We start from the raw sequence: 115,343 nt of genomic DNA on the forward strand, positions 1-115,343 counted from the left end.
CCGCAGACCTCCTGCGTGCAAGGCAGGCGCTCTCCCAGCTGAGCTATAGCCCCATTCATTGGTGGGTCTGGGTGGATTTGAACCACCGACCTCACCCTTATCAGGGGTGCGCTCTAACCAACTGAGCTACAGACCCAGGTCGTTCTCGTTTTTCTCAGTAATTCAGAGACAATTTATGTGAAAGCTAACTTAGGCTCGCGGCCGTCTTTGTCTTAAAGGAGGTGATCCAGCCCCAGCTTCCGCTAGGGCTACCTTGTTACGACTTCACCCCAGTCATGAATCACAAAGTGGTGAGCGCCCTCCCGAAGGTTAGACTACCCACTTCTTTTGCAACCCACTCCCATGGTGTGACGGGCGGTGTGTACAAGGCCCGGGAACGTATTCACCGTGACATTCTGATTCACGATTACTAGCGATTCCGACTTCACGGAGTCGAGTTGCAGACTCCGATCCGGACTACGAGAGGTTTTATGAGATTCGCGCACTGTCGCCAGCTAGCTGCTCTTTGTACCCCCCATTGTAGCACGTGTGTAGCCCATCCCATAAGGGCCATGATGACTTGACGTCGTCCCCGCCTTCCTCCGGTTTATCACCGGCAGTCTCTTTAGAGTTCTCAACTAAATGGTAGCAACTAAAGATAAGGGTTGCGCTCGTTGCGGGACTTAACCCAACATCTCACGACACGAGCTGACGACAGCCATGCAGCACCTGTCACTGCGTTCCCGAAGGCACCAATCTATCTCTAGAAAGTTCGCAGGATGTCAAGGGATGGTAAGGTTCTTCGCGTTGCATCGAATTAAACCACATGCTCCACCGCTTGTGCGGGCCCCCGTCAATTCCTTTGAGTTTTAATCTTGCGACCGTACTCCCCAGGCGGTCAACTTAGCGCGTTAGCTACGCTACTAACCTTTTTAATAAGGCCAACAGCTAGTTGACATCGTTTACGGCGTGGACTACCGGGGTATCTAATCCCGTTCGCTACCCACGCTTTCGCACCTCAGCGTCAGTTTTAGGCCAGGAAGTCGCCTTCGCCACTGATGTTCCTCCTGATATCTACGCATTTCACTGCTACACCAGGAATTCCACTTCCCTCTCCTAAACTCTAGATTGCCAGTATCGGATGCAATTCCTAGGTTGAGCCCAGGGCTTTCACAACCGACTTAACAGTCCGCCTACGCGCGCTTTACGCCCAGTAATTCCGAATAACGCTTGCACCCTCTGTATTACCGCGGCTGCTGGCACAGAGTTAGCCGGTGCTTCTTCTAAAGTTAACGTCACAGCTAGCCGATATTAGCGACTAACCTTTCCTCACAATTGAAAGTGCTTTACAACCCTCGGGCCTTCTTCACACACGCGGCATGGCTGCATCAAGGTTTCCCTCATTGTGCAATATTCCCCACTGCTGCCTCCCGTAGGAGTCTGGGCCGTGTCTCAGTCCCAGTGTGGCTGATCATCCTCTCAAACCAGCTATAGATCGTCGCCTTGGTAGGCCTTTACCCCACCAACTAGCTAATCTAACGCGGGCTCATCCTTTAGCGATAGCTTACAAGTAGAGGCCACCTTTACTCCGTAGAGCATATTCGGTATTAGCATACGTTTCCATATGTTGTCCCCAACTAAAGGGTAGATTCCCACGCGTTACTCACCCGTCCGCCACTCGACGCCCAAGATCGCCCTCCGAAGAGTTTGTTCTTGTCGTTTCCGTTCGACTTGCATGTGTTAGGCCTGCCGCCAGCGTTCATTCTGAGCCAGGATCAAACTCTTCAGTTTAATCTTTTTACTCGATTTTTTTGTGTGCTTGTCTGCACGAATTAAACACTCGAAATTAACAGGTACATGTTTCACATAAATGTGATTAACCATATACATAGTTGTCGAGATATTTATTTTTGGACAGCTACTTACCTAAGCAACTTCCACATAAATTATCTCTGAATTACCTGATTTTTAAAGAACTCTTGGTCTTGCTTTTCCTCAACTCAGTGCGCTGCACCCTGTCTCGGTAAGCCGCGTATTATAGGCGCTTGATTTTGTTTCCGTCAAGCTTTTTTTACGCTTTTTTTCTGCCCCGTTTCCGCTTTATTCAACTCCGTTTGCAGTGTTGTTTTTGGCGTCTCCGTGAAAGAGATGCGTATTCTATAGCCTCTCCAGTTTTTTGCAATAGCTTTTTGCAGTTTTTTGACATTTTTTTATCACTTTTTTTTAAAACTCGCACCAAATCCAGTGAATTTCAGGATTTTATCCAAAAAGTTATCCACAGGATGTCATTGTTTTGTGTAAAACGATACAATCCTGTCACATGACATTTAATCCATACTATAAAACGGTTATCAACACATGACACGCATCACAGCATTTTTGCTTTTCAGTCTCTCATTATTGTTATCCACGCACACTTTCGCCAAAGCCACACAAAGCTTGCATGAAGACTACAGCCTGACGACTTACCTCAACCCTTACACCCAAGAACCCGACCAAGTGGAATTATTCACCAAACAGGCCTCCAGCCAGGCTTTCTTCGGCATCACCTGCAGTGCAGGCAACTCGCTACCTTCTTTGAAAATCATTTTATTAAATAAGGCAATCATCAGCTCAACGCCCAAATTAATGACCGTCCAATATCAAATTCAACCATCCGACAAGCGTGCACCGATTCCATTACAAGGCATTTTAAAAATCCAATCTCAAAACAATCAAAAACAGAATCGAATTCGACTGGAAATTCCAACCCAGAAAATCGGCACTTTCCAGCAATTGCAACAAAGTTATCAACAATTACTCAATCAACTTAAAAACGGTCAAACCCTTCGCATTAAAGTCGCACACCATTCTTTAGGTGAATACGACTATACATTTTCACTGAAAGGGCTAAACTATTTACTTACCGCGAATGAATCTCTTTGCTTTTAAAGGAGTGGTTATGTCAGGAAGACGCGCATTCATAAAACAATTGGCCGCACTCGGTGCGCTGGGAGCAACGGCTTTTAGCCCTGTCAGTTATGGCAAACCGGCCAGGCCTGGCGATTATTCGGTCGGCGTAGTGCTTGACCCATTATTTCTGAAACACGACCTGCCCAAGCACCCGGAAACCGCTCAACGGCTGGTTGCCATTAACGAAGAGATGGAACGCCAGAAAATCTGGGAACAGCTCACGCCGGTCGATACCCGCATGGCAACATTGGAAGAATTGCGTTTCGCCCACCAGCAGAATTACATCGACGAAATCGAAATCCTGAGCAAAGGCGGTGGCGGTTTTTATGATGCTTATAATCAAGACACTTATTTAAACCACGCCACCTTCGATGCCGCAAAAATGGCCGCGGGCAGCAATATCAACCTGAACCTGGCCGTCCACGACCGCCAGGTCGACCGTGGCTTCGCTTTGTTACGTCCACCCGGACACCACGCTTTGACCAATAAAGCGATGGGGTTCTGCATTTTCAATTCCGACATCATCGCGGCCCGTGCGCTCCAAAAATACCGCGACGTTGAACGGGTCGCCATCATCGACTTCGACGTCCACCACGGCAACGGCACTCAAGACTTGGTCGCGGACGACCCGTCCATTATGGCCATTTCCATCCATCAACACCCTTACTGGCCGATGACCGGCGGCGCCAAATTCACTGGCAAAGACGGCGCAGAAGGCACAGTGGTTAACTGTCCCTTCCAAAAAAAGGCCGGCAACGCCACTTATCTATCGGTATACGACCAAGTTATCCAACCCAAACTGGAAGCCTTCAAGCCGGACCATATTATTGTATTCGCCGGTTACGACGCCCACTGGCAAGATCCCCTAGCCGAACACCAAGTCTCGGTAGTCGGTTTCAACCAACTGGTGGAAAAATGCCTGAACTCGGCCGACACCTTATGTAATGGCCGCATCAGTTTTTCACTGGGCGGCGGCTATAACCTCGAACCTCTGGCGCACTGCACCGTCGGCACCTTCCATACATTATTGAATAACCCGGAAAAACGCCTCAACCCATTGGGTGAGTCACCGACTCCGGAAGCCGATTACAGCCAAACCATTCAAAAATTGGCTCAGCACCATCTCAAAACCTAAACAACACGATGACCATGAAAGCTTTTTTGCGACACACCTTATTGATAACCAGCCTGGCTGCATTGATACCAACGAGCCAGGCCAATACCCTGCCGATTTTCGACAGCCATTCGCATTACTCCTTGGCCGACAGCCGCGTTCTCAGCCCGGCGCAAATCATTTCGCGCTATGACAAGTACAATGTCATCGGCGCCGTGATTTCCAGCACCCCGACATCAAAAGCCGAATTGCTGTATCAACACGCCCCCAAACGCATTATTCCGTTTTTGAGCTTATACAAAACCAAAGCCAACAAACCCAACTGGATGCTGGACCTCAATACCTTAAACGACATTGAAGCCCAACTTGATGCCTTCCCCTACCAAGGCATCGGCGAGTTCCACATCTTCAAGCAAGACACTTACAGCCCGGTTTTAAAACGCATCATTCAAATCGCTGGCGAGCGCAGCTTAATGCTGCAAATCCACGGCGATGCGGAAATCGTCGACCGCATATTCGAGATTTCACCCAACGTTCAAGTCATTTGGGCCCATCTCGGCACCAAACCGACACCGGACTTTCTGGCTTCGCTCCTGAAACGTCACCCCCAAAACCTATACATTGACACCTCGGTACGGGATGGCGAGTTTTTTGACGACCGAGGTCGTCTTAACCCCGAATGGGAAGGCTTTTTCATCCAACACCAAGATCGATTACTGGCTGCCGTCGACACCTTCAGCACACTACGCTGGCTGACCGTCGGCCATACCTTATCGAAAATGCGCCGCTGGCTGAGCCAATTGCCACCGGATGTAGCCCATAAAATTGCCTACCAAAATGCACTGAAGCTATTCGATCGCCCGGACTTAACGCCCTAGCCCCCAAACCTGCCCCAATGCATCACACAGGGGCACCAAAAGAATGCAGCGCCGCATTCAAAATATCACCAAAAATACATAACCCATTGAAAAACAAACAATAACCAGCTTGGTATAACGATTGCTTATTACGATTAAAGAAAAACGTAATAAATTTATCCTCCGAAGCAGAAGGCATAAATAAGCATTTCGAGAGAGAGCAAGCTATGGCATTATTTTCAAAATCCTGGACAACGCCTCGCGTTCCCTTAGATAAAACATCGCGAATCTGGCTGACCTTCGCCAGCTTCGCCATTCCGATTCTGCTTTGGTCATTGGTGAGCTACTCGCCTTACATCTGGCATCCGCAAATGAAAATCTCCGATCCCGGCGATGTTTCCTACTTCCGCAAAGACAGCCTGATCGATAAAGAAATCTATTATCGCGAAATGGACAAGTTGCTGACCAAACAGGCGGAAGAACAGGCTGAGATCAAGCTGCCGCAAGGCGTTCCGTCCAATCCGGTTTATCTGCCGGCGCCACACGAAGTGCTGACCGCGCTTTACACGGCCTTCACGACCCCGCCCAAACGCAGTAACGAACCTTGGTTTCACGAAAGCCTGGGGCATTCGATTCAAGTCATCGCTTGGGGATTTTTCTGGTCAATGGTCTTTGGCTTGCCGCTCGGCATTTTAGCCGGTACCTATGAATCGGCATCACGTGTTATCGAGCCGTTCACCGAATTTTTCCGTTACTTACCGGCCCCCGCTTTCGGTGCCTTGGCCGTCGCCATTTTAGGGATTTACGACGCCCCGAAAATCGCCATTATTTTCATCGGAACCTTTTTCCAAATGGTGTTGATTACCGCCAACACCACACGCAAACTGAACATGGCGCTCATCGAAGCCTCGCTGACGTTGGGCTGCAAAGGACTCTCCTTGATTCGCCGCGTGATCATTCCGGGCATTCTGCCGGATCTGTATCGCGACATGCGTATTCTGCTGGGCTGGGCTTGGACTTACTTGATCGTGGCCGAGCTCATCGGCACCAGCTCCGGGATTACCTGGTTCATCACCCAGCAAGCCCGTTACAAAAACTTCGACAATGTTTTCGCCGCGATTTTAATTATCGGGATTATCGGCCTGGTGACCGACCTGGTTCTGGCCCGCATCGGCAAACGCCTTTTCCCTTGGCACGGTTCACACTAAGGAGCACGGAATGACACAAGCACAACACCCCTTAGACTTATGGCAAACGCCGGAAATCCAGGACCGTAACCAACGCATACTCAAACGTCCCAAGGCGCTTGAAATCCAAAACCTGGAAATGTCTTTCGAACATAAAGGCAAAACCAACAAAGTCCTGGGCGGCATCGATTTCACCGCTTTCAAGCGTGAATTCGTCTGCGTGGTCGGACCATCCGGTTGCGGTAAATCCACTTTGGCTCGCCTCATCGCCGGTTTGGAAACCAAGGACAGCGGCGACATTTTGGTGGAAAACAAACAAGTGGTCGAGCCCGGCCCGGATCGCGGCATGGTTTTCCAAAGCTACTCGCTTTTCCCGTGGATGTCGGTAAAAGAAAACGTCATGTTCGGTCTCACCCAAGGCGGCATGTCGAAAAACACCGCCGAAACCGAAGCCTTGCAATGGATTGACCTGGTCGGGCTGGAGAAGTTCGCCGAAGCCTATCCGCACCAACTGTCGGGCGGCATGAAGCAGCGCGTCGCAATTATCCGCGCCCTAGCGAACCAGCCGAAAATCCTGCTGATGGACGAACCGTTCGCCGCGCTGGATCCGCAGAACCGATTAAAGATGCAACAGTATCTGCTGGAAATCTGGCAGAACATCGACATCACCATTTTCTTTATCACCCATGATTTGGACGAAGCCATTTATCTGGCCGACCGAATCCTGGTATTGGATGCCAACCCGGGCCGGGTGCGCGAAGTGGTCAATGTGCCATTGCCGCGTCCGAGAGCGGACGACACGCTGCTAAGCCCGGCGTTCATGGCCACCAAAGAATATTTGGAAAGCCTGGTGCATCCACCCGAGCCCGAGCTGGACTTTGAGGAAAAACTCAGCATGGTCCGCCTCGTTCCCGTTAACGCAGAAGTTCCGGATGTATTTTAAATGACTCAGAACAACAAAGGCCTTGTCCGCACCAGCGCTTCCCTACCCGCCAAAGTACTGGAAGACCTGGATCAGCTCGTAATCGACCGCGGTTTTAACAACCGCTCTGCCCTCTTGGCGGAAATGATTCAAAAGGAAGTCTCGGCGTATCGCCAAGACTACACCAATGAAGTCATGGCCGGCACCCTGACACTGGTGTACGACCACGCCGTGCCCGGCTTGCAGGTCAAGCTGAATCAGCTTAAGCATCAATACGTGGCGGAAATCATCTCCTCCACCCAAATTCAATTAATGGACCACCACACCTTGGAGGTCAATCTGATGCAAGGCGCGGCCGACCAGCTGAACCGCATCAGCCACGAAATGATTTCCAACCGGGGCGTGAAAACCGGCAACCTTTACTTGACCCATTCGGCCCTACCACCGATTCACACTTCGGTCACCGACTCGTCACAGGAGACTCAAAATGACTGACAACACTTCATCCAAAACCACCAGGCCTGGTGATTTCATCTGGCAAGAAAGCTTGCCGGGTGGCGGCCACTGGTCCGGCGTCATTCGCCGCGGCACCGTTTTGCGTTTAACCGATGTGGAAGGCGGCGCCAATGTCGCCATGCTCATCAACAACCTGGAAGTCAAAAGCGAACGTTACAACATGCCGGACACCTTGAAAGCGCAGAAAACCGCTTTCCTGACCCGTCCGAACATGTGTTTCAGCGATATGGGGCGCGTGATGTGCTCGATTATCGAAGACACCTGCGGCTGGCACGACACCATCGGCGGCTTGTCGCACGCGGCGTTGGTGCATAAAAAATACGGCGATAAGTCCTATCAGGAAGCCCACAACGACTACTACAAAAACGGCTACGACAGCCTGTTGAACGAGCTTGGCAAATGGGGCCTAAACGCCAGCGACATCATGCCGAACATCAACTGGTTCAGCAAAGTGCGCGTCGAAGACGACGGCCAAATGACTTTTGTCCCGAACAACTCCAAAGCGGGCGACTACGTTGATTTGCGCTTTGAAATGGACAGCATCGTCTCTTTGTCCACCGCACAACATCCGTTGGATCCGAACTCGGAATACGCTCCGAAACCGATTCAACTGACCGTGTTCAAAGCGCAACCGGTCGCGCAGGACGACGCCAGTCGCCTCCACCGTGCCGAAAACGAACGCGCTTACTACAACACCAAAATTTACTATGGAGAAAACCCAAATGACGACATCTAACGTTGATGAAAGCCGTATTGTCTATCGCGAAGTGGTCGAAGCGGGTAAACCATGGATGCACGAAGTCAAAGCCGGACAACATTTCCGCATTGTCGACCTGGAAGGTAACCAGGCGGTCGATACCCTGTTTTACAACGCCCACGACCACAGCGAGCGCTATTCGGCGGCGGACACCATCCGCGAACAAGGCAACATCTATTTGACCACCGGTTCGGTACTGCAATCCAACTTGGTCAACCCGATGCTGACCATCACCGACGACACCTGTGGCCGCCACGATACCATCGGCGGTGCCTGTTCGGCGGAGAGCAACACCGTGCGCTACGCCATTGAAAAACGCCACATGCACTCGTGCCGTGATTCCTTCCTGATGGCGTTGGGAGAATGTGAATGCAACCACGGTCAGCAAATGACCAAGGATGACCTCGCCAGCAACATCAATTTCTTTATGAACGTGCCCGTTTCACCGGACGGCCATCTCGATTTCGACGACGGCATTTCCGCACCGGGGCGCTATGTGGAAATGAAAGCCCATATGGATGTGTTGGTGTTGGTGTCCAATTGCCCGCAATTGAACAACCCTTGTAACGGCTACAACCCGACACCGGTTGAAATGATTATCTGGGAATAACGCAATACGCTTCCCAACACTCTTCAGAACGCGCTGAAAAGGAAAACACATGTTTAAGAAAGTTCTCATCGCCAACCGTGGCGCCATCGCCACCCGGATTATCCGTACACTTCGCACCATGGGCATCCAATCAGTGGTGCTGGCGTCCGACGCCGACCGTACATCGCTGCACGTGCTGGAAGCCGACGAAGTCATTTCCCTACCGGGCAATGTCGCCACCGAAACCTATCTGAACGTGCCGTTGATTTTAGAGCACGCTCAGGAATTGGGCGTCGAAGCAATCCACCCTGGCTACGGTTTTTTGAGTGAGAACGCCGGTTTCGCCGAAACCTGTGAAAGCATGGGCATCCGATTCATCGGCCCCACGCCCGAACACATCCGCGATTTCGGTTTAAAACACACCGCACGCGAACTGGCCATTAAAGCCGAAGTGCCCTTACTGCCCGGCTCCGATTTGCTCGAAACGCTCGAAACGGCGTTAGAAGAGGCCGAGCGCATCGGTTACCCGGTCATGCTGAAAAGCACGGCCGGCGGTGGCGGCATCGGCATGCAGCGTTGCGACGATGCCGAAGCGCTTTCCGAAGCGTTTGAGAAGGTTGCGCGTTTGAGCCAAAACGCCTTCGGCCAAAGCGGCATTTTTCTGGAAAAATTCGTCGTCAACGCCCGCCACATCGAAATCCAGATTTTCGGTGACGGCCTGGGCCAAGTCGTTTCCTTCGGCGAGCGTGACTGTTCCTTGCAGCGCCGTAACCAAAAGGTCGTTGAAGAAACCCCGGCCGTGGGCATCTCCCGCGAACAGGTCGCGGAAATGGAAGCCCACGCCGTGCGTCTCGGAGAGCTGGTCAGCTACCGCTCCGCCGGCACGGTGGAATACGTTTATGACGCGGACACCGAACAATACTATTTCCTCGAAGTGAACACCCGTTTACAGGTCGAACACGGCATCACCGAAGCGGTGCGCGACGTCGATTTGGTGGAGTGGATGATTCAAGTCGCCTTTGACCAAACCTTCCCAGGCCTGGTCAAACCGGCGCAAGGCCACGCCATTGAAGTCCGTGTTTACGCCGAAGACCCGTTCAAGAATTTCCAGCCAAGTTCCGGCCGTCTCACCGGCTGGAAAATGCCGAGCGACTGCCGAGTGGATACCTGGTGCAGCAGCGGTCAGGAAGTCAGCTCCTTCTACGACCCGATGCTGGCAAAAATCATCGTCAAAGGCCAAAACCGTGACGACGCCGTGGCCAAACTGCAAACGGCCATGGACGAAACCCGCATCGACGGCTTCGAGACCAATGCGACTTATTTGAAAACCCTCAGCCATGCCGAGGCGTTCATCAAAGCCGAAAACCTCTATACGCGCTTTTTGAACGGCTTTACCCATCAGCCCGACACGGTCGAAATCACCAACGCCGGCACCCACTCCATGCTCATCAGTTATCCGGGCCGAACCGGTTATTGGGACATCGGCGTGCCGCCGTCCGGGCCGATGGACGCCTTATCGCACCGTTTGGCCAACCGCTGTCTGGGCAATGCCGATGACGCTGCGACCATCGAAATGACCGTGTCCGGCGTCAGCATGACCTTCGACCGCGATGCCGTCATCTGCATCACCGGGGCTGATGTGCAACCGACGCTGGATAAACAGCCAATTCCGCAGTGGCAAGCCGTGGAAGTGAAAGCCGGTCAACAACTGAAATCCAAAGTCATCAAATCCTTGGGACAGCGGGCGTATCTCGCCATCCAAGGCGGCTTCAGCGTACCGGATTACATGGGCAGTAAAACCACCTTCTCACTGGGCGGTTTCGGCGGTCATGCCGGGCGATTGCTGCGCGCCGGCGACGTCCTGCACATTCCGGCGGACACCGCCGGCATCAGCGCCACCCAGCCGATTCCGGCCGAGCTGATTCCCAACTTGGAAAACGAGGTGGAAATCGCGGTGATTTACGGCCCGCAAGGCTCACCGGATTTTTTCACCGAAGGCGACATCGACACCTTCTTCTCCACCGCTTGGGAAGTCCACTATAACTCCAGCCGAACCGGCATCCGCCTGATTGGCCCGAAACCGACTTGGGCACGAACGGACGGCGGCGAAGCCGGTCTGCATCCGTCCAACATCCACGACAACGCTTACGCCATCGGTGCCATCGACTTCACCGGCGACATGCCGGTCATCTTGGCGCAGGATGGCCCGAGCCTGGGCGGCTTTGTCTGCCCGGCCACTATCATCGAAGCCGAGCAATGGAAAATGGGGCAATTGCGTCCCGGCGATACAGTGCGCTTCAAGCCGGTGTCCATCGACACCGCCGAAGTCGCACTCAAAGCGCAAGATGCCGCCATCAGCGCACTGGATGCCTCTGTCGTTTCCGACCTGACCTATCTGTCGGAACCGACCGAACAATCCTGCCTGGCGAAAGAACTGCCGGCCGGCGAACACGAGTTCGGCGTCAAATACCGCCGTTCCGGCGACAGCCATGTGCTCATCGAATACGGGGCTATGGAACTGGACTTGGCCTTGCGCTTCCGCATTCAAGTGCTGACCGACAAATTGAAAGAACTCAAAAACGACCAGGCCTGGGCATTTTTGAAGGATTTAACGCCGGGCATCCGCTCTTTGCAGGTGCACTACAATCCACGCCAAATTGCCCAAAACGACCTGATTCAAAAGCTGGTCGATCTGGAAGCGGAAATTTCATCCGCCAAAGACCTCACGGTGAAAAGCCGCATCGTCAAACTGCCATTGTCATGGGACGATCCGAGCACGCGTCTGGCCATCGAAAAATACATGAATTCGGTGCGCCCGGATGCGCCTTGGTGTCCGAGCAATATCGAGTTCATCCGCCGCATCAACGGTCTGGATTCGATTGAAGACGTCAAACGCATCGTTTTCGAAGCCAAATACCTGGTCATGGGACTGGGCGACGTTTACCTCGGCGCGCCGGTTTCCACGCCATTAGACCCGCGTCACCGTCTGGTCACCACCAAATACAACCCGGCCAGAACCTGGACGCCGGAAAATGCCGTGGGCATCGGCGGCGCTTATATGTGTGTTTACGGCATGGAAGGCCCAGGCGGTTATCAGTTTGTGGGGCGCACTATCCAAATGTGGAACGCCTATCGCAACACCCAATATTTCCCACCGGGCAAACCTTGGTTGCTGGATTTCTTCGACCAGATTCAGTTCTATCCGGTCAGTGAAGACGAGCTGAAACAAGCACGCCACGACTTCCCGTTGGGCCGTTTCGACATCGACATTGAAGAAACCACCTTGTCTCTGGCCGATTATCAGGCGTTCCTGGCCGAAGAAGCCGACAGCATCGCCGAATTCCAGACCAAGCAAAAAGCCGCTTTCGAAGCCGAACGCCAACGTTGGGAAGCCAACGGCCAAGCCAACTACGAAGACACGTCATCCCAAGAGGAAATTCAAAACGAACCGATGGCCGAAATCCCGGAAGGCTTTGAAGCCGCCCTGTCGCCGATTACCGGCAGCGTCTGGAAAATTCAGGTCAAACCCGGCGATGCGGTGGCCGAAGGCGATGTCATCGCCATTCTGGAAACCATGAAAATCGAAATTCCGATTGAAGCGGAATACGACGGCACCGTCACCGAAATTCTCATCAACGAAGGGGATTTGATTCAAAACGGCCAAGCCTTGCTGGTCATGGAGGTATCGGAATGATCGATTGTCGCATCGCGTCTTTACGCCAGGCCTATGGCGAAGGCCAACTCACGCCGCGTCAAGTGGTCGAGAGCCTGCATCAACAGACGGGCCATTACACGGATTACAACCTTTTCATCCATGTGTTGACGGATGAAGAACTGGCGCCTTATCTGAACCGCTTGGAAGAATCGGAGCCCAACAGCCTGCCGCTGTGGGGCATTCCGTTTATGATCAAAGACAACATCGATTTGGCGGGCATTCCCACCACGGCGGCCTGTGAAGAATTCGCCTACGTGCCGGAGCACTCCGCCACGGTGGTGCAACTGTTGATTGACGCCGGTGCCATTCCGCTTGCCAAAACCAATATGGACCAGTTCGCCACCGGCTTGGTCGGCACCCGTTCGCCTTACGGCGTGTGCCACAATGCGTTTGATTTCAACATGATTTCCGGCGGGTCCAGCTCCGGTTCGGCCGCCTCGCTGGCATTGAATTTATGCAGTTTCTCGCTGGGCACGGACACCGCCGGTTCCGGTCGAGTGCCCGCCGCGTTCAACAACCTGATTGGCCTGAAACCGTCCAAAGGCCTTTTGAGCACGTCCGGCGTGGTGCCTGCGGTTCGCTCGCAGGATGTGGTGAGCATTTTTGCCTTGAACGCCCAGGACGCTTACAAGGTGTTTGACGTCGCCGCCCAGCCGGATGACACCGACGAATTCAGCCGAGACGAAATGGCCCTGACACCTCCAGCCTGGGCAGCCAAACCCGTCATCGGCATTCCCGACGCCGCCGGTTTGATTTTTTATGACGACCACGAGGCGCAAGCCAACTTTGAGGCCACGGTCACACAACTGAAAAGCCAAGGTTTTGACATTAAGGAAATCGATTTCACCTTATGGCTGGAAACCGCCAAACTCTTATACGGTGGCGCTTGGGTGGCGGAGCGCTACGCCGCCATTGAAGCCTTTTTCGAAGCCCATGAAACCCAACTCGACCCGACGGTGGGCGGCATTATCGCCGGTGCCCGCAACTTGAGTGCGGCCGACGCTTACAAAGGCAGCTATGCCCTGCAGCAGGCGCAGCGCGATACCCGCGCCGTGTGGCAGGACATCAATTGTTTCATGACGCCGACCACGCCGACCATTTTCAGCACCGAGCAAATCGAACAAGACCCGGTGGGGCTGAATTCGGTGCTCGGCACCTACACCAATTTCATGAATTTATTGGATTACGCCGCCGTCGCCATGCCGACCGGCTTGCGAAACGATAGCTTACCGACCGGAGTGACCTTTTTCGCCCCCGCCGGCAGTGATCGCGCCTTGTTGAAACTGACCGACGCGTTACACAACCAGTTCAACAAAACGGCGGGCGCCAAAGCACTGCCGATTCCGGCGCCAAAAGCCGAATTGTTCGACACGCCACACACTATTTCATTGGCGGTGGTCGGCGCCCACTTGGTCGGATTTCCATTGAATGGACAATTAATCGAACGCGGTGCGACCTTGTTGCAAACCACGAAAACCGCGCCGAAATACCGTTTTTACCAACTGGCCGGCGGCCCGATTCTGAAGCCAGGCCTGGTGAAAACCAATACTGACGGTGCCAGCATTGAAGTGGAAGTCTGGTCCATGCCCAAGCAGCATCTCGGCACCTTTTTGGCGTTGATTCCTTCCCCACTGGGGCTGGGAAAAGTGGAATTGATTGACGGCTCACAAGTGGTCGGCTTTATCTGCGAACCTTACGGCATTGAAGGCGCCACCGACATCACCCATACCGGTGGGTGGCGCAATTGGATGAAACAAAATGCTTTATGAACATTGATGAAAACTATGTAAAACTGTTGAAGATTTATGCCGCCGTCGTGGAGTCCAACGGTATTGCCAATGCGCAAGCGCGCTTGAATAAAGATGCATCCACCATCAGCCGAGCCATCACCCAATTGGAAAAACGCTTGCAACTCACTTTATGTAATCGTGGCCGAAGTGGGTTTGAGGTGACGCCGGAAGGCAGTTTAGTCTATGAAGAGTCCTTAAAACTTTTTACAGGGTTCAGAGGGTTCGAAAAAAGAGTGGAATCCTTAAGCGGCAAAGGGTTACAAAGTTTAAGTATCGGCATTATCGACAATGTCATAACCGATCCAAATTGCCCGCTGCTTCTCGCCATTAAGCAATACTGCGCCGATAGTCATCCAGACGTAATGCTGAACATTGGGGTACAGACACCCCATGAATTGGAAAAGCAATTGCTCGACAAACGAATTGACATGGCTTTGGGCATCTTTGAAAGCAAACACGATGCGATTAGCTACACTCCGATTTACCAAGAAACCGATTATCTTTACTGCGCGGTCGACAGTGATTTGGGAAAGAAGATTCAAACCGAAAACACTGACGGCAACATATTTGATTGGTTAAACGGTCAAAACTTTGTGTCTCGCAATTTTCTCAAAGAAACCGATTTAATTGAACTGAATCTTGAAACCTACGGGCACGTAACTTATACCGAAAACCTTGAAGCGATGATGTTTTTGATTCTTTCAGGACAATATATCGGCTTTATTCCTCAACACTATGCCGATAGCTTTGAAAAACAGGGAATCCTCATTCCTGTTCTACCCAAACAGTTTTTTCATATCTCTGTTGTTGAAGCCGCACATCTCACAAGAGATGAGACGCTTCGAAACGTCATCGGACAATTTTTCAAGCAACTGAAGTAATCATGACGCAAGTCGCACGTATACTTGCAAACATCATCATTTAAGGCCGTCCTACTTTCCTCTAATCTAAACCAGAACACTTGTAATAGATTAACCAGAGGACAACCTGATGTTTCATTTTTATAAAAAGCTTTCAGCATTCCTGCTCATGACATTTTTGATGAGTGTAACGACGCTATCTTACGCTAAAGATAAATACACCATTGCATGGACAATATACGCCGGCTCCATGCCATTGGCTTATGCACAAGACAGCGGAATTTTGCAAAAGTGGGGTCAAAAATACGGTTTTGATCTAGAGGCAGTACAACTAAACGATTATATCGAAGCCCAAACTCAATTCACAGCTGGCACCTTCGATGCCGTCATTGCCATTTCATTGGATGCATTAACGATTCCGGCAGCTTCCGGGGTCGATACGTCGGCCGTCATGCCATTGAGTACATCGGCCGGAAGCGATGGGATCATCATTCGCGGCAAACAAAAAACGTTGAACGACTTGAAAGGTAAGAGTGTCAATCTAGTCGAGTTATCCGGATCCCACTATATGCTCATCAGAGCTTTGGAAAGTGTCGGTATGTCAGAAAAAGATGTCACCGTTATTAACACGTCTGATGCAGATATTGTCGCTATTTTCGAGGATCCCAACAGTCAAGTCATCGCCACTTGGAAACCCCAACTAAGCGAAATTCTAACACAATACCCAGACTCGACTTTAGTCTTCGACTCTTCCGATATTTATGGCGAAATTGTGGATATTATGGCGGTCAGAACAGAGGCATTAAAGAAGAACCCAAACCTGGGTAATGCCATCGCTAACGCTTGGTATGAAGCCCTGACAATCATGCAAACCCCCAATCACCCTAAACACCAGGAAATGATGAGCTATATGGCCAAAGCATTAAACACGGATGAAACAGGATTGAAGGACCAACTGAAAACCATTGATTTCTTTACGGCAGCCAAAGCGAAAGAGTTTGTAACGGATGCTAAATTTTCCAGCCAACTAAAAGAAATCACAAAATTTGCATTTAAAAATGGATTGCTAGGTGAACAGGCATCTTCAGCAGAATATATCGGCATTGAAACCGGAAACCACCAAGTTATCGGCAACCAAGAGAACGTCAATTTGCGCTTCCCAACTACTTGGCTGGAGTCTAAATAAATGAAGAAACCTCAATTCAACCTCTCCACGCCTTATAAGTGGCCTCTCAGCGGCCATTTCTCATTAACAACTACTGCGGTGATCGTGATTGATATGCAACGTGACTTCTTAGAAGATGGAGGCTATTTCGCGAGCATGGGGGAAGATATATCCCATGCTCAGAAAGCGATACAACCGGCAAAACACTTCCTTGAAACGGCGCGCAACTTGAACATGATGGTTATCCACACCCGAGAAAGTCATCGCACAAACCTTGACGACCTCAACGCCAATAAGTTCATTAAAAGTCAAAACCAAGGCGCCCCCATCGGCAGCAATGGCCCGATGGGACGCTTGCTGGTTAGAGGTGAATACGGTAGCGATATTATTGATGACTTGAAGCCTCTTAATAAAGAGACCGTCATTGATAAACCGGGAAATAGTGCTTTTTATGCCACAGATCTCGACATTATTTTAAAAACAAATCGGATAGAAAGCCTTGTTTTACTCGGTGTGACGACAGACGTCTGTATTTCTTCAACGATGCGGGATGCAAATGATCGCGGATTTGATTGCTTACTCTTAGAAGATTGCTGTGGTGCCGCAACGGAGTCCCTACACCATTCGGTTTTGAAAAGCATGGAAAGGGAGGGCGGTATTTTCGGGTGCTATGGCCAAAGCTTGGACTTTTGCCAATTTTTATCCAATGCAGTGGAGCAGACGTCCTAGCGGCAGCCCAGGGTAATTTATGAAAAGATTCATCAATCAAGCTCCCCGTCGAGTGCCGGGCATTATTTTAGGGATTCTTCCTTTTGTCTTGATCGGCATTATATATCTGATGACATCAGACGCCCGACTCGCGCTCAACCCAAACGATAAACTCCTGCCCGGGGTTGGTCAAATGTGGGACTCTTTTTCCCAAATGGCACTGCAACCCAGCAAACGGACCGGCGAGTATTTACTGTGGACAGATACCTATAACAGCTTAATTCGGCTGTTGACCGGTATCTTCATTGCCGCCAGTTTAGGATTAATCTTGGGTGTATTATTGGGAAGTCTACCTTATCTTTATGCTGGATTTTCTCCGTTACTCACGGCTGTTTCACTCATTCCGCCTCTAGCCATCTTACCCATATTATTGATTCTTTTCGGTGTCGGAGAAGTTTCCAAAATAATCTTAATTGCAATTGGAATTACACCTTTTATCGCCCGCGATATTCAACGCAGTAGTCAGGAAATCCCCAGAGAACAACTCATCAAAGCACAAACATTAGGCGCGAACAGTTTACAGATTCTAATAAGAGTCATTGTTCCACAAATAATGCCAAAACTTATTGATGCCGTCCGACTTTCGTTAGGTGCTGCTTGGTTGTTTTTAATCGCTGCTGAAGCCATCGCGTCAACCAATGGTCTGGGCTACCGAATCTTTCTGGTCAGGCGTTACATGGCAATGGACATCATTATCCCTTATGTAATTTGGATTACCTTACTGTCATTTTTAATAGATTGGCTACTCGCAACAATCAATCGGATGCTTTACCCCTGGTATTTTAAGGAGCAAATTCAACATGATTGAAGTCAGAAACGCCTTTAAACACTATGGCGAACAAGTCATTTTGGAAAAACTGAACATCACCATCCAATCCGGCGAATTTATTACCATGGTCGGGCCATCCGGCTGTGGTAAAAGCACCTTCCTGAAAATGATTCTCGGAACAGAAAAACCTTCCAAAGGAGAGGTGATCTTGAATGGAAACCCAATACCCAACGAACCCTCTTCGGATGTTGGCGTGGTTTTTCAACAATACTCCGTATTTTCACATTTAACCGTCCTGGACAATTTATTGATTGTCGGGCGTTTCAAGCGAAACAAAACGCTCGGTTTTTTTTCACGCCAATCCAAACGAGCATTTACGGAAAAAGCCAGCCTCTTATTACAAAAAGTGGGGTTGAAACAGGTCCTAAACAAATACCCTCATGAGCTTTCTGGTGGGATGCGCCAACGTTTAGCCATTGCCCAAGCACTCTTAGGAGAACCCAAAATTTTATTATTGGATGAGCCTTTCGGTGCCTTGGATCCAGGAACTCGAAACGATATGCACAAGCTGGTATTAGAGCTTTGGCGGGAACTCGGTATTACCGTCCTTATGGTAACCCACGACTTAAAAGAAGGATTTTATTTAGGCACGCGCCTTTGGGTTTTTGATAAGGCTAATCATCACAACATCGATAAACATCAAGGTTCGACCATCACTTATGACCTACCGATTGGCAACGCTTCGCCGGAGTTATACCAAGAGCTTGATGATAAAATACAACCAGTCGAAACACTCACTCGTCTAGAGAATGTGCGATAAAGTACAATTCGTTTGGATGGAAACGGCATCTATCGTCAAAGGAAACGCTTTAGAGTGAAGACTTTATCTATAAATTTAGAAACGTCATGATGAAATAGAATTAAAAAATCAAACCGCCCTAAAACAACGACTGGAGTATTCCAGAAACGTTTCGATCTTAGTAATGGCGATTGGTGTCAAGGTCACCAAACGAATGCGACGATCATAATCGCATTCGTGCTCCGCTAAAAACCCTTGTTCAATGGCTTTCTGCACATATTTCACCGCCGTACGGCGGCTAATGTTCGGCATCATCTTGTACAGTTCCGTTTTCGGCTTCGGAGCGTCATGGCGTTTGACCCACATCTGCGTCAGCAAATCACTGTAATGCAAATCCACCATATCCGTGCCGGCAAATGTCTCTGCCCAGAATGTATCGATATTAAAAATCGCCTCGGCTGCTTTAACGAAGTGAATTTCCGCGTTTATTTCTTCACTCATTCAGGGTTCCTTTAACCTGTCAAGACCATTCAACTTGGTGCAAATTTGCATAATTCTACCAAAAAGGTGCAAAAAAAGTGAGTTCCATCGCTTTCAACACGCAACCCTAATCATCATAAATCCCGCCAATTAGGTGCAAATTAGCATTTATTGCAAATTTGCATATTTATGGCATATGCTTTGCTCTTACCCTAATCACTATTATTTGTAAAAACAACCAAAAAGGCGAGTAAAGTGCAATTTGAATTATTCAAAACCTTCTGGGGTCATGAAGGAAGTTTCAAGCAAGGCATGGATATGGCGACAGCCGCCGGCTTCGACGGGATTGAAGCGCCTTGTCCTTCAGATCCACAACAAATCGACACCATCGGGAAATTATTGCAAATCAGCGGATTAGGTTATATCGCTGAAATTTGCACCGCTGGCAGCTACGTTCCCGACCGCCAAGCCTCTCCGGAAGATCACCTGAAATCACTGGAACAAAAGCTGGTGATGAGTTTGCCATTACAGCCAAAGTTTTTCAATGTCATGGCCGGTTGTGATGCCTGGCCTTTGGATGAACAAATTTGGTTCTTTAACCGCGCCTTGGAAATTGCCGATAAACACAATGTTATTTGCAGCTTCGAAACCCACCGCAGTCGCTCTTTCTTCAACCCTTGGGTAACACGAGATGTACTCAGAGCGGTACCGGACTTAAAAATCACCATGGACATCAGTCATTGGTCGGTGGTGTGTGAACGCCTCATGGATTCGGAATGGGACGTCATCGAAGAAATCGCTCCCAAGACACACCATATTCATGGTCGCATCGGTTACGACCAGGGGCCTCAAGTCCCTCACCCGGCTGCCCCGGAATACGCTCGAGCACGCCAAGTCCATGAAGACGCCTGGGAGCTGGTGTGGCAATCGCAACTCGAGCAAGGTTATGAAACCTCGACCCTCACCCCCGAATTTGGTCCCGACGGCTATTTACATACCTTACCGTTCACCAATGCCCCCGTAGCAGACCTATGGGAAATCAACCAGTGGGTGGGAAATCAACAACGTATTCACTTTGCCGACTGGCAAAACGCACTCTAACGAAGGAGACGTCTGATGAACCCCAGAGCTTTATTAATCGACCCCAAAGGCCTTTGGCCCAATATCTTCGCCCTCGCCTATATTACGTTCACCTACTTCGGCGGGTGGGCCGCCCTTGTGTATGGCACCTACTGGAGTTTACCACTCGGTGTTTTACTGGTGGCGCACGGCATGATTATCGCCGCCTACCTGATGCACGATTGCGCTCACAACGCGCTTTTCAAGAAAACCGCGCACAACACCCTGCTCGGCCGCTGGCTGAATATGATTACCGGTGCGAACTATGGTACCTATGAAGACATACGCTACAAGCACATGCGCCATCACGTCGACAATGGCGACCTAGTGACCTTTGACTATCGTACTTTTCTGAAAAAACACCCTTTGCTCCTGAAAACGTTCCGCGCCTTGGAGTGGATGTACATACCGGCAGTTGAACTGATGATGCACGCCATGTTGATTGTTGCACCGTTCATCTATGACTCCCATAAACCCCAAAGAGGTCGTGTCCTGCGCGTGCTGTTGGTGCGTGTCGGGCTCTTCAGCGCACTGATCTGGTTTGCCCCCTGGGCGGCACTTGGTTATGTGGTTGCCTACATCATTTTTCTGACCACACTGCGCTTTATGGACGCCTTCCAGCACGACTACGAACTGCTATACACCTTGATGGACAAAGACTTCGTCCCACCACACAAAGGTGACCGACAATACGAAGAAGAGCACACCTACAGCAATTTGTTGTCGACGAAATATCCTTGGGTAAACCTTTTAACCCTCAATTTCGCCTACCACAATGCTCACCACACCAAACCCAACCTGGCGTGGTATGCGTTGCCCAAGTATCACCGTGAACTCTACCCTGAAAGCTGCCCCCAACAAGTCGACATTTGGAATCAATTGAGATGCTTCCATAAAAACCGTGTTCCACGCGTATTATCAGAGGAATATGGCGAAGAAGACGTCAAGGCAACGTTAAAACAAGGCACAGCGGTTGGCGTTGATGGAGTTTCTTTTTTAACAGCATTTTAATGCCCTTAAAAGGATTTTAATTAACCATGTGGTTTGACTTTAAACAAACAATAGAATTCAAAGTAAAAGTCCTTTTGGGAATAATCGGAGTCCTTTCCTTTGTTGTTTTTTGGCATGTTTCTGCCCATTGGAACGGAGAAATCAGTCCAATATTTCCCGGTCCTAAGGAAGTGGTAACGGCTTTATATGAATTATTTTTTGAGCGTGAATTTATACACGATATAGGAAGCAGTGTACAACGAATCGCCCTCAGCTTCTTGTTGGCCGTGGCTGTGGCCGTTCCACTGGGTGTATTGATTGGCTCCTTCGCTACCGTTTCCGCTCTACTGAACCCATTGGTTTCTGCTTTCAGGTATCTCCCCGCACCGGCGTTCATCCCTTTGTTGCTGATGTGGTTCGGCACCGGAGACGAACAAAAAATCGCACTGCTGTTCCTCGGTGTCATCTGGTTTCTGGTCACACTCATTAGCGACGTCGTATCCAATGTACACAAAGACTATATCGAAACCTCCAAAACCCTAGGGGCTAACCGCAGGCTGATTCTATGGACAGTAGTGGTTCCAGCCTCACTACCCGGCATCGTTGATGTATGCCGACAAATGCTCGCGGTGAGCTGGACATATTTAGTAATCGCAGAGATTGTTGCTGCGACTGATGGCATCGGCGCCATGATGATGAGAGCACGACGTTTTGTGCACGTGGACGACATTATGGCAGGCATTATCGTCATAGGTCTTCTTGGATTGTTATTTGACCTTTTATTTAGAGGAATTTATTGGGCTGCCTTCCCTTATTTAAGAAAAACAACCTAATAAAGAACGCTAATAAAAAACCTAAAAATCTAGTAGGAGAAACTACATGAAATCAACCGTTAATACTGCCCATAAAGAGAAGTGGCTCAAACTTACTCTTGCCGCCGTTTTAACATTAAATAGCAGCTTTATCATGGCCGCTGAAAAAGTAAACTTATCCATGTTATCTTGGCCTGGATACGGCTTTTGGTTCATCGCAAAAGAAAAGAATCTGGCACCTGAACTGGATATCAACATCAGCATTATCGAAGACCCTTATGAAAGCTATTCATTAATGACAGCGGGCAAACTGGATGTCACATCCAGCTCTGTTGAGTATGGGCCCATTGCAGCAGATATTGGGGTGCCAATTAAGCTTGTCACTTACACAAACCCATCCTATGGAACCGATAAAATCATTTTAGCGCCCGGAGTCAAATCCGCAACAGACTTGATTGGTAAAAAAGTCGCTGTCATGGAGGGAGGATTACCTCAAATCTACGTTGGCATATGGCTCGACAAAAACGGCGTTAACTTTGATCAAGTCGAATATGTCAATGTCATTATGGATGAAGCCGTTGGTGCAATGATTGGTGGAAACGTAAGCGGTGGAGCCTTTTGGGAACCTTTTGGTGAAAATGTAATCAAAAACTTGCCAGGCTCCACAGTGGTTGCGGAATCCAGTCAACCGGAATGGATCAGTGAAGCCATCCTTGCAGATGGAATTTATATGAATGAAAACTTTATCGCTCAACGCCCGAAAGCCGCAAAATTGATGATAGAAGCCTATTTCAAAGCCGTTGACTGGTGGAAAAAACACCCTGAAGAAGGGAACAAAATCATTGCTAAAGGCATTCACTTCACCGTCAGTGACGTTGAAATGGTTTTGGGGAAAACCGGGAACGCTCATAAAGGAGGCCTAATGGTTTTCGACCAAACACAGGCCGCACAATTTATGGGTCTGCTTCCCGGGAACCCACCTTTAGGGATGAAAAATGGTCAAATCAAGACCAATTGGAACACCATGAGCGATTGGTGGAAAAAATTTGGTTTTGTTCAAAAAACTTATGACTGGCAAGCAGGCGTGGATACCGCACCTCTAAAAGCCGCGTTGGAGTCAAAATAACCATGCTTTCAACGACGTCCGCAAAGGGATTGCGCATTCAGAATATTCGCAAGGATTTTATGGTTCACCGTAAACCCATGACGGTGGTGGATGACGTCAGTTTCGACGTGGAACCCCACCAGGTGTGTATTCTTCTCGGGCCATCCGGTTGTGGAAAATCGACCGTTTTAAGAATGATTGCAGGTCTGGAATCGCCATCCGACGGTTATATTCAACTCAATGGCGAAACCGTTACCGGACCGCACAGGGACAGAGGCATGGTCTTCCAAGGCTATACCTCCTTCCCTTGGCTGACGGTGCGACAGAATGTCGCTTACGGACTGCGCATCAACGGAGATAGCGCAGCGCTCAATGAAGGAACGGTCGATTATTTTCTGGAACGAGTTGGCCTGTCCGACTTCGCCGACGTTTATCCGCACCAACTCTCCGGTGGTATGCGCCAGAGAGTGGCCATTGCCCGAGCTATGGCAAATACGCCAAAAGTTCTGTTAATGGATGAGCCCTTCGGTGCGTTGGATGCGGAAACCCGCTGGCAAATGCAGGAATTACTGCTCAAGGTGATTCGCAAGGAACGGATGACGGTCGTCATGGTCACGCACGACGTTGAAGAAGCCTTACTGCTCGGCGATAAAATCGTTTTTTTATCCCGCCATCCAGGCCGAGTCAAAACAACCCTTTATCCGCCATTCAAACAAGATGGCAGCATTTCCACTCGAGAAGAATTACGGGCCCACCCGCAATTCAACGAAATGGAAAGCGAAATATTAACCCTCATGAGAACAGAAGGACAAAAATGAAACAGTGGCAATGCATAGTATGTGGGCTCATCTACGACGAGGCCGAAGGTTGGCCGGAAGACGGTATCCCACCTGGAACGCCCTGGGAAGAGGTTCCCGAAGACTGGGAATGCCCGGATTGCGGCGTCGGAAAAGACGAATTTGAAATGATCGAAATTTAAGAAAGGAATTATTTTGACCGCCCCACCATTAATCATTATCGGCACCGGACTGGCCGGCTACACCCTGGCGAAAGAGTTCCGTAAATTGGATACCGAGCGCTCTCTGGTTCTGATTACCGAAGACAGCGGTGACTTTTACAGTAAACCCATGCTGTCCGAAAGTATTTCAAAACAGAAAACCGCCGACCAACTGATACGCTTCACCGCCGAACAAATGGCGCAGCAACTGAATGCACAGATACACACCTTTACCCGCGTCGAACACATCGATCCGGAACACAACCGCTTATCGTTCAGTGACACCTCCCTGAGTTACGGTGACTTGGTGTTAGCCTGTGGTGCTCGCCCCAGATTACACCCCCTCAAAAATGATTTGTCAGACCGCCTGCATCACCTAAACCATCTCGACGACTACCGACGCTTTCACGGCGCTCTGACAGAAAACACCCGCGTCCTGATTATCGGCTCCGGCCTGATTGGGACCGAAATCGCCAATGATTTGGCCAAGTCGAACATCGACATCACAATGGTTTCACCCTCCTCCAGCTTGATGGACGCCACTTTGCCGATTGAAATCGCCAAGGAGTTGCAAAGCGCCTTACAGGATGAAGGCGTGCGGTTTTATCTAAATCAAAGCGTCGAGTCGGTGACGGACACGGATGACGGTGTCCTCGTCACACTGGACGACGGCACCGAACGTCAAACCGATGTCGTACTATCCGCGATTGGACTGGAACCTGCAACCGACTTGGCGGAAAGCGCCGAACTGATTATCAGCAACGCCATTAACACCAACCGTTATCTTGAAACCAGTCAACCCAATATTTATGCTCTGGGCGATTGCGCCGAAGTCGATGGCGCACACCTGATGTATGTCATGCCGATTATGAACAGCGCCAGGGCGTTGGCCAAAACGCTCAGCGGCACACCAACCGAGGTTAATTATCCCATCATGCCCGTGTCGGTTAAAACGCCTTCATACCCCATCACTTTTGTTCTCCCGCCCAGCTCTAGCGAGCCACTGAAATGGCAGATCGAAGCGGATGAAAACGGCATCAAGGCTCTCCATTATGACAACGATGGTGAATTAAACGGTTACATTCTCACCCGTGATAAAACCGCCGATAAAAAGCAGTTCAACCCACAAATCAAACCCAAATACCATTCCTAAGGTTTCTTAAAAACCCTTGTTAAAACGGTATCTCCAAAACGAACCAGGCCTGGTCAAATAACGGATTGGGCTTGTTTTCTGCGCCGGGTTTTGTACAATCATTCTAAAGTTCTTTTAAAGTTTCGTTCATAACAGCATTCGGAAACACTTGATTTTCCGACACTTTCAACTCTTCTTTTGCGTCAAACAAATGCCGAAAACGGCAACGCATTTAACCGTTTCACTGAATTGCCATAACATCAAACTGCGCCCCTGACGGGCTTCTTTAACGTAACGTACGAAAAAACATTATGAACCCAACGACAGGTGGTCTTTACATCGCCTTAATCAGTGTCCACGGACTGATCCGTGGCAACAATCTGGAACTCGGCCGCGACGCGGATACCGGGGGGCAAACGCTTTATGTATTAGAACTGGCGCAAGCACTCGCCGAAAAACCCGGCGTGGCACGCGTCGAACTCTTCACTCGCTTGGTTCGGGACGAACACGTCTCACCCGAATACGCCGAACCGTTTGAAAAACTGTCCGATACCTTACAGATTGTCCGCATCGAAGCCGGACCGGACGAATACATCCACAAAGAACAACTTTGGGATCACCTCGATACCTTCGCCGACAATATGGCGGACTATTTCCGCCTGCAAGAACGCACCCCCGACATCGTCCACAGCCATTACGCGGATGCCGGTTACGTCGGTTCCCATCTGGCGCACCAGCTCTCGATTCCGCTGATCCACACCGGCCACTCATTAGGTCGGGTCAAACGTGCCCGCTTGATTGCCGGCGGCCTGAGCGCGGAAGAAATCGAACAACGTTACAACATGGCGCGACGCATTGACGCCGAGGAGCACACACTGGCCTCTGCGGAACGGGTCATCACCAGCACCCACCAGGAAATCGAAGAGCAATACGAGCTCTACGACTTCTATCAACCCGAACAAATGCGCGTGCTCCCGCCCGGCACCAACCTCAAACATTTCATGCCGCCGATGGGCAACGAACTCAACAGCGACCTTTATCAGATACTGGTCAAGCACCTCAAGGAACCGGACAAACCGATTATCCTGGCGCTGTCTCGGCCTGACCATCGCAAAAATATCGCTTCATTAATTGAAGCCTACGGCCAATCGAAAGACTTACAAGACCGCGCGAATCTCGTCATCATCGCCGGCAACCGCGACGACGTCGAAGACCTGGAGCCCGGTGCACAACAAGTGTTCCATGAACTCTGGGCGGCCATTGACCGCCATGACCTCTACGGCAAGGTCGCTCTACCCAAACACCATTGCCGAAACGACGTACCGATGATTTACCGCATCGCCGCCGCCTCCGGCGGCGTCTTCGTCAACCCGGCACTGACCGAACCCTTCGGCCTCACCTTGATAGAAGCGGCCGCGTCGGGCCTGCCGATTGTCGCCACCGAAGACGGTGGTCCGCGCGACATCATCGGCAACTGCCACAACGGTCTGCTCATCGACCCGCTGGAACCGAAAACCATTACCGATGCCCTGCTTACGATTCTCAAGTCGCCGAAAACACAACAGGAATTCATTCACAAAGGCCTGGTCGGCGTTCTGGAACATTATGCCTGGCAAGCCCACGCCGATCGTTATCTCGATTTGATTTGCCCAATTGTCAAAGAATCCGAACGCCTTGAGCGTCGCCATATTTCGCGCCGTGCCGGCCTGTACCGCGACCGGGCCTTTGTCAGTAGCCTTGATCAAAATCTCATGGGCGATCCGGATGCCTTGAAAGTCTTGCTGGCGGAAATGAAAGCGCATAAAAAGTCCACGCTGTTCATTGTCGCCACCGGCCGCCGCCTCGATTCGGCCTTACGCCTGATGAAACAGCACAATATTCCCGAACCGGACATTCTCATTTCCAGTAGCGGCACGGAAATCAGCTACGCACCGAAGCTGACCACCGACACCGCTTGGGAAGAGCACATCGATTACCACTGGGTGCCGCACAAAGTGCGCTCTTTGCTGGATAATTACCCCGGATTGGAACGCCAACCGAAATCGGAACAGAACCGTTTCAAAATCAGTTACTACATCGACCCGGAAATCGCCGATTTGGAAGAAATCAAACGCTATCTCCATCAGGAAGAACAATCCGTCAACGTACAACTCTCATTCGGCCAATACCTCGACATCCTGCCGATTCGGGCCTCGAAGGGCATGGCCTTACGTTACGTGGCCGACCGCTGGGAAATTCCGCTGGAACGCATTCTGGTGGCCGGCGGTTCCGGCGCGGATGAGGACATGATGCGCGGTAACGCCCTTGCGGCCGTGGTGGCGAACCGGCACGATGAAGAACTCTCACAATTGATTGACATCGACCGCATCTATTTCGCCAAAAAACCTTACGAAGAAGGCATTCTCGAAGCGCTTGAATACTATGACTTTTTCGACAGCTGCCGTCCGCCGGAGACAGAGCACACATCCGAAAAAGTGGTGGAAGACGCATGACCGCATCACAAAGCGCTTCGACCTTATTGCTCTGCACCGACATGGATCGCACCGTCATTCCCAATGGCGCGCAACCGGAACATCCACACGCACGCGCGGCCTTCAAAGCCTTTTGCCAACAGCCAGAAATCACCTTGGTGTACGTTACCGGGCGGCATCTCGCACTGATGGAAGAAGCCATTCATGCTTATGACTTGCCACAACCCGATTACGCCATCACCGATGTCGGCACCAAAATCCGTCACCGTGAAAACGGCCACTGGCAAGCCGTCGAGGAATGGGAAACCGAAATCGGCCAGGCCTGGGGAAATTGCCGACACGATGACATCGCCCAACCCTTAATGCAATTGGACGGTCTGACGCTGCAAGAAAAGGAAAAACAAAACACCCATAAGGTCAGCTTTTACGCCGACCTGTCCACGGCCAGCGAAGCCGATTATCTGGCACGGGCCGAAACCGCACTGGCCCCATTAAACATTCAGACGAGCTTGATTTGGAGCATCGACGAAGCGGCGGATGTCGGCTTATTGGACGTCTTGCCGCAAAACGCCACCAAACTGCACGCCATCGAATTTCTGCAACAGCAACTGGATTTCGCGTTACCCGACGTGATTTTCGCCGGTGACAGCGGCAACGACCTGCCGGTGCTCACCAGCCACATACAATCGGTGCTGGTGGCCAACGCCTCGGAAGACATCAAACACCAGGCCTGGCAAGCATGTGTGCAACGCCATACCGAATCGGCGTTCTATCAAGCCCAAAACCTTCAAGACCACAACGGCAACTATGCCGCCGGCGTGTTGCAAGGCGTTGGCTATTACGCGCCCCGTTTTCAACCCATTCTGAACGAACAGGTCCTGCCTTTATGAATGCGAACCCTTCTTCCATCACCGTTTTCGGCGAAGTCTTATTCGACTGTTTTCCCAATGGCAAACAGGTATTGGGCGGTGCGCCCTTCAATGTCGCCTGGCATTTACAGGCATTGGGCGACGACCCGACATTTATCTCCCGAATCGGCGACGACACCCTCGGCAAAACCATTTTAAAAAACGCCCAGGCCTGGGGCTTGCGAACCGACAACATTCAAATCGACCAAGCCCACCCCACCGGACGTGTCGACATCACCGTGCACGACGATGAACCCCATTACGACATCACGCCGGGCAGCGCCTACGATTTCATTTCCGCGCAATCGGTTCAACTGACCAAACGCAGCGGCCTGCTCTACCACGGCTCTCTGGCGCTGAGAAGCCCTTATGCCCAACAGCAATTCAAAACCTTGCGCGAATCCGGCGATTGGTCGGTGTTTTTGGACGTCAACCTCCGTGCGCCCTGGTGGGATCAAGCCAGCCTGTTCGACTGGATTCAGTCCGCGCGCTGGGTCAAACTCAATGTCGACGAACTGCGTGAACTCGGCTTTCAGGAACCTGTGTTGGAAGTGGCGATGCGTAATTTCCAAACCCAGTTCGAACTGGAGCAGGTCATTGTCACCCGCGGCTCGGAAGGCGCCTCCGTCCTCACCCCCGAAGGTTTCTTCAGCCAGACACCGGGCGAGATTCCCGAATTTGTCGATACCGTCGGCGCCGGAGACGCCTTTACGGCGGTTTTCATTCATGGTCTAATAGAATCTTGGCCTATTCAAGACACCTTGGTCGCAGCACAGGCGTTTGCGAGTCAAGTCATCGGTTTACGCGGCGCGACGCCCGACAACCGGGCCTTTTATAAAACGATTCTCGAAATGCACGCCTGAGTCTTCGCGACGACAGGCCCTCAAACTCGCACCGGGGAAGCTATGTACGAGCAAATCTCACATTCGCTGCTGAACGATATCCTCAATAAAATCAAACCGGATATCTACGAAGAAGACCTGCGGCATTTCTACACCCGACTGGGCGCAAACTTCTACGCCATTCATTCCTTATTCGAACGCTTGTACGGCCACCGGCCAGACTTCAACGACCAGGCGCTGCGTCTCGTGGAAACCATGGCACGCCAATACATCAAGCGTCCCGATTGTCTGAAAGACCTCGATATCGAACGTGAAAAGGACTACAACTGGTTCCTCAGCCAAAAATGGGTCGGCATGGCCATGTACGCGCACGGTTTCGCCGGCGACCTCAACGGCATGCAAACCCACCTGCCGTATTTTCAGGAGCTCGGCGTGAACATGGTGCACATCATGCCGATCATGCGCTGCCCGGAAGGCGAAAGCGACGGCGGCTATGCGGTCAGCGATTTCCGTGAAATCGACGAACGCGCCGGCACACTGGACGACCTCACCACTCTGTCCGGTGAAATGCGCGACCGCGACATGCTGCTGGCGTTGGACGTGGTCTTGAACCACACCTCCGACGAACACGAATGGGCCCAGAAAGCCCGTGCCGGTGACGCCAAATATCAGGACTACTACTACACCTTCGAGTCACGCAATATCCCGGATATGTTCGAGCAAAGCATGCCGGAAGTCTTTCCGGAAACCTCGCCCGGCAATTTCACTTGGGACGAGGAAATGCAACGCTGGGTGATGACGGTTTTCAACGACTATCAGTGGGATTTGAATTACAGTAACCCGGCCGTGTTCATCGAGATGCTCGATGTCATTCTGTTCTGGGCCAACCAGGGCGCGGACATTCTGCGTCTCGATGCCGTGGCTTTCCTTTGGAAGAAAATCGGCAGCACCTGCCAGAATGAACACGAAGCCCATTTGATTCTGCAACTGTTGAAAGACTGCTGCCAGGTCACGGCACCGGGCGTGTTGTTCATTGCCGAAGCCATCGTCGCGCCGGTGGAAGTCACCAAATACTTCGGTGAAGACGCCGTCATCGCCAAAGAGTGCGAAATCGCCTACAACGCCACCTTTATGGCGCTGATGTGGGATGCCGTCGCCACCAAAAACGCCAAACTGCTCAATCAAGGCATCAAGAGCCTGCCGGTCAAGCTGGAAAGAGCCACCTGGCTGAATTACGTGCGCTGCCACGATGACATCGGCCTCGGGTTTGACGACAAAGACATCATCCGCGCCGGATACGAACCGCATTCGCACCGCCGTTTCCTCATAGACTATCTGATCGGGAAATTCGACAACTCCCACGCCCGCGGCTTACCGTTTGCGGCCAATGCTAAAACCGGCGACGCCCGCATTTCCGGTTCACTCGCCTCCTTGGTCGGGCTGCAATACGCGCTGGAAACCGGCGATATCGAAGCCCTAGACAACGCCATCAAACTGATTATTCTGATGCACAGCATGATTTTCTCGTTCGGCGGGATGCCGCTGCTGTATTACGGCGATGAAATCGGCACCCTCAACGACGACTCCTATTTGTCCGACCCGAATAAAATGGATGATAACCGTTGGGTGCATCGTCCCTCCATCAACTGGGAAAAGGCCGAACGACGCAATACACCGGGTGCGGTCGAATACGAAATTTTCAGCGCCATCAAAAAATTGATTGCCGTGCGTAAAGACATCCACGTCTTTGCCGATTTCAACAACCGTGAATTGATTGACGTCGCAAATCCGAATCTGTTCGTCATCAACCGCTTCGACCCGCATAAATACACCGACCGGGTCTTGGTGGTGGCCAATTTCAACGGCAAACCGCAAAACCTGAAGATGGAGGAAGTCGCAGGTTGGGGCACCTATTCCGAAGGCCAGTTGATTGACCTGGTGACACGCCATAAACCGGAAATCTTCAACAACACCCTGGTCATTCCCGGTTTCAGTTTCTATTGGTTATACGAGATGTAATCAAACGACCAGGCCTGGCCGTTTTGAGTGAATCGTTTTTCGCGCGGGTGTTTATTCAATCAACGGCGTTTCTTCGGAATCGTCTTTCAAACCCACGCCGGACAACCGCTTTTGCAAAGCACCTTCCATCAACCGCACCAGCAAATCCGCCGCCTGCTCGTAACTTTGGCCGCCCGGGCGGATATTGGAAATGCAGTTGCGCTCGGCATCGGAACGGCCGACACGCGGCTCGTAAGTCATGTAAATGCCCATACTGTTCGCCGCACTCAAACCGGGGCGTTCGCCAATCAGAACCACCGCCAGTTTTGCACCGTACTGTTCTCCCACTTCATCCGCCAAGGCCACACGTGCCTGAGTGGCGAGATGCACCGGCGTCAGTCGCCAGTCTTTGGCCCGACACAGCGGCAACAAAACCGATAAAAACGGCACGGCATTCTGTTGAATCGCCTTGGACGACAAACCGTCGCCAATGACGATGCAGACATCGGCTTCCGTGCTTTCTTGTGCCTGTGATTGTGTTTGTTGCTGCAACAAGGTGCGGGACTCCAGCCCCAACTTGCGCCCCAAATCCGGGCGCTGTAAATAAGTCATACGGTCCGCGGCAGCCGATTCAATCGTCAGGGTCGACACGCCCAACGCCTCGATTGGCTCTGCCAAGGCTTCGGGTTGAAACGGCAAATGCACCGCATCGCGCGCACGGGCGTGGTCTAAATCGAACGTCAGCACCTCCTTTGACGCCAGACTGGAACCCGCTCGCTTCAAACCGATGCGCGCCTCGGTGATGTGTTTGAGTTTCGCCAAATCCTGTAAAACCTGCGGCTGAGACGCCTTCATACTTCGCCCCCAAACGTTTGATTCGTCAATAACGGCGTCGGCTGGTTTTCGGGTAACAGGTGCCCGGCCGCATCCTGAATCCCCATATCCCGTAGCCAGCGCTCGAACTCCGGAGCCGGTTTTTTACCCAACACCTGTCGCAAATAATTGGCATCGTGGAAGGACGTGGTCTGATAATTGAGCATGATGTCGTCGGCGCCGGGAATGCCCATAATGAAATTGACTCCGGCCGTGCCAAGCAACGTCAGCAGGTTATCCATATCGTTCTGGTCGGCTTCGGCGTGATTGGTGTAACAGATATCGCACCCCATCGGCACGCCCAGCAGCTTGCCGCAGAAATGGTCTTCCAGCCCGGCACGGATAATCTGCTTACCGTCGAACAGATATTCCGGGCCGATAAAACCGACCACCGTATTCACCAACAACGGCCGGAACTTGCGCGCCACGGCGTAAGCTCGTGTCTCCAGCGTTTGCTGATCGACGCCATGAAAAAAACCGGACGACAGGGCGCTGCCCTGACCGGTTTCGAAATACATCACATTATCGCCAACCGTGCCCCGCTTCAGCGACAAGGCCGCCTCATGCGCTTCGGCCAGCACCGCTAAATCAATACCGAAGGTTTTATTGGCACCCTCGGTTCCGGCAATCGACTGAAACACCAAATCCACCGGCTCGTTGCGTTCCATCATCACCATGCTGTTGGTGACGTGGGTCAACACGCAGGACTGCATCGGAATGTCGTAACGTTGCCGCACTTCATCAAGCAACCGAATCAAAGCCGAGGCCGCCTGAACATTGTCCGTGGCCGGATTGATGCCGATGACCGCATCGCCCGAACCGTTCAGTAAACCGTCCAAGGTCGAGGCAATAATGCCTTGCGTACTGTCGGTCGGATGATTGGGTTGCAGACGTGTCGACAGCCCGCCTTTCAAGCCTATGGTATTCCGGAAACGCGTGACCACCTCTTTTTTGCTGGCCACCAGAATCAAATCCTGGTTGCGCATCAGCTTCGAGACCGCCGCCGCCATTTCCGGAGTTAAACCGGCTTCCACCGTCGCCAAGGCCGCGGCATCGGTATCGTAATCCAACAACCAGTCCCGGAAGTCGCCCACCGTCAAATGGGCAATCGGTTCAAACGCGGTTTCGTCCCAATCGTCCATAATCAGACGCGTCACCTCATCCGATTCGTAAGGCACCACGGCTTCATTCAAGAACGTTTTCAACGGCAATTCCGCCAGCGCGAAACGGGCCGCCATCCGTTCCTCTTCGGTTTTGGCCGCCACTTGTGCCAGCACATCGCCGGACCGCAAAGGCGTGGCTTTCGCCATCAAATCCTTCAAGTCGTCAAAGCGATAGACCAGTTGCCCTAAAGTGTAGTGATACTGAGCCATAAATTGCGAAAAAACCTATGAGAAAACCGATTTCGGAAAATAAAACGAGACGATCCAGTTGGGGGCATCGACGATTTCACTGATTCTCAAATCGCCGCACACACTGCACAACATATAAGCATCCATCGCCGCCAACTGATGCTGTTTCTGCAACTCGTCGATCATGTAACGCACCGCATCACGGGCAGCGGTCATCAAGTCATGATTGACGCCGGTGGTGACGTGATACCCTTCGGCATCCAAATGACGCGTGACCGGCCCCGGTGTGGCAAATTTCGGCGCGGGCAGATTCTGCGCCTTTTCCAATTCCAGCTTCACCGATACCGTCATCGGACTTTCAATCGCGGTACCGCACACCTCGCCGTCACCTTGCGCGGCGTGGGTATCGCCAATGGAGAACAAGGCGCCTTCAACACCGACCGGCAGCCAAAGCTCGCTGCCTTTGGCAAGGTCACGAATATCCATGTTTCCGCCCCAACGCCGCGGTGGCACAATGCTGTGAAACCCTTTTTCCGGCGGTGCCACGCCAATGGTGCCGGCAAAGGGTTTCAAGGGCACTTTCGCAAATTCATTGAATAACGCCGGCGACAAACTGTCCGGATCATACTGCCAAAGGTGTAAAGCCGCCTCTTCGAACTCGTCCGCCAATAAGCCGAAGCCCGGAATGTTGGCGGTCCAGCCCCAGCCGGACGGTTCGTAATCCAGCAGCGTGACTTTCAAGGCATCGCCGGGTTCGGCCCCTTCCACCCAAACCGGTCCGGTGACCGGATTGATTCGATCGAAATCGAAATTAATGACGTCATCCACGCCGGAGTCCAACGATAACTGACCGCCCGACGCATCGTGCACCTCTATGTCGATGCAATCACCGGGCGCCACCGTCAATTCGGGACGATTATCACAATCCCATCCGCAATGGCTTTGCTGTTTGCCCAGCGCATGAATCGTATGTTGGCCGCATTGACACATGATGCTCTCCCAATCCGTTTAGCGGTTAACCGACCGCTTCCAGAGATTCCGGCAACACTTGTCCGCCGTCGACGACGATGGTTTGCCCGGTGACGTAACCCGCTTCTTCCGACGCGAAATACAACATGGCATTGGCAATGTCTTCAACCGACCCCAAACGTTTCAGCGGAATCGAGGAAGCCATTTGTGTCAGGTAATCGTCGCCCATGTCTTCCAGGCCTTCGGTCAAAATATTGCCCGGCATGACGGCATTCACGGTGATACCGTATTTCGCCAATTCGATGGCGGCGGTGCGAATAAACCCGAGCTGCCCGGCTTTGGAGGCGCCATAATGGCTCCAGCCGGGGAATCCGGTAATCGGCCCGGTAATCGACGACGTAATCACCACCCGTCCGGCCCCGGACTTCTTCAATTCCGGCAAACAGGTTTGCACACTGAACAATGTCCCTTTCAGGTTGGTGTTCATCACCGTATCCCAATCCTCTTCGGTCATTTCTTCCAAACTGGCGGACGGGAAAATCCCGGCATTGGCACACAGAATATCCAAACCGCCGTAGGCTTCAACCGCGGTTTGCACCGCGGATTGCAATGAAGCCTTGTCGGCCACATCGGCGGCCACGCCCATGGCTTCGTAACCGGCGGCCTTTAATTCATCGGCCACGGCTTGAGCGGCGTCTAAATGCCGCGCTACGATGACGGTATTGGCGCCTTGCTTGGCGAACACTTTAGCAATGCCACGCCCAATGCCCTTACTGGCACCGGTGATTAAAACGGTTTTTCCTTGAATGGATGTCAACATATAACCTCCTTTTAAACGACTTCAATAACGGCTTAGGTCTTCGGTAACGATTTCACCACCGCATCAATGGAATACTCCAGAATGTCCATAACCTCTTTCGATAACTCCAGCGACATCAACAAACCGGCTTTGAACTGCAACACTCTCGGGTCCAGCGCAGAATAAATCGCCCAAACGCCCTGTTTATAAAGTTCCTGCATTACCAGTTCGGCCCCTCTCGGGTAATCGAATTCCAGCCCCATCACCAGGCCGTTCTTACGAACACCGACGAAGAAGTCCGGGTACAGGGTCTGTAAGTCGGCCAGCGCCTGATCAAAATACTCGCTGATAAGCTGAATGTTTTCCAGTGTTTCGGGTCGTTGTGCCACTTCCAGAGTTTTAATGGCCGCGGCACAACCGATTTCCGAGCCGCCGAAAGTGGACATATGCGCCCAACCGTCTTCGGTCAACCATTGACCGGCTTGCTCGGTCACCAACACGGCGGCGATTGGATAAATCCCGCCGGACAATCCTTTACCGGTGACCAGTAAATCCGGTTCCACACCATAGCCGGTGCAACACCACATCTGGCCGGTTCGCATCAGGCCGGTCTGTACTTCATCCGCCACATACAAGGCCTGGTATTTTTCACACAAGGCCTTCACCGCTTGCAAATAGCCGGGGGCCGGCATCGGGAAACCGTAAGTCGCCGGAATGCTTTCGATGATGACACAGGCTACATCCTTCCCGGACAACGCCTCTTCCATCGCCTCCAAATCATTAAACGGCACCTGAACGAACTGGTCAGCTTCGGGTTCGGTTAAGAAAATCTCATTGAAACGCGGCGCGCCGGTTTTCACCGACAGACCGGTATGGCCGTGGTAACAGTTCTGCAACGACACGATTTTCTTCTTGCCGGTGGCATGGCGCGCCGACTTCAAAGCGATGTCGATGGCCTCGCCCCCGCCGCTGGCGAAGATGGCGTATTGCATATTTTCCGGTGCCGTCGCCAGCAGTTTTTCCGCCAGTTCGGTACGCATCAAAGACGGAAAATGGTGGTTACCGATGTCAAAATGTTGCATGGCGTCGGTCACCGCCTGAATCACTTCCGGGTTGCGATGCCCGAGGTTATAGACCCCGCCGTTCAAATGCATATTGATCAGACGGTGCCCGTCCATATCCCAAAAGCAATAGCCTTCGCGTCGGTCGATGACAATATCGACGCCGGTATCGATCCAATCCTGGGTTTTCCCCGGGTTCCAAACCTTTTTGGTTCTCTCTAAAAAGGCCTGTTTTTGTTCACTTGCCATTAGTCAAATCCTTACATTAAATCACTGCGTTATGATTGAAATTGTGCCAGATAGGCGTTACCCAACTCCACCGTACCCTGTGCGAATGAATCGCCTAATTCCTGAGCCAAATCCGCCGTCGGATGCGAACCCAACCAGGCGAATAAGGTTAAACGCCGCATCATGATGAAGGTCGGAATTTCCCGTTCCTCTTCTTCGGAAAACGATGCGCTGCGTCGATAGCCTTCCACCCACGCGTCAATCACCTTATCCAACCCGGGGTTGGTTTCGATAAAGCTGACCGCCGATGCCAGGTCATATAAAAACCAGCCCAACCCGCAATCGTCAAAATCGATGACCCGGGTGTCGTCACCGCAAATCAGCAGATTCGCCAGGCGAATATCGGAATGAATCAAACCGAAACGTTGCGGCGATTGCCCGAAGGCGGCCAGCCGCTGTTTAATCAAATCGGAGACCGCTTCCAGTGTTCCGACATCTTCCGGTTTCAGGCCTGGCCCTTTTCGCCAGTCACCCCAATTGGGCGTGTCGCCGATGCAACCATCGTAATCCCACACCAAACGGTCGAAATAACTCGGCAACGTCCAACCGCGTGCGTGGTTGTGCATTTTGCCGGTGACTTCGCCCAATTTTTTGAAGGGTTCGATTAGGTCCGATTCGTCCGGTTCTTCACCATCGATGAAATGAAATAACGTCACATAACGCACTTCGTCCAAAGCCTCCGACACCACTTCCTGAATCGCGGAACCGTCACGACCATCGATGGACTGTGGCGTTTGGATACCAGCGTCTTCCTGCAAGGCTTTCATCCAATCCAATTCGGTCTGTATGCCGTCGCGGGAATGGTAGTCGGTGCGGTGTACCCGCAAGATCAACGGATTCCGATCCGGTAAGTCGACACGGTAGGTGGCGTTTTCCGACAAACTCAACAGCTTCAAACCCGTCGGTTCGGGCAATGCCCACTTTTGCAACGCTTTTTCCGCAACGCCTTGCAGATAGGCCAGTTGCGCGTCATAACTCATTTGTTCAAACATAGATCCTTACGGCTACCTCACGTCTTTGCTCGTTGTTTTTTCTTTTTAAAATGCATGCCCAGCCAATAACTGCCGAACAGAATGATTGCTGCCATCAACACGGTCAGCGATCCCAATGCCGGAACCTGCGGGGTATAACCGGCCACCATTTTGGCGTAGAGCCATTCCGGCGCGGTTTGGTCGGCCCCGGTGGTGTAGGTGGACAGCGGGAAATTGCCCCAGGACAATAAGAAAGCGAACAAGGCACCGGAGAAGATGCCCGGCCACAGAATCGGCAAAGTGATTTCCTTGAAGACCTGCACACGGGATGCGCCCAGGTCATAAGCGGCTTCCTCCACCGACGGGTCGAAACCGTACACCTGAATGGCGATGACCAGCGTGACGATCGGGACAATCCACACCAGGTGCGCGAAAATCGCGGTGTGCCAGGTCGGCGTAATGCCTAATGAGGACGTCCACAACAGAATCGCCAAGCCCAACACCGCCTGCGGAAAGAAAATCGGCAACAGAATCATTTTTTGATAGATGCTGCGCCCTTTCCAGTCATAACGTGCAAACGCCAGCGCACCGAAAATGGCCATCACCACCGAAATCACGGTGACCACGGCGGCGATACTCAAAGAAGTGAAAACATACTCCCGAATCGACAAGGAATTGAAGACCGATTCATACCATTTGGTCGACCAAATCTTCACCGGGAACATGAAAAATTTGATCTTCGAGAAAGACGCCAACACCACGGCCAGCATCGGCATATACAGGAACAAAATGACAATCACCGTCCACCAGCGCATCAGCTTCTGGTTGGCGGAGGTGAATCGACTTTGATACATGGCTGACATAAGACTTCCTTATTTCTTACGACCGAACAAACGGTCTAAATCGAGTTTCGACAACAGGGTCAGAACCAAAGCCCCAATCAACAAAATCAACAGGGTCGCCAGTGCCGAGCCTAACGGCCAGTTCTGCGCATAGGTAAACGCGGTTTCGATATCGTGCGAAATCATGATGATGGATTGGCCACCCAAGATTTTGGCTTCGGAAATCGACCCCATCACCAACACGAAGGTCAACAGGGAACCGATAAGAATGCCCGGCATGGCCAACGGCAATTCAATTTCCTTGAACACCTGCCAGCGGTTGGCGCCCATATCGAAGCTGGCCTCGCGACAGGATTCGGGAATCATGGAAATGCCCAGCACCATCGGGAACAACATGAACGGCAGATAGGTGTACAGCAATCCCAGCAGAATCACCGGCACGTTGTACAGCAAACTCGGCAAATCCACGCCGAACATGGCGTTCAGGGAGCCGTCCAGCACCCCGTGATTCACCAGCATCAGCACCCAGCCGAACAGACGCACGTTTTCCGATACGAATAACGGCAACACCAAAATCAGCGTCAAAATCATCGAGCGCTTAAAGCTTTTCGCCAACCCATAGGCGACCGGCCAGCTGATCAGAATCAACAACACCGTGGTCACCAATGCCAGAATCAACGACCAACCGAACGACAGGTAATAACTGCTGCTGAAAATATCAGCATAGTTTTCCAGCGTCGGCACATGGTCCAGTCCGAATTCTTTCGACGGCATGAAACTGTAGATACCGACCAACAGTAAAGGTCCGATGAAGCCGGCGAAAAACAGAATCATCACTGGCAGCGACAACAAAAACCCGGTCTGCTTCAACCAGTCTTTCAGCCAGGCCTGGCGAAAACGCTTAGGCGTTTCGGCGCCGTTTTCTTCTTTTTCGGATGTCGTTTTCATAACACACCTTATTCTTTCAACAGGATGGCGCTGTCGGTGGACCAACCCACCTTAACCTCATCCCCTTCGGATACATCAACACCGGCACCAAGCATTTCCACCAGCAGCGTCTTGCCGTTGACCATCACTTGATATTGGGTGCGTGAGCCCAGCGAATACTGGTTCACCAACGTGCCTTCCAATTCGTTTTCCGCCGTGTCTTCCGGCGACAGCAAACGCATGTCTTCCGGACGCACAATCAGAATGCCCGAAGAATTGTCGTAAGCCGGATTCGGCGAACGGTAGGTCGCCAACATTTTCGAGTCGGCCAGTTCGTCGCCGCGCACGTCCACTTCAAATTGATTGACCTCACCCATGAACTGCGCCACAAAGCCGTTCACCGGGCTGTTGTAGATTTCTTCGGGCGTGCCCACTTGAATCAGTCGACCGCGGCGCATAATGCCGATGCGGTCACTCATCACCATCGCCTCTTCCAATGAGTGGGTGATGTAAATAAAGGTTTTGCCGGTCTTACGTTGAATGTCTTTCAGCTCTTTTTCCAGCGTCTTACGTAGACGGTAATCCAGTGCCGACAAAGGTTCGTCGAAGAACAGAATCTCCGGGTCGAATGCCAGGGCACGCGCCAGGGCGACACGTTGTCTTTCCCCGCCCGAACATTCGGTAATCATCTTGTCGTAATAACTTTCCGACAGGTGCAATTGCTCGAGCAACTCGATGGCTCGTGCCTTGCGGTAATTCTTGAGTTCGCCCTTGATTTTCATTGGGAACTCGATGTTTTCACCGACCGTTTTATGTGGAAACAGGGCCAGCGACTGGAACACCATGCAGGTCGGCCGTTTATTGGCCGGCACGTCGTTGATGACCTTGCCTCGCAGCGAAATTTCGCCATTTGTCGGTTTGTCCATGCCGACCAACATACGAATCATGGTGGTTTTCCCACTGCCCGACGGCCCGACGATGGTGAAAAATTCACCGTCTTTCACATCGAGATTGATTCGGTCGACCGCCACAAAATCGTTAAAGAATTTGTCGACGTCTTTTAACTTCAGAATCGTTTCTTGATCCATAGTCCATCTCTCTTTCAAGCCGGGCACGTGAAACGTGCCCGCCAGTTTCAATTACGATTTATCCTTTCGCTTCACGACGCGCGGCCGTGTACAACTCCAGCATTTCGGCGTAATCCGGGTTCACGTCGTAATCGGCGCAATGCTCCAACTCCCACTCCAGGCTGTCGAACTGAATCGCATCCAATTCTTTCTTGGTGAAGGCGTTCATGACTTCCGGAATCCCCATTTGAGTAACCGGGTTATGGGACCCTTCCGCAAACGCCACATTTTTGGACACATCCGGTCTTTGGACATACTCCAAGAAATCTTCGGCTTTCGTGGACAGGTTCGGGTTATTGACGATGGAGGTTACTTCCACCCAGACAATCCCACCTTTGCCATTAATCGGCCCTTCTTTCGGCGTGATGCCACGAACATTCGAGAAGCCGTCATAACGCGCCACGGAGCACGAATAGGTTCCGCCGGTGAAGTAAGCGTCAATCTCGCCGGTAATCAAAGCCTGGTTCATCGCCAAATGGTCATCCGACGCCATCTTGGCGTTTTTAAAGATGTAAGTGGCCACTTCCTTGAACTTCTGCATTTCTTCTTTGGTGTGTTTTTTAAACGGCGAGAAGCCGGCCGTAATACACATGTGATAAATGTTCCAGTTCGCCCAGGTCAAAATCCCGTAACGTCCTTTCATCTTCGGATCCATAAACAGGTTAAACCCCTGATCTTCGGCCATCGGACGCGAAATCACATCGGTATTGACCACAAAAGACAAAGGCCCGAAACGTTGCGTCATCCCCAACAGGTCTTTACCGTCCAGACTCATCGCCCACTTATACGGCCATTTGAACTCGTCCATCATCTTGTCGAAATAGGGTTTAAAGCGTTCCTGATCCAACGGCTTGATCAATCCTTCCGGATAGAGAAGCTCCCGTGCCCAGGGGTTGTTCAGGTTAATCAAATCCCATACCTTGGTTTCGCCGGCGCGCAGTTTATTCACGGCATCCGGGTCGGAAATGACGTTTTCCGCCGACACTTTGGTGTCGAACTCACGACGAAACGGGTCTAGAACATTGTCCGAGTTGTAACCTTCCCACACCAAAATATTCAATTCGTTGGTACGAGCGGCATTCGCCACCCCTGGAAACAACCCTGGAATTGCCGCCGTCGCCGACATTGCCGCTGCAGCTTTCAGAAAATCACGTCTTCCAAAATTAGAACTTGCCATTGCAAACCTCCTATGAGACATCAATAAAATTGGTAAAAACCACAAAAACTTGGTTTTGAGCAAAAAAGCAAACATGCACCCAAATAAAAAATAATTCATTTAAATCAACATATTAATATTTTTCATCTCAATATGAACCATATTGATGCCACATTTTATGCCCGCTTTTGCACCAAAATTTACATAAAAATGTTGTAATCACCACAAAATATTCCACCTAAATACGGTAAGATAAGCACAAATCAATTGTTACGGACTTCGACATGCAACCCATCGCTCCCGCTCGTTTAAACAAAAACCAACGGCACGAACGCATCCTGCATCTACTGCAAATCAAGCCGGTTGTGCTGATTTCCGAATTGGCGCAGGAATTCAATGTTTCCATCGAAACCATTCGACGCGACATCGACGCCCTGGCCGAGCAATCCCTTCTGCAACGCACCCACGGCGGCGCCGCAAATATGTCGACCGCCAAGGAAGGCGTGCTGAATCAGCGTAAGAACATTTTTCCGGAAGAGCGTATGCGCATCGCCAAGGAAGCGGAAAAGCAAGTGAGCGACGGGCAAGTGTTAATGTTCGACTCCAGCGTGACCTGCACCTTTCTGGCGAATCGCCTCGCCATCACCAAAAAAGAACTGACGGTCATCACCAACAGCTTTTCCATCGCCATCGCGCTCTCGGAAAACCCGACCCATCAAATCATCATGCTGCCCGGCCAATACCGCGCATCGGAAGGCAGTTGCTATGGCGCGGCGACAGTTTCCGCCGTCCAGCAATTCAATGCGGACCATTGCTTTTCGAGTTGCGGTTCGATTACCTTGGAAGGCATTACGGAATACGACCAGGACGTGGCCGCGTTGAAGCGGGAAATGATTAAACGCTCACGCCAAACATCCATTCTGGCGGACCATTCAAAATTTGGTTTGGGGAAACTGGAGCGGGTGTGCGGGTTTGAAGACGTGGATTTATTGATTACCGACCAACCCATGCCGGAAGCGGTCACCAAGGCGCTGAATCAGAACGACGTCAGCTGGACCGTGGTCAAATAACCAAAACGCCCAGGCCTGGCGATTTCCCACCTTGGCCCGAGCTGAACAGAATGAATCGAATACAGCCAATCAGAACAAGTGGCTGTAACGCTTGATTTCCCATTCGGAAATCGTGCGGTGGTACTCCTCCCATTCTTCGGTTTTGTATTTAATGAACTCGTTGCGCAGTTCGGAACCCAGCACTTCCTCAACAAACGGATCGGCCGCAAAGGCTTCCACCGCCTCCGCCAAGTTTTGCGGCAGGAATTCGATACCTCTTTCCAAACGCTCGGCTTCCGACAACTCATACAGGTTGTCTTCCTGCGGCATGCCCGGATCCAATTTCTCACGCACCCCTTGCAAACCGGCCGCCAACACCAACGTCGCCGCCAGATACGGATTCACCGAGCCGTCGGCATTACGCGACTCGAAACGCCCGCCGCCCATCGGCACTCGCACCGAATTGGTTCGGTTATTGGAACCGAAGGAATTGAACACCGGCGCCCAGGAGAAGGTTGCCATCGCCCCTTGGCGAATCAGGCGCTTGTAACTGTTGACCGTCGGCGAGAAAACCGCACACAAGGCCGGGCCATGCTTCAAAACACCAGCAATGAAGTGGTAACCGATTTCGGTCAAGCCCAAACCGCGCGGATCGTCTTTCGGATCACAGGCAAAGACGTTTTCGCCGGTATCCTTATCGAACAACGACATATTGAAATGCGCCCCGTTACCGGTTTTATTCGCAAACGGCTTCGGCATAAAGGTCGCCAGCAAACCTTCTTCCTGCGCATAGTGTTTCGCCATGTAACGGAAGAAAATAAAACGGTCGCACATGGTCAGCGCATCGCTGAACTTGAAATCGAATTCATACTGACCGTTGGCGTCTTCGTGGTCGAGCGAGTACAAATCCCAACCCAAATCGTTGATGGTGGTCGCCATCTTATCCAGCCAGCTGAAGCGGTTCATAAAGCTGCGCACGTCATAACACGGCTTAATGAGCTTATCGTCCTTATCCGGCACGGACAAGGAACCGTCTTCTTCCTCTTTCAGCACGAACAACTCGCACTCGATTCCCAAGTTAAACCCGAAGCCCATCTCTTCGGCTTCCGCCAAGACTTTCTTCAAAGCAACACGCGTGTTGATTTCATAAGGCTCGCCGTGCAAGGTATTGTCGGCCGCCATCCAAGCCACCTCCGGTTGCCAAGGCAGTTGAATCAAACTGTCCAGATCCGGCACCGAAGCGATTTCATCGTCGTTCGGCATCTGCCCCAAACCATCCAATGCGTACCCCGTGTACAATTCGGACCCTTCCACCATATGGTGCAAATGGTCAATCGGCACGAACTTCCCTTTCGGCACCCCGTGAATGTCCACATAAGCACCCAAACAATATTTGATGCCCATGTCTTTCAAGCGGCGCTGCATCGCATCCACATCAATTTTCGAATTCATTTGTTTATCCTTTTATCCCTTTGTTTGATCAAAATAGCCATGAGGCAAAGGCGCCTCTTCTTGTAAGCCTTTCACCACCAGAGCGCTGAGATCATCCACCATCCAATCGAACAGCTCCCGGCCTTTTTCAACCGAAGCGTCGCTCGGTTTTCCGGTCACGCCATTCAAACTGGTGCGATTCACCGGATGGGAAAACACGCAGTCTTCCGTCCGGTCCGGATCATCACTGGTTGTTAACTTATCGTTCCGCACCAAGTTCGGCGCCAACGCCATCATCAATGACGTTTCCGCCTCATTGGCGTGCCAATCCTCGGCGTCGTCGAAATGCCGCTCCTTGACGCGTTCGCTGACGGTGGACGAATTAATCAGCGCCACCATAAAGCCGTCGTGCTCAGCACGCAGCATTTCCAACGCACAGCGTAACGGCGCGAAATTGGACACATGACTGTTGAGAATGAACAGGCGCTTGAACCCGGAAGCCGCCACCCAGTCGCCGATTTCCTTAACCACATCAATCAAGGTTTTCGGCTGCAAGGCAATGGTGCCCGGCCAGCGATGCGAGTGCCCAATGGAACAGCCGTAAGGCAAAGTCGGTAGCACCGCAACCTGGGTTTTGGCCGAGACCTGCTCACTCAAATGACGGGCGATTTCCGAATCCATGCCACACCCCAAGTGCGGACCATGCTGTTCGGTCGCTCCGACCGGCAGCAATGCGGCATCCATGCCCTGTTCGACCAACTCGCCGATTTCTTCCCACGTCAGGTCATGCCATAACTTCATGGTTTTCTCCTTCAACTCGGTTTTCAAATAAGCCGCACCCCTTACCCCATACCAGGTACGTTGCGAATAACAGAAAACAGAGAGGTGTTAAAAGACAAGGCCACTGGAACCAGTGGCCTTTTGAGTCCGATTCAGCCGTTCAGCCGATTACAGACCCGTTGTGATGGAAGGATCGATATAAGCGTTCACGTCTTGTGGCGTATCGTAAACTTTGTTGGCGACGTTGAAGTCGTCAGACAATTGTGTCGAACCATACAGAGAGCTGAACCCAGATCCTTTTTGGAAGTGTTTCTTCGCTTCTTCCAAGGTCAGGATTTTGGTGCCGTCCACAAACCCTTTATACTCGTCCGGAGACAGGCCAACACGAGAAGACATGATTTCGATGGCTTCGTCATAGTGCTTCGGATCCTTGATGAAATCCACAACGCGATACCAGACTTTGGCCACTTTTACCCAATCGTCGCGATTCGCCGACAAACTGCTTGGCGAGACACACAACATATCGTAAATCAAACCTGGCTCATCTTTACTGGTATAGATGGCTTTCGAACCCGGTACCAAGTTCAATGCCGAACCGGAGCTTGGCTGCCAAGCGACAATCGCATCCACTTGACCGGACGCCAAGACTTGTGGGGTTTCATTGGTCGGCACATTCACCAACTCCACATCGCCTTCGCTCATGCCATTGGCTTTCAAAGCGTTCAGCAACAACAGGTGGCTCACGAAACCGACTTCCACGCCGACTTTCTTGCCTTTCAAATCCTTAACGGATTCAATGCCCGGCGCACCGATCACCATATCGTTACCGTTACTGTAGTCATTCATTAGGAACATAACGCTGCGCGCACCGGTCGCACCGGTTACCAACGCATCACCGTTGGTCATGCCAACCGCGTCCAACTGTCCGGCCGCGAAGGCATCCATTGACGCCACATAGTCAAACCATTCGAATTTGACGTCCACGCCTTCTTCTTTAAACCAATCTTTTTCGATTGCGACCTGCCAAGCCACCCATCCTGGCCAGTCACTGTATCCAATCTTCAACGGCTCGGCACTGACCGACATCGCTTGAACAGAAAGCAACAGCCCCGCAAGACCACCTAATAGCTTTTTATATGAGAACATGATTACACCACCTTAGTTATTACAATTTAAGAGAAAGGTAATAATTTATAAACACAGGTCGAACCAAAAAACTTTTTGTCTTTATTTTTCAACAACATAACAAAAACAACGTGATTTTAGCCGATCCTAAGATCGGTTAAATCGCATTACTTTGGGTCAAATATTTTTCATATGGTGCAATTCAGTGCCCGTTTGCACGACGAGCTTCCAGGAACGCCGCCACCACAATTAACAAGCCGCCGACCATTTCCGTCGGGCTCATGGTTTCATTCAACAGAATACTGGCCGACAAGACCGCCGTCACCAGCTCCATAATAATGATGATCGAAGAACGTCCGGCTTCCATGTGCGTCACCGCCCATTGCGTCCCAAGGTTGGCCATCATCATCCAAACCGCGCCGAACAAGAACAAAATCCCCCAGGCCTGAAGACTGACATCCGGCAAGGTCGGCAAGGACATCACCTGAATGACCCCGCTGGCCATCAACACCGAACCGCCGAACATAAAGGCTAACTTTAGCGACACGTCCACCTTCGGCGACACCCGGAAAGCAATGTTATTCATGGCAAACAAAAAACCGGACAACAGCGCCAGCGCATCAATCCAGGACGGCGGCGATTCCAGGGCTTTCCAACCGCCCACCACCAAGAAGGCGCCGGACACCGCCAGCCCTAACCCTAACCAACGCACCCGGTCGATGGCTTCCCCCAAAAACAGGCGGCCGCCAATCACGCCCCAAACCGGCAAGAGATAGAACAGCACCATGACCCGAATCACCTCGCCGTAAATCATCGCGGTATTGAACGCCAGCTGCGCCCCGCCACCCAACACACCGATGGCCAGCAAGATTTTCCAGGACGGACGAATTTCCGAACGTTTGCGCCAAATCCACGGCAAAATCACCACCAACATAATGGTGTACAAAAACAAGGTCAGCGGAATGCCGTCAAACCCCATCTCATGCAAATACTTCAACGGCAACCAAGCCAGGCCCCATAAAACCGAGGAAAAAAACAGCACCACCGTGGCGACAAGTTCCATAACCTAAAATCCTTAAAAATCCATCATCCAAAAAAAAGACAGCGTGACGCTGCCGGGTAAGTTACTAACGTAAAGCGGGCCTGACGGCTCCGCCTTTCTACTCGAAAAAGTTCGGGAATCGATTATGGCGCTGGAAAAATGCCCAATCATGATTCGGCCAAAGCGCCGCCTGCTGTTTCTCACTGAGGTATTTCAATTTACGGATACTCTCGATCGCCAATTGCTCGTTATCCTGCCAGCACAAACCGGGCGCGACTTCATCTTCGATATTCTCCGTCAAGTCCGCCGCATCACCCGCCAACAAAATCGGCGGGCCTTTCGGCAACTCCACCAGCATCGACATATGCCCCGCAGTATGCCCCGGGGTTTCAATCGCACTGACCCCATCGGTTAAATCGTACTCGCCGGTTTGCAACTTCCAATTCAAGGGCAACTCGAAATCGGATGCAAAATAAGCATCGTCCGCCGGCTCTTTCGCCGCCGCCATTTCCTGAGCGTGGACATGCACTTCGGCATGGCAGAATTCGCATAAGCCGCCGGCATGATCGAAATGCAAATGACTGCAAAACACCAAATCCACGTCTTCGGTTTTCAACCCCAGTTCCTGCAAACGATTCGGTAAACGTTCTTCCTCATCCATTTCCGGCGGCCCGAATGGAAAACCGTCGTGCTCGTAATAATGGGCGCGCTGCTCTTTTTGCTGAATTTTTTGATAATCACACCCCACATCAAACAGAATGCGACCGTTTTTGGTTTCAATCAAATAGGCCAAAATCGGCGCCTGAATGATTTCACCCTGTCCGCGCCCGCGCGTGGACAAGGTTTTTTCATAGGTATGACGGCCGGTGAGAATCGGCCAAAATTTGGTTACTTGCGTCATGTTCGCTCCAATCTCGTTTTAATGCGCCGTCAAAAAAGACACGCCATCCACACCGATAAAGCTTTCGCCTTCATCCTGCTTCACCGGCAAATTGACAGGGTCGGCGTTTAAAATGCGCGGCACACGATAACGGTGGAAACTTTTCATAAGATGGCGGAACGTCAACACTTGACGCTCGTCGTCGCCATAGGATTCCTGGTGCAATTTTGGCAACCGATACCAAGGCTGTAACATGCTGTCATGATGGACATTGTGATAACAGAAATTCAGCACCAGCAAGTTCACCCAAGGGTGCTTTTCCGACAGCAGATTGGAATAAGTATTGTCGTGCTCGAATTGAGCGTCGCGCAGGCGCGCTTCCGGCCCGCGCTTTTGATCCAGAGTTTCATACACGTCATAAGTATGCTGATGCGTATCCATAAAACGCATCACCGTCAAGAACATCAAATACGCAATCGGATACAACCACAATACATCAATCGACACCGAAGCCAGCGCCCAGAAAAACGCCACGCGAACCACCAAAAAGAACACCACGCGCGCCCGTCTGGAACGGCGGCTTTCTTTAATAAACGGCAAGACGATGACCAGAAAGTGCATCCAGACTTCCAACGCCGGAATGTAAAACCATTCCAGGGTTTTCAACAGTTTCAAAAATCGCGGATGCTTTTCCAACAACGGACGAAAGTCGAACGACACCACATCCGCCCGGTCGATATGATGGCGGTTGTGTTTGTTACGAATATCGTCGAAATGCGAATAACTGGTGCCGGTAATCCACAACAGAATTTCCGAAAACCACTGGTTATGCTCTTTTTTTCGGAACAAACTCAAATGCGCCGTTTCATGAATCAGATAGGCCGCAATCACCATCGAATGCGCCAGCGCCAAAACCCCCACCGCATTCAGCCAGCCCGAATCGGACAGCATAAAATACAACCCGAATCCGTAGGTCAATAACACATACCCAAATGCCAACGCATTCGGCAAGGCTGCATCGTCGTGCCGGAACAAACCGGTTGCCTTATTTGTTTTCACCATCTTCGCCTCACTTAATCCACTGATTCCCAAAACCGCCAGGCCTGGTGATTATTCAGTCGATTGACACATTATTATGAAAGTTACATTTAGTAATAATAAAATTATGTGCAAATCTGCAAGCACCTTGTATGCCATCGAAACAATACTTTTATTAACAATAACTTATAATAATTTTGTGATTTTGAACGATTCCCTTATGCACCAGTCTAGTGCTCAACTGATCTCTTAAAGCACCATTCTGAAATACCAGAGTCTCCCCTCAAAAAACACCGCGCCCATCTTGGTCGAAAACCCGATTCACAGTATAATATTCTCTTTTATTTTCAACACGTAACGTGTAACCAAACACAGTGAAAGAGACACCTTATCATGCCAAACAACACAGACCGTTACCTTGTATCCTGGGACCAACTACACCGCGACTGCCGCACCCTGACCAAAGAGCTTCTGACACTGGAAACCCAATGGGACGGCATCATCGCCATCACCCGCGGCGGCATGATTCCGGCCACCATCATTGCACGCGAATTGGGCATTCGCCTGATCGACAGTATTTCAGTGCGCACTTACAGCCACAAACAAATCAGCGAACCGGTCATTTTAAGTGACGTCACGGCGACACAGGATGGCGAGAACTTTCTTTTAATTGACGATTTAGTGGATACCGGGAAAACGGCGAAATTTGTACGTGAACGTTTGCCGAAAGCGTATTTCGCCACGGTTTACGCCAAGCCGGAAGGCAAGCCATTGGTGGACACACACGTGACCGAAGTCAGCCAAGATACGTGGATTTACTTTCCATGGGATTTGGACTTGAGCTACGCCAAGCCCATTTCAAAAGACGCGGACGAATGAACGACGCCCGCAGAATGGTGTTACGTATGGTGCTACTTTAGGCGTCGGAAACTAACTTACAAACGCGCAACTGCGCAATCTTAATCAGCTCGGCCAATGCCACTGGCCACTCCTGTTCGGGAGTGGCTTCGGAACGTGAACGCATCTGTTCCAAGATCGTTTCCTTGGTCATGCCAGCGACCGCAACCACAAATGGAAACCCCATTTTCGATTCATAACGCTCGTTCAATTCCGCGAACAAGGCCATCTCCGGCTCGGTTAACTGACTCAGCCCCGCTCCCTTTTGTTCGGATTGCGAAAAGCCCGGTTGAGCTCGCCCCACTCCCAGCTTGGGGTGCTGGCATAAAGCCTCATGTTGCTGCTCGAGCGGTGCCGCCTGAATAAGCTGCGCCAGCCGCTCTTGCATGACCGCCAAGGAAGCGAACGGGCGTACCGCGGCCAGCTTCGGCAGCACCCATTCACAATGTTCCAACAGAGGCGCGCACGCCTCTACAAATTGAGACTCCGACAACTGGTTCAATTCCATTAACGTCATCTTCCCTCCCAATTAATTACGGAACGCCCAACGCGTCATGCGCTTTTCCAGCACAGCGAAGATGGTATACATCGCGAGACCTTCCAAGGCCAAAACGACCAGGCCTGCAAACACCAGCGGCACATCGAAGTTGGCCTGAGCCGACAACATCAAATGCCCGACACCGGAATTCGCGGCCACGGTTTCCGCCACCACCGACCCGACAAACGCCAGTGTGATGGAAATTTTCAAGGCGCCGAAAAAATACGGCAAGGTATTCGGAATGCCCACCTTAAATAAAATCTGGCGTTTACTGGCTTTCAGCGCCCGCATGACATCCACCACTTCCGGTTCCAACGTGGCCAGCCCGGTCGATACATTCACCACAATCGGGAAGAATGAAATCAACCAAGCGGTCAAAATGGCCGGGGTGGTGCCAATGCCAAACCACAGCACCAAAATCGGCACCACGGCCACTTTCGGTACGGTTTCAAACGCGATGAACAACGGGTAGAGTGCATTATAAAGCGTCTTGGAGTTACCGATCACGGCTCCAATCGCCACCCCGAACACCACCGAAATACCAAATCCGATGACCGTGGTTTTCAGCGTCTGCCAACCGTTTTCCAACAGGGCTTCCTGATATTCCACCATGGTCGCGGCGATTTTCGCCGGTGTCGGAAGGAAATACTCGGGAATCCCGGCCCACATACAGACCAGCTGCCAAAGCGCCAGCGCCGACACAAAAATCGTGACCGGAGCGCCATATTCAAACGCCTTGGTTTGCGAGAAAGAAGACCAAAGAGTACGTTTCATGCAGCCTCCTTCGCGGACTTAATAAAGCCTCTCAACTTCTGCACCAGTTTGGAAAACGTCGGTTCATAACGAATATCAATGGCACGCGGCCGTTCAAACGTCACCTTTTCATGATGCGTAATCCGCCCCGGACGGGTCGACATTACATAAATGTCATCCGCCAAATAAGCGGCCTCTTCCAGATCATGCGTCACCAGCAAAACGGTGAACTTTTTCGCCTGCTGCAATTCGCTCAACATAATCCAAAGCTCTTCACGCGTAAACGCATCCAAGGCCCCGAAAGGCTCGTCCAAAATCAACAAACTCGGCTCATGCACCAACGCTCGGCAAATCGACGCCCGCTGTTGCATACCGCCGGACAGCTCCCACGGAAAATGATGCTCGAACCCTTTCAGGCCGACTTGCTCCAACAAGCTCATGGCTTTGTTAACGTACTCCGACTTTCTGCGTCGATAACGGTGTTCATAATCCGGGCTGACTTCAAACGGCAACAACACATTGTCGATAATGTTTCGCCAAGGCAGCAAGGTGGACTTCTGAAATGCCATGCCTACGCCGGACACCGGGCCATTGACTTCCCGGTTATCCAGAAAAACGTAGCCCAGCGTCGGTGCCTGCAAACCGGATAAAAGCTTCATCATCGTTGATTTACCACAACCACTTGGTCCGACCACAGCCGTGAAGCTGCCTTGCTGGATGGACATATCCACTTCATGAATCGCCATATCCTGAAGTTCGGTCGAGCCGTTGTAGCTCAGGGAAACTTTTTCAAGCTTGATAAACTCGGACATACTTACAGCTCTCTTTCCGATTTCGCAGGCAAGAATTCTTCAGTAAACACAGCTTCCGGCGTTGGCTTATTCTTAAAGTCATACGTCAAACCAACCTGGTCGATGGCTTCCGCCATCCGTGCCGAATCGACGCCACCAAAGCCATTCGCTTTTACATTATCGGTCACGACATTGTCGTCGATGCACATTTGCAAACGCTGGGTTTCCACCGCCTTCTTGGCAATTTTATTCCGTTCGATGACATATTGAATACTCTCTTCCGGATGCGCCACCGCGTATTGCCAACCCTTGATGGTCGCTTTAACAAAGCCTTTGACCAGCTCCGGGTTTTGCTTGGCAAATTCCGGGTTCACCAAAATGGTGTTGCCGTAGAGTTTTAGACCATAATCCGCCATCAACATCACATTGATGTCCTCCGCTGGCAGACCGATTTTGCGCAGGTTCAGGAAGGAAGAGAACGAATAACCGGTAATGGCATCCACACGCTTTTGCACCAGCATGGATTCGCGCACCGCAAAACTGACGTTATCGATATTCACCTCCGACGGATTGATGCCGGTCACGTCGGTAAACGCTTTCCATTGGGCATAAGCCCCATCCGGTGCCGGCGCGCCCAATGTTTTACCTTCTAAATCTTTCGGCTTGGCCACACCGGTTTGCTTGGAACCGATAATCGCAAACGGCGGCTTGTCATAAACCATCAAAATCCCTTTCAATTCCGAATTCGGGTTCTGGTCTTTGAATTTGATCAAGGAGTTAATATCGGCAAAACCGAACTGGTACGTGCCGGAAGCCACTTTTGGAATGGCATCCAATGACCCTTTACCGGAATCAATGGTTACGTCCAGGCCCGCGTCTTTATAGTAGCCTTTTTCTAAGGCCACCAAATAGGCCGCGGCTGGGCCTTCGAATTTCCAATCCAGCGTAAATTTAACCGGGGTGGCCGCCAAAGCCGGTAAGGCCGTCATTGCCGTCAGCGCAAGCGCAAAAAACCGTTTGAGTTTCATATTGTTGTCTCCAGTGTCGATAAAATATGAACACCTAAACCGTTAACCCCGTTGCCAACGTTGATAGGATTCAATCGTTAATAAAATGGTTGTAAAAAATACGTCGGTCAAGCCGGGTGATTGGCCGCCCAATGCCGAGCAATATCGGCCCGGGTACATAACCAAACATCGTCGTGCTGACGCACATATTCGATAAAGCGTTTCAAAGAAGCAAAGCGCCCCGGCCGGCCGACCAAGCGGCAATGCAACCCAACGGACATCATTTTCGGGGCCACATCGCCCTCGGCATACAGCACGTCAAAAGAATCTTTTAAATACGTAAAGAATTGGTCGCCCGAGTTAAACCCTTGCGAAGTGGCGAAACGCATGTCATTGGCGTCCAAGGTATAAGGCACCACCAAGTGCGGTTGGCCACCTTCCTGTACCCAAAACGGCAGTTCATCGGAATAAGAATCCGAATCGTACAAAGGTGTGGTCTCTTCCAGCAAGATGCGTCGGGTCTGGTCGCTGTTACGCCCGATGTACCACCCCAAGGGTTCTTGCCCGGTCAAGGCGGTGTGAATTTCCAGCGCTTGACGAATATGACTGCGTTCCACTTCCGGGTCGACCGCCGCGTAGTCAATCCAGCGGTAACCGTGACTGGCGATTTCCCAATCCGCATCCAGCATGGCTTGAACCGCCTCCGGGTTGCGCTGCAAGGCCATCGCCACCCCGAACACCGTGACCGGAATGCCCATTTCGGTGAACAATCGATGCAATCGCCAGAAACCGACGCGCGAACCGTACTCGTATATCGTTTCAATGCTCATATGACGTTGGCCCTGCCAGGGCGAAGCGCCCATGACTTCGGATAAGAAGGCTTCGGAGGCCGGGTCGCCGTGCAAGATACAGTTCTCGCCGCCCTCTTCATAATTGATGACAAACTGCAAAGCCAGCTTGGCTTTACCCGGCCAGGTCACTTTCGGCGGATTCGCCCCGTAGCCCACCATGTCCCTTGGATAATCTGGATACGTTAAACCGTTTGATTCTTCCATCTTGATTACGACTCCTTGTTTTTAAGGGTCAAATACCATTGCCCCAACAGCGCGCGTTCGTCCGGCGTCATCTGAGTCAAATTGCCAATCGGCATCGCCTTTGAAGTGACCGTCTGCGCGTAAACCGCATCGGCCTGCTGCTCAATTTTGGCGCGCGTGTCCAACTCCACGCCTTTCGGCGCCACTTTAAACGCCGGATCGGTTGGATTGGCCGCGTGACAAGTGGCACAACGTTGCGCCATAATCGGTTCAATTGCCTCGAATGTCACCTCACTCTCCAACACCGTTTCTTGCGGTTTCGGCATGGTTAGGTAGGCTAATAACGCCATCAATACCGCCGCCAGAGGCAAAATCCAATGATGCACCTTGCCTTGGTTTTTCAAGTTGAAGTAATGACGCACCAACACGCCAATCAAGGCAATCGCGGCCAAAATCATCCAGTTGTATTCGCTGCCAAACGTGAGCGGATAATGCCCGCTGATCATAATAAAAAGCACCGGCAAGGTGAAATAGTTATTGTGGAAAGAGCGTTGAAAACCGGCTTTGCCGGTCGCCGGATCCGGCACCTCGCCTTGCTTCATGGCGTCCACCATCTTGCGTTGCGATGGAATGATGACGAAAAAGACATTGGCCACCATCAAGGTGCCGATAATGGCACCCATTTGAATGTAAGCGGCGCGAGCGCTGAACAGTTCGGTAAACAGATAGGCGAGCAATGTTAACCCAATGAACATCACCCAAAAGAATCGTGCGTTGTTTTCGACCAGAGCGGTTTTGCAGAGACGGTCGTAAATCAGCCAGACAACGGCCAGCGAGAGAACACTAATGGAAATGGCCAGGCCTGGTGAAAGATTGGCCACCGAAGGGTCAATCATGTAAAGCGTTGGCGACATATAAAACACCAACACCAAAAGCGTGAAGCCGGTAATCCAGGTCAGATAGGCTTCCCATTTGAACCAATGAAGCGTTTCCGGCAGTTTTTCCGGCGCCACTTCGAACTTCTCGACATGGTAAAAACCACCGCCGTGCACGGCCCACAAGTCGCCAGCCACGCCTTTATTCAACCCCGCTTTCTGACGTTCAAGGTTGCCTTCCAGCCAGTTGAAATAAAAAGACGCCCCTATCCAGGCAATCCCAACAATCAAGTGAATCCACTTGACGTTTAAATTCAGCCACTCCAGAATCTGCGGGTCCATCTAACACTCCTCTGCTAATCCGCACCTGAATCAGATTCCACTGGCTGGCCATCACGCGGCAACGATTAGCCGATAGGAGCATCGACCGATGAAACGTTACTCGGCTTTGAACAGAGAATATAAATCTGGTTCAAGTTCTTTTTTACTTAAAGACAAACCGTCTTCAATGTGTCGGATATGAGTGTCCATTAAAGCTTCTGCTTCATCTTCTGTCCCGTTGACAATGACATCCACCAGGGCGGAATGGTCAACACACGCACAACCACCCGAACCGGACAAATTGTACTGCGCCACGATCAACGAGGTTCTGGAAATCAAATGCCGCGCGGCTTCCGCCAGAGGATGATTTCCAGACAGGTCGGCAATCAAAAAATGGAATTCGGTCGACTTCCGCAATCCTTTGGCGCGATTGCTGGTTTCGAAATACCGGCTCTCTTCCCGCACCATCGACTTCAGCGTTTCCACCTGGTAACTGGTCAATTTCCCCACCACCATTCGAATCAACGCGCATTCGATAATCCGTCTTGCTTCAAAGTATTGCGACACTTCTTCCACCGGCGTGCGAATCACACTGGCCCCGACATTCGGCTTGATTTCCACCACCCCTTCGTGCGAAAGGCGTAATAACGCCCGTCGTACGACGGTTCGGCTGACCCCGAAAATTTCCGCAAGCGGAACTTCGGTCAAGCGCGCGCCGGGCTGAAGTTTCTGTTCCAAGATGACATCAAACAGACGGTCATAAATAATCTGTTCCTGACTCTTCGAACCCTTATTCTTTTCCATGATTGGCTCCTGCAAGTTGCAAGGCTTAACACCGAACACTCATATCATTCAATGTTAAAGCAGATTGTATACAATTTAAAAAAAATTAGTAAGAAATATTTTTTCCACCGGGTTCAAAACACATTCCATTTTCGCTTAAAACCCCGCAGACAACGCACAAATAAAATAAAAAAGCTTTATTTAAACAACAAGTTACAAAAACAATGCTTTTAAACCGTTTTTTTTGATAACGATTTCTTATTATCACCTAAACCCAATCCGAATTCACCTCACCGTAGAACAAAAACGGTGAAAAAATGATCAAAAACCGACAATTGATCAAAAACTTAAAACACAAAATTGTGTACAATATTTTTATTATTTTGTTTAATACTACCTATTATCCCCCATAACATTGAGTGATTAAGAGCGAAAACATATGACCGGTTTAACCACACACATTTTAGACACCAGCTCGGGGCAACCCGCTGACCAGGTTTCCATCAAACTGTACGCCCTTAACGAGGACGGTACTCGGCAACTTTTGACCGAAACCCGCTCCAACGACGACGGCCGTACCGATGCCCCCTTACTGAACCCAGACGCAATCGCCGTCGGACGCTATGAACTCGTCTTCGAAATGGGCGCTTATTTCAAACAACACCATCCAAACTTACCGTCCCCTTTATTTCTGGACGACATCGTATTGCGGTTCGGCATTGCAGACGTCACGAGCCACTACCACGTTCCACTCTTGGTGTCGCCGTATGGATACAGTACTTACCGAGGTAGTTAAGATGAAGGATACCCCTCCCGACCAACCGATTCGTTTTTTACTCGGTAACGAACTCAAAACACTGGCCGATGTCTCGCCGACGATGACGGTCTTAAACTATCTTCGGACGGAAGAAAAGGCCATCGGCACCAAAGAAGGCTGTGCGGAAGGTGACTGTGGCGCCTGTACCGTGGTATTAGGCGAGCTGATAGACGGCCAATTGCAGTACCGCGCCGTGAACGCCTGCATTCTGTTTTTACCCATGCTGGACGGAAAACAACTGCTCACCGTTGAACATTTAAAAGAGACCAACGGCCAACTGCACCCGGTGCAACAAAGCATGGTGGACCGCCATGCCTCTCAGTGCGGATTCTGCACCCCCGGCATCGTGATGTCCGGTTTTGCCTTATACCAGAATGTCCGCCAAAACCACCAGGCCTGGTCGGAATTGAAACCGGAAAACACCGTCAGCGAATTGAACAAAATCTACGCCGGCAACCTGTGCCGTTGCACCGGCTACGGCCCGATTCTGGAATCCGGAAAAGACATTCTCGCCCAAGCCCAACAGGATGCCGCCGCTTATCAGGCCGAAGCCCAAACAATCACCCAACAACTTCAAGCCATTCAACCGCGGGAAGCCAAACGCTGGCAACATGACCAACAAACCTACATCCAACCCAGTAACATCACGGAACTGACGCACGCTTACCAACAGCATCCGGACGCCAACCTACTGGCCGGCGGCACCGATCTCGGGCTCTGGGTCACCAAACAACACCGAGAATTGGACACCGTGATCCATCTCGGTCACATTCCAGCGTTAAAAACCATTCAGGAAACACCGCAACACATCGAACTCGGTGCCGCGGTCACTTACAGCCAAGCCATACCGATTCTGTGCAAACACTTCCCGGTATTGCAACCTTTCCTCGAACGTCACAGCTCCACGCAAATCCGAAATTCCGGCACCATCGTCGGCAACATCGCCAACGGCTCGCCGATTGGCGACATGCCGCCGCCGCTGATTGCATTAGGCGCGTCCATCACCTTAAACAGCGCTCAAGGGCCTCGTACCTTGACTCTGCAGGATTACTTTATTGATTACGGCCAGCAGGATCGCCAACCCGGCGAATTCATCGAAAAAGTGACCATCCCGTTGTTGAACACAAACATTCCGGGCGAAACCGTGTTGTTCAAAGCCTATAAAATTTCCAAACGGCAGGAGCAAGACATCTCCAGCGTCAGTGCGGCCTTTTATATCCGGCTCAACGGCGGCACCGTGGAAGACGCGCGGCTCTGCTACGGCGGCATGGCCGGCATTCCAAAACGCGCGACCGCAACCGAGAAATCCCTAATCGGCCAGGCCTGGTGCGACGAAACTATTTTCAATGCCTGCGACGTCATGATCACCGACTACCAGCCACTCGACGATTTCCGAGCTTCCAGCCGCTATCGCATGACGGTTGCGCAAAACCTGCTGCGCAAATTCTTTATCGAACACCGTTTGGACAACCAGGAAAAACAGCATGCCTAACCCAGCTTCTTTGTCACCCCAACGCTTGCCGAAAACCCTGAAAACCGGCGTTAAAGCCGCCGTCAAACACGACAGCGCACACAAGCACGTCAGCGGTGAAGCCCTGTACATTGACGACCTGCCCGAACCACGGGATTTATTACACGTCTACATTGCGCAAAGCCAACAGGCTCACGCCAAGCTCACTCGGTTAGACGTCTCCGCCGTGCAAAATTTTCCCGGTGTGGTCGCCGTCTTAACCGCCGCCGACGTCACTGGCAAAAACGATGTCGGCCCGGTTTTGGACGGCGACCCGATTTTTGCCGACGGTTTGGTGGAATACATCGGGCAATCCCTGTTTGCGGTGGCGGCTAAAGACATTCACACGGCGCGTAAAGCCGCCAAACTGGCCATTGTCGAATACGAACCGCTGCCGGCCTTTATCACCGTCAAGGAGGCTCTGGAAAACCAATCCTTTGTGTTGGATTCCAAAACCTTCCGTCGCGGCGAGCCGGAAGCTCAACTTCCCCAAAGCACGCACCGCCTTCAAGGCGAAATTGAAATCGGCGGGCAAGATCACTTTTATTTGGAATCGAATGTTGCGATGGCGTTACCGGGCGAGGATTGCGACATCAAAGTGTTCAGCTCCACCCAGCACCCATCGGAAGTGCAACATTGTTGCGCTCGCGCCATTGGGATTCCCGATCACGCCGTCCACGTTGAAGTACGCCGCATGGGCGGCGGCTTCGGCGGCAAAGAATCGCAACCGGCGCTGTTCGCCAGCATCGCCGCGCTGGTCACACATCACACCCGGCGCCCGGCCAAAGTGCGCCTGGACCGCGACGACGACATGACCATGACCGGAAAGCGCCACGACTATCTCATCCGTTACGATATTGGATTCGACGTCAATGGTCGCATTGAGGCCGCCGCGTTTGAAGCCGCTTCGCGTTGCGGCATGTCGGCCGATTTATCAGCCTCCATCAACGACCGCACCATGTTCCACTTGGACAACGCTTATTATCTGGAAAACGTGTCCATCATGTCGCATCGCTGCAAAACCCATACCGTCTCCAACACCGCCTTCCGTGGTTTTGGCGGCCCGCAGGGCATGGTGGCAATCGAGCGCGTCATCGACGAAATCGCCCACCACCTCGGCGAAGACCCGTTGACCATCCGCAAACGCAATTACTACGGCATCGACGAACGCAACGTCACCCCGTATCACATGACGGTGACGGATAACATCATCCACGACATCACCGCCGAACTGGAACAAAGCGCCGATTACGCCAAACGTCGCGCCGACATTATCGCCTTCAATCACACCAGCCCTTACCAGAAAAAAGGCTTGGCGCTGACACCGGTAAAATTCGGCATTTCCTTCACCGCTACCCACTTGAATCAGGCCGGTGCTTTGGTGCACATTTACACCGACGGCAGCATTCATCTTAACCACGGCGGTACCGAGATGGGACAAGGCCTGTTTACCAAAGTGGCGCAAATCGTCGCCGAAGAATTCCAGGTGGAAATCGACCGTATCAAAATCACCTCCACCAATACCGAGAAAGTGCCGAACACCTCGCCCACCGCCGCTTCCAGTGGCTGCGACCTCAACGGCAAAGCGGCTCAAAATGCCGCCATCACCTTAAAAAACCGCCTCATTGAATTTGCCGCTCAACAGTACAGCGTGGCGGAAAGCGACATTACCTTCACCCCGGACGGCGTGCACATCGGCACGCAAACCGTGCCTTTCCAAGAACTGGTGATGCAAGCCTATCTGGCGCGCATTTCCTTATCCACCACCGGTTATTACCGCACCCCGAAAATTCATTTCGATCAAAGCACCGGAAAAGGCCACCCGTTCTTTTATTTCGCCTACGGGGCGGCCGTCTCGGAAGTCACCGTGGATACCTTGACCGGCGAATACACGGTAGATCGCGTCGATATCGTCCACGATTGCGGCGACACCCTGAACCCCGCCATCGACACCGGCCAGGTGGAAGGCGGTTTTATACAAGGCATGGGCTGGCTCACCACCGAGGAATTGGTGTACAATCCATCCGGTCGTCTGCGCACCCATGCACCCTCCACCTATAAAATTCCGTCTTGCGGCGACCGTCCACAGGAAATGCATATCCACTTGCGTTGCGATGCCAATCGTGAAAATACCGTTTACCGCTCCAAGGCGGTCGGCGAACCGCCATTGATGCTCGGTATCAGTGTCTTCAACGCCCTGACCGATGCGGTGGCCAGTGTCGGAAATTACCAGGCTTGCCCGAAACTGGACGCCCCCGCCACGCCGGAGCGTGTACTTTTGGCGTGTGAAGCCTTACGTTCATTCAACAGAGCCGGAGGCTAAAATGCTGAACTGGCAAACCCTCTCCACCCTGGTCAATGCCGAAGACCCGTTCGTGTTGGTCACCGTCGGTCGGGTGTCCGGCTCCTCGCCGCGGGAAACCGGTGCCAAAATGCTGATACAGTCTCACCGCACGCTCGGCACCATTGGCGGCGGCAACCTGGAATTTTTTGCGCAAACCCATGCCCGCGAATTGCTCGCCACGGCGCCCGACAACCAACTCAGCGAATACACCACGTCCTTGGTACCGAAATTTGATCAATGTTGTGGCGGCGTGGTGCAGTTAATCTTTGAAAAGGTTCACCCCGCCAGCTCAACCTGGTTAAACCAACTGCAATACGTGATACAGCAAAACGCCCAGGCCTGGCTGAAATCGGATTTAATCCGTGGCGAACGCAGCCTCATCACGGCAACCGAAGAGCGGCCTTCGTACGCAGAAAACCAGGAAGAGATCTCGTTTCAGGACGTAACAGTCCCGCAATGGCACGCCTTGCAACACCAATTGATTGAACCGATTCAATCCACCGCTCTGCCGATCTTTCTTTTCGGAGCCGGACACGTTGGCCGGGCTTTGCTGAACCAACTGCAATGGCTGGATGCCGACATCACCTGCATCGACAGTCGTGCCGAGCAACAACCGGCCTTACGAGCCGACAATGTGCAGTACCGAATCACCGACGACTGGGCATCGATTATTGAACACGCGCCGGATCACGCCTATTTTTTGGTTATGACCCACAGTCACGAGCTGGACTATCGTCTGACACAAGCCATTCTGGAAAAAGGCCGCTTTGCCTATTTCGGCCTGATCGGTTCACGAACCAAAAAAGTCCGTTTCGAACGCCAACTCAAACAACACAGCCTTTCGGACACAACCCTGGCGCGCATGACCTGCCCCATCGGCTTGCCGCAAATTACCGGAAAATCGCCCGAGGTCATTGCCGCGTCGGTCACGGCGCAATTACTGCAAGTGCAAAGCGAGCACACGCAAACCGCCAAATCTGCCGCCTTTGAACAGGACGCTCACGCGACCTTCTTAAACCAAACACCATAGGAAAACGTTTTATGTGTGACTGCCAATCCAACACCACAACCCCCGAAGACTTTATGCGCCAAGCCATTGCCCTTTCCAAAGAAAAAATGGAAGCCGGGTTCGGCGGCCCCTTCGGTGCGGTCATCACTCAAAACGGTCGAATCATTGCGGAAGGCTATAACCAGGTCACCTCGGCCAACGATCCCACCGCGCACGCCGAAGTCACCGCCATCCGCAACGCCTGTGCGGCGCTGGGTACCTTCGATTTGGCCGGTTGTGAAATTTACACCAGCTGCGAACCCTGCCCCATGTGCCTGAGCGCCATCTACTGGGCCAGACTGGACAAAATGTACTACGCCAATTCGCGTGAAGACGCCGCGGACATCGGGTTTGACGATGCCCTGATTTACGAAGAGATTTCAAAGCCGATTCTCAGTCGCAACCTGCCGACCTTCCGCCTTCTGGAAGACGAGGCCATCCAGCCGTTTAACGACTGGAAAAACAAAACCGACAAAACCCCTTACTAGCGCCGACTGGCAACGGGCCTGCCACAGGCCCTAACAGCAGAGGATGTTGCACATGACGGAACCCCGACTACAACTGGAAAACATTACCAAACGTTTTCCCGGCTGCCTGGCCAATGACCAGGTGAATCTCAATATATTACCCGGCGAAATTCACGCGTTACTCGGTGAAAACGGTGCCGGAAAGAGCACGCTGGTCAAAATGATCTATGGTCTGCTCAAACCCGATGAAGGTCAGATGCTCTGGGAAGGACAAGCGGTCGACATCGACAGCCCGAAAACGGCCCGCCATTACGGCATTGGCATGGTGTTTCAGCATTTTTCGCTGTTCAATGCCATGACAGTGTTGGAAAACATCGCCGTCGGTATGGACGAAGCCTTTGATTTGAAGGCTTTGGAAAAGCGCATTCTCAACGTTTCCGCCGATTACGGCCTACACATTGACCCGAAAAAACTGATTCACGACCTTTCGGTTGGCGAACGTCAGCGCGTGGAGATCATCCGCTGCTTGCTGCAACACCCGAAACTGCTGATTATGGACGAACCCACCTCGGTTTTAACCCCGCAGGAAGTGGACAAGTTGTTCGTCACTCTGCGCCGTTTATCGTCGGAAGGGGTTTCCATTCTTTACATCAGCCACAAGCTCGACGAAATCAAAACCCTGTGCCATCGTGCCACCATTCTTCGCGGCGGCCAATTCATTCAAGAAATCGACCCCACCCAGGAAACCGCGGCCAGCATGGCACAACTCATGGTCGGCCAAAAAATCATTCCGCCGAAACGCCAATCCAACAAAACCTTTGAAGACGATGTCATTCAAGTGCAGCACTTATCATTGAAGTCCTCGCAACCTTTCGGCAACGATTTAAAAGACATCAATTTCACCATCAGCCAAGGCGAAGTGCTCGGCATTGCCGGGATTGCCGGAAACGGTCAAACCGAATTGCTCTCCGCCCTCAGCGGCGAAGCGGACACCGACGTCGACACCATCATTATTCACGGCCGCCCCAGTGGCAATCTGCCCAGCAACCAACGCCGCATGATCGGCATGGCGTATGTGCCGGAGGAACGGTTGGGCCATGCGTCGGTGCCGGATAATGCCTTGCACGAAAATGCGTTTTTAAGCGGCTATCAAGCCAAAAAACTGCACCATCGCGGCTTTATCAATTTCAAAAAACGCAATGAATACGCGCAAATGGTGTGCGATAAATACAATGTCAAACACGCTGGCATCGGCAGTGCCGCCAAAAGCTTATCCGGCGGGAACTTGCAAAAATTCATCGTCGGACGGGAAATCGAACAAGGCCCCAGCCTGTTGATTGCCGCTCAACCGACCTGGGGCGTCGATGCCGGCGCCGCGGCCGCCATCCACCAATCCATCCTCGATTTGGCGGAAAAAGGCAGTGCGGTGCTGGTGCTGTCGCAGGATTTGGATGAAATTTTCGAGGTCTGTGATTCGGTGTGCGTGATCTACGAGGGCACCTTGTCCGACGCCTACCCGATTTCCGACATCAGTCGCGAAGAAATCGGGTTGCTGATGGGCGGTATCACCACGCCCGAGGGAGGACACAACCATGTGGCTTAAACTGGAAGCACGAAGCCAGCCTTCTAAACGCATGACGTACCTGTCCCCTTTGTTGGCCGTGGTGTTAACGCTGTTTTCCGGCATGATCTTATTCGCGATGATGGGGCACTCCCCGCTTGAAGGCATTTATGTCTTTTTCGTCGAGCCGGTGACCTCGCTTTATGGCCTCGGCGAACTGGCCGTCAAAGCCACGCCGCTCGTCTTGATTGCCATAGGCTTGGCCATCGGGTTCAAGGCCAATGTCTGGAACATCGGTGCCGAAGGCCAATTGGTCATGGGCGCCATTGTTGGCGGCGGTTTAGCGCTCTATTTTCACGAATCCGACAGCGCCTGGTTACTGCCCAGCATGATCGTCTTCGGCGCTTTGGGCGGTATGCTCTGGGCCGCGATTCCGGCCTGGTTGAAAACACGCTTCAACACCAACGAAATTTTGACCAGCCTGATGCTCACCTACGTCGCCATTCTGTTATTGAATTACATGGTCAACGGCCCTTACCGCGATCCGACCGGCTACAACTTCCCGGAATCCCGTCTGTTTCAAGACGCCGCTTTATTGCCAACCTTACTGGAAGGCACGCGCCTCAATCTAGGCAGTGTCATCACGGTAATGATTCTGGCCGGACTGTGGGTCATGTTGGCCAGAACCATTATCGGTTTCCAGGTGCATGTTGTCGGCCAAGCGCCGCAAGCCGCGCATTACGCCGGTTTTAATCATAAGAAAATCATTTGGTTCACCTTTCTGCTCAGTGGCGGGCTGGCGGGCATCGCCGGCTTGATGGAAGTCGCCGGCCCCATCGGTCAACTGTTACCAAGCATTTCACCCGGCTATGGGTTTACCGCCATCATCGTGGCTTTTCTAGGGCGATTACACCCGGTCGGCATTTTACTGGCCGGGCTACTCATGGCGCTGTCCTATCTGGGCGGCGAAACGGCCCAGATTGAAATGGGACTGCCTGTCGCCTTGACCGGCGTCTTCCAAGGCCTACTTTTGTTTTTCTTACTGGCTTCGGACGTCTTGATTCGCTACCGGGTTAAATGGAACCGCGTTCCCAAAGGAGAGCACTGATGGATTTCTCACTTGATACAACCTCCTTAATTATTGTCACCATTATCACCGCGGCCACGCCGTTATTGCTCGCCGCGCTCGGCGAACTGGTCAACGAAAAATCCGGCGTACTAAACCTGGGACTGGAAGGCATGATGGTGGTGGGTGCCGTAATGGCCTTTTTGACGGTGACGTCAACCGGCAGTGCCACCCTGGCGATCATCGTCGCCATTTTATCCGGCATGGGAATGGCGCTGATTTTCAGCGTGCTCACCTTATCGTTACAATCCAACCAAGTGGCAACGGGATTAGCCCTAACCATTTTCGGTTTGGGTTTGAGTTCGTTAATCGGCATCAATCTGGTCGGGATGGCCTATGATGGTTTACCGAAATTGAACATTGCTTTTCTCAGCGACCTTCCATTTTTTGGCAATGTTCTGTTCAGCCACGACATTTTGGTCTACTTCTCCATTGTGATGGTATTCGTCACCTATTGGTTTCTTAATAAAACCAAATATGGCTTGGTTTTACGCGCCGTCGGCGAATCCCATGACGCAGCCCACTCCATCGGCTACCCGGTGATTAAAATTCGCTATATGGCCGCTCTTTACGGCGGCGCCATGAGCGGTTTGGCGGGCGCTTACCTTTCCCTGGCCTATTCCCCTATGTGGGCGGACAATATGACCGCCGGGCGCGGTTGGATTGCCCTGGCATTGGTGGTGTTTGCGATGTGGATGCCGTCTCGGGTGCTATTGGGAGCTTACATGTTCGGCGGCATCACGATTTTACAACTTCACGGGCAAGGCATGGGCATTGATATGCCCTCCGAATTCCTGTCCATGTTGCCGTATCTGGCGACAATTATCGTCCTGGTGCTGATTTCCCGCCAAGCGCAAAACAATTACGCACCGGCGTGCTTAGGCAAACCTTTCCATTCCATACGCTAAGCCTTCCGCCCTTCGTTAAAAACCACCAGGCCTGGTGGTTTTTAACGTTCGAATATGTCTACCGTCAACCTCTCCGATAAGCGTCTGCTCGCCATTCTGATTTAACACGCGTCCGCCCCATCCCTTAAAGCCAGCAAGCCGAGCAAGAGGTTAGATGCGTTATCCTCGTCCTCCCGGCCCCCACATCTGGATAGGGTCAATGACGTAATCTCGACACACAGCCGTTTGGATTAAGGCAACGCCAGTTGCGCTCTCAAGGCCTCATTTTGACGCGCTCTCTAGACACCATAAGAAAGGAAGCACTTGCCGCTCGAAAGGCGCAAGGGATTAAGAGCTTAAGATCGTAAGGCGAGGAATGATGATTCAGCAGCTGGCAAGCTGGCTAAGCCCAGTTGTTTAGAGACCGGCTCGACACTGCGAAACACTTGTGACAGGCATAAAAAAAAAGCGGCTAAAAAGCCGCCTTCCGTTCAGGGAAGAAAGGTTAGGATGCAGCAGATTTAGACGTTTCCGTCACCGCTTCATCCTCTTGAACTTCAGCCACAACCGTTTTATCGGGTAAAATGAAGCTCATAATAATCGCTGTCAAACCGCCAAGCGTCACGGCTGAACCAAGAACGTTCTGTACCAATGTAGGCATTTCTTTCATGACATCCGGGTTAAAGGCGACCCCTAAACCGGCACCAAAGGACACGGCCATAATCAGCAACTTACGACGATCCAAATGCTCGGAAGCCAGAATCTTCACACCCGCCGCGGCCACCGTACCGAATAGAACCAAGGTGGCCCCACCCAAAACCGGCTTCGGCATATTTTGCAAAACGCCACCGATGATAGGGAACAACCCCAAAATAACCAGCATACCAGAAACGAAATAGGCAATATAACGACTGCCAACACCGGTCAACTGAATAACCCCATTGTTCTGACTGAAGGTGGTATTCGGGAAGGTGTTCAGCACCGCCGCAATCATCGAGTTCACACCATCCGCCAAGACACCGCCTTTAATACGAGACATGTACAACGGCCCCGAAATCGGTTGCTTGGACACCATCGAGTTGGCCGTCAAGTCGCCCGTCGATTCAATCGCGGTAATCAAATAAATCAAGGCCACCGGAATAAACGCACCCCAATCAAATGAGAAACCATACTTAAACGGAATCGGGAAGTTCATCAGCGGTAACGTGGCCAAGTTATCAAACGACAGTTTGCCCATCAGGCCAGCCACGATAAAACCAACGCCCAAGCCAATGATGATCGCCGACAGACGAATCCAGGCATTGGATGAACGGTTCAGAACAATGATAATCGCCAAGACCAACAGCCCCAGAGAAAGGTTTTCAAGGCTGCCGAAATCCGGGGCTTTAAACCCACCGGCCAAATCAGTAATACCGACTTTAATCAAGCTGATACCGATAATGGTGATGACAATTCCCGTGACCAATGGCGTAATGACACGTTTTAATTTGTGCAGGAATTGACTCAGAAAAATTTCCACAAAGGCCCCAAAAAAGCTGACGCCCAAAATCAGAGCCATAATTTCATCCGGGCCGCCCCCTTTGGATTTCGCGATAAACCCGGCGGCCAGAATGGAACTCAAAAAGGCAAAACTGGTGCCTTGCACACATAACATGCCCGAGCCAATTTTAAATGGACGGCGTGCCTGAATAAAGGTCGCAATCCCCGAGACAATCAATGCCATGCTGATTAAGTAGGGAATATGACTTCCCAACCCCAACACCCCACCGATAATCAAAGTAGGGGTAATAATGCCAACAAAACTTGCCAAAACATGTTGCAGCGCGGCAAAGCTCGACTCTCTAATAGGTGGTCGATCATCTAATCCATAAATGAGATCCGACGAGTCATGATCACTGTTACTCATAAGCTTCTCTCCGTTAAGTCTTTAATCACACAGTACGAAGCCAAAACTTCGAACCTTTCCATAACCCAACAGCAATTAACTAACCATTCTTACAATAAATTGAAAACAATTTTAAAAAAATAAAAATACTTTAAAATCAATGCCTTGAAGTACAAAAAAACCAACACAGTAAATTATATTTACAAAATATTGTTCACAATAATAAAAATTATTGCACTCACAACGAGAATGCACGCACTAAAGCTGTGCAATTTTCAAGCGTTATGCGCCCGTTAACACTCTGTTTTTACGACTAAAACGCATTAATTTTTCCAAATAATGTGCTTTTCGTTCCTGTGGCAGAAAACTCGCTTCAAAACTGTTCTTGGCCAACTCAATCAACTGGTTCGGTTTGAGCTGAAAGGCTTCTTGTACGGCTGTAAAGTTCTCAACCAAATAGCCGTCAAAATACGCCGGATCATCGGAATTCACCGTCACCTTCAAGCCCAGATTCATCATTTTCAACAACGGATGTTCGGAAACCTTCTCCACCACTTTCAGCTTTAAGTTAGACAAAGGGCAAAGCGTCAAAGGCATCTGCATTTCCCGCAGTTTGGCCACTAACTTCATGTCCTGCAAGGCATTGTTACCATGATCGATACGCTCCACTCGCAGCACTTCGACGGCGCCTCGTACGTAACTGGCATCGCCTTCTTCACCCGCATGTGCCACCAGGCGAAAACCGGCTTGCCGTGCTTTTTGATACAGCGATCGAAATTTCTCCGGCGGGTTATTGCGCTCCGACGAATCCAATCCTATTCCGACAATATAATCTTGATAGGCAATCGCTAAATCCAACGCCTTCAAACCATCGTCTTCGTCCAGGTGCCTTAAGATTGATAAAATCAACTGCGACTCGACCTGTAAATCGGTTTTCGCTTGCTGCATGGCACGGATAATGCCCTTCAGTACCGTTTCAAACGCAATGCCTCGTGACAAATGCGCCTGCGGATCAAAGAACATTTCCACATAGACAATGTTCTGGTCTGCGCAACGCTGCAGGTAATGAAACGTCAGGTCAAAAAAATCCTGTTCGGTCTGCAGCACCGCCATGCCCTGGTAATAGACATCCAGAAACGACTGCAAATCTTGGAAATCATAAGCGGCACGAATGTCGTCTACCGAGTCATATGGCAGCGACAGCCCATTGCGTTTGGCCAAGTCGAACATCAATTCCGGTTCCAAAGTCCCCTCAATATGCAAATGCAGTTCGGCTTTGGGCATCTTTTCAATCAAATTTTGTATTTTCATCTCAACATCCAGATACAAAAAAGGGGCGGAAAACCGCCCCATTGTTCAAAGTTCCAACTCAAATTGATTTTTAGTTAAGTCATTCACTACTCTGAGTTTTCACAGAACTTATTTCGGTAAACGGCCTTCAACACCGTCGACATACCAGTCCATGCCCAACAACACCTTGTCGGACAGATGTTCGCCCTCAGGCACCATCAGTTTTCCGTCCTGGTTTTTCAACGGCCCTTGGAAAGGATGTGTTTTGCCGGATTTGATATCGTCAATCGTTTTATTGGCCAAGGCCACCACGTCTTTCGGAACAGCCTCGCTGAATGGGGCAATTGACACCATGCCAGATTTCAAGCCACCCCAAGTGTCTTCAGACTTCCAGTTTCCATCCATCACCGCTTTAACCTGATCGATGTAATACCCACTCCAATCATCGATAATGGCACTCAACTGAGCTTTCGGCGCAAAGGCTTTCATATCCGAGGCCTGGCCAAAACCGTAAATCCCACGTTGTTCAGCCACCTGCAAAGGCGCCGGGGAATCTGTGTGCTGCATAATGACGTCCACACCTTGGTCAATCAAGGCTTTGGCCGCGTCACCTTCTTTGCCCGGGTCATACCAAGAGTTCACCCAAACCACCTTAACGGTCGCATCCGGATTCACACTTTTCAAACCTTGTACGGTCGCGTTAATGCCGCGCACCACTTCCGGAATCGGGAATGAACCGATGTAACCGATGACATTCGATTTCGTCATTTTCCCCGCCACCACACCGGCGACATAACGACCCTCATAAAAACGGGCACTGTAAACACCGACATTCTTCGCGGTTTTATAACCGGTCGCATGTTCGAATTTGACATTCGGATAGCGCTTAGCGACTTTCAATGTCGGGTTCATAAACCCAAAGGAAGTCGTAAAAATAATGTCATTACCGCTTGCGGCCAGCTTGCGAATCACTCGTTCCGCATCGGCCCCTTCCGGCACCTTTTCCACAAAGGTGGTTTTGACTTTATCTCCGAAGGCTTTCTCAACCGCCAAGCGGCCTTGGTTATGTTGATAACTCCAACCGTGGTCACCGATCGGTCCCACATAAACAAACCCGGCTTTAACCGGTTCTTCAGCCAAGGCTGCGGTATTGAACAACCCGAACAACGAGGCGCCCAGCGTCAAAGCCAAGGGTTTTAAAAACGTTCTTCTTTTCATGCAATTCTCCTTTTCAAGGATTCGATGCAAATAACGCTGGTCAGACCAGCGTTATCGTTAAAATGATTCCGTATCGTTCAGTGTCGTATTAGAACGTCCACTTAATAGCCGCCTGCGGCACACTTTCATCAATGTCTGAACCGTATTTATTCATCCAGTAAGACCACTCAACACCGGCATATAGCTGATTTGGCGCGCCCCACAATGCCCCCGCATCGATGAACAGACGAGGTGAAGAGGTGATGTTTTCTTTCTTACCAACATTGTTTTCAGCCGTGGCGTAATCGAAGTAACCTTCAAACACCCACTTGGTTGGCCCCAATTCGAAAGGCGCCATCCAAACTAAAGTCACCTGGAAGGCTTCACTGGTTTCGCCAGAGTAGAAATCCGACTCGCCGATACGTTGATAGAAGTTCACCTTAGCGACCGGTACACCCGGTACATCCAAGTCAAACCCAAGACCGAATAATTTCGCGTTGGTCACGTCACCCAATTCCCAGGTACCTGTTAGGGAAACGTCTTTAACAAAACCGAAAGACAAGTCTTTACCGGTCATTTTTCCAAGAGAGAAACTCGGTGAGAATTCACCATAGAAAGAACTGTCGGAAGAGTTTGGATCCGTCACATCCACGAAGAAGAAGTTAGAACCGTATTTCCAGCCATCCACGTGCTCAAGCGTTAGCACTTGCGTATCGTATTCCGTGTTTGATGGCACACTTTTATATCCAGAGCCATCCAGCAACAACACACTGGTTTTACTCCAGTCAGCTGCCTGGGCAACCGAAGCTCCTAATAGCCCGGCGGATAGCGCCAAGCCTTTCAGAAAGTTCGTTTTTTTAAATAAAGTCATTATCGTTACATCCTTCTACTTGGTTAAATGTGAACAAGATTGTATACAATCAATCTATACGATGGTTAGCAATCAAGATGCCAATGTCATATTTTTTTCACACTTCTCGGGTCAAAAAACCTAACGCAATGATTTTATTAAAAAACTTTTCTAAACTGTCTCCAGGGTTTTTATCAAACAAACATGTTGTATACAATTAATGTATACAATGCACCAAAATCTTCAATCATATTGCACCAGATGCAAACATCTGCACCTCAATGCTAAATTTATTAAGTCACTAAATGATGCGCACCCATTCCGTGCGATTGCATCAAGGCCTCCACATCCAAGTCCAGCAAGGTTCCGTCTTTCACTCGCCACTGCCCTGCCACCATTAAGCGGTCCACTTGATGTGCGCCGCACAACACCAGAGCGGCCAACAGATCACCGGCACCGGAAAAACGGAGTTCATTCAACTTGAACAAAGCCAAATCGGCCTGTTTGCCGACGGCGATTTCGCCGATATCATTCCGTCCCAAGCAAGCGGCTGAACCTGTGGTTCCCCAGCTCAATGCCGTTAAGTGTGTCATTTCATCAGCCTGATAACGCAATCGCTGGATCAACATGGCCTGTCTCAGCTCTTCAATCATATTGGAGCAATCATTCGAAGCTGAACCGTCCACACCGATCCCCACCGCACAACCGGCCGCCTCCAGCTCAAGACCGCGGCAAATGCCCGATGCCAACACCATATTGGACGACGGACAATGACTAATGCCGACACCGGCTTGGCCGAGTCGAGCGATTTCTTCGTCATTAAAATGAATGCCATGCGCCAGCCAAGTACGATGATTCAACCAATCCACTTTTTCCAAATAATCCAGCGGACGCAAACCAAACATCCGCAGGCAGAAATTGTTTTCATCTTCCGTCTCCGCCAAATGCGTATGCAATCGCACATCGTATGCTTCCGCCATGCGTGCCGTTTCCCGCATCAGGTCTTCCGTCACTGAAAACGGCGAACAGGGTGCTAAGGCAATCCGCGTCATGGCCCCATCATCGGCATCGTGATAGGTTTTGATCAGCCGTTCACTGTCGGCCAAAATCGTTTCTTCGGTTTGCACCGTATTCTGGGGCGGCAGCCCGCCTTGCTCTTCGCCCAGGCTCATGGAGCCTCGCGTTAAGTGGGTACGCATCCCCAGTCGTTTGGCGGCCTGCAGCTGAATATCAATGGCCGATTCCAAGCCGTCGGTAAAAACATAATGATGATCGGAGGTCGTCGTACAACCGGACAGCATCAGCTCGGCCATCGCCAGCGTGGAAGCCACTTCCAATTGCTTTTCCTGCAAATTGGCCCACACGGGATAGAGCGTTTTCAGCCACGGAAAGAGACGCTTGTTCAAGGCGTCCGGATGCGCGCGCGTCAAGGTTTGATAAAAGTGATGGTGTACATTGACCAGGCCTGGTAAAACCACCGATTCCGACGCATCGTACACCGAATCCACCGGGATCATCGGGGTTTGCCCCTTTGCCACCAGCTCGACAATTTCCTGACCTCGCACCACCAGGCCACCGTCGGCATTCGCGTCATTAGCGGTAAAAATAGCCAGCGGGTTTTGAATCCAAAGGGTGGAAGTCGTCATCGTCAATGCCTCTTTGTGTTTAACAGGAAATTATGCTCGGAAATAATCTACCGAAAGCCTGCGTGAGAACCACGCCTTAAGGAAAGTACTCGGCAAACTCCGCGAAGGCATCCGTCGAGACCAGTACACCATCCTCGTCGATATACAAGGTATTCGACAAATCGATGTCCAACCCGGCGAAGCGCAATGGCACCGACAAATGACCCGGCCGGGTCAAATGCCCTTTCATCGGGCAGGTGCCCAGTGCCCAAATGCCTAACGGCATGGTTTTCAATAATGCAGAATCACGAATGTAACCGTGAATCAACAGGCCTTTCCAGCCGTTTTTAACGGCTAAGTCAGCCATACGGTCCCCCATCACCGCGCAATAGTCGCCTTCAGCGTCCACCACTAAAATCCGTCCGTGACCGGGTTGTTTAAGAATTTCCCAAAACAAAGCATTGTCGTGTTTGATCTTAAGGGTTTCCACGTCGGCCGACATCCGCGACAACCCACCGAAGGATTTAAAAACCGGTTGTGCGACCTGTAGCAAATCACGGTATTTATCGCAAATATCCGGTGTACCCATTTCCATCAAGGTGTCTCCAAAGTCTCAAGGCCCGCATCATAGTGTGCGGCCAATTTTTTCAAAGCCAATAATGTGGTTTGCAAAGCCGCTTCCGCATCCTCACAAGTCACATCCTCATCCGGGTGATGACTGATGCCGTCTTTGCAGCGCACAAACAACATGGCGATGTCGGTGATTTCCGCCATGGTCATGGCATCATGCCCGGCCCCACTGGCCAGACTGCGCACATGGTTCTTCAATTTCGCAATGGACTGCTCGAATAATTGACGGAATTCGGGGTGACAGTTTTTCGCCGGTGCCAGATGGTATTCTTTCCAGTAAATGTCCACATCCCGCTGCATGCAAATGGCTTCACTGGCCAGAAAAATCAAATTCATGACTTTTTCGCGTAAAGCATCGTCCTCACTGCGAATATCGACTGTAAACTCCACCATACCGGGAATGACATTCACCGCATTCGGATAGACTTTAATGTGCCCGACCGTTGCCACCAACTGGTGGATTTGGGCACTTTTCTCAATCATTAAATTCACTTCCGACGCCGCCGCCAAAGCATCCTGGCGCAATGACATCGGGACGGTACCGGCGTGCCCCGGCTCCCCTTCAATCATCACTTTAAAACGGCGCGCGCCGGCAATGGCCGACACCACGCCTACCGGCAGATTCTCCGCCTCCAACACCGGGCCTTGCTCCATGTGAATTTCCCAAAACCCGAGCAGGTTATCGCCCTTACGCGACGCGGCACGATAGTCCTGCGGATTCAAACCACAAGCTTCCAGCGCAGCGGACAAACTGATGCCTTGTGCATCGGTCAGTTCCAGCGTGTCATCATCCCATTGTCCGACAACGGCACGGCTTCCCAACATGGAGGCTTCAAACCGCACCCCTTCCTCATCACCAAAGCCGACCACTTCCAGGTGAAAGGGCAACTCCAAGCCGGCCTTAACCACTTGGTCGACCACCTCAATGGCGAGCATTACCCCCAAAATACCGTCGAACTTACCGGCATTCGGCACCGTGTCCAAGTGGGAGCCCAGAATCAAGGTGGGGGCATCCGGGTTTGGACAAGCATAGCGACCCCATTGGTTTCCCACCGGATCAACCCAGGTTTCCATTCCGGCTTCCTGCATCCATGCCTCAACCTGTTTCAAACCTTCCATATAAGCCGGTGATAAATACAGGCGGGAAATACCTTTCAGCGTATCGGTGATTTCCGCCAATCGGTTACAACGATCAATCACCCGAGACACTAAGACGCCTCGCCATTGTAGACAGCCATGGCGCGATCAATGCCTTCGCCTTGCGGGAGTTTATGCCCCATGCGGCGCAACACGTTTTCCAACGCGGAAAGCGTGGTTAAAACGGCATCTTTACGAGCGTTATATCCCATGGTACCAATACGCCAGATTTTGCCTTTCAGGTGCCCGAAGGAGGTGCCAATTTCAATGCCGAAATCCAATAACATCGATTGACGCACCGCTTCACCGTCGACGCCTTCTGGAATATACACTCCCAGAACATTGTTCATTTTATTGGCCTGATCCCCGAACAGCTTCAGATTCAACCCTTCCGCCCCGGCGCGCATCGCATCGCCATTTAATTTGTGACGTGCGATGGTGTTTTCCAAGCCTTCCTGCAACACGATGCGAGCGCACTCACGGGCGCAATACAGCATGGAACTGGCTTCGGTGTGGTGATTCAAGCGTTCTTCGCCCCAATAATCCAAAATCATCGGCAAATCGAAATAATTGGAGCGGATAATCTGCCCCTGACTGTCTTGATGGTGCGCATCACGGATGCCCGCTTCGATGTGACGACGCTGGTTAATCACGTCCACAAATCGGTCACTCAAAGTAATCGGCGCACTGCCCGACGGGCCACCCAAACATTTCTGCAAGCCGACCGACACCGCATCCAAGCCCCATTCATCGGCCTTAAACGCATTCCCTACAATCGACGCGGTGGCATCGCTGTACAACAACACATCGTAACGCTGGCAAATCGCGCCCAGTTCTTCCAACGGCTGCAACATGGTGGTCGCGGTATCGCCCTGCACCACCGCCAGCATTTTCGGACGAATGGTTTTAATGGCGTCTTCAATTTGATCCGGCGTAAAGACTTGCCCCCACTCCACATCCAGCGTGTGCACTTCGGCCCCGCAACGATGCGCGATTTCCGTTAACAAATGCCCGAAACGCCCAAACACCGGCACCAGGACTTTATCGCCCGGTTCCAGCGCTGACACCAATACCGATTCAATTCCGGCGCGGGAAGTGCCGTCAATCAACAGCGTCCATTGGTTTTGGGTTTCGAAAATCTGGCGATACAACGCCATTGTCTCGTTCATGTAACTCGTCATCGCCGGGTCATATTGTCCGACCAACTGCGCCGACATGGCACGCAGCACACGCGGGTCGGCGTTGATTGGCCCCGGCCCCATCAGCAAACGCGGTGGCGGATTGATTTGATCAAATGATTCAGACATCTTTTTATACCCCTATGGCTTGAATAAACATACGCACCCCGGTAATCAATAACACAACCGCAAACACCTTTTTCAACGTCTGCGCGGGGAGCTTTTGTCCCAACTTCACACCCAGCGGTGCAAACAGGACCGTTAACGGAACAATCAATAAGAAACTTGGCCAATTCACCAGGCCTACGGTACCAAACGGCGCACTCAGCGGCGCTTGGCCAAACAGAAACATCACGATGGCCCCCGGCAGGGCAATAATCAGCCCGAAGGCTGCGGCCGTGCCCACGGCACGATGCGAAGCAAAACCGAACTTACTCAGCACCGGCACACCAATGGTGCCGCCACCGATACCGGCCATCACCGATAAACCGCCTACCGTCGTGGCGCTGACGCGTTGCCAAAGCCGGCTGGGCAACCGTGCCGCTTCCGATTGTTTATGCAAAAACATCCGTACCGCCACCAACATGGCGATGAGCGCAAATAAAATAATGAAGCCTTCGCTTTGCACTTGCGACACCAGCAGACTGCCCGCCAACACGCCCAACAACATGAAAACCCACCAGGCCTGGATCAAACCGGTATCGACATTGCCTTTTTGACGATGCGCACGTATCGAGGAAATCGATGTGGGAATAATCGTCGCCAGAGAGGTGCCCGTCGCCAAACTCATGGCGTCCATCGGCGTCATACCGACTTGTTGAAAAATAAAATACAACACCGGCACGATGACAATGCCTCCGCCCACACCAAGCAAACCGGCCAACAAACCCGCCACCACACCGGTCACAATCAACGCTGACCAGAAAGGCCACAATTCCACGACTTGAGAAATGTCCATCAATGCACCTCCCCTGTTAGACCCGCCCCGTCACTGCGCGGATCGGAAGCGGCATCCACCCGGCCATCCCCGGACAACACAATCGCCCCGGCATGCCCCATTTTTTCGGACAAACTCGGCACCGTTTGCAATTGATGACCTAACTGTTGCAACGAATCGCCCAGGCGCTCCGCCAACCCGGCTTCCAACTTCAAATCATTCTGCTGATCGCCCCAGGTCCGGCCCAGCAGCCAGCGGTCTTCGGCAATGGCGTCCGCCAATGGCTTTTCGTCATAGGCGTAACGCGTGTAAAGCGCGGCTTGTGTTTGCGGCTGACCTTCTCCGCCCATGGTGCCGTACACCATACGACGACCGTCGTAAAACTCGCACATCGCCGGATTCAAGGTATGAAACGGTTTTTTATTCGGAGCCAAGGCATTCAGGCTGGTTTCGTCAAGACTAAAGCTGGTGCCGCGGTTGTTCCACACCAAGCCGAACTCCGGTATCGTCACCCCACTGCCGAATTCCCAATACAGGCTCTGAATGTAACTGACCATGACGCCATGTTGATCCACCGCGCCCATCCAAACGGTATCGCCAGGCCTGGCGGTTTTTGGCCATGGCATGGCTTGATTCGGCTGTATCGCGTCCAGACAAATGTTCAAAGACGCCTCCGACAGCCAATCCTCTAAAGGCGTGGTCACACGTGAGACATCGGCAATCTGCGCGTCGCGAATTAAAAAGGCTTGCTTGGTGCATTCCACCAAATGATGCACCTTGTCCAGTTCCCCCCAGTCCGGCTGATACAACTTATCGTATAAGGCCAAAATCAATAAGGAAGCCAGACCTTGCGTCGGTGCTCCGACGTTATACAAGGTGCCCAAAGTGGTTTTCGTACTCAAGACTTCCATCGGAACCGCTTGGTATTGGTTTAAATCGTCCGCCTGAATCGGACTGCCGTGGCGGTTTAAAAATGCGCCAATGGCATCGGCGATGTCACCTTGATAAAAACTGTTCAAACCGTCTTCCGCAAGCCGTTTCAGCAAATTCGCCAGGCCTGGGTTTTTAAAGGTTTCCCCCGTTTTTAACGGCTGTCCATCCGGCAAAAACACCTCGGCAAAACCGGGCACGTCTTTGAGGTTTTCGTAAGTTAAAGCGCTGGCATCAGCCAAACTTTCCGTGACGTCGATACCTTGTTCCGCGAAAAAAATCGCCGATTGCAACACTTCTTGCAACGGCCAGTTAGAGAACCCTTTCGCGGTCATCAATTGCCGCGCTTTCTCCCAGCCGGACACCGCGCCAGCCATATCAATCGCCGCCTTCGGGCCACGTGAAGGAATCGTTTCCTCGTCCCGATAAAAGTCCAAATCGGCCGCCGCCGCCGACCAACCGGATGCATCAATCGCGACGGGTTTTTCACCCGGGGATTGGATCAACCAAAAGCCATCGCCCCCCAAGCCCGTCATGTGCGGATACACGGCCGACACCGACGCCGCCGCGGCAATCATCGCGTCCACGGCATGACCGCCTTTTTCCAAAACCGCCAAGCCCGCCTGCGCCGATTGGTGGTGCGGTGCGGTAAACGCCACCTTAGCCATCGTTTACCTCCAATAATCTTTCCGACAACGCAATCAATGCCTTGTCTTGCTGCATGGCACCGAATAACGACACGCCCCAGGGCGCGCCTTGATCTTTTAAAACCGGCAAATGCAGTTGTGGACGCCGAGTCAAACCGGCCAACGCCGTTAACCCCATCAACTCATTTCGATAATCCGCTAGCTCTTCAGGTGTTTCGTCCAACAAAGGCGCCGCACCCGGCGTTGTCGGCATCATGACCACCGTGTCGTCCGATGGCAAATAATCATCAATTTGGCGACGAATACTGGCCCGGTCACGTTCGGCTTGTTCATATTGGGCTTCGGTAATCGTTCGGCACCAATCAAACCGCGCAGCAATGTCACTGCCGAGCACCGGCTTTTCGTTAGTAATCCATTCACCGTGAACCTGCCAGGCCTGAAAGCCTTGCAAGGTGCGATAGGTTTCACTGGCGAACGACAACAAAGATTCGTCCAGTTCAATATGGGATACGGCCTCGAACACGGCCGCTCTGTCTGCCAGCCAATTGGTGGCATCATCCGTCCACAAATGACGGCCCTGGATAATGGGATGGAACACGACCAGCTGTTTTGGCAAGTGTACGGTTTGCGGCGGCAACATCACATCGGCCACCTTAGATAAGGTCTCCAAGTCGCGCGTCATCCAGCCGATGGTATCGAACTGCGGCGCCAACGGCACCATATTGTCCATTTCAATCACACCGTGGGTGGGTCGCAAGCCGAACAGACCATTGTAACTGGCGGGCACTCGAATCGAGCCACCGGTATCCGTGCCCAGTCCGATGTCCGCCAACCCCATGCTCACCGCCACCGCCGAACCGCTACTGGAGCCACCGGGAATACGCCCTTCTGCAGCGTAATTACAAGGTGTACCAAAGTGATAATTGATGCCGTTCAGGCTGTACGCCAGTTCATCGGTTAAGGTTTTCCCGACCAGCTCAACTCCCGCATTCAAAAGTTTTAAAACCGATGACGCCGTCTCATCCGGCACCGGGTGCGATTCTAACCAATGTGGATTCCCTGCCGATGTCGGCACGCCGGCCAGGTGAAACAAATCCTTCACCGCCAAACGCAGGTGATTCAAAGGCCCTTCTTTAACCGGATAAGCCCCTTTTAAATCCAGCACCATGCCATTTAAAACGCTGTTCATTCTGAGTGTTTAAAACCTAAATAAATAATGTACACAATATTGTACACAATATAAATTCAGATAAAAAGCGATAACGACAAACACCCTTGGTTCATCCAAACATTATGCGAAATGAAAAAGAAAGATGGTGCCTCCTCTGTGACTTGAACACAGGACCTACCGATTATGAGTCGGGTGCTCTAACCAACTGAGCTAAGGAGGCAGATTGACGTGCAATTTTTGAAACCCTGATTGATACAGGATGACAGATACAGCGATTGAAAAGGACGATATTATAAAGAAAACGACAGGGTTTTCATCATGTTTTTTGGCGAGCACCCAAATCACTCTCATAAAACGCACTCAAAAACAGGGTTGCCACCTTGTTGCGCAAAAACACCTTATCAAGGTTTATGGCATTAAATCATGGTCGATTTCAGAATACGCGGTGACCTGATTGCGCCCTTTATCTTTTGAGACATACAGCGCTTTATCCGCCTGGGCAAGCAGTGCATCGATATTGGCACTTTCCCGGTTACTTTCAACCACCCCTAGACTGACGGTAAATTGAATAAATTGCTGATTGTGTTCTAACTCGATTTGACTGATTTGCTGGCGAAGAGTTTGCGCTATAGCCAAAGCCTCCATTTCAGCGGTATTGGGTAACAGCACCGCAAATTCTTCCCCGCCTAACCGACCCAACAAATCGGCCGGACGTAGATGGTTTTGAAGCGTGTTGGCAAACGCTTGCAGTGCTTTGTCCCCCAAAGCGTGGCCATAGGTGTCGTTGAGCTTTTTAAAATAATCGATATCGAGCATAATCAAACTCAACGGCGTTTTTTGCTGATACGACTGATCCAACATCTGTTGCCCGAAGTCAAAAAACGCACGGCGGTTGCTGAGATGCGTCAGCGGGTCGCTGTAAGCGAGTTTTTCCGCACTTTCCTTGGCCTGTTCTAAATCGAACGTACGGGCCTTGACCTTTTCATCCAACTCTTGGTTTAGCTTTAACAACTCGTGTTGGTGCCCGTTCAATCGCTGAATCATTTGGTTGTAACTGTCTTTTAAAATGAGCAGTTCGTTTTTATCCGTCCACGGGATTTCCAGTTCTATCGGTTGCGGAGATTGGGTGTTTTGCTGCTGAATCTTCAGGGTAAATTCTTCCAGTGGTCGCCCCAAGTATTTTTTGATAAAGAAATAAATAATGAACCAAAGCGCGAAGGTTTTGATTAAGGAGTTAATCAGAATCAGAAAGAAGCCGTATTTGACCCGTTCAAATACCAGATGGTCATTGGAATAAAGCGTCACTTGCCCTAAAAGAATATCTTCGTCAAACGCCGGGCCTTGATAGTGAATGGGAAATTGGTAATCGAAAAGCGATTTGGCGCCCAACCCGAACAGCTGCTGCTCTGTGGGGTTGCCCATCGAGTCAAAGTAGGTGACTTCGTTTTGTTCATTGAATACGGTGCCGATCTGCAAGTCCATCTTGTGGTCGAGCGATTCAATTTTAACCCCCACCACGATGGGAAGGTTGTACATGCCCTGTAAAATCGAGCGTAGCAGCTCCTGATTGTACGTCCAAACCGAATCGGAAATGCCCTTACCAAAGGTGGCCGGTAAGGTTTGAATTTCTTCATAAAACTCTTTTTTGGTGTTTTCGTATTCTTTGTAAAGCTGAATCACCGTCACCAGTACCGCCACCAAAAAATAAAACCCGAAGATGACGGTCAACAGGTGGAGCGCAATGGATTGACGATAACGGTTCAGTAAGCCACGCATTTAAGTCATCATACTTTATTGTGCTTGCCAATCTTGAATGCCGTAACGTTCCAGCAATTCTTGTAAACGGCCGCTTTTTCGCATTTTCAGCGTTTCTTCCGAAAGGATTTTGGCGTATTCCGCGGACTTGGGATTTTTAGGCGAGAAACTGCTGTAAACGTCAATCACGGCGCTGGTGGTGCCGGACACTTTCAACTGATCGGATTTACCCATTTGTTTGGCCTTATATTCCAAAACGATTTTGTCTTCAATGATGGCGGTCAAACGGCCATTGATGAGCATTTCAATTAATCTTTCCAGAGGCTTTTCGCCGGTAATGGCCAGAACATTTTCCGGATTTTGATTAATGTAGTCCATCACCGTCGGATCCACATAATCGTACCCTTTGATGATGCCGATCATTTTCGCTTGCTTGAGCGAGTCGGTTCCGGTATAGCGCCAGGACGCGTCTTTCTGACTGAAAAAGGTGCTGTTGCTTTTCCCTAACGGAAAATCGGGAAACACGAAATCCGGCGCTTCTTCTCGGAAGCAGGCCATGGTGCCGTCCAGCTTGCCTTCTCTAATCAGTTGCAAACCTCGGTAATAAGAAACCTCGACAAACTCCACCTCATGCCCTCTCGCTTTCAGTGCCTCCTCCATCAAATCGCCCAAATAACCGACCTTGCCTTGGTTTTGACTGGGAATGCAGTCGTAAGGGCACCATTCATCGGTCGCGATGCGAAGGGTATCCGAAAACGCATAAGTGGGGAGAATGACCATAAGACAGGTCAATATCAAGCCGAAGCTCAGAGAGGTTTGGGGTTGCTTGGCTTCCGCACGCATGGTGATACTCCAAATAAAAGTAAGGTTTTTCCATTATAGGGTTTCCACCCGAATACTTCCATAAGAGTTATTTCGAATGAAATGCGTGATTCATTGACCGAATAAAATGGCGTTAGAGGCGAGAACAGGTCAGAAATGAAAACGTTGGAAAGAAATGAAAAAACCACCAGGCCTGGTGGTTTTTCAGATGCTCATTACGGGCTTGCCGGTAATGTTTGTCGTGATGTGAACGGCTTAAAATCAGTCCAAAAAGCTTTTCAAACGCTCGGCACGACTTGGATGACGCAGTTTGCGCAGGGCTTTGGCTTCGATTTGACGGATACGCTCACGCGTTACGTCAAACTGTTTACCAACCTCTTCCAACGTGTGGTCGGTGTTCATGCCCAAACCGAAACGCATACGCAACACTTTAGCTTCGCGCGGCGTCAAGGTGCTGAGCATTTCACGAACGGTTTCGCCCATGCCTTCCAAATCGGCGGAATCCTGCGGAGACAGGATATTGGAATCTTCGATAAAGTCGCCCAATGAGGAATCTTCATCGTCACCGACCGGGGTTTCCATGGAAATAGGTTCTTTGGCGATTTTCATCACTTTGCGAACCTTGTCTTCCGGCATTTCCATTTCTTCGGCCAGTTCTTCCGGCGTCGGTTCACGCCCCATTTTTTGCAACAACTGACGCTGGATTCGGTTCAGCTTGTTGATGGTTTCAATCATGTGCACCGGAATACGGATGGTACGCGCCTGGTCGGCAATCGAACGGGTGATGGCCTGACGAATCCACCAAGTCGCGTAAGTGGAAAACTTGTAACCACGACGATATTCGAACTTTTCCACCGCTTTCATCAGGCCGATGTTGCCTTCCTGAATCAAGTCCAGGAATTGCAGGCCACGGTTGGTGTATTTTTTGGCGATGGAAATAACCAGACGCAGGTTGGCCTCAATCATTTCACGCTTGGCAACACGCGCCTGACTCTCGGCCTTGCTCAAATCCTTGTAGATGGTTTTGAATTCGTTGATCGGCATTTTTTCCGATTTTTCAATCATCGCCAAACGCTTTTGCGCGCGCTTCACTTCGGAACGCACCGCTTCCAACGCATCGGCTTTATCCGAATGCGCTTCTTTCAAACGATCAATCAATTCGTAATCGGTTTCGGAACCGACGAACAGTTTCAAGAAGCTAGGACGCGGCACACCGGCTTGACGCATCGCCGCATTCACGATGTTACGCTCCTGCTCGCGAATACCGGCGATTTTCATTTTGATGGTCTTGATCGTACGGTTGACGAACACCGGCGACAATTTGACCGTCGCCAACAATTCAACGACTTTCGCACGCTGCTTGACCGACTTCGGATCGGAATAGCCTTTTTCGGCTTCCATCTTTAACGTTTCGGTATTCAGCTTGTCGAGATTTTTCAAGAACTCGTCCAGCTCTTCCTGATTGATACCGTCTTCTTTCGGCTCACCGGAATCATTATCCGGCGACAATTCTTCAATCGGAATATCGACCAGGTCTGACGGACGTACAAACCCTTGAATCAAGTCGGCGGTTTTCCCTTCCCCTTCGTCGATGCGAGAGAAAGAGTTCAACAAATCGGTCGCGACCACCGGGTATTTCGCCATGGCTTCCAGCATGTCGCGGATGCCGTATTCGATACGCTTGGCAATCTCAACCTCGCCCTGACGCGTCAACAGTTCGACCGACCCCATTTCGCGCATGTACATACGCACCGGATCGGTGGTACGACCGAATTCGGCATCGACTTCCGCCAGTGCCAAAATCGCGGCCTCAGCGGCGGCATCGTCGAAGGTTTCACCTTCTTTGGTCAAAAGTTCGTCGGAGTCCGGCGCGGATTCGAACAATTGAATCCCGAAATCCCTTAGAATCGTTAATACTTGTCCAAGCTGATCTTCCTCGATATCATCCGGCAGAACATCGTTCACGTCGGAAAACGTCAAGTAACCCAGATCCTTGGCTCTTTCAATCAAGTCAATTAACTGCTGCTTTCTTTCTACTCTTGTCATCTTTGCCTCAATTTTAGATTCTAAGGAAGGAACCGAACCCTCCAAAAAATAGAACAGAATATTATACTAGATTTTCAATAAGATTTTGAATTTTCATCAAAATCAAACCTGGAAACAGACTGAATTAAACCGCGCGAATCTCAATCGTTTTTGCCCATTAACTTTTCCGTTAGGGCCTTTCTGTCGCGCTCTTTCTGCAGCTCGGTTCCAATTCTCAGCACGATGGCTTTAAATTCATTTTCGATAAACGTATCGTCGTTTTGTATTTCAATGCCGTGAACCTGTTTCAACACCCGTTCACGCGGGGCTTCACCCAACCAGGCTGTGACGGCTTCCGGCACATAATTATTGGCCTGCAATACCTGTACCAATTGCGCCAAAAAGCGGTATTCGGCATTATCGGAGCGCTTCAAATCCGCAATCAAAGCTTCGGAAAACACGCCGCCCCACGACGGCCTTGCCAGTAACAGGCGAATCAGCTTCAACACCACACTGGTGGCTTTCAAATTCACCGGTTTTTCGGGTTGCTTAGGCGCTTTCTTTGCCGTGGACGACACCCGTATCCCCATCACCTGCCCCAGACGCCATACCGGCATTTCCACATAATCCGATAGGATTTTGGTCAGCAAATCCGGCATCGCGTCCGGTGCCGACACAATATATGGTTTGGCCAATGCGATCAATTGTTGTTGCCCTTCAGCGCTCGACAACGGCAAGCCGAGCCGCCCGATCAAGCCTTTAAACAGGAAATCGGACAAGGTCATGGACTGCTTGACCCGTGCCTTGAAGCCGTCCACGCCCTCTTTGCGAACGGTGGAATCCGGGTCTTCGCCCTGATCCAAAAACAAAAACCGCACCGAGCGGGTACCGACCATATTCGGCAAGGCCAGCTCCAAGGCCTTCCAGGCGGCTTTCTTGCCCGCTTCGTCGCCGTCAAAACAGAACACCACTTCGTTCACTTGGCGAAACAGAATATCCAAATGTTCCGCCGTGATCGCCGTTCCCAATGTCGCCACCGCATTGCGAATGCCGAACTGCGCCAGTGCCACCACGTCCATATAACCTTCCACCACCAGAATATGGTCGGGGTTCTCACGCGACTGGCGCATTTCATACAGGCCATACAAGGTGTATGTCTTATGGAATATGGGCGTTTCCGGCGAATTCAAGTACTTAGGCTGATCTTCCGGCGTCAAAACCCGTCCGCCGAACGCCACAACCCGGCCCCGGCCGTCCCGAATCGGGAACATGATACGGTGCCGAAAACGATCGTAGGTCTTACCGTCGTCTTTTTGCACCAGCATACCGGTTTCCACCAGCTGCTGTTTCAACGTCGCGTCGGCTTTCAAGCCGGACACCAGACTGTCCCAACCCGGCGGCGCAAAACCGATGACAAAGGTTTTGGCGATTTCGGAGGTCAGGCCGCGTTGCTTAAGATATTGCTTGGCTTCCTCAGAGGCGGGGTGATTCTTCAATTGCTGGCGGTAGAACTTGGTCACGGCGTGCATCACGTCGTATAAATCCCGCGAGGCCTGTTGTTGCTTGGCTTCTTTCGGAGTCAACTTCTCGCGCGGCACTTCCATGCCGTTCATCGCGGCCAACGTTTCCACTGCTTCAACAAATGTCAAACCGTCGTATTCCGTCAGAAACTTGATGGCATCGCCACTGGCCCCACAACCAAAGCAATGATAAAACTGCTTTTGCGGATTCACGTTAAAGGACGGTGTTTTTTCGTCGTGGAACGGGCAACAGGCTTTGTAGGTGCTACCGGCTTTCTTCAACGGCACCCGTTGATTAATCACCTGTACGATGTCCGCCCGAGCCAGCAGGTCTTCGATAAAGGAACGCGGGATACTGCCCTTAGGCGACTTTCCAACCACTTACCGTCACTCCTTCAACTTGGTCTGAACACAGCTTATCCACAGAAAAATACACATCCCTTAAACGCAAAAAACCCGCCGGTGCATACACCTGCGGGTTTATCTGATTGTAACCAATTTTTGAATTAAAAGCGCTTAGCCGAGCTTAGACTTAATCAACTTGCTCACTTCAGCCATATCGGCACGGCCTTGCATTTTCGGCTTCAACAGCCCCATGACCTTCCCCATGTCTTGCATGGAGCTGGCTGACACTTCCGCAACCGCCTCATCAATCATCTGAGCGATTTCCGCTTCCGTCAAGGCTTGCGGCAGAAAGTCCTGGATAACGGTCATCTCATACGCTTCCTGCTCGGCCAATTCCGGTCTGTCCGCATCCAAATACTGTTGGTGGGAGTCGCGTCTCTGCTTCAACATCTTATCCAAGATCGGCAGTACGTCGGCATCGTCTTCAAGGGTGGTTTGTTTGTCCACTTCCACTTGTTTGATGGCCGCGAGCATGGAGCGGATCACCGCCAGGCGCTCTTTTTCCTTCGCCTTCATGGCTTCCTTCATCGCGGAAGTCAGTGTTGCTTTTAATTCTGACATCAATTCAATCCTGAAACCGATGCTTAGTACATACGAGTTGTACGACGGTTCTCACGAGACAAACGCTTGGCAAGACGCTTAGCAGCAGCGGCTTTCATACGTTTTCTGGCCCAAGTAGGCTTCTCATAGAACTCACGCTTACGAGACTCGGTCAATACACCGGCTTTTTCGCAAGCACGCTTGAAACGACGTAGGGCTACGTCAAATGGTTCGGTATCTCTTACTTTTACGCTTGGCATAATCTACTCTTTCTTTTAAATTCGTTTAACGATTTTCAACGTGGAAAACCAGGAAAACGCGAATTATAAAATTAACCTTCTAATTTTGCAAACAAAACTTCGGACATTTCCGGTGTTTTTGTTAAAATTTCGAGTCTTTCAAATAACAAACGCGACATCGGCCGGGGATTCACAAAATATCCGATTGCGCCGCGCTCGCTAAAATCGATTCACAACCAGCGGATACTATGCACACAACCGACATCAACGCGCCGTCCTTGACACTGGGCATTGAAACCTCCTGCGACGAGACGGGCATCGCCCTCTACCATTCGGAAAAAGGTTTGTTGGCGCATTCCTTATACAGCCAAGTGAAACTGCATGCCGAATACGGCGGCGTGGTGCCGGAACTGGCGTCCCGCGACCATGTCCGCAAAATCCTTCCTTTGGTTCGTGAAACACTCGATAAAGCTCAAACCCAGCCATCGGACATCACCGGCATTGCTTATACTCGTGGCCCCGGTTTAATGGGCGCGTTACTCTCCGGTGCCGCGGTGGCGCGCAGCCTGGCTTTTGCCTGGCAACTTCCCGCCGTCGGCGTCCACCATATGGAAGGCCATTTGCTCGCCCCCATGCTGGAAGACACCCAACCCGAATTTCCCTTTATTTGTTTATTGGTCTCTGGCGGTCACAGCATGATTATCCGCGTGGACGGCATTGGTCGTTACCGCTTACTGGGCGACACGCTCGACGACGCCGCCGGTGAAGCTTTCGACAAAACCGCCAAAATGCTCGGCCTGGGCTACCCGGGCGGCCCAGAAGTTTCAAAGCGCGCCTTGCAAGGGGTTTCGGATCGCTACAAGTTTCCACGTCCGATGGTGGACCGCCCCGGTCTCGACATGAGTTTCAGCGGTTTGAAAACCTATACGCTCAATACCTGGCTGAAAGCGAAAGACGAAAACGACGCCACCGAACAGACCCAAGCCGATATTTGCCGTGCCTTCGAAATGGCGGTGGCCGATACCTTGCGCATCAAATGCAAGCGCGCTTTGGAACAGGAAGGGTTGAATCGTTTGGTCGTGTCGGGCGGTGTCAGCGCCAACCGGGAAATTCGCGAACAACTGACGGCGTTGATGGACAAACGCCGCGGCGAAGTCTTCTTTCCCCGTTTAGAGTTCTGCACCGACAACGGCGCCATGATTGCTTATGCCGGGTCGAAACGTTTGGCAGCCGGGCAATCCGACGATTTGAATTTCGCCTGCCAACCGCGCTGGGACTTGGAGTCCCTCACGCCAATCGACGATTCAGTCGTTTGAGTCAAACGCCGAAACTCAATCCGCTTTCGGTTTCTTTTTAATCAGGTCTTCTTCGCCTTTGAGCAGGCGTTGGATATTACTGCGGTGGCGCCAGAACAGAATCAACGTCATCAAGGTCGTCACGCCCACCCAACTCATTTCCGCATCGGACAGAAAATAGATATACATCGGCGCCAGCGCAGTGGCAATCAAAGCCGATAAAGATGAAATTTTCAACACCTTAGCGACAAACAACCAGGTTCCCGCCACGGCAATTCCGATCGGGAAGGACAATCCGAACATCACCCCCAACATGGTGGCCACGCCTTTTCCACCTCGGAAACCGAAAAACACCGGATACAAATGCCCGATGAAACTCGCGAAACCGATTAGGATCACCAACAACGGTGACCAACCGGCATAGTTGGCCAGCACCACCGGCACAAAGCCTTTCAGAATATCGCCCAACAGCGTCACCGCCGCCGGTTTGGAACCATACAGGCGTTTGACGTTGGTCGCCCCCGGGTTGCCGGAACCGTCTTGGCGCGGGTCGCCCAACCCCATCAACCGGCAAACGATAATCGCCGAGGAAATCGAGCCCAGACCATAAGCCGCCAAAAGCGCCAACCATTGCATACCTGTAAAATCCACTCTTCAGAATCCTTTTTTGTTGAATCGAAAACTTATCGACATGTCGTCCGTGATTTGGAAGCGCTATTTTAACGAAATATGCGATAATTTCGAACAGAATTCATTCATCGCACCCCAAACGCGATGGATAACTGCATAGATTACGAGTGGATTTTATGGCACAAGACACCATCTTTATACAGGGGTTAAAAACCCAGGCCGTCATCGGCGTGTACGACTGGGAAAAACAGTTCAAGCAACCTTTGATTTTCGATTTATCACTCGCCACCGACCTGCGTGCCGCAGCGCAATCCGACCGGTTGGCGGACACCGTCAATTACAAAGCCATCAGCGATGAAATCATCGAGTTGGTCGCCGCCAGCCGTTTTGAATTGATTGAATCGCTGGCCGAAGCCGTTTGCCAACATATTTTCGACCATCACGCCGGCGTATCGGCCATTGAACTGACGTTGCACAAACCCAATGCCGTCATCGAAACCGATTCCGTCGGACTGAAAATCCACCGTCAGCGCTGACCGAGAAACACGAAAAACCAAACAAAAAACGCCCAGGCCTGGGCGTTTTGTCAATTCGGCTGTAGCGAATAACTCAGCTCTGCCCCATCAATGCCTTCTGCTCCTGAGCGGCCTGGCGAATCATCGGCACCGCCTGTTCCATATACAACGACGCCTGGTGCACGGTAATCTTGTTCAAATCATGGTAATCCTGCTGAAATTGTTGTCCGTTCTGGCGCGACAGGTTACGAATCACCTTATGGAACAGACGTTCACCGTCCGCCAAACGTACCATCGTCACCAATTGTTCCGGTGTCAGTTGTGTTACCAGTTTTTGCAACACGCGATCGTCCATCGACACCAACTTACTCGCCAGCGCACGGTAAGCATTCAATTTTTTATTCAAACCGTCCATATCGGCCGTGGCGTGATTACCCAGCCGCTCACCGACCAGCTTATGCAACAGTTCCAGCGACTCCAGCGGCAACTCGAAAAACACCGGCCCCATTTCCAGTATGTATTGACCGTCGTGATCACGTTTGGCGGTAATATCCATGCGTCGTCCTAAATGTATTGCGTATTCTTGTCAAAAAACTCGATTTTGCCCTGACATTCCAATTCGAACATCTTTTCGACCACCCGTTTGATGGCGGCTTTGGCTTCATCGTTATTCGGTGGTGCCGGATTGGCCATATCCGCATTCAATTGCTTGGCGAGGATGCCGCCGACATTGCGCAACACCACCTCGTTCAACGTCTCGTCCTGAGCAACCAGCATCAATTTCAATAAATCCTGGTTATCCACGCCGCGTACCAACAATTGCACCCCGGCGTCGTCCAGTTCCCGGATACGACACCCCAGCTTAATGTAACTTGTCAGGGTCGAGTGGGTTTGGCCGTGCTCCAGCGCCACCAAATGCTCCAGGGTGATGTTCAGCAGTTCTACCGAAAAACGGTCCAGCCGAATCGACGCGTAACCGATATGCACCAACCACTCGTTTTCATGGACTTTTTTAATCCCTAACTTCATCTCTGTTCAAGCCTCATGCGCAATGAATTCTGACTGAATAATGACTAAGCAAAAAGACTGCCAAATCCCAATCCAATCTCAACGGATACTATACTATAATAGTCGAAATTTAAAATATCGAATGGCCTCGCATGAAACCGACACACCAGCTTCCAACCCCGCCACCCGAGAATCAAGCCCGTAGCGATGCCCTGGCCCAGAAAATCCGCCAAGCGTTGAAGCGCCACGGTTCTCTGTCATTCGCCCACTTCATGCAAATGGCGCTGTATACGCCAGGCCTGGGCTATTATTCCAGTGGGCTGCCGAAAATCGGCGCGCAAGGTGACTTCATCACCGCACCGGAAATTTCACCGATTTTTTCACGCTGCCTGGCCCGCCAAGCGGCGCAGGTGTTAACGTCATTGGAACACCCCAACGTCATCGAATTCGGTGCCGGGAAAGGCACCATGGCCAAAGACATCCTGCTAGAACTGGACGCCTTGCAACAACCGGTCGAGCACTACTTCATCGTCGAACTCAGCGCCGATTTGCGCGCCCGGCAAGAAGACACCCTGAAAACCTTGCCGGATGCGCTGTTCGAAAAGGTCGTCTGGTTAGACCAGTTGCCGAAAAAACCGATGGAAGGCGTCATCATCGCCAACGAGGTGCTGGATGCCATGCCGGTGGAAAAACTGCGCCTGGAAGCCGACCAAAGCCTGCGCGGCTATGTCACCTACAACGAGAGCAAACAGCGCTTCGAATGGGAATATCACCCGGTGACCGACCCGACACTGCAAAAAGCGGCCAACGGCATTCTCAGCCAGATAGGCCATCCGCCGTCGCAAGGCTATGAAACCGAAATCAACCTCAACATTCAGCCGTGGTTGCAATCCATTTCCGACTTTTTGACCCACGGCGCCTTACTGTTGGTGGACTACGGCTACACCCGACGAGAATACTACCAACCGGCTCGCCGCATGGGCACTTTGCGCTGCCATTACCAGCACCGCGCCCACAGCGACCCCTTCTTTTACCCAGGCCTGCAGGACATCACCGCTCACGTCGATTTCACCGCCGTGGCGGAGTCCGCTTTCGACGCCGGTTTCAAGGTAGCCGGCTTCACCACCCAAGCGCATTTCTTGATGGGCAGCGGTTTGCTGGAAATGTCGGGCGACCCGGAAATGGACATCACCGAATCATTGAAAATCGCCCAGCAAATCAAAACCCTGACCCTGCCGGACGAAATGGGCGAAAGCTTCAAAGTCATCGCCCTCACCAAAGGCTGTGACCTATCGCTGATGGGCTTTAAGCTCCGCGATTTAAGACACCAACTCTAACCGACCAACACCACCGAACGGACTATTCATACAAGGAAGCGGCATGGAACAAACACTGGACTGGATTCAAATCACCTTTCTCGCCATCATTCAGGGCTTGACCGAATTCCTGCCGATTTCCAGCTCCGGCCATTTGATTCTCATCCCTCAGCTGTTCGGCTGGCAAGACCAAGGCTTAGCGTTCGACGTGGCGGTTCACATCGGCACTTTATCCGCCGTGTTGCTGTATTTCCGTCAGGACGTCTGGCTCATGACTCGTGACTGGACCACCTCGCTGGTCACCCGTCAGCCCACCAGCAATAGCCGCCTGGCCTGGTGGGTGATTTTCGCCACCTTGCCGGCGGTGATTTTCGGTTTCATCATCAACAACGGTTTGGAAGAAGCGCTACGCGACCCATTGATTATCGCCGCAACCACCATCGGGTTCGGGGCCTTGCTCTGGTGGTCGGACGTCAAAGGCAAACGCATTCGCGACGAACACAGTTTAAGCTTCAAAGACATTCTCATCATCGGCTTTGCGCAGGCTTTGGCACTGATTCCCGGCACCTCGCGCTCCGGCATCACCATCACCGCCGCACTGATGGTCGGCCTGACACGTGAAGCGGCCGCCCGTTTCTCCTTCCTATTGTCCATTCCGATTATCCTCGGCGCCGGTCTGTTAAAACTAAAAGACCTTCTCGACAGCGCCCACCACGTACAGTGGGATGCCATGATCGGCGGCGTCATCTTGTCCGGCCTGACGGCTTACGCCGTGATTGCACTCTTCCTGAAATGGATTAATTCCATCGGCATGGCCCCCTTCGCCTGGTACCGCTTCATTCTCGGCGCGGTATTGATTGCGCTGTTTATTTAAAAAGCACCAAGCGTATAATGAACAAAATGACGACGCATAAACCGCGATCGTCTTTTCCACCACGCTTCCAAACTCAGCAGGTGCCGAATGCCGACCATTGATTTTTACACTGCGGCTCAAAGCCGTGCCATCGACCGCTACGCCATCGAAACCCAAAAACAGCCAGGCCTGCTGCTGATGAAGCGTGCCGCCTATTTCGCCTACCAAACGTTGAAAGAAACCCAACCGGACGCTGAAAAAATTGTCGTACTGTGCGGCGGTGGCAATAACGGCGGCGACGGCTGGGTGCTGACGCAATACGCACTGCTGGAAGGTCGTCAGGTCACGGCGGTACTGCTGGGAGATGAAACGAAAATTCACGGCGATGCTCTCGCGGCGTTACAGGAACTCAAAGCCCTCGGGCTGTCGCCCACCACCTTTCAGAGCGACCGGTTACAGGATGCGGATATCGTCGTGGACGCGGTTTTCGGCACCGGTTTGAATCAACCGGTTTCCGGCGACTTCGCCGAGATATTCCAGCAGGTGAACGACGCCCACAAGCCGGTGCTCGCCATCGACATTCCCAGCGGCCTCCACGCCGACACGGGTCACATTCTCGGCACGGCCATTCGTGCCTCCCACACCTGCACTTTCATCACCCAAAAACCGGGGCTATACACCCACATGGGGCCGGAAACCGCCGGCAAGATTCATTTCAGCCCGTTGTTCCTCAACCGGGACAGCTATCAAGGACAAACGCCCATCGCACAAAACCATTCTCTGAAGCACTGGTTGGGACAACGTCCACCGGTCACCGCCTCCAGCCACAAAGGACGTCAAGGCACGGTATTGCTGACCGGTGGCAATCACCATATGATGGGAGCCATCCAACTGGCCGGTTTGGCCAGTTTGACCAGCGGCGCAGGCCTGGTGAAAATTGTCACGCAACCGGAACACTTGGTTGCCCTCACCCAGGCGCAGCCGGAATTGATGACTTATTCGCAAAACGATTTAACCGATCTTCTGCCGCAAACCAATGCCATCGGCTTGGGCCCGGGCCTCGGTCAGGACGATTGGGCGCAGGCCTTATTCCAATCCATACTAACCAGCGAATCATCCAAATCCACTCCCAAAGTCCTGGACGCCGACGCACTGAACCTGCTGGCCAAGCAACCGCAAACACAACCTAACTGGGTGCTGACACCGCACCCGGGCGAAGCCGCCCGTTTACTTGGCTCCGATACCGCAGACATCCAGCGAGACCGCTTCAAAGCGGTGATGGAATTGCAAAAACGTTACGGCGGCGTGGTTGTGTTGAAAGGCAACGGCACTTTGGTGTATGACGGGAGACGTATGGAACTGTGTACGGCGGGCAACGCCGGTATGGCAGTCGGCGGCATGGGCGATGTATTGACTGGTGCCATCACCAGCTTTCTGGCGCAAGGCATGGGATTGTTCGAAGCAGCGTGTTTGGGCGTATCACTGCACGCCCACAGTGGCGACGTGCTGGCGAACCAAACCAGCCAGGCCGGCGTGATTCCGTCCGACTTGGCACTGACCATGAGTCAACTGCTCAGTTATACCCAAGCGCAACCAAATCCGTAACCAAATCGTTTAAGGTCTGCTTAAGATTCGCTCTTGTCTTCGGCAGGCAAAAACGCGCTCAACTGTTTGATCTGTTCATACAGCGCGTCTTCCGAATCGGCGACCAAGTTGATGTGCCCCAGCTTGCGCCCCGCTCTTTCGGCCTTATCGTACAAATGCAGAAAGGCGTTCGGCATTTTCAACACCTCGGCCACCGGACCGGTTTCGCCGATGATGTTAATCATCGCCGCCACCGGTTGACGTGGCGACGTATCGCCCAACGGCAGCCCGGTGATGGCTCGCACATGGTTTTCAAACTGGCTGGTCAAAGCCCCTTCAATGGTCCAATGCCCGGAGTTGTGGACACGCGGTGCCATTTCATTGGCGACCAAGCCATCGACCGTTTCGAACAACTCCAGTGTCAGTACGCCAACGTGGTCCAGTTTATCCAGTAAGGCTTTCATATAGGCTTCCGCCTGCGTCTGAACGGTTTCGGAAATTTGCCGTGCCGGCGCAATGGTGTAACGCAGAATGCCATCATGATGAACGTTCTGCACCAACGGATAGTAAACGTGTTCGTTATCAGCGTTGCGCACCGCGACAATCGACAGTTCGCGACTGAAATCGATAAACCCTTCCAAAATCAATTCCCGGCCGCCGATGGCTTTCCAGGCCTGGTCGATTTGCGACTTTTCTTTGAGGACGAATTGCCCCTTACCATCATAACCTTCGGTGGTGGTTTTCAGGACGGCTGGCAAACCGATTTCGTCCACCGCCTGAGTCAGGTTTTCCAACGAATCGACGACTTGATAAGGCGCACACGGAATGCTCAGTTCATCGAACAAGCCTTTTTCACGACCGCGATGCTGAGAATAATACAAGGATTTTTCGCCCGGATACACTGGAATACTGCGAGCGATTTCGCGCACCATTTCCACCGAGGTGTTTTCGCTTTCGTAGGTCATCACATCGGAAAACTTGACCAGGTCTTTCAAGGACTCAACTTCATCAGTGTACATCTGCCCCAGCAAGGCAGACGGTTCGTCATGACTGGTGCCTAGAAAACCGAATTTCTGCCCCAGCGGATAGCCGGCAATCGCCAACATACGACCCAATTGGCCGGCTCCCAAAACACCGATTTTCTTTGTGATAGGCGTCATATCGCTCCTCAATTTCCGTTGTTTGCTGTGGTGATGACTTGTTCATTCGACCGATGGTCATGCATGACATTGAGCGCCTTTTCCGGTTATTCGACCGGAAAAGGACAAGACAGGTATTTTACGTGAAAAGCCGCGAACTGGGTAGGGAATCTACTCGCGAAACGTCAGTCGCGCGGATCCGGGTTATCCAACACGAACTGGGTTTGTGCTTCACGGAAAGCGCGCACGGCTTCACGCACAGCCGGGATATGTGTGCCGACCATTTGCGACGCCAGGATACCGGCGTTCTTGGCACCGGCGTCGCCGATGGCCAAGGTACCGACCGGAATGCCGCCCGGCATCTGCACGATGGACAATAGCGAATCTTCACCGCTCAAGGCACGGGATTGAACCGGCACACCCAAAACAGGCACGATGGTCTTGGCGGCAACCATGCCCGGCAAATGCGCCGCACCGCCGGCACCGGCAATGATGACTTGCAAGCCACGGGCTTCAGCCGTTTGGGCGTATTCAAACATCAAATCCGGCGTTCGATGCGCGGACACCACCTTGACCTCATAAGGCACACCGAATTGCTCCAGCATGTCCACGGCGTTTTTCATGGTGGGCCAGTCCGATTTGGACCCCATAATGACACCGACCAACGGTGTTTGATTTTCAGTTTTCACGGTCGACATAATTTCGTACCTGTTTTGAAAAAAGCGGCTAATTTTACATGAACCTGACCACTTTGCAAGCAAAAAAGACTCAGCGGGTAAAACCCAAGTCTTTGTTATGACTGATTTTTTAAACGACCAAAACCCACCAGGCCTGGCCAAAAGCAACATCCTATCACACGATTCAAGCAAGCTTAAAAGAAGTGAATTGACTCGGTCAGGCGCGCATCAGCCCGACTTGACGGGAGTCCACCACATAATAGGTGTTGCCCCCTTGGGATTTGGCACCTTTTTTGGCGCGCGTGGCGTAAGACGATAGTTTTTGAGTATGGTCGAACACGCCGGGATGCACCAGCAACACCCCCAGCGATAACGACATCATTGGAAAGAACACCTTTTCACCCGCTCGGTCCTCGGCATAGATGCCGCCGCGATGACGGTCTTCCTGAGTGTAAAAATTCAAACTGGCGAACTGGAAACCTTTCAAAATGCGCTGACACACCATTTCATATTGCATATCCGGCATCACCACCACAAAATCGTCCCCACCGACATGCCCGATAAAGGCTTCCTGCACACCGAGGGACTCTTTCAACACCCGCGCCACCGCGCTGATGACCTGATCACCCTGTTCGAAACTGTAATAATCGTTATACGGCTTGAAGTTATCGACGTCGACGTAAATCACCACAAACGGCGACTGACGATCGAGGTATTCCTGAATCATATTCTGAATCGGCACATTGCCCGGTAAACCGGACAGCGGATTGGCGTACTGCGCACTGCGGATTTTCAAGTCGGTGATGACCCGCAACAATTCCATAAAGGAACCACAGCCTTTGTAATTGCCCTTATCAGTCAAAATAAAGGTGCCCTTATCGTAGGAACCGTTTTCAGTGATTTCCCGACTCGCCTCCACCAACGGCGTATTGATATCGAACACCAATGGCGACGGGTCCATCAATTTGGCAATGTTTTTACGGCCGTGCAAATCGCGCCCGAACTTACTCGCCAACAGTTCGGTCAATTCGCGCCGCCACACCATGCCGTGCACCCGGCCTTTTTCGACAATCGGCACATAATCCACACCGGGACGGTGCAGCAGTTCATCCGTCATCTGATCGATGGTGGTGTCCAACGGCATGGTGAACGCTTCCCGGCACAACAGCTTGACCGTTTCTTTCGGATTGGTCACATCCTGAACGACTTCGTTCCACTTGTAATCCAATGTCAGGGCCGTGGACGGCGACGGGCGCTTCAACAGATACCCCTGCACGAAATCCACACCCAGTTTTTCCAAAATCTGCAACTCGGCTTCGGTTTCCACCCCTTCGGCGATGATTTTGGTGCCGAGACTCTTCGCCAATGTCAGAATGGTTTCCATAAACCGATACTTGTCGGCTTGCTTGTCGATGTCGGCGATGAAGTGTTTGTCGATTTTAACGAAATCGGGTTTGACCTCCGACCACAGCTTCAAACCGTTGTAACCGGAGCCCAAGTCGTCAATGGCGACCTTGAACCCCATTTTGCGGTAATGTTGAATCGCGTTCAGAAACAGGCCGCTGTCTTCCACCGGTTGCAATTCGGTGATTTCAATCACCACTTGATGGATATTCAAACCGTAATAATTCAAGCAATCCAGCGTCAAACCGGAACGATGGTCGACATTCATCAACGAACTGACCGACACATTCAAGAACAGCTTCACCTGATTCTGATGCTGCGCCACCGATTTCATAAAGTTTTTGATGGACACCCGGCGGGCCATCAAATCCATTTCCAACAAGCAACCGTGGTCCGATGCCAAACGAAACAGATGAGCGGGCGAATACAGGGCGGAATTATCCGGTCCGCGCGTTAAGGCTTCGAACGCAAACACGGAACGCGTTTTCAGGCCGACAATCGGCTGAAAATGTGTTTGAATCCGTTGGTGATCGAAAATATCTTTCAATTCCCGACCCAATGGCGAATGTTGTAAGCCGGAGCATTTCGCTTCCGGCAAAGTCACTCTTTCCACGACTCACTCCGTTTAAACTCTCCGTCCTCAAAGCATCATGCCCAAAGACCCAATTTGCAGCGGATGGTAACAAAAAGCCAATATCGCAAATATGACAGTTTGATGATATTCGAACAAATCATCCCGGCAATTTCCTTAATAAAACCAAGCCTAAATCACCGAAAATCCAATAAAAAACTTGCATCCGACGCACAATTTAACGAAAATTGCGCCTAGCGCCGATTTGACTCATCAGCTTGCGGGCGCCTAAATAAGTACGGCTAAAGCGAGGAGCTTGTTCACACCTTCCCGCCTGATATTCCGTATCTCAACTTTGCAATATTTTGAACTTGAGGACAGTTATCTATGACCACCACAGTGTTTACGTCTGAATCCGTTTCCGAAGGCCATCCAGACAAAATCGCCGACCAGATTTCAGATGCCATGCTGGACGCCATTTTGGCGCAAGACCCGAAAGCCCGTGTCGCCTGCGAAACGTTTGTCAAGACCGGCATGGTTATGCTGGGCGGTGAAATCACCACCGAAGCCTGGGTTGACCAGGAAGAACTCGTGCGAAAGGTCGTGAACGACATCGGCTACAACCACGGTGATTTAGGCTTTGACGGCAGCACCTGCGCGGTGCTGAGTTCCATCGGTAAACAATCCCCGGAAATCGCCCAGGGCGTCGACGAATCCGACGACCGCGAACAAGGTGCGGGCGATCAGGGCCTGATGTTCGGCTACGCCTCCAACGAAACCGAGGTGTTGATGCCGGCGCCGATTTTCTATGCTCACCGCTTGATGGAAAAGCAAGCCGACTGCCGCAAATCCGGCCAGCTGAACTGGTTGAGACCGGACGCCAAAAGCCAAGTAACCTTGCGCTATGAAAACGGCCAACCGGTCGCCATCGATGCCGTGGTATTGTCCACCCAGCATTCACCGGACATCGACAATAAACACTTACACGAAGCGGTCATGGAAGAAATCATCAAGCCGGTGCTCCCGGCCGAATGGCTCCATGCCGATACTCAATACCACATCAACCCGACCGGGCGTTTCGTCATCGGTGGGCCGGTGGGCGATGCCGGTTTGACCGGCCGTAAAATCATTGTCGACACCTACGGCGGCATGGCGCGTCACGGCGGCGGTGCCTTCTCGGGCAAAGATCCGTCTAAAGTGGACCGCTCCGCGGCCTATGCCGGCCGTTATGTGGCGAAAAACATCGTCGCGGCCGGTTTGGCGGACAAATGCGAGATTCAGGTCTCCTACGCCATCGGCGTCGCGGAACCGACTTCCATCAGCATCGACACCTTCGGCACGGAACGCATTCCGGTCAGCCGCATCGAGCAACTGGTGCGCGAGCACTTCGATTTGCGCCCGAAAGGCTTAATCGCGATGCTCGACCTGTATCGCCCGATTTATCGCCAGACGGCCTCCTACGGCCATTTCGGCCGCGAACTACCGGATTTCACCTGGGAAAAAACCGACAAAGCCGAGGCCCTGAAAGCCGACGCCGGACTCTAAGCGACCTGTTTCGCGGACCCCGGTCGCCTCATCGCCTGACCGCCGTTCAATACGGCGGTCATCCAGAAAAGCGCAAGGAAAACACATGCAGTCACAACAACAATACGAACAAAAACTCAGCTTGGAATTCTTCCCGCCCCGCACCGAAAAAGGCATGGAAAAGCTGAAAACCGTTATTCAGGAACTCTCACCGATTCAACCGGAATACATGTCCGTAACCTACGGTGCCGGCGGCACCACCCAAAGCCGCACCATCGATACGGTGCGTTACATCCAAACCGAAACCGATAACGAAGCGGCGCCGCACTTGACCTGCATCGGCGCGTCCGAGGAAAGTGTTCTGGAGTTGCTCGACACTTACGAAGCCATGGGCATCAAGCGCATCGTCGCCCTACGCGGCGACCTGCCGTCGGGCATGATGGACCCGGGCGAATTCAAATACGCCAGCGACCTCATCGCCTTCATCCGACGCGAGCGCGGCGACACCTTCAAGCTGGAAGTGGCCGCCTATCCGGAAACCCATCCGCAAGCGCGTAACTGCAACATTGGCATCAAATGGTTCAAGCACAAGGTTGAACAAGGCGCCGACTCTGCCATCACCCAATATTTTTACAATGTCGACAGCTACCTGTACTTCATCGACAACTGCGAGCGCTCCGGCATCGACCTGCCGATTGTGCCTGGCATCATGCCGATCACCAACTATGAAAATCTGGTGCGTTTCTCCGAAGGCTGTGGCGCGGAAGTGCCCCGTTGGTTGAAATGTCGTCTGGAAAGCTTTGAAGACGACCAGGAAAGTTTGCTGGCATTCGGTGAAGACGTGGTCACGGAACTGTCACAACGTTTGCTGGACGCCGGTGCCCCCGGTCTGCATTTTTACAGCATGAACCAATCCAAACCGGTATTGAACATCGTCAGCCGACTGACGTTTAAAGACCGCTGATTTCGGGCTCGTCATGAGAATTCCGCGTTTCTACCTGCCCGCCGATCTGACCGCCGGGCGAACCCTGTCTTTAGACAAGGATCAGGCGCATTACGCCCTGACGGTGTTGCGTTTGAAACATGACCGTCCGGTCGAAGTCTTTGACGGACGTGGCACTTGTGCCCAAGCCACGCTATTACACACCAGCCGCCGCACCGCCGACGTGGTCATCGAAAGTACGGCGTCGCCGGTGACCGAATCGCCGTTGGAAACGGTTTTATTGCAAGGCATCTCCAAAGGCGACCGTATGGATTACAGCATACAGAAAGCGGTGGAACTTGGCGTGACCCGCATCCAGCCCCTGTTCACCGAACGCTGTGATGTGAAGCTGAGCGGCGACAAACTGGACAAAAAACGTCGTCAATGGCAAGACATCGCCATCAACGCCTGTGAGCAATCCAACCGCAATGTGGTGCCGGAGATTACCCAACCCGAAACCTACCAGGCCTGGCTGAAAGCCGCGAATGCTCCGAGCGGACTGGTGCTCAGCCCCACGGCGGAGCACTCGCTGACCACATTAAACCCAAGTTTGGCGGAAAGTCCCATTCACTTGTTCATCGGGCCGGAAGGCGGTCTGACGGACGATGAAGTCGACTTGGCCGTGGACGCGGGCTTGACGGCCATCCAACTTGGGCCGCGCATTTTGCGCACCGAAACCGCCGCCCCGGTGATTCTCGCCGCCTTGCAAACGCTATGGGGGGATTTCACCACCCCGATGACCGCTTCATGACGCAAACGGCGACCTGCAAACCGGAAACGATTTTGTATAATGAGAGCTTTGCATGAGTGAGATGCGAGAGAAAAATGAGGAAAAAACTGACTGCTCAAGGCGTAAAACGCAGCTAATAGCTCGCTATTGGCAAGTTTTACAACGACAATCAGGCGGTTTTTAACCATTTTTATCCGTGTAATCATCTCGTACAAAGCTCTCATAACCTTTACTGTTTAACATTCGAGAACACTATGCCATTATCAACCAATCAAGTCCCCCACCTGCAAACGGCCCTCACCGGTCCCCTTCTGGAACTGGAAGAACATTTGCTGAATCACCAGGCGGACATCGAATGCTGGTTCCGAAAACAATTTAAAGAAACGCCCGCGCCTTTCTATGCATCGGTGGATTTGCGCAACGCCGGTTATAAACTGGCGCCGGTTGATACCAATCTGTTCCCGGCCGGTTTCAACAACCTGCACCCCGACTTACGCCCTTTGGCCATTCAAGCCGCGCAAAGCGCCGTCACCCAAGCCTGTCCGATTGCCGACGGCGTTCTGCTGATTCCGGAAAACCATACCCGAAACCAGTTTTATCTGGAAAACCTCGCGGTCTTGCAGGAAATCCTGATTGCCGCCGGCTACGAAGTGCACATCGGCAGCCTGAACCCGGAAATCACCGAGCGCACCGAAATCGAGCTGCCGTCCGGCAAAACGCTGGTGCTTCGTCCTTTGGAAAAACAGGGCGACCGCGTCGGGGTCAACGACTTCTTCCCATGCGCCGTCCTGTTGAACAACGATTTGTCCAGCGGCCGCCCGGAAATTCTGGAGAACATCGATCAAACCTTACTGCCGCCGCTGGACCTGGGCTGGGCCGATCGCTTTAAAACCGAGCATTTCGACCACTACAAAAACGTCTCCAACGAGTTTTCGAAAATGGTCGACATCGACCCTTGGTTGATTAACCCCATGTCGATGCAATGCGGTCCGGTGGACTTTAAGGAGCGTGAAGGTCTGGAATGTCTGGCCGGCGCGGTCAATACCGTCTTGCAGGAAACCCAACGTTATTATGACCAGCACGACATCGCCTGTAAGCCGTTTGCCATCGTCAAATCCGACAGCGGCACTTATGGCATGGCCATCATGTCGGTCGATACCCCGGAAGACGTTCTGAACCTCAACCGCAAACAACGCAACAAGATGTCCTCCGCCAAGGAAGGATTGGTTGCCAAACAAATGCTGGTGCAGGAAGGTGTTTACACCCACGAAACCATCAATGACGCCGTGGCGGAACCGGTGGTCTACATGATTCATAACCAAGTGGTCGGAGGCTTTTACCGAGTACACACCGGTAAAACCGCCACCGACAATTTGAATTCGCCGGGCATGCATTTCGAATCCCTGTCGTTTGCGACTTCCTGCGTGATGCCGGACCAAACCCAGGCTCCGGATGCCAGCCCGAACCGCTTCTATGCCTACGGCGTAGTGGCCCGTCTGGCCTTGCTGGCCGCGGCACGTGAAATCGCCGATGCCAAACGCGAAGCCGCCAACGAAAAAAAGGCCGCCTCATGAGTTTATTGAACGTCGGCATTGTGATGGATCCGATCGCGGACATCAAACCTTATAAAGACAGTTCCTTCGCCATGCTGCTGGAAGCCCAGCGCCGCGGCCACCAATTGCATTATATGGAACCGACCGATCTGTTTTTAAAGAACGGTCGGCCGTTTGCCGAAACCACCGAACTGAAAGTCTGGGACCGAGCCAAAAGCGATACCACTTCGCAGTTCTATGGCTTCGGCGCCAGCCATGAAACCGATTTGAGCGAATTGGATATTATTCTGATTCGTCAGGATCCGCCGTTCAATAACGACTATCTATATGCCACCCATATGCTGGAACTGGCCGAAGCACAGGGCGTGCTGGTGATCAACAAACCGCAATCCCTGCGCGATGCCAATGAAAAACTGTTCGCCAGTTGGTTTCCGCAATGCATTCCGCCGACACTGGTCGCCGCCGAGGCCGCTCGCTTGAAGCAATTCGTCCAAGACCATCAGGATGTCATCTTGAAGCCTTTGGATGCGATGGGCGGCGCGTCGATTTTCCGGGTCACCGCACAGGACCCGAACATCAACGTCATTATCGAAACCATGACCGACCACGGGCGTCATCACATTATGGCGCAAATTTATCTGCCGGAAATCAAACAGGGCGACAAACGTATTCTATTAGTGAATGGCGACCCCATGCCGTATGCGCTGGCGCGCATTCCCGCCGAAGGGGAAACCCGTGGCAATATCGCCGCCGGCGGCCAAGGTGTGGGCATGGCGTTAACGGAGCGGGATGAATGGTTGTGTGAACAGATTGCGCCGACCTTGCGCCGCAAAGGGCTGCATTTCGTCGGTTTGGACGTCATCGGCGATTACATCACCGAAATCAACGTCACCAGCCCGACTTGCATTCGGGAGTTGGACGAACAATACGGACTGAACATCGCCGGTGAACTGTTTGACCACCTCGAAAGCTTAATGCCACCGGCTTAAAACCGATTGCGCACCGATTACGTTTGTTGAATTCGAAGATGAAAAACGCCCAGGCCTGGGCGTTTTTCCGTTTATCCGGCGCGTAACGCCGGGAGCGGTTCGGTGCGACTGTGCTCGAACACCACCTGCTCCAAAACGCCGAGCGCCTTATCGAGCTTCTCGGTGACGATGACGAATTCATCCAACATGCCGTCCTGCAGGGACAAGGTGTTGAAATCTTCCGGTAGATTCTTGGCGTCGCGACACTCCAGCACCAACTTCACCAGATTGTGCTGTCGAGTGTGCAGCTCCACGACTTCCTTCATTTGATCCAAGGCTTCCAGAGAGGGGTCGGCGCTCAATAATTGCCCCAACGCCTGACCGACACTGCAACGGCCCGGATCCACCGCCGCTTGCAAGTCGATGTCCACCTCCATGCCGCACAAATAAGATTGAATCATGGTACGCCAGATGCGCATTTTCTGACGGGCTTCGGACAGCCGGACACCGTGTACCGCCGGATAACTTTGCGCTTTCCCCTGCATCAGGCTTTCACTGATTTGGAATTTCTGTACTTCGTTGGTCAGTAGACTGGCTTGGTCATGTAAGGATTCCGCCGACGCAGAGGTTTCTTCCACCAGCGCGGCGTTGTTTTGAATGTTTTCATCCAAGGACCCGAGGGCGCGGGTCACTTCCGACACACTTTGCTGCTGGTCGCTGATGGAAGCCGTCACCGTCTCCAGAGTGCTTCCGATTTTGGCGACACTCTCATTGACTTGTTTGAACACTTCATGCGATTGCTGAACCCGGTCGGCACCCTCATTGATGCGTTGCCCGGAATCCTCAATCAGTTTTTTGATTTCCTGCGCGGCATCGGCGGACTTGGCGGCCAACGTGCGCACCTCATTCGCCACCACCGCAAAACCGCGCCCGTGTTCGCCGGCACGCGCCGCTTCCACCGCAGCATTCAACGCCAGCAAATTGGTTTGGAAAGCGATGCTGTCGATCATGCCGATGATGTCACCGATTTTGGCGGAGGTTTCCCGAATGCTGTCCATGGCTTCCACCGACGCCAACATCACTTCGCCGGCCTTATCGTTTTCCTGCATGGTTTGTTGCGTCAAGCCGGATACTTCGGTTAAGGATTGGGTGTTTTCAATCTGCAACTGGTTGATGTTCTGCATGGTGGCGTTCAACTCTTCCAGCGTGGCGGCCGCTTGCTGAGTACGCACCGACAAATCGTTGGCGGCCTTGGCCGAATCGCTGGACGCATTACTGGCCGACGCCGCCACTTCTTTGATTTGCAGCATGATGACGCTCAAATTATCCAGCGACACATTCATCGCGCCTTTCATCGCCGCCAAGGAACCTTGCAAATCTTTTTCCACCCGCGTGGTCATATTGCCGGACGCCAGATTGACCATCACCCCGACCATGTCTTCCAACGCCCCGTTCATTGTGGCCAACAAGGCATTGATGTCCGTCGCCGTGGTGTGGAAGAACCCTTCCAACCCCTGAGTGTTCAATTTGATGTCGGTATGCCCTTTCGAGGCCAATGACAAGGCATTGTTCAAAGTCTCTTCAATGCTACGTTGCTGTGTTAAATCCATCCACTCGACAATGGTGCCGATGCGTTTTTGCTCATCATTGATGACCGGTTGCATGGTCAATTTCAAAATCAAATTTCCGACCGAAATTTCCGCCACGTGCCGATCGGTCAAATTCGCCAACAACTGTTTTTGATGCTGGGGATGGCGATGGAACACATCAATCGATTTACCCACCAAATTATCGGCATCGAACCCGGGCACTTCTTCGGCAATCGCCGAGGCGTGACGTTTCAATAAATCGTGGAGGGCGTGGTTCAAATAGATGACGTCGTTATTTTGGTCGGCCACCATCATATTAGTGGTGGCGCTGTCGAGCGCAACCTTCAATCGGGTGTTTTCATGCAGCTGGCGGGTGCGTTGTGCGGTTTCCGCACCGACTTGCGTCTGCATCATTTTCACCGAGGCCAACACCCCGCTCAGGGAATGAAAACCGTAGGTCTCCAAATCGGAATGGAAATTGCCGCTGCGCACTTGCGTCATGATTTGGCGCGCTTTCTTCAAGCGGGAGAAAACATAACGCCGCCCCATAAAGGTGCCCACCAACAGAATCGCCGCGACGGGCAAACCGACCGCCGCCGGAATCGTCAACAACCCGGCCGACGTCACGGCTTGCAAGGCGATTAAGAACACAATCAACGACACCATGACGTTGACCGGATGAATGTGATGGAAGAGATTGAAACGTCGGGACGGGCTCATCAAATAGCCCTGACGAATCGACGCCTTGCCATTTTGAATCTGTTTGTAAAGCGCCTCGGCCGAGGCCTTTTCCGCATCGGAAATGCGTGTCCGAACCGATTGATACCCAACCAGCTCGTTGGCTCGCAATACCGGCGTGATGTTGGCTTTCACCCAATAGAAATCGCCATTCTTACAACGGTTTTTGACATACTGCGTCCAGGGTTTGCCTTGCTTGAGCGTTTGCCATAAATCTTTGAACACCGCCGCCGGAACATCCGTGTGCCGCAAAATATTGTGCGGCTGTCCAATCAACTCCTGGCGGGTATAACCGGAGATGTCGACAAAGTCGTCGTTGCACTCAACAATGGTTCCGTTCAAATCCGTCGTCGAAATAATCGTCGACCCCGGCTTCACCTCTCGTTCGTTTCCTGTCAGCTCTACTTTTTTCATTTTTAACCGTTCTTTCACCCTTTAAGGGTTAGAATAACCACACTGAATACTCTGGTCATCGCGGACATTTTCATCGGAAATTCGAGGGTTAATACGTTTTAACAATCACGAATATTTGTTTACGCGGATGAACCTTTTCTCATTATAAACATATTTTATAAAAACCCAAATTTTGTTTTATCCAATACATTTCAAGTAAATTCCATATGAAATTCAACGGTTTTCCATTCAAACACTTCGCCATCGCTGTCCTCGCCTTTTGGGGACTGACCGCCTGTTCTCCGCCCACCCAAACCGTTCAGGAAGTGTTTTACGTATTCGGCACCGAAGTGCGGGTCGAAATCGTCGACGCGCCGCAAGCCAAAGCCGAACACGCCATTCAAGGCATCGAAGCCACCTTCCAGCAATTCAATCAGGATTGGCACGCCTGGGAAAAAGGCGGCATTCTCGGCAACATCAACGACGCCATCGCCGCCCGACAACCGATTACCATTGCCGACAGTGTCAAACGCTTTATTCTCAAATCGCAAACCCTCGCCGCCGAATCGGATTATCTGTTCGATCCCGGCATCGGACAATTGATTGAGCTCTGGGGCTTTCACTCCGAAGACTGGCACGGGCCGCCGCCCAGTGAAGAAACCCTCCAGGCCTGGCTAAAATCGCGCCCGTCCATTCGCGACATTTATTTCAAAGGCAACACCCTTTACAGTCGAAACTCGAATGTGCGTCTCGACTTCGGCGGCAATGCCAAAGGATTGGCGCTCGACTTGGCGATTGAAAGTTTATTGCACGCCGGCATTGAAAACGCCATCGTCAACATCGGCGGCGACATGCGCATCATCGGTTCGAAAAACCCGGAAAACCACCAGGCCTGGCGCATCGGCATTCAAGACCCGGACCACCCGAAGACTGCCTTGGCAAGCCTGCAAATCAACGGCGACGAAAGCATCGTCACGTCCGGCACCTATCAGCGTTACTTCACCTGGAAAGGCAAGCGTTACAGCCACATCATTAACCCGAATACCGGTTACCCGGCGGACCACTTCATTTCCGTGACGGTGGTGCACCCGGATGCCACCACCGCCGACGCCGCCGCCACGGCCCTGATGATTGCCGGGCCGTCCGGCTGGGAAAAAATCGCCCGTCAGATGGGCATCACCGAAGCCTTTATGGTGGACGGAAACCGCCAAACCTACGCCACACCGACCATGAAAAAACGTTTGCACTTGCTGGATGCGAAAAACTCGTAAAAAAACCGTCAAAACCGGCCACTAAAAAATCAACGCGATTTGGCAAGCTGATATAATTTACGGCTATGGAACAGCTGAACTCTCTCGAACATCATTTTCTCATCGCCATGCCGAACCTGGCCGACAGCTGGTTCGACAAAACGCTGGTGTACATCGTCGAGGACAACGAACACGGTTCGATGGGGCTGGTCGTCAACCTGGAACACGGTTTGACCGTCGAACAACTGCTGGAACATTTTGAGCTCACCATTGAGCATCCGTCGCCACTTTTGGAACAGAACATCATGATGGGCGGCCCCATCGACATGGAGCACGGCTTTATCCTGCACGAACCGCAGGGGCACTGGCAAAAAAGCCTGCCATTACGCGACCGATTGGCGATGACCGTCTCGGAAGACTTTCTCAAGTCACTCGCCAGCGGTGATGCGCCCGAGAAACTGGTGGTGTGTCTTGGCTTCGCCGGATGGGAAGCGGGGCAACTCAATGAAGAAATCCAAGCCAATAACTGGCTGACGATTCCCTATAACGAAGCCCTGCTGTTTGATGTGCCGACCAAGAAAAAATGGCAAGTCGCACTCAACACACTGGGGATTTCACCGGAATCGCTCAGCATGGACGCCGGCCATGACTAAGGCCATCGATCCCCAAACGCTCGACGGCGTTATTCTGGGGTTCGACTTCGGTTTGCGGCGCATCGGTGTGGCCGTTGGCCAAACCATTACCCGCACCGCCACGCCGGAAGCCATCGTCCAGAGCCGGGACGGCAAACCGGACTGGGAACACATCACTCGCCTGTTCGAAACCTGGCAGCCCCAGGCGGTGGTGGTGGGATTACCCATGCGATTGAACGGCGAAGAACAGGCCTTGACGCAACCGGCTCGAAAATTCGGCCAACGCCTCAGCGGCCGCTACCATACGCCGGTGTTTTATATCGAAGAACAACTCAGCTCGATCGAAGCGGAACAACGCAACGCCGGCGCCAAAAACACAACCCAACCGATTGACGACCATGCGGCCCAAATTATTCTTGAAAACTGGTTAGACGCGCTCACGACACAGAAGGAAACATCATGAGACTCACAACCCCCAACATCCAACTCAATGAACAAGGAAAGCTGCGCCATTTCCTGACACTGGAAGGCCTCAAGCAACATCATTTGACGGAAATCCTGGACGTTGCGGAAAGTTTCATCGATCCGACCTCCGGCCAAATCAAAAAAGTGCCGAATCTGCACGGTAAGACCATCATGAACCTGTTCTTCGAACCCAGCACGCGCACGCTGACCACTTTCGAAATCGCCGAAAAACGTTTGTCCGCCGATGTGGTGAACCTCAATATCGAAACCTCATCCACCAAAAAAGGGGAAACCCTGCTGGACACCCTTTGGAATCTGGAAGCCATGCTGGCCGATGTCTTCGTGGTGCGCCACAGCGAAAGCGGCGCCGCCCATTTCATCGCAAAACACGTCGCCCCTCACGTCCACGTGGTCAATGCCGGTGACGGCCAGCACGCCCACCCGACTCAGGCGATGCTCGACATGTTCACCATCCGCAAACACAAAGGCGATATCTACGACCTGAAGGTCGCCATCATCGGGGACGTGCAACATTCCCGCGTGGTGCGCTCGCAGATTCAAGCCTTGAGCATTCTCGAAGCGCGCGAGATCCGCGTCATCGGCCCGAAAACCCTGATGCCGTCACATCCGGAAGCGCTCGGCGTCCACGTCTATGAACACATTGAAGAAGGCCTGGACGGCGTCGACGTCATCATCAACGTCCGCCTGCAAAGCGAACGCATGAAAAGCGCCCTGCTACCCAGCGGCAAGGAATTCTTCAACCTGTACGGCCTGACCAAGGAACGTCTGGGCTACGCCAAGCCCGACGCCATCGTGATGCATCCCGGCCCGGTCAACCGTGGGGTGGAAATCGACTCCGAAGTCGTGGACGGACACCAATCGGTGATACTCGAACAGGTCACCTACGGCATCGCCGTGCGCATGGCGGTGATGAGTGTCATCATCGAAAACGCGAGACAATTGAACGAAAGCAAGCTGAGTGAAGCGAAAGCGACAGAGGAGACAGAAGCTTGAGACTGTTAATCGAAAATGCCCGAATCATCGACCCCAGTCAGTCACTTGACCAGGTCACCAATCTGTATATTGCACGCGGCCGCATCCAAGCCATCAGCGACACGGCACCGGAAGGCTTCTCGCCGGACCAAACGATTGACGGCACCGGCAAGTGGATTTTCCCAGGCCTGGTGGATTTGCATGCTCGTCTGGCCGAACCCGGCAGTCGCTACGAAGGCAGCATCGCCTCCGAAACCAAAGCCGCCGTGGCCGGCGGCATCACCACCATCTGCTGCCCGCCGGACACCAACCCGGTCAACGACACCCAGGCGGTGACCGAACTGATTCAGCGCCGCGCTCGCCAGGCCGCCACAGCTTTCGTTCTGCCGCTGGGTGCCATCACGCAAGGATTGGAAGGCAAAATGCTCAGCAATATGGCGGCATTGAAAAACGCCGGCTGCATCGCCTTAAGCCAAGCCGCCCAGCCGATTCAGAATGCCTTGACGCTGAAAAACGCTATGGCCTATGCCGTCAGTAATGACGTGCTCTTGATGATGCGCTGCGAAAACTCGCAACTGAAAAACAAGGGCGTAGTGCACAGCGGCGTCATCAGCAGTCGTCTCGGTTTGCCTGAAATCCCAGCCTCGGCGGAAACCACCGCGCTGGCGCGTAATCTGATTCTCGCCGAGGAAACCGGCGCACGCATCCACATATCGCAAATTTCCACCGCTCGTTCGGTGGAAATGATTGCCGATGCGAAAAAGCGCGGCATGCAAGTCACCTGCGACGTGGCAATTCACCAACTGCACCTGACCGAATACGATGTGATGGACTTTGATTCCCTGTTCCATGTTTCGCCTCCGCTACGCACCCATGAAGACAAGGAAGCGTTGCGTCTCGGCGTCAAAACCGGCATCATCGACGCCATCGTCAGCGACCATACGCCGCTTGACCGCGACGTCAAACTATTACCATTCGGCGAAAGCGAACCGGGCATCAGCGGATTGGAAACCCTGCTGCCGTTGACCATGAAACTGGTACAGGAAGGCGTTTTGGACATTCACACCGCACTGGCGGCTTTAACACAACGTCCGGCCGACATTCTCGGTATTCAAAACGGCAGTTTAATCGAGGGGCATTACGCCGACTTCAGCCTGTACAACCCGGAGGCCATCTGGACGCTGGAGCGCTCGGAAATGATTAGTCAGGGCGACAATTCACCCTTCAGCGGCTGGGAGTTCAATGGTGAAATCGAAGCCACTTACTTCCAAGGCCGTCCGGTCTACCGCAATAACCAGGTCTGAGACGATAACGTGCGTTGGATTGGGCAACAGGAACAGCCGAACGGCTTTTATCTGATTGAGGTTGAACAAGACGACGAGACCGAACGTCCGGTCAACTTCGCCGTCACCGACGGCGAACGACAGGCTCTTTTATTCAGGCAACAGGGGAATAAACTGCTGTTCATGACCGAACAGCCTTTTCCCAAACCCGCCGAATTACAACCGAAAAACACCCAGGCCTGGGCGTTTTTAAACGACCTCACCGCAAGCTTATCCCCATCGCAACCGGTGTTGATTACCGGAAGCCATCAAGCCTTAGCCACGGTATTTTATCTGGCCGACCGGTTCCGGGAAACGTTTGATGTCCGCGCGGTATTGGCCAGCGAATCGGCCTTTCCCTTTGTGGTGAAACCGGCCCGTTTCTTATTCCCGGATTTTCCGGCTCAGGCCATTGGTGCCGCGACCCTGTTGGAGGATTGGAAAATCCCCAACCGGCTGTGCAGTGAAGCCGCGTTACCGGGCTGTTTCGATGGCCGCCTCGGCGACCTTTGGTCACAATGGACGCCACCGCCGCATTGGCAACAAGTGGACTGCGACCACCTGCCCACCACCGCGTGAGACCGACCAACACCGTCTAAACAATTCGACCGGCTGTCGCGGATTGCGGAAATCGATACGGCTTATTTGTCGGCTTATTCCACTTCGCTGGACTGACGTCGCAACTCGTGGGCGTATTCTTCCAACAACTTGGCGGCGCGATGCGACTGCTCCGAATGCACCACCCCCAAAGCGGCGCTGATCAGCATCTCCAACTCTTCGAAATGCTCTTCGCCGATGGCGTCTTTTTGTTCCTGGTTCAACATCCGTTGAAACCGGGCCACCACTTCTTTCGCATGGCCGTGATAATGCATTTTCGTCATGATGAAATTCCTTTCGTTCAGTTCAAATGAAGCCTTGGCTTCAGTCTTCTTTAAATACGTCTTCGCCGCTGCTGAGAATCAACGGATCGGGTTGCAAAATGTCTTCGTTCTTATCGTCGTAAGGGAAATAGTTCAACACATAACGCATGGCTTCCAAGCGCGCGCGTTTCTTATCGTTCGACTTGATGACCGTCCAAGGCGCTTCATTGGTATTCGTGTAAAAAAACATGTCTTCCTTGGCACGCGTGTAGTCCTCCCATCGGTCCAGGGACGCCAAGTCCATTGGACTCAACTTCCATTGTTTCAACGGATCGTTTTTGCGTGCGTTAAACCGGCGTAGTTGCTCGTCACGCCCCACCGAAAACCAAAACTTCATCAAATGAATCCCGCTGGCGGTAATCATCCGTTCGAACTCCGGTGCCTGGTGCATGAACTGATTGTATTGCGGCGGGGTACAAAAGCCCATGACCCGCTCCACGCCCGCACGGTTATACCAGGAACGGTCGAACAAAACCATTTCGCCGGAGGTCGGCAAGTGCTGAATGTAGCGTTGAAAGTACCATTGTCCTTTTTCGGTTTCGCTGGGCTTGTCCAACGCCACCACACGTGCGCCACGAGGATTAAGGTGCTCCATAATCCGTTTGATGGTGCCACCTTTCCCGGCCGCGTCACGCCCTTCGAACAAAATGATCAAGCGCTCCCCATTGTGCTTGATCCACTTCTGCAATTTCAACAACTCGATTTGCAACTGTTCTTTGGTTTCTTCGTATTCCGAACGGCTCAATTTTTCTTTATAGGGATAATTTACGTCGCTGGATTTGATTTTCTTCATGAAGCTTCCTCTGACTCAAAACGTTTTCGATGAATGACCGCAACCGATGCAACCAATTTTTTTAGGTGTATTTTTTTCATTCTACGCCCGCCGACCGCTCAGTACCATAAAAACCATTCAATTGTCCGGAATAAGGCGCGCTTATCCCGGCAAGAAGCCGACAGCCGACCTTGGAAATGTTAAAATGAACGTTAAGATTATTCATGATTCACGCCTTCCAATCCGCAGGAAACGAGATGAACAACACACTGCTCAGCCGCTATCAACAGGTTTTAAACCGAATCGAAACCGCCCGTAAAGACAGCGGTCGCCATGACCCGGTCACTCTGCTGGCCGTCAGCAAAACCAAACCGCTGGCCGACATCGAAGCCCTGGCCGAGGCCGGACAAAAAGCCTTCGGTGAAAACTATGTGCAGGAAGCCTTGGAAAAAATCGCTCAACGACCGGATTTGGAATGGCATTTTATCGGCCCCATCCAGTCCAATAAAACCAAGCCTATTGCCGAGCATTTCCAATGGGTACACAGTGTGGATCGTTTGAAAATCGCCAAACGTCTGTCGGCGCAAAGACCACCAGGCCTGGGCGATTTGCAGATATTACTTGAAGTGAACGTCAGCGAGGAAGCTTCCAAGTCCGGATTCCGACCGGAAGAAATCCTCGACGTGACCGAAGAAGTGATGGCGTTGCCAAACCTCTCGTTGCGTGGTTTGATGGCGATTCCGGCCCGTACTGAGTCAATGGAAGCCCAGCGCGAGCCCTTTCGCCAACTGCGCGACTTGCTGACGGAAATGCAACAGCGTTTTCCGCAGGCGCCATTGGACACTTTGTCGATGGGCATGTCCGCCGATCTGGAAGCGGCGATTATGGAAGGCAGCACCCTGGTGCGGATTGGAACCGATATTTTCGGCGCACGCAACTACGCCTAGTCCGCCAAAAATCCGAAACCCAAATCCAAAAACGAAAAAGCCGAACATTTCTGTTCGGCGCTCTCCTTTTTGAACCGGCACGAAAACTGCCATACCGGCCATCGACATCGTGCCTTTTCTAAGCGCGGCACGTATCCCGATTAATAACGTTATCGGCCGATTACTCGGTATCTTGAGTGGTTTCAGCCGCTTCGCTATCAGCGCTTTCGTTGCCGGAAGCGTCATCCATTGAATCAAACGTCGGGCCGGCCGGCACTTCAATACCACTCGGCTTTAAGGTGACCGTATCCAACCCGGCCGCGTTCGCCAACTGGTCGTGGAATTCTTTCACACGGTCATACCAGGTTGCAGCCTGACCTTCTTCTCCGGCACGCTGCGCCAAACTGTCGGCCAGCCATTCATCGAATTTTTCACGTGCGTTGGCAAAGAACTCGTCCAGCTTCTCAACAGCATCCTGCATATTCTGCAGATAAGGCGGTAACTGAGCGATTTGACCGCCCGAAACGGCGTCACCGGTTTCGGTATCCTGCACACCCTGATACGCCTGAGCCTGCTGATAATTAGCCGCATACATTTCGGTTTTCTGCATGTCCAGACTGAAGGATTGAATCTGCCCGAAGTCGATTTCAAGCTCTTGCGCTTTGGCAAAGGCCTTTTCGATATCGCCGTTGAAGAATTCATTCGACAAGGCGTCCACTTTCTCGAACACATCGAAAATGGCATTCAGTTCGTCTTCGTTCAAATCACCTTGTACCGAAAAACCAAAACGTTCTTCAAACGCGGTGGCTTCCATTTCTTCGGTGCTTTCAAAATAACGTGCGCCGGACGGTCCTTCTTCCTGACCGTATTCACTTTTGTAGGATTGGTATTGAGCATACAACTGACGGAAGTCGACCTGTACCGTATCACCTTCCTGCGTTTGAATCTGCATCGTCATGGTTTGACTGTAGGCGTAAGATTGCTGGTATTGGGTACTGCCAGAAACCGCCTGCAAACCTTGAGGGGAAGCGGAAAAGAAATCCGACAGGTTCGGCAGTGCCTGACTGTTTTCCAGCGCCTTTTCATCGGCTTGCTGACTGGCTTTGAACAATCCTTCCAAACCATTGGCGGACTTGTTGTTCGACGCACTATTCAGCAACGAACTGATGTAATCGTTTTGTGGCTTAATGAGTGACATACTAATCTTCCTTTTCTGACAACGTTTCACGATAACACTCGTTCATGACAAGGCTCGGAAACCACACTGGGCTATTGTTATTATTCAACACCATTTGATTATATTTTCGGTGTGTATCGGTTTTAACGGCCAAAACGAAAAAGACTTTAACGATTTTTCATTAAAATCAATCAATTAGATTTAAGTCCCTTTCCAACGCCCATTCTATAAGGTTTTAAGGCGACGTTCAAATTCGAACATCCGCACTTTTTCGAATCAAATATTAATTTTCTTTATTAATCAATAAGAAATAAAAACCTTAATTTCATTGATGAATTTATCAACCTACGCTAATATACTTATATAAAAAATTCCATAATAATCAACGCATAACAACCTGCGACAGGATGGACGGCAACATGAACCCAGCACACCCTGAAACACACGCCCCTGAAAACGAATACATCGTTCCCGACAATATCGCTCTCGTCTCCAAGACCGACCTGCACGGCACCATTACCGAAGTGAATGATGCCTTTGAGCTGGCCAGCGGTTTCAGCCGGGAAGAGTTG

At 51.9% G+C, this 115,343-nt stretch carries 105 protein-coding genes, 3 tRNA genes and 1 rRNA gene (2 of these 109 running past the window's edge); 54 read left to right on the forward strand and 55 right to left on the reverse strand.

Annotated features, from left to right (window positions below):
- From EPV75_RS09580 to EPV75_RS09590, 3 genes are all read right to left on the reverse strand, one after another.
- Positions 1-53 (reverse strand) — tRNA-Ala (locus EPV75_RS09580); it reaches 23 nt to the left of the window's first position.
- A 6-nt stretch (positions 54-59) separates the two neighbouring features.
- A tRNA-Ile gene (locus EPV75_RS09585) sits at positions 60-136 on the reverse strand.
- Between the two features lie 78 nt (positions 137-214).
- Positions 215-1,770, reverse strand: a 16S ribosomal RNA gene (locus EPV75_RS09590).
- 567 nt (positions 1,771-2,337) lie between these two features.
- Between EPV75_RS09590 and EPV75_RS09595 the strand changes: the two genes are divergently transcribed.
- From EPV75_RS09595 to EPV75_RS09665, 15 genes are all read left to right on the forward strand, one after another.
- A complete protein-coding gene (locus tag EPV75_RS09595; RefSeq protein ID WP_128385237.1) occupies positions 2,338-2,910 on the forward strand; it encodes a hypothetical protein in 573 nt (190 codons plus the stop codon).
- Between the two features lie 10 nt (positions 2,911-2,920).
- Positions 2,921-4,066, forward strand: a complete 1,146-nt coding sequence (locus EPV75_RS09600) for a histone deacetylase family protein (protein ID WP_128385238.1) — start codon at positions 2,921-2,923, stop codon at positions 4,064-4,066.
- A gap of 14 nt (positions 4,067-4,080) precedes the next feature.
- The gene (locus EPV75_RS09605; RefSeq protein WP_225972307.1) at positions 4,081-4,923 is read left to right on the forward strand and encodes an amidohydrolase family protein; all 843 of its coding nucleotides are present in this window, start codon (positions 4,081-4,083) and stop codon (positions 4,921-4,923) included.
- 206 nt (positions 4,924-5,129) lie between these two features.
- On the forward strand, positions 5,130-6,110 hold the full coding sequence (locus tag EPV75_RS09610; RefSeq protein ID WP_128385240.1) for an ABC transporter permease: 981 nt from the start codon (positions 5,130-5,132) through the stop codon (positions 6,108-6,110).
- A gap of 118 nt (positions 6,111-6,228) precedes the next feature.
- Positions 6,229-7,032 carry an ABC transporter ATP-binding protein gene (locus EPV75_RS09615; protein WP_449768859.1) on the forward strand — a complete coding sequence of 268 codons (804 nt, stop codon included), beginning with the start codon at positions 6,229-6,231 and terminating at the stop codon, positions 7,030-7,032.
- Positions 7,033-7,506 (forward strand): CopG family ribbon-helix-helix protein, encoded by a 474-nt coding sequence (locus EPV75_RS09620; RefSeq protein ID WP_029938715.1) that lies wholly within the window; start codon positions 7,033-7,035, stop codon positions 7,504-7,506. It abuts the gene before it with no gap.
- Positions 7,499-8,263 carry an urea amidolyase associated protein UAAP1 gene (locus EPV75_RS09625; protein ID WP_128385242.1) on the forward strand — a complete coding sequence of 255 codons (765 nt, stop codon included), beginning with the start codon at positions 7,499-7,501 and terminating at the stop codon, positions 8,261-8,263. The genes EPV75_RS09620 and EPV75_RS09625 overlap by 8 nt, the downstream gene beginning before the upstream one ends.
- Complete coding sequence (locus tag EPV75_RS09630) at positions 8,250-8,894, forward strand: urea amidolyase associated protein UAAP2 (protein WP_029938717.1); 645 nt, start codon at positions 8,250-8,252, stop codon at positions 8,892-8,894. Before EPV75_RS09625 ends, EPV75_RS09630 begins: the two co-directional genes overlap by 14 nt.
- A gap of 49 nt (positions 8,895-8,943) precedes the next feature.
- Positions 8,944-12,567, forward strand: a complete 3,624-nt coding sequence (gene uca, locus EPV75_RS09635; RefSeq protein WP_128385243.1) for an urea carboxylase — start codon at positions 8,944-8,946, stop codon at positions 12,565-12,567.
- A complete protein-coding gene (gene atzF, locus EPV75_RS09640) occupies positions 12,564-14,357 on the forward strand; it encodes an allophanate hydrolase (protein ID WP_225972308.1) in 1,794 nt (597 codons plus the stop codon). The genes uca and atzF overlap by 4 nt, the downstream gene beginning before the upstream one ends.
- The gene (locus tag EPV75_RS09645) at positions 14,354-15,259 is read left to right on the forward strand and encodes a LysR family transcriptional regulator (protein ID WP_128385244.1); all 906 of its coding nucleotides are present in this window, start codon (positions 14,354-14,356) and stop codon (positions 15,257-15,259) included. The genes atzF and EPV75_RS09645 overlap by 4 nt, the downstream gene beginning before the upstream one ends.
- A 109-nt stretch (positions 15,260-15,368) precedes the next feature.
- A complete protein-coding gene (locus EPV75_RS09650) occupies positions 15,369-16,424 on the forward strand; it encodes a putative urea ABC transporter substrate-binding protein (RefSeq protein ID WP_225972309.1) in 1,056 nt (351 codons plus the stop codon).
- Entirely contained in the window at positions 16,425-17,132 is a 708-nt protein-coding gene (locus EPV75_RS09655) for a cysteine hydrolase family protein (RefSeq protein WP_128385245.1), read from the forward strand.
- 19 nt (positions 17,133-17,151) lie between these two features.
- Positions 17,152-17,979, forward strand: coding sequence for an ABC transporter permease (locus EPV75_RS09660; protein WP_128385246.1), 828 nt, complete (start codon positions 17,152-17,154; stop codon positions 17,977-17,979).
- Entirely contained in the window at positions 17,972-18,760 is a 789-nt protein-coding gene (locus tag EPV75_RS09665) for an ABC transporter ATP-binding protein (protein ID WP_128385247.1), read from the forward strand. The genes EPV75_RS09660 and EPV75_RS09665 overlap by 8 nt, the downstream gene beginning before the upstream one ends.
- Positions 18,761-18,868: 108 nt before the next feature.
- Here EPV75_RS09665 and EPV75_RS09670 read toward each other — a convergent pair whose 3' ends face one another.
- On the reverse strand, positions 18,869-19,240 hold the full coding sequence (locus EPV75_RS09670) for a hypothetical protein (protein WP_225972310.1): 372 nt from the start codon (positions 19,238-19,240) through the stop codon (positions 18,869-18,871).
- 234 nt (positions 19,241-19,474) lie between these two features.
- Between EPV75_RS09670 and EPV75_RS09675 the strand changes: the two genes are divergently transcribed.
- The 11 genes from EPV75_RS09675 to EPV75_RS09725 all read left to right on the forward strand — a co-directional run bounded on the left by EPV75_RS09675 (position 19,475) and on the right by EPV75_RS09725 (position 31,614).
- On the forward strand, positions 19,475-20,320 hold the full coding sequence (locus tag EPV75_RS09675; RefSeq protein WP_128385248.1) for a sugar phosphate isomerase/epimerase family protein: 846 nt from the start codon (positions 19,475-19,477) through the stop codon (positions 20,318-20,320).
- Between the two features lie 15 nt (positions 20,321-20,335).
- On the forward strand, positions 20,336-21,349 hold the full coding sequence (locus EPV75_RS09680; RefSeq protein WP_128385249.1) for a fatty acid desaturase family protein: 1,014 nt from the start codon (positions 20,336-20,338) through the stop codon (positions 21,347-21,349).
- A gap of 26 nt (positions 21,350-21,375) precedes the next feature.
- Positions 21,376-22,161 carry an ABC transporter permease gene (locus EPV75_RS09685; protein WP_225972311.1) on the forward strand — a complete coding sequence of 262 codons (786 nt, stop codon included), beginning with the start codon at positions 21,376-21,378 and terminating at the stop codon, positions 22,159-22,161.
- A gap of 46 nt (positions 22,162-22,207) precedes the next feature.
- Positions 22,208-23,266: an ABC transporter substrate-binding protein gene (locus EPV75_RS09690; protein WP_225972312.1), complete on the forward strand. Its 1,059-nt coding sequence runs from the start codon at positions 22,208-22,210 to the stop codon at positions 23,264-23,266.
- A 2-nt stretch (positions 23,267-23,268) separates the two neighbouring features.
- On the forward strand, positions 23,269-24,063 hold the full coding sequence (locus tag EPV75_RS09695; RefSeq protein ID WP_128385250.1) for an ABC transporter ATP-binding protein: 795 nt from the start codon (positions 23,269-23,271) through the stop codon (positions 24,061-24,063).
- Positions 24,060-24,224 (forward strand): rubredoxin, encoded by a 165-nt coding sequence (locus EPV75_RS09700; protein WP_128385251.1) that lies wholly within the window; start codon positions 24,060-24,062, stop codon positions 24,222-24,224. The genes EPV75_RS09695 and EPV75_RS09700 overlap by 4 nt, the downstream gene beginning before the upstream one ends.
- A gap of 13 nt (positions 24,225-24,237) precedes the next feature.
- A complete protein-coding gene (locus EPV75_RS09705) occupies positions 24,238-25,395 on the forward strand; it encodes an FAD-dependent oxidoreductase (RefSeq protein WP_192893983.1) in 1,158 nt (385 codons plus the stop codon).
- 290 nt (positions 25,396-25,685) lie between these two features.
- A complete protein-coding gene (locus EPV75_RS09710) occupies positions 25,686-27,866 on the forward strand; it encodes an HAD-IIB family hydrolase (RefSeq protein WP_128385253.1) in 2,181 nt (726 codons plus the stop codon).
- Entirely contained in the window at positions 27,863-28,735 is an 873-nt protein-coding gene (locus EPV75_RS09715) for an HAD-IIB family hydrolase (protein ID WP_128385254.1), read from the forward strand. The genes EPV75_RS09710 and EPV75_RS09715 overlap by 4 nt, the downstream gene beginning before the upstream one ends.
- Positions 28,732-29,616, forward strand: coding sequence for a PfkB family carbohydrate kinase (locus EPV75_RS09720; RefSeq protein ID WP_128385255.1), 885 nt, complete (start codon positions 28,732-28,734; stop codon positions 29,614-29,616). Before EPV75_RS09715 ends, EPV75_RS09720 begins: the two co-directional genes overlap by 4 nt.
- Positions 29,617-29,658: 42 nt before the next feature.
- Positions 29,659-31,614: an amylosucrase gene (locus tag EPV75_RS09725; protein WP_128385256.1), complete on the forward strand. Its 1,956-nt coding sequence runs from the start codon at positions 29,659-29,661 to the stop codon at positions 31,612-31,614.
- A gap of 51 nt (positions 31,615-31,665) precedes the next feature.
- Here the strand turns inward: EPV75_RS09725 and eutC are convergent, their stop codons facing one another.
- Genes eutC through EPV75_RS09775 form a run of 10 tightly spaced genes read right to left on the reverse strand, consistent with a single transcriptional unit; the run spans position 31,666 to position 41,979 of the window.
- The gene (gene eutC / locus EPV75_RS09730; protein WP_128385257.1) at positions 31,666-32,448 is read right to left on the reverse strand and encodes an ethanolamine ammonia-lyase subunit EutC; all 783 of its coding nucleotides are present in this window, start codon (positions 32,446-32,448) and stop codon (positions 31,666-31,668) included.
- Entirely contained in the window at positions 32,445-33,839 is a 1,395-nt protein-coding gene (locus tag EPV75_RS09735) for an ethanolamine ammonia-lyase subunit EutB (RefSeq protein ID WP_128385258.1), read from the reverse strand. Before EPV75_RS09735 ends, eutC begins: the two co-directional genes overlap by 4 nt.
- Positions 33,840-33,854: 15 nt before the next feature.
- Positions 33,855-34,808: an acetamidase/formamidase family protein gene (locus EPV75_RS09740; RefSeq protein WP_128385259.1), complete on the reverse strand. Its 954-nt coding sequence runs from the start codon at positions 34,806-34,808 to the stop codon at positions 33,855-33,857.
- A gap of 25 nt (positions 34,809-34,833) precedes the next feature.
- Positions 34,834-35,607 (reverse strand): 3-oxoacyl-ACP reductase FabG, encoded by a 774-nt coding sequence (gene fabG / locus EPV75_RS09745; RefSeq protein ID WP_029938729.1) that lies wholly within the window; start codon positions 35,605-35,607, stop codon positions 34,834-34,836.
- 32 nt (positions 35,608-35,639) lie between these two features.
- On the reverse strand, positions 35,640-36,896 hold the full coding sequence (locus tag EPV75_RS09750; RefSeq protein ID WP_128385260.1) for a class-III pyridoxal-phosphate-dependent aminotransferase: 1,257 nt from the start codon (positions 36,894-36,896) through the stop codon (positions 35,640-35,642).
- A gap of 29 nt (positions 36,897-36,925) precedes the next feature.
- Positions 36,926-37,927: a phosphotransferase enzyme family protein gene (locus EPV75_RS09755; RefSeq protein ID WP_128385261.1), complete on the reverse strand. Its 1,002-nt coding sequence runs from the start codon at positions 37,925-37,927 to the stop codon at positions 36,926-36,928.
- Positions 37,928-37,944: 17 nt separating this feature from the next.
- Positions 37,945-38,769 carry an ABC transporter permease gene (locus EPV75_RS09760; protein ID WP_225972313.1) on the reverse strand — a complete coding sequence of 275 codons (825 nt, stop codon included), beginning with the start codon at positions 38,767-38,769 and terminating at the stop codon, positions 37,945-37,947.
- A 9-nt stretch (positions 38,770-38,778) separates the two neighbouring features.
- The gene (locus EPV75_RS09765; RefSeq protein ID WP_128385262.1) at positions 38,779-39,696 is read right to left on the reverse strand and encodes an ABC transporter permease; all 918 of its coding nucleotides are present in this window, start codon (positions 39,694-39,696) and stop codon (positions 38,779-38,781) included.
- A gap of 8 nt (positions 39,697-39,704) precedes the next feature.
- Complete coding sequence (locus EPV75_RS09770) at positions 39,705-40,763, reverse strand: ABC transporter ATP-binding protein (RefSeq protein ID WP_128385263.1); 1,059 nt, start codon at positions 40,761-40,763, stop codon at positions 39,705-39,707.
- Positions 40,764-40,821: 58 nt separating this feature from the next.
- Positions 40,822-41,979 (reverse strand): ABC transporter substrate-binding protein, encoded by a 1,158-nt coding sequence (locus EPV75_RS09775; protein WP_128385264.1) that lies wholly within the window; start codon positions 41,977-41,979, stop codon positions 40,822-40,824.
- Between the two features lie 263 nt (positions 41,980-42,242).
- Between EPV75_RS09775 and EPV75_RS09780 the strand changes: the two genes are divergently transcribed.
- Complete coding sequence (locus EPV75_RS09780; RefSeq protein ID WP_127119325.1) at positions 42,243-43,028, forward strand: DeoR/GlpR family DNA-binding transcription regulator; 786 nt, start codon at positions 42,243-42,245, stop codon at positions 43,026-43,028.
- Between the two features lie 69 nt (positions 43,029-43,097).
- Here EPV75_RS09780 and glnT read toward each other — a convergent pair whose 3' ends face one another.
- The 6 genes from glnT to EPV75_RS09810 all read right to left on the reverse strand — a co-directional run bounded on the left by glnT (position 43,098) and on the right by EPV75_RS09810 (position 49,327).
- Positions 43,098-44,459: a type III glutamate--ammonia ligase gene (gene glnT / locus EPV75_RS09785; RefSeq protein ID WP_128385265.1), complete on the reverse strand. Its 1,362-nt coding sequence runs from the start codon at positions 44,457-44,459 to the stop codon at positions 43,098-43,100.
- Positions 44,460-44,471: 12 nt separating this feature from the next.
- Positions 44,472-45,239 (reverse strand): creatininase family protein, encoded by a 768-nt coding sequence (locus EPV75_RS09790; RefSeq protein ID WP_128385266.1) that lies wholly within the window; start codon positions 45,237-45,239, stop codon positions 44,472-44,474.
- A 147-nt stretch (positions 45,240-45,386) separates the two neighbouring features.
- Positions 45,387-46,364, reverse strand: a complete 978-nt coding sequence (locus EPV75_RS09795) for an ABC transporter substrate-binding protein (protein ID WP_128385267.1) — start codon at positions 46,362-46,364, stop codon at positions 45,387-45,389.
- Positions 46,365-46,545: 181 nt separating this feature from the next.
- Positions 46,546-47,406, reverse strand: coding sequence for a DMT family transporter (locus tag EPV75_RS09800; protein WP_068649300.1), 861 nt, complete (start codon positions 47,404-47,406; stop codon positions 46,546-46,548).
- A gap of 97 nt (positions 47,407-47,503) precedes the next feature.
- Positions 47,504-48,286, reverse strand: coding sequence for an N-acyl homoserine lactonase family protein (locus EPV75_RS09805; protein ID WP_068649302.1), 783 nt, complete (start codon positions 48,284-48,286; stop codon positions 47,504-47,506).
- 18 nt (positions 48,287-48,304) lie between these two features.
- On the reverse strand, positions 48,305-49,327 hold the full coding sequence (locus EPV75_RS09810; protein WP_128385268.1) for a fatty acid desaturase: 1,023 nt from the start codon (positions 49,325-49,327) through the stop codon (positions 48,305-48,307).
- A gap of 369 nt (positions 49,328-49,696) precedes the next feature.
- On the opposite strand from EPV75_RS09810, the gene gpt reads away from it, so the two are divergent.
- Positions 49,697-50,182 (forward strand): xanthine phosphoribosyltransferase, encoded by a 486-nt coding sequence (gene gpt / locus EPV75_RS09815; protein ID WP_068649306.1) that lies wholly within the window; start codon positions 49,697-49,699, stop codon positions 50,180-50,182.
- A gap of 37 nt (positions 50,183-50,219) precedes the next feature.
- On the opposite strand, the gene uraD is transcribed toward gpt, so the two are convergent.
- The 7 genes from uraD to EPV75_RS09850 form a co-directional block, all read right to left on the reverse strand.
- The gene (gene uraD / locus EPV75_RS09820; RefSeq protein ID WP_128385269.1) at positions 50,220-50,717 is read right to left on the reverse strand and encodes a 2-oxo-4-hydroxy-4-carboxy-5-ureidoimidazoline decarboxylase; all 498 of its coding nucleotides are present in this window, start codon (positions 50,715-50,717) and stop codon (positions 50,220-50,222) included.
- Positions 50,718-50,729: 12 nt separating this feature from the next.
- Entirely contained in the window at positions 50,730-51,512 is a 783-nt protein-coding gene (locus tag EPV75_RS09825; protein WP_128385270.1) for an ABC transporter permease, read from the reverse strand.
- A complete protein-coding gene (locus EPV75_RS09830; RefSeq protein WP_068649310.1) occupies positions 51,509-52,303 on the reverse strand; it encodes an ABC transporter ATP-binding protein in 795 nt (264 codons plus the stop codon). The genes EPV75_RS09825 and EPV75_RS09830 overlap by 4 nt, the downstream gene beginning before the upstream one ends.
- A 2-nt stretch (positions 52,304-52,305) precedes the next feature.
- Positions 52,306-53,310, reverse strand: coding sequence for an ABC transporter substrate-binding protein (locus EPV75_RS09835; RefSeq protein WP_128385271.1), 1,005 nt, complete (start codon positions 53,308-53,310; stop codon positions 52,306-52,308).
- A gap of 107 nt (positions 53,311-53,417) precedes the next feature.
- Positions 53,418-54,344, reverse strand: coding sequence for an allantoinase PuuE (gene puuE, locus EPV75_RS09840; protein ID WP_128385272.1), 927 nt, complete (start codon positions 54,342-54,344; stop codon positions 53,418-53,420).
- Between the two features lie 5 nt (positions 54,345-54,349).
- Positions 54,350-55,540, reverse strand: a complete 1,191-nt coding sequence (locus EPV75_RS09845) for a urate hydroxylase PuuD (protein WP_128385273.1) — start codon at positions 55,538-55,540, stop codon at positions 54,350-54,352.
- Between the two features lie 96 nt (positions 55,541-55,636).
- Complete coding sequence (locus tag EPV75_RS09850) at positions 55,637-56,323, reverse strand: GntR family transcriptional regulator (RefSeq protein WP_068649318.1); 687 nt, start codon at positions 56,321-56,323, stop codon at positions 55,637-55,639.
- Between the two features lie 418 nt (positions 56,324-56,741).
- Here EPV75_RS09850 and uraH point away from each other — a divergent pair, with 418 nt between their 5' ends.
- The 8 genes from uraH to EPV75_RS09890 are packed head-to-tail and all read left to right on the forward strand — an operon-like array spanning position 56,742 to position 66,083.
- Positions 56,742-57,098, forward strand: a complete 357-nt coding sequence (gene uraH, locus EPV75_RS09855; protein WP_128385274.1) for a hydroxyisourate hydrolase — start codon at positions 56,742-56,744, stop codon at positions 57,096-57,098.
- A gap of 1 nt (position 57,099) precedes the next feature.
- Positions 57,100-58,611 (forward strand): xanthine dehydrogenase small subunit, encoded by a 1,512-nt coding sequence (gene xdhA, locus EPV75_RS09860; RefSeq protein ID WP_128385275.1) that lies wholly within the window; start codon positions 57,100-57,102, stop codon positions 58,609-58,611.
- Positions 58,604-60,952, forward strand: coding sequence for a xanthine dehydrogenase molybdopterin binding subunit (xdhB, locus tag EPV75_RS09865; protein WP_128385276.1), 2,349 nt, complete (start codon positions 58,604-58,606; stop codon positions 60,950-60,952). Before xdhA ends, xdhB begins: the two co-directional genes overlap by 8 nt.
- Position 60,953: 1 nt before the next feature.
- Positions 60,954-62,003: a xanthine dehydrogenase accessory protein XdhC gene (gene xdhC, locus EPV75_RS09870; RefSeq protein ID WP_192893984.1), complete on the forward strand. Its 1,050-nt coding sequence runs from the start codon at positions 60,954-60,956 to the stop codon at positions 62,001-62,003.
- Positions 62,004-62,014: 11 nt separating this feature from the next.
- Positions 62,015-62,509, forward strand: coding sequence for a nucleoside deaminase (locus EPV75_RS09875; protein WP_068649337.1), 495 nt, complete (start codon positions 62,015-62,017; stop codon positions 62,507-62,509).
- Positions 62,510-62,561: 52 nt separating this feature from the next.
- Positions 62,562-64,091 carry an ABC transporter ATP-binding protein gene (locus EPV75_RS09880; protein ID WP_128385278.1) on the forward strand — a complete coding sequence of 510 codons (1,530 nt, stop codon included), beginning with the start codon at positions 62,562-62,564 and terminating at the stop codon, positions 64,089-64,091.
- Positions 64,081-65,157, forward strand: a complete 1,077-nt coding sequence (locus EPV75_RS09885; RefSeq protein ID WP_128385279.1) for an ABC transporter permease — start codon at positions 64,081-64,083, stop codon at positions 65,155-65,157. Before EPV75_RS09880 ends, EPV75_RS09885 begins: the two co-directional genes overlap by 11 nt.
- Positions 65,157-66,083, forward strand: a complete 927-nt coding sequence (locus EPV75_RS09890) for an ABC transporter permease (RefSeq protein ID WP_128385280.1) — start codon at positions 65,157-65,159, stop codon at positions 66,081-66,083. The genes EPV75_RS09885 and EPV75_RS09890 overlap by 1 nt, the downstream gene beginning before the upstream one ends.
- A 484-nt stretch (positions 66,084-66,567) precedes the next feature.
- Here EPV75_RS09890 and EPV75_RS09895 read toward each other — a convergent pair whose 3' ends face one another.
- The 18 genes from EPV75_RS09895 to rpsU all read right to left on the reverse strand — a co-directional run bounded on the left by EPV75_RS09895 (position 66,568) and on the right by rpsU (position 86,866).
- A complete protein-coding gene (locus EPV75_RS09895) occupies positions 66,568-67,968 on the reverse strand; it encodes a nucleobase:cation symporter-2 family protein (RefSeq protein WP_128385281.1) in 1,401 nt (466 codons plus the stop codon).
- A 261-nt stretch (positions 67,969-68,229) separates the two neighbouring features.
- Positions 68,230-69,258, reverse strand: a complete 1,029-nt coding sequence (locus EPV75_RS09900) for an adenosine deaminase (RefSeq protein ID WP_225972314.1) — start codon at positions 69,256-69,258, stop codon at positions 68,230-68,232.
- Between the two features lie 108 nt (positions 69,259-69,366).
- Entirely contained in the window at positions 69,367-70,455 is a 1,089-nt protein-coding gene (locus EPV75_RS09905; protein ID WP_128385282.1) for a BMP family ABC transporter substrate-binding protein, read from the reverse strand.
- Between the two features lie 88 nt (positions 70,456-70,543).
- Entirely contained in the window at positions 70,544-71,305 is a 762-nt protein-coding gene (locus EPV75_RS09910) for a DUF5020 family protein (RefSeq protein ID WP_068649348.1), read from the reverse strand.
- A gap of 272 nt (positions 71,306-71,577) precedes the next feature.
- Positions 71,578-72,930: an 8-oxoguanine deaminase gene (locus EPV75_RS09915; protein WP_128385283.1), complete on the reverse strand. Its 1,353-nt coding sequence runs from the start codon at positions 72,928-72,930 to the stop codon at positions 71,578-71,580.
- A gap of 76 nt (positions 72,931-73,006) precedes the next feature.
- Positions 73,007-73,504: a ribonuclease E activity regulator RraA gene (gene rraA, locus EPV75_RS09920; protein WP_128385284.1), complete on the reverse strand. Its 498-nt coding sequence runs from the start codon at positions 73,502-73,504 to the stop codon at positions 73,007-73,009.
- Positions 73,504-74,748, reverse strand: coding sequence for an allantoate amidohydrolase (locus tag EPV75_RS09925; RefSeq protein ID WP_225972315.1), 1,245 nt, complete (start codon positions 74,746-74,748; stop codon positions 73,504-73,506). Before EPV75_RS09925 ends, rraA begins: the two co-directional genes overlap by 1 nt.
- Positions 74,748-75,983 carry a pyridoxal-phosphate-dependent aminotransferase family protein gene (locus tag EPV75_RS09930; RefSeq protein ID WP_128385285.1) on the reverse strand — a complete coding sequence of 412 codons (1,236 nt, stop codon included), beginning with the start codon at positions 75,981-75,983 and terminating at the stop codon, positions 74,748-74,750. The genes EPV75_RS09925 and EPV75_RS09930 overlap by 1 nt, the downstream gene beginning before the upstream one ends.
- A gap of 4 nt (positions 75,984-75,987) precedes the next feature.
- On the reverse strand, positions 75,988-76,812 hold the full coding sequence (locus EPV75_RS09935) for a sulfite exporter TauE/SafE family protein (protein ID WP_128385286.1): 825 nt from the start codon (positions 76,810-76,812) through the stop codon (positions 75,988-75,990).
- Positions 76,812-78,389, reverse strand: a complete 1,578-nt coding sequence (locus tag EPV75_RS09940; protein ID WP_128385287.1) for a gamma-glutamyltransferase family protein — start codon at positions 78,387-78,389, stop codon at positions 76,812-76,814. The genes EPV75_RS09935 and EPV75_RS09940 overlap by 1 nt, the downstream gene beginning before the upstream one ends.
- On the reverse strand, positions 78,382-79,557 hold the full coding sequence (locus tag EPV75_RS09945; RefSeq protein WP_128385288.1) for an amidase: 1,176 nt from the start codon (positions 79,555-79,557) through the stop codon (positions 78,382-78,384). The genes EPV75_RS09940 and EPV75_RS09945 overlap by 8 nt, the downstream gene beginning before the upstream one ends.
- Before the next feature lie 125 nt (positions 79,558-79,682).
- Positions 79,683-79,759 (reverse strand) — tRNA-Ile (locus EPV75_RS09950).
- Positions 79,760-79,947: 188 nt separating this feature from the next.
- Complete coding sequence (locus tag EPV75_RS09955; protein WP_128385289.1) at positions 79,948-81,315, reverse strand: diguanylate cyclase; 1,368 nt, start codon at positions 81,313-81,315, stop codon at positions 79,948-79,950.
- Between the two features lie 15 nt (positions 81,316-81,330).
- Positions 81,331-82,137: a substrate-binding periplasmic protein gene (locus EPV75_RS09960; RefSeq protein ID WP_128385290.1), complete on the reverse strand. Its 807-nt coding sequence runs from the start codon at positions 82,135-82,137 to the stop codon at positions 81,331-81,333.
- Positions 82,138-82,377: 240 nt separating this feature from the next.
- Positions 82,378-84,162 (reverse strand): RNA polymerase sigma factor RpoD, encoded by a 1,785-nt coding sequence (rpoD, locus tag EPV75_RS09965; RefSeq protein WP_029938749.1) that lies wholly within the window; start codon positions 84,160-84,162, stop codon positions 82,378-82,380.
- A gap of 140 nt (positions 84,163-84,302) precedes the next feature.
- A complete protein-coding gene (dnaG, locus tag EPV75_RS09970; RefSeq protein ID WP_128385291.1) occupies positions 84,303-86,042 on the reverse strand; it encodes a DNA primase in 1,740 nt (579 codons plus the stop codon).
- A gap of 135 nt (positions 86,043-86,177) precedes the next feature.
- Entirely contained in the window at positions 86,178-86,627 is a 450-nt protein-coding gene (locus EPV75_RS09975; protein ID WP_029938751.1) for a GatB/YqeY domain-containing protein, read from the reverse strand.
- A 23-nt stretch (positions 86,628-86,650) separates the two neighbouring features.
- Positions 86,651-86,866, reverse strand: coding sequence for a 30S ribosomal protein S21 (rpsU, locus tag EPV75_RS09980; RefSeq protein ID WP_029938752.1), 216 nt, complete (start codon positions 86,864-86,866; stop codon positions 86,651-86,653).
- 227 nt (positions 86,867-87,093) lie between these two features.
- Here rpsU and tsaD point away from each other — a divergent pair, with 227 nt between their 5' ends.
- The gene (tsaD, locus tag EPV75_RS09985; protein WP_051673419.1) at positions 87,094-88,161 is read left to right on the forward strand and encodes a tRNA (adenosine(37)-N6)-threonylcarbamoyltransferase complex transferase subunit TsaD; all 1,068 of its coding nucleotides are present in this window, start codon (positions 87,094-87,096) and stop codon (positions 88,159-88,161) included.
- A 15-nt stretch (positions 88,162-88,176) separates the two neighbouring features.
- On the opposite strand, the gene plsY is transcribed toward tsaD, so the two are convergent.
- Positions 88,177-88,776, reverse strand: a complete 600-nt coding sequence (gene plsY, locus EPV75_RS09990; protein ID WP_029938754.1) for a glycerol-3-phosphate 1-O-acyltransferase PlsY — start codon at positions 88,774-88,776, stop codon at positions 88,177-88,179.
- 170 nt (positions 88,777-88,946) lie between these two features.
- Between plsY and folB the strand changes: the two genes are divergently transcribed.
- Positions 88,947-89,306: a dihydroneopterin aldolase gene (folB, locus tag EPV75_RS09995; protein ID WP_029938755.1), complete on the forward strand. Its 360-nt coding sequence runs from the start codon at positions 88,947-88,949 to the stop codon at positions 89,304-89,306.
- Positions 89,307-89,379: 73 nt separating this feature from the next.
- Here folB and EPV75_RS10000 read toward each other — a convergent pair whose 3' ends face one another.
- Complete coding sequence (locus EPV75_RS10000) at positions 89,380-89,841, reverse strand: FliG C-terminal domain-containing protein (protein ID WP_029938756.1); 462 nt, start codon at positions 89,839-89,841, stop codon at positions 89,380-89,382.
- Positions 89,842-89,849: 8 nt separating this feature from the next.
- Positions 89,850-90,314 (reverse strand): FliG C-terminal domain-containing protein, encoded by a 465-nt coding sequence (locus tag EPV75_RS10005; protein ID WP_029938757.1) that lies wholly within the window; start codon positions 90,312-90,314, stop codon positions 89,850-89,852.
- A gap of 131 nt (positions 90,315-90,445) precedes the next feature.
- Here EPV75_RS10005 and EPV75_RS10010 point away from each other — a divergent pair, with 131 nt between their 5' ends.
- The 3 genes from EPV75_RS10010 to EPV75_RS10020 all read left to right on the forward strand — a co-directional run bounded on the left by EPV75_RS10010 (position 90,446) and on the right by EPV75_RS10020 (position 94,067).
- Positions 90,446-91,630 carry a class I SAM-dependent methyltransferase gene (locus EPV75_RS10010; protein ID WP_128385292.1) on the forward strand — a complete coding sequence of 395 codons (1,185 nt, stop codon included), beginning with the start codon at positions 90,446-90,448 and terminating at the stop codon, positions 91,628-91,630.
- A 43-nt stretch (positions 91,631-91,673) separates the two neighbouring features.
- Positions 91,674-92,483, forward strand: a complete 810-nt coding sequence (locus EPV75_RS10015) for an undecaprenyl-diphosphate phosphatase (protein ID WP_225972316.1) — start codon at positions 91,674-91,676, stop codon at positions 92,481-92,483.
- A gap of 87 nt (positions 92,484-92,570) precedes the next feature.
- Positions 92,571-94,067: an NAD(P)H-hydrate dehydratase gene (locus EPV75_RS10020; RefSeq protein ID WP_128385293.1), complete on the forward strand. Its 1,497-nt coding sequence runs from the start codon at positions 92,571-92,573 to the stop codon at positions 94,065-94,067.
- A 20-nt stretch (positions 94,068-94,087) separates the two neighbouring features.
- Here the strand turns inward: EPV75_RS10020 and EPV75_RS10025 are convergent, their stop codons facing one another.
- The 3 genes from EPV75_RS10025 to EPV75_RS10035 form a co-directional block, all read right to left on the reverse strand.
- The gene (locus EPV75_RS10025; protein WP_128385294.1) at positions 94,088-95,206 is read right to left on the reverse strand and encodes a 5-(carboxyamino)imidazole ribonucleotide synthase; all 1,119 of its coding nucleotides are present in this window, start codon (positions 95,204-95,206) and stop codon (positions 94,088-94,090) included.
- Positions 95,207-95,370: 164 nt separating this feature from the next.
- A complete protein-coding gene (gene purE / locus EPV75_RS10030; RefSeq protein WP_029938762.1) occupies positions 95,371-95,883 on the reverse strand; it encodes a 5-(carboxyamino)imidazole ribonucleotide mutase in 513 nt (170 codons plus the stop codon).
- A 196-nt stretch (positions 95,884-96,079) separates the two neighbouring features.
- Positions 96,080-97,879, reverse strand: a complete 1,800-nt coding sequence (locus tag EPV75_RS10035; RefSeq protein ID WP_128385295.1) for a GGDEF domain-containing protein — start codon at positions 97,877-97,879, stop codon at positions 96,080-96,082.
- 345 nt (positions 97,880-98,224) lie between these two features.
- On the opposite strand from EPV75_RS10035, the gene metK reads away from it, so the two are divergent.
- The 5 genes from metK (at position 98,225) to gshB (ending at position 103,615) form a co-directional block, all read left to right on the forward strand.
- A complete protein-coding gene (gene metK / locus EPV75_RS10040; protein ID WP_128385296.1) occupies positions 98,225-99,382 on the forward strand; it encodes a methionine adenosyltransferase in 1,158 nt (385 codons plus the stop codon).
- A gap of 85 nt (positions 99,383-99,467) precedes the next feature.
- Entirely contained in the window at positions 99,468-100,325 is an 858-nt protein-coding gene (gene metF, locus EPV75_RS10045; protein WP_128385297.1) for a methylenetetrahydrofolate reductase [NAD(P)H], read from the forward strand.
- Between the two features lie 13 nt (positions 100,326-100,338).
- Positions 100,339-101,094, forward strand: a complete 756-nt coding sequence (locus EPV75_RS10050; RefSeq protein WP_128385298.1) for a 16S rRNA (uracil(1498)-N(3))-methyltransferase — start codon at positions 100,339-100,341, stop codon at positions 101,092-101,094.
- Positions 101,095-101,327: 233 nt separating this feature from the next.
- The gene (gshA, locus tag EPV75_RS10055; RefSeq protein WP_128385299.1) at positions 101,328-102,647 is read left to right on the forward strand and encodes a glutamate--cysteine ligase; all 1,320 of its coding nucleotides are present in this window, start codon (positions 101,328-101,330) and stop codon (positions 102,645-102,647) included.
- Entirely contained in the window at positions 102,644-103,615 is a 972-nt protein-coding gene (gshB, locus tag EPV75_RS10060; RefSeq protein WP_128385300.1) for a glutathione synthase, read from the forward strand. Before gshA ends, gshB begins: the two co-directional genes overlap by 4 nt.
- A 71-nt stretch (positions 103,616-103,686) precedes the next feature.
- Here gshB and EPV75_RS10065 read toward each other — a convergent pair whose 3' ends face one another.
- A complete protein-coding gene (locus tag EPV75_RS10065; protein WP_128385301.1) occupies positions 103,687-106,335 on the reverse strand; it encodes a methyl-accepting chemotaxis protein in 2,649 nt (882 codons plus the stop codon).
- 206 nt (positions 106,336-106,541) lie between these two features.
- Here EPV75_RS10065 and EPV75_RS10070 point away from each other — a divergent pair, with 206 nt between their 5' ends.
- The 6 genes from EPV75_RS10070 (at position 106,542) to EPV75_RS10095 (ending at position 111,555) form a co-directional block, all read left to right on the forward strand.
- A complete protein-coding gene (locus tag EPV75_RS10070) occupies positions 106,542-107,585 on the forward strand; it encodes an FAD:protein FMN transferase (protein ID WP_128385302.1) in 1,044 nt (347 codons plus the stop codon).
- 65 nt (positions 107,586-107,650) lie between these two features.
- Positions 107,651-108,217: a YqgE/AlgH family protein gene (locus EPV75_RS10075; protein WP_029938771.1), complete on the forward strand. Its 567-nt coding sequence runs from the start codon at positions 107,651-107,653 to the stop codon at positions 108,215-108,217.
- A complete protein-coding gene (gene ruvX, locus EPV75_RS10080; RefSeq protein ID WP_029938772.1) occupies positions 108,210-108,659 on the forward strand; it encodes a Holliday junction resolvase RuvX in 450 nt (149 codons plus the stop codon). Before EPV75_RS10075 ends, ruvX begins: the two co-directional genes overlap by 8 nt.
- Positions 108,656-109,675: an aspartate carbamoyltransferase catalytic subunit gene (locus EPV75_RS10085; protein WP_128385303.1), complete on the forward strand. Its 1,020-nt coding sequence runs from the start codon at positions 108,656-108,658 to the stop codon at positions 109,673-109,675. The genes ruvX and EPV75_RS10085 overlap by 4 nt, the downstream gene beginning before the upstream one ends.
- The gene (locus tag EPV75_RS10090; RefSeq protein WP_029938774.1) at positions 109,672-110,958 is read left to right on the forward strand and encodes a dihydroorotase; all 1,287 of its coding nucleotides are present in this window, start codon (positions 109,672-109,674) and stop codon (positions 110,956-110,958) included. The genes EPV75_RS10085 and EPV75_RS10090 overlap by 4 nt, the downstream gene beginning before the upstream one ends.
- Positions 110,959-110,967: 9 nt before the next feature.
- Positions 110,968-111,555, forward strand: coding sequence for a hypothetical protein (locus tag EPV75_RS10095; RefSeq protein WP_128385304.1), 588 nt, complete (start codon positions 110,968-110,970; stop codon positions 111,553-111,555).
- A gap of 74 nt (positions 111,556-111,629) precedes the next feature.
- On the opposite strand, the gene EPV75_RS10100 is transcribed toward EPV75_RS10095, so the two are convergent.
- Both EPV75_RS10100 and ppk2 read right to left on the reverse strand, forming a co-directional pair.
- The gene (locus EPV75_RS10100) at positions 111,630-111,857 is read right to left on the reverse strand and encodes a hypothetical protein (RefSeq protein WP_029938776.1); all 228 of its coding nucleotides are present in this window, start codon (positions 111,855-111,857) and stop codon (positions 111,630-111,632) included.
- 40 nt (positions 111,858-111,897) lie between these two features.
- A complete protein-coding gene (ppk2, locus tag EPV75_RS10105) occupies positions 111,898-112,689 on the reverse strand; it encodes a polyphosphate kinase 2 (protein WP_029938777.1) in 792 nt (263 codons plus the stop codon).
- Positions 112,690-112,925: 236 nt separating this feature from the next.
- On the opposite strand from ppk2, the gene EPV75_RS10110 reads away from it, so the two are divergent.
- On the forward strand, positions 112,926-113,615 hold the full coding sequence (locus EPV75_RS10110; RefSeq protein ID WP_128385305.1) for a YggS family pyridoxal phosphate-dependent enzyme: 690 nt from the start codon (positions 112,926-112,928) through the stop codon (positions 113,613-113,615).
- Between the two features lie 160 nt (positions 113,616-113,775).
- On the opposite strand, the gene EPV75_RS10115 is transcribed toward EPV75_RS10110, so the two are convergent.
- Positions 113,776-114,792 (reverse strand): hypothetical protein, encoded by a 1,017-nt coding sequence (locus EPV75_RS10115; RefSeq protein WP_128385306.1) that lies wholly within the window; start codon positions 114,790-114,792, stop codon positions 113,776-113,778.
- A gap of 398 nt (positions 114,793-115,190) precedes the next feature.
- On the opposite strand from EPV75_RS10115, the gene EPV75_RS10120 reads away from it, so the two are divergent.
- A protein-coding gene (locus EPV75_RS10120; protein ID WP_128385307.1) for a methyl-accepting chemotaxis protein crosses the window boundary here: on the forward strand, positions 115,191-115,343 show its start. It continues 2,622 nt past the right edge of the window; 153 of the gene's 2,775 nt are visible here — the first part of the coding sequence; its start codon is at positions 115,191-115,193; its stop codon lies beyond the right edge, outside the window.

It is taken from the genome of Hydrogenovibrio thermophilus, assembly GCF_004028275.1.
GTDB lineage: Bacteria > Pseudomonadota > Gammaproteobacteria > Thiomicrospirales > Thiomicrospiraceae > Hydrogenovibrio > Hydrogenovibrio thermophilus.

Bases quoted from the DNA above. Each gene is read 5' to 3' on its own strand.
- EPV75_RS09595 (WP_128385237.1), top strand. From the start codon at position 2,338: ATGACACGCATCACAGCATTTTTGCTTTTCAGTCTCTCATTATTGTTA.
- EPV75_RS09600 (WP_128385238.1), top strand. From the start codon at position 2,921: ATGTCAGGAAGACGCGCATTCATAAAACAATTGGCCGCACTCGGTGCG.
- EPV75_RS09605 (WP_225972307.1), top strand. From the start codon at position 4,081: ATGAAAGCTTTTTTGCGACACACCTTATTGATAACCAGCCTGGCTGCA.
- EPV75_RS09610 (WP_128385240.1), top strand. From the start codon at position 5,130: ATGGCATTATTTTCAAAATCCTGGACAACGCCTCGCGTTCCCTTAGAT.
- EPV75_RS09615 (WP_449768859.1), top strand. From the start codon at position 6,229: ATGTCTTTCGAACATAAAGGCAAAACCAACAAAGTCCTGGGCGGCATC.
- EPV75_RS09620 (WP_029938715.1), top strand. From the start codon at position 7,033: ATGACTCAGAACAACAAAGGCCTTGTCCGCACCAGCGCTTCCCTACCC.
- EPV75_RS09625 (WP_128385242.1), top strand. From the start codon at position 7,499: ATGACTGACAACACTTCATCCAAAACCACCAGGCCTGGTGATTTCATC.
- EPV75_RS09630 (WP_029938717.1), top strand. From the start codon at position 8,250: ATGACGACATCTAACGTTGATGAAAGCCGTATTGTCTATCGCGAAGTG.
- uca (WP_128385243.1), top strand. From the start codon at position 8,944: ATGTTTAAGAAAGTTCTCATCGCCAACCGTGGCGCCATCGCCACCCGG.
- atzF (WP_225972308.1), top strand. From the start codon at position 12,564: ATGATCGATTGTCGCATCGCGTCTTTACGCCAGGCCTATGGCGAAGGC.
- EPV75_RS09645 (WP_128385244.1), top strand. From the start codon at position 14,354: ATGAACATTGATGAAAACTATGTAAAACTGTTGAAGATTTATGCCGCC.
- EPV75_RS09650 (WP_225972309.1), top strand. From the start codon at position 15,369: ATGTTTCATTTTTATAAAAAGCTTTCAGCATTCCTGCTCATGACATTT.
- EPV75_RS09655 (WP_128385245.1), top strand. From the start codon at position 16,425: ATGAAGAAACCTCAATTCAACCTCTCCACGCCTTATAAGTGGCCTCTC.
- EPV75_RS09660 (WP_128385246.1), top strand. From the start codon at position 17,152: ATGAAAAGATTCATCAATCAAGCTCCCCGTCGAGTGCCGGGCATTATT.
- EPV75_RS09665 (WP_128385247.1), top strand. From the start codon at position 17,972: ATGATTGAAGTCAGAAACGCCTTTAAACACTATGGCGAACAAGTCATT.
- EPV75_RS09670 (WP_225972310.1), bottom strand. From the start codon at position 19,240: ATGAGTGAAGAAATAAACGCGGAAATTCACTTCGTTAAAGCAGCCGAG.
- EPV75_RS09680 (WP_128385249.1), top strand. From the start codon at position 20,336: ATGAACCCCAGAGCTTTATTAATCGACCCCAAAGGCCTTTGGCCCAAT.
- EPV75_RS09685 (WP_225972311.1), top strand. From the start codon at position 21,376: ATGTGGTTTGACTTTAAACAAACAATAGAATTCAAAGTAAAAGTCCTT.
- EPV75_RS09690 (WP_225972312.1), top strand. From the start codon at position 22,208: ATGAAATCAACCGTTAATACTGCCCATAAAGAGAAGTGGCTCAAACTT.
- EPV75_RS09695 (WP_128385250.1), top strand. From the start codon at position 23,269: ATGCTTTCAACGACGTCCGCAAAGGGATTGCGCATTCAGAATATTCGC.
- EPV75_RS09700 (WP_128385251.1), top strand. From the start codon at position 24,060: ATGAAACAGTGGCAATGCATAGTATGTGGGCTCATCTACGACGAGGCC.
- EPV75_RS09710 (WP_128385253.1), top strand. From the start codon at position 25,686: ATGAACCCAACGACAGGTGGTCTTTACATCGCCTTAATCAGTGTCCAC.
- EPV75_RS09715 (WP_128385254.1), top strand. From the start codon at position 27,863: ATGACCGCATCACAAAGCGCTTCGACCTTATTGCTCTGCACCGACATG.
- EPV75_RS09720 (WP_128385255.1), top strand. From the start codon at position 28,732: ATGAATGCGAACCCTTCTTCCATCACCGTTTTCGGCGAAGTCTTATTC.
- EPV75_RS09725 (WP_128385256.1), top strand. From the start codon at position 29,659: ATGTACGAGCAAATCTCACATTCGCTGCTGAACGATATCCTCAATAAA.
- eutC (WP_128385257.1), bottom strand. From the start codon at position 32,448: ATGAAGGCGTCTCAGCCGCAGGTTTTACAGGATTTGGCGAAACTCAAA.
- EPV75_RS09735 (WP_128385258.1), bottom strand. From the start codon at position 33,839: ATGGCTCAGTATCACTACACTTTAGGGCAACTGGTCTATCGCTTTGAC.
- EPV75_RS09740 (WP_128385259.1), bottom strand. From the start codon at position 34,808: ATGTGTCAATGCGGCCAACATACGATTCATGCGCTGGGCAAACAGCAA.
- fabG (WP_029938729.1), bottom strand. From the start codon at position 35,607: ATGTTGACATCCATTCAAGGAAAAACCGTTTTAATCACCGGTGCCAGT.
- EPV75_RS09750 (WP_128385260.1), bottom strand. From the start codon at position 36,896: ATGGCAAGTGAACAAAAACAGGCCTTTTTAGAGAGAACCAAAAAGGTT.
- EPV75_RS09755 (WP_128385261.1), bottom strand. From the start codon at position 37,927: ATGTTTGAACAAATGAGTTATGACGCGCAACTGGCCTATCTGCAAGGC.
- EPV75_RS09760 (WP_225972313.1), bottom strand. From the start codon at position 38,769: ATGTCAGCCATGTATCAAAGTCGATTCACCTCCGCCAACCAGAAGCTG.
- EPV75_RS09765 (WP_128385262.1), bottom strand. From the start codon at position 39,696: ATGAAAACGACATCCGAAAAAGAAGAAAACGGCGCCGAAACGCCTAAG.
- EPV75_RS09770 (WP_128385263.1), bottom strand. From the start codon at position 40,763: ATGGATCAAGAAACGATTCTGAAGTTAAAAGACGTCGACAAATTCTTT.
- EPV75_RS09775 (WP_128385264.1), bottom strand. From the start codon at position 41,979: ATGGCAAGTTCTAATTTTGGAAGACGTGATTTTCTGAAAGCTGCAGCG.
- EPV75_RS09780 (WP_127119325.1), top strand. From the start codon at position 42,243: ATGCAACCCATCGCTCCCGCTCGTTTAAACAAAAACCAACGGCACGAA.
- glnT (WP_128385265.1), bottom strand. From the start codon at position 44,459: ATGAATTCGAAAATTGATGTGGATGCGATGCAGCGCCGCTTGAAAGAC.
- EPV75_RS09790 (WP_128385266.1), bottom strand. From the start codon at position 45,239: ATGAAGTTATGGCATGACCTGACGTGGGAAGAAATCGGCGAGTTGGTC.
- EPV75_RS09795 (WP_128385267.1), bottom strand. From the start codon at position 46,364: ATGTTCTCATATAAAAAGCTATTAGGTGGTCTTGCGGGGCTGTTGCTT.
- EPV75_RS09800 (WP_068649300.1), bottom strand. From the start codon at position 47,406: ATGGAACTTGTCGCCACGGTGGTGCTGTTTTTTTCCTCGGTTTTATGG.
- EPV75_RS09805 (WP_068649302.1), bottom strand. From the start codon at position 48,286: ATGACGCAAGTAACCAAATTTTGGCCGATTCTCACCGGCCGTCATACC.
- EPV75_RS09810 (WP_128385268.1), bottom strand. From the start codon at position 49,327: ATGGTGAAAACAAATAAGGCAACCGGTTTGTTCCGGCACGACGATGCA.
- gpt (WP_068649306.1), top strand. From the start codon at position 49,697: ATGCCAAACAACACAGACCGTTACCTTGTATCCTGGGACCAACTACAC.
- uraD (WP_128385269.1), bottom strand. From the start codon at position 50,717: ATGACGTTAATGGAATTGAACCAGTTGTCGGAGTCTCAATTTGTAGAG.
- EPV75_RS09825 (WP_128385270.1), bottom strand. From the start codon at position 51,512: ATGAAACGTACTCTTTGGTCTTCTTTCTCGCAAACCAAGGCGTTTGAA.
- EPV75_RS09830 (WP_068649310.1), bottom strand. From the start codon at position 52,303: ATGTCCGAGTTTATCAAGCTTGAAAAAGTTTCCCTGAGCTACAACGGC.
- EPV75_RS09835 (WP_128385271.1), bottom strand. From the start codon at position 53,310: ATGAAACTCAAACGGTTTTTTGCGCTTGCGCTGACGGCAATGACGGCC.
- puuE (WP_128385272.1), bottom strand. From the start codon at position 54,344: ATGGAAGAATCAAACGGTTTAACGTATCCAGATTATCCAAGGGACATG.
- EPV75_RS09845 (WP_128385273.1), bottom strand. From the start codon at position 55,540: ATGGACCCGCAGATTCTGGAGTGGCTGAATTTAAACGTCAAGTGGATT.
- EPV75_RS09850 (WP_068649318.1), bottom strand. From the start codon at position 56,323: ATGGAAAAGAATAAGGGTTCGAAGAGTCAGGAACAGATTATTTATGAC.
- uraH (WP_128385274.1), top strand. From the start codon at position 56,742: ATGACCGGTTTAACCACACACATTTTAGACACCAGCTCGGGGCAACCC.
- xdhA (WP_128385275.1), top strand. From the start codon at position 57,100: ATGAAGGATACCCCTCCCGACCAACCGATTCGTTTTTTACTCGGTAAC.
- xdhB (WP_128385276.1), top strand. From the start codon at position 58,604: ATGCCTAACCCAGCTTCTTTGTCACCCCAACGCTTGCCGAAAACCCTG.
- xdhC (WP_192893984.1), top strand. From the start codon at position 60,954: ATGCTGAACTGGCAAACCCTCTCCACCCTGGTCAATGCCGAAGACCCG.
- EPV75_RS09875 (WP_068649337.1), top strand. From the start codon at position 62,015: ATGTGTGACTGCCAATCCAACACCACAACCCCCGAAGACTTTATGCGC.
- EPV75_RS09880 (WP_128385278.1), top strand. From the start codon at position 62,562: ATGACGGAACCCCGACTACAACTGGAAAACATTACCAAACGTTTTCCC.
- EPV75_RS09885 (WP_128385279.1), top strand. From the start codon at position 64,081: ATGTGGCTTAAACTGGAAGCACGAAGCCAGCCTTCTAAACGCATGACG.
- EPV75_RS09890 (WP_128385280.1), top strand. From the start codon at position 65,157: ATGGATTTCTCACTTGATACAACCTCCTTAATTATTGTCACCATTATC.
- EPV75_RS09895 (WP_128385281.1), bottom strand. From the start codon at position 67,968: ATGAGTAACAGTGATCATGACTCGTCGGATCTCATTTATGGATTAGAT.
- EPV75_RS09900 (WP_225972314.1), bottom strand. From the start codon at position 69,258: ATGAAAATACAAAATTTGATTGAAAAGATGCCCAAAGCCGAACTGCAT.
- EPV75_RS09905 (WP_128385282.1), bottom strand. From the start codon at position 70,455: ATGAAAAGAAGAACGTTTTTAAAACCCTTGGCTTTGACGCTGGGCGCC.
- EPV75_RS09910 (WP_068649348.1), bottom strand. From the start codon at position 71,305: ATGACTTTATTTAAAAAAACGAACTTTCTGAAAGGCTTGGCGCTATCC.
- EPV75_RS09915 (WP_128385283.1), bottom strand. From the start codon at position 72,930: ATGACGACTTCCACCCTTTGGATTCAAAACCCGCTGGCTATTTTTACC.
- rraA (WP_128385284.1), bottom strand. From the start codon at position 73,504: ATGGAAATGGGTACACCGGATATTTGCGATAAATACCGTGATTTGCTA.
- EPV75_RS09930 (WP_128385285.1), bottom strand. From the start codon at position 75,983: ATGTCTGAATCATTTGATCAAATCAATCCGCCACCGCGTTTGCTGATG.
- EPV75_RS09935 (WP_128385286.1), bottom strand. From the start codon at position 76,812: ATGGACATTTCTCAAGTCGTGGAATTGTGGCCTTTCTGGTCAGCGTTG.
- EPV75_RS09940 (WP_128385287.1), bottom strand. From the start codon at position 78,389: ATGGCTAAGGTGGCGTTTACCGCACCGCACCACCAATCGGCGCAGGCG.
- EPV75_RS09945 (WP_128385288.1), bottom strand. From the start codon at position 79,557: ATGAACAGCGTTTTAAATGGCATGGTGCTGGATTTAAAAGGGGCTTAT.
- EPV75_RS09955 (WP_128385289.1), bottom strand. From the start codon at position 81,315: ATGCGTGGCTTACTGAACCGTTATCGTCAATCCATTGCGCTCCACCTG.
- EPV75_RS09960 (WP_128385290.1), bottom strand. From the start codon at position 82,137: ATGCGTGCGGAAGCCAAGCAACCCCAAACCTCTCTGAGCTTCGGCTTG.
- rpoD (WP_029938749.1), bottom strand. From the start codon at position 84,162: ATGACAAGAGTAGAAAGAAAGCAGCAGTTAATTGACTTGATTGAAAGA.
- EPV75_RS09975 (WP_029938751.1), bottom strand. From the start codon at position 86,627: ATGTCAGAATTAAAAGCAACACTGACTTCCGCGATGAAGGAAGCCATG.
- rpsU (WP_029938752.1), bottom strand. From the start codon at position 86,866: ATGCCAAGCGTAAAAGTAAGAGATACCGAACCATTTGACGTAGCCCTA.
- tsaD (WP_051673419.1), top strand. From the start codon at position 87,094: ATGCACACAACCGACATCAACGCGCCGTCCTTGACACTGGGCATTGAA.
- plsY (WP_029938754.1), bottom strand. From the start codon at position 88,776: ATGCAATGGTTGGCGCTTTTGGCGGCTTATGGTCTGGGCTCGATTTCC.
- folB (WP_029938755.1), top strand. From the start codon at position 88,947: ATGGCACAAGACACCATCTTTATACAGGGGTTAAAAACCCAGGCCGTC.
- EPV75_RS10000 (WP_029938756.1), bottom strand. From the start codon at position 89,841: ATGGATATTACCGCCAAACGTGATCACGACGGTCAATACATACTGGAA.
- EPV75_RS10005 (WP_029938757.1), bottom strand. From the start codon at position 90,314: ATGAAGTTAGGGATTAAAAAAGTCCATGAAAACGAGTGGTTGGTGCAT.
- EPV75_RS10010 (WP_128385292.1), top strand. From the start codon at position 90,446: ATGAAACCGACACACCAGCTTCCAACCCCGCCACCCGAGAATCAAGCC.
- EPV75_RS10015 (WP_225972316.1), top strand. From the start codon at position 91,674: ATGGAACAAACACTGGACTGGATTCAAATCACCTTTCTCGCCATCATT.
- EPV75_RS10020 (WP_128385293.1), top strand. From the start codon at position 92,571: ATGCCGACCATTGATTTTTACACTGCGGCTCAAAGCCGTGCCATCGAC.
- EPV75_RS10025 (WP_128385294.1), bottom strand. From the start codon at position 95,206: ATGACGCCTATCACAAAGAAAATCGGTGTTTTGGGAGCCGGCCAATTG.
- purE (WP_029938762.1), bottom strand. From the start codon at position 95,883: ATGTCGACCGTGAAAACTGAAAATCAAACACCGTTGGTCGGTGTCATT.
- metK (WP_128385296.1), top strand. From the start codon at position 98,225: ATGACCACCACAGTGTTTACGTCTGAATCCGTTTCCGAAGGCCATCCA.
- metF (WP_128385297.1), top strand. From the start codon at position 99,468: ATGCAGTCACAACAACAATACGAACAAAAACTCAGCTTGGAATTCTTC.
- EPV75_RS10050 (WP_128385298.1), top strand. From the start codon at position 100,339: ATGAGAATTCCGCGTTTCTACCTGCCCGCCGATCTGACCGCCGGGCGA.
- gshA (WP_128385299.1), top strand. From the start codon at position 101,328: ATGCCATTATCAACCAATCAAGTCCCCCACCTGCAAACGGCCCTCACC.
- gshB (WP_128385300.1), top strand. From the start codon at position 102,644: ATGAGTTTATTGAACGTCGGCATTGTGATGGATCCGATCGCGGACATC.
- EPV75_RS10065 (WP_128385301.1), bottom strand. From the start codon at position 106,335: ATGAAAAAAGTAGAGCTGACAGGAAACGAACGAGAGGTGAAGCCGGGG.
- EPV75_RS10070 (WP_128385302.1), top strand. From the start codon at position 106,542: ATGAAATTCAACGGTTTTCCATTCAAACACTTCGCCATCGCTGTCCTC.
- EPV75_RS10075 (WP_029938771.1), top strand. From the start codon at position 107,651: ATGGAACAGCTGAACTCTCTCGAACATCATTTTCTCATCGCCATGCCG.
- ruvX (WP_029938772.1), top strand. From the start codon at position 108,210: ATGACTAAGGCCATCGATCCCCAAACGCTCGACGGCGTTATTCTGGGG.
- EPV75_RS10085 (WP_128385303.1), top strand. From the start codon at position 108,656: ATGAGACTCACAACCCCCAACATCCAACTCAATGAACAAGGAAAGCTG.
- EPV75_RS10100 (WP_029938776.1), bottom strand. From the start codon at position 111,857: ATGACGAAAATGCATTATCACGGCCATGCGAAAGAAGTGGTGGCCCGG.
- ppk2 (WP_029938777.1), bottom strand. From the start codon at position 112,689: ATGAAGAAAATCAAATCCAGCGACGTAAATTATCCCTATAAAGAAAAA.
- EPV75_RS10110 (WP_128385305.1), top strand. From the start codon at position 112,926: ATGAACAACACACTGCTCAGCCGCTATCAACAGGTTTTAAACCGAATC.
- EPV75_RS10115 (WP_128385306.1), bottom strand. From the start codon at position 114,792: ATGTCACTCATTAAGCCACAAAACGATTACATCAGTTCGTTGCTGAAT.